Origin of the sequence: Aliikangiella marina (genome assembly GCF_007004765.1) — a bacterium.
Taxonomy (GTDB): domain Bacteria; phylum Pseudomonadota; class Gammaproteobacteria; order Enterobacterales; family Kangiellaceae; genus Aliikangiella; species Aliikangiella marina.
In genome coordinates, this window is record NZ_VIKR01000005.1 from 1 (window position 1) to 115,343 (window position 115,343).

Annotated in this window: 111 protein-coding genes; 37 read left to right on the plus strand and 74 right to left on the minus strand. The window is 41.9% G+C overall.

What is annotated here, in order from left to right:
* Positions 1 to 1,045 precede the first annotated feature (1,045 nt).
* From FLL45_RS17240 to FLL45_RS17250, 3 genes are all read left to right on the plus strand, one after another.
* Positions 1,046 to 1,291 (plus strand): hypothetical protein, encoded by a 246-nt coding sequence (locus FLL45_RS17240; RefSeq protein WP_142943350.1) that lies wholly within the window; start codon positions 1,046 to 1,048, stop codon positions 1,289 to 1,291.
* Between the two features lie 161 nt (positions 1,292 to 1,452).
* Positions 1,453 to 1,767 (plus strand): hypothetical protein, encoded by a 315-nt coding sequence (locus tag FLL45_RS17245; protein WP_142943351.1) that lies wholly within the window; start codon positions 1,453 to 1,455, stop codon positions 1,765 to 1,767.
* 213 nt (positions 1,768 to 1,980) lie between these two features.
* Complete coding sequence (locus FLL45_RS17250; RefSeq protein ID WP_142943352.1) at positions 1,981 to 2,313, plus strand: hypothetical protein; 333 nt, start codon at positions 1,981 to 1,983, stop codon at positions 2,311 to 2,313.
* 218 nt (positions 2,314 to 2,531) lie between these two features.
* On the opposite strand, the gene FLL45_RS17255 is transcribed toward FLL45_RS17250, so the two are convergent.
* A complete protein-coding gene (locus tag FLL45_RS17255) occupies positions 2,532 to 3,041 on the minus strand; it encodes an endonuclease V (protein WP_142943353.1) in 510 nt (169 codons plus the stop codon).
* Positions 3,038 to 3,682 (minus strand): TetR/AcrR family transcriptional regulator, encoded by a 645-nt coding sequence (locus FLL45_RS17260; protein WP_142943354.1) that lies wholly within the window; start codon positions 3,680 to 3,682, stop codon positions 3,038 to 3,040. The genes FLL45_RS17255 and FLL45_RS17260 overlap by 4 nt, the downstream gene beginning before the upstream one ends.
* A gap of 86 nt (positions 3,683 to 3,768) precedes the next feature.
* Here FLL45_RS17260 and FLL45_RS17265 point away from each other — a divergent pair, with 86 nt between their 5' ends.
* Positions 3,769 to 5,808, plus strand: coding sequence for an NADPH-dependent 2,4-dienoyl-CoA reductase (locus FLL45_RS17265; RefSeq protein WP_142943355.1), 2,040 nt, complete (start codon positions 3,769 to 3,771; stop codon positions 5,806 to 5,808).
* A 77-nt stretch (positions 5,809 to 5,885) separates the two neighbouring features.
* Here the strand turns inward: FLL45_RS17265 and FLL45_RS17270 are convergent, their stop codons facing one another.
* The 23 genes from FLL45_RS17270 to FLL45_RS17380 form a co-directional block, all read right to left on the minus strand.
* Positions 5,886 to 6,197, minus strand: coding sequence for a superinfection immunity protein (locus FLL45_RS17270; protein WP_210247228.1), 312 nt, complete (start codon positions 6,195 to 6,197; stop codon positions 5,886 to 5,888).
* A gap of 141 nt (positions 6,198 to 6,338) precedes the next feature.
* Positions 6,339 to 7,112: a nuclear transport factor 2 family protein gene (locus FLL45_RS17275; RefSeq protein WP_142943356.1), complete on the minus strand. Its 774-nt coding sequence runs from the start codon at positions 7,110 to 7,112 to the stop codon at positions 6,339 to 6,341.
* 5 nt (positions 7,113 to 7,117) lie between these two features.
* The gene (locus FLL45_RS17280; protein WP_142943357.1) at positions 7,118 to 9,025 is read right to left on the minus strand and encodes a tetratricopeptide repeat-containing diguanylate cyclase; all 1,908 of its coding nucleotides are present in this window, start codon (positions 9,023 to 9,025) and stop codon (positions 7,118 to 7,120) included.
* Between the two features lie 186 nt (positions 9,026 to 9,211).
* A complete protein-coding gene (gene gmhB / locus FLL45_RS17285; RefSeq protein WP_142943358.1) occupies positions 9,212 to 9,757 on the minus strand; it encodes a D-glycero-beta-D-manno-heptose 1,7-bisphosphate 7-phosphatase in 546 nt (181 codons plus the stop codon).
* Between the two features lie 106 nt (positions 9,758 to 9,863).
* Positions 9,864 to 11,933, minus strand: coding sequence for a glycine--tRNA ligase subunit beta (gene glyS, locus FLL45_RS17290; RefSeq protein ID WP_142943359.1), 2,070 nt, complete (start codon positions 11,931 to 11,933; stop codon positions 9,864 to 9,866).
* Positions 11,926 to 12,867 carry a glycine--tRNA ligase subunit alpha gene (glyQ, locus tag FLL45_RS17295; protein ID WP_142943360.1) on the minus strand — a complete coding sequence of 314 codons (942 nt, stop codon included), beginning with the start codon at positions 12,865 to 12,867 and terminating at the stop codon, positions 11,926 to 11,928. The genes glyS (FLL45_RS17290) and glyQ (FLL45_RS17295) overlap by 8 nt, the downstream gene beginning before the upstream one ends.
* Before the next feature lie 115 nt (positions 12,868 to 12,982).
* Entirely contained in the window at positions 12,983 to 13,831 is an 849-nt protein-coding gene (locus FLL45_RS17300; protein WP_142943361.1) for a peroxiredoxin family protein, read from the minus strand.
* 61 nt (positions 13,832 to 13,892) lie between these two features.
* The gene (locus FLL45_RS17305) at positions 13,893 to 14,354 is read right to left on the minus strand and encodes a YchJ family protein (RefSeq protein WP_142943362.1); all 462 of its coding nucleotides are present in this window, start codon (positions 14,352 to 14,354) and stop codon (positions 13,893 to 13,895) included.
* Between the two features lie 9 nt (positions 14,355 to 14,363).
* Positions 14,364 to 14,801, minus strand: a complete 438-nt coding sequence (locus tag FLL45_RS17310; RefSeq protein WP_185964527.1) for a hypothetical protein — start codon at positions 14,799 to 14,801, stop codon at positions 14,364 to 14,366.
* Positions 14,791 to 15,594, minus strand: a complete 804-nt coding sequence (locus tag FLL45_RS17315; RefSeq protein ID WP_142943364.1) for a type II secretion system protein — start codon at positions 15,592 to 15,594, stop codon at positions 14,791 to 14,793. The genes FLL45_RS17310 and FLL45_RS17315 overlap by 11 nt, the downstream gene beginning before the upstream one ends.
* Positions 15,594 to 16,133 carry a pilus assembly FimT family protein gene (locus FLL45_RS17320; RefSeq protein ID WP_142943365.1) on the minus strand — a complete coding sequence of 180 codons (540 nt, stop codon included), beginning with the start codon at positions 16,131 to 16,133 and terminating at the stop codon, positions 15,594 to 15,596. Before FLL45_RS17320 ends, FLL45_RS17315 begins: the two co-directional genes overlap by 1 nt.
* A complete protein-coding gene (locus FLL45_RS17325) occupies positions 16,127 to 16,615 on the minus strand; it encodes a prepilin-type N-terminal cleavage/methylation domain-containing protein (RefSeq protein WP_185964528.1) in 489 nt (162 codons plus the stop codon). The genes FLL45_RS17320 and FLL45_RS17325 overlap by 7 nt, the downstream gene beginning before the upstream one ends.
* Positions 16,581 to 17,039, minus strand: a complete 459-nt coding sequence (locus tag FLL45_RS17330; protein ID WP_142943367.1) for a type II secretion system protein — start codon at positions 17,037 to 17,039, stop codon at positions 16,581 to 16,583. Before FLL45_RS17330 ends, FLL45_RS17325 begins: the two co-directional genes overlap by 35 nt.
* A gap of 90 nt (positions 17,040 to 17,129) precedes the next feature.
* The gene (locus FLL45_RS17335; protein WP_142943368.1) at positions 17,130 to 17,645 is read right to left on the minus strand and encodes a hypothetical protein; all 516 of its coding nucleotides are present in this window, start codon (positions 17,643 to 17,645) and stop codon (positions 17,130 to 17,132) included.
* A 1-nt stretch (position 17,646) separates the two neighbouring features.
* Positions 17,647 to 18,879 carry a type II secretion system F family protein gene (locus FLL45_RS17340; protein WP_142943369.1) on the minus strand — a complete coding sequence of 411 codons (1,233 nt, stop codon included), beginning with the start codon at positions 18,877 to 18,879 and terminating at the stop codon, positions 17,647 to 17,649.
* Positions 18,880 to 18,882: 3 nt separating this feature from the next.
* On the minus strand, positions 18,883 to 20,586 hold the full coding sequence (locus tag FLL45_RS17345) for a GspE/PulE family protein (RefSeq protein WP_142943370.1): 1,704 nt from the start codon (positions 20,584 to 20,586) through the stop codon (positions 18,883 to 18,885).
* A 2-nt stretch (positions 20,587 to 20,588) separates the two neighbouring features.
* Positions 20,589 to 21,842 carry a tetratricopeptide repeat protein gene (locus FLL45_RS17350; protein ID WP_142943371.1) on the minus strand — a complete coding sequence of 418 codons (1,254 nt, stop codon included), beginning with the start codon at positions 21,840 to 21,842 and terminating at the stop codon, positions 20,589 to 20,591.
* 18 nt (positions 21,843 to 21,860) lie between these two features.
* On the minus strand, positions 21,861 to 22,748 hold the full coding sequence (locus FLL45_RS17355) for an ExeA family protein (RefSeq protein WP_185964529.1): 888 nt from the start codon (positions 22,746 to 22,748) through the stop codon (positions 21,861 to 21,863).
* A gap of 38 nt (positions 22,749 to 22,786) precedes the next feature.
* On the minus strand, positions 22,787 to 24,415 hold the full coding sequence (gene mshL, locus FLL45_RS17360; RefSeq protein WP_185964530.1) for a pilus (MSHA type) biogenesis protein MshL: 1,629 nt from the start codon (positions 24,413 to 24,415) through the stop codon (positions 22,787 to 22,789).
* A 7-nt stretch (positions 24,416 to 24,422) separates the two neighbouring features.
* Positions 24,423 to 24,737 (minus strand): hypothetical protein, encoded by a 315-nt coding sequence (locus FLL45_RS17365; protein WP_142943374.1) that lies wholly within the window; start codon positions 24,735 to 24,737, stop codon positions 24,423 to 24,425.
* Positions 24,730 to 25,395 carry a hypothetical protein gene (locus tag FLL45_RS17370; RefSeq protein ID WP_142943375.1) on the minus strand — a complete coding sequence of 222 codons (666 nt, stop codon included), beginning with the start codon at positions 25,393 to 25,395 and terminating at the stop codon, positions 24,730 to 24,732. The genes FLL45_RS17365 and FLL45_RS17370 overlap by 8 nt, the downstream gene beginning before the upstream one ends.
* Positions 25,388 to 25,987, minus strand: a complete 600-nt coding sequence (locus FLL45_RS17375) for a PilN domain-containing protein (protein WP_142943376.1) — start codon at positions 25,985 to 25,987, stop codon at positions 25,388 to 25,390. The genes FLL45_RS17370 and FLL45_RS17375 overlap by 8 nt, the downstream gene beginning before the upstream one ends.
* Before the next feature lies 1 nt (position 25,988).
* On the minus strand, positions 25,989 to 26,906 hold the full coding sequence (locus FLL45_RS17380; RefSeq protein ID WP_142943377.1) for a type IV pilus biogenesis protein PilM: 918 nt from the start codon (positions 26,904 to 26,906) through the stop codon (positions 25,989 to 25,991).
* A 224-nt stretch (positions 26,907 to 27,130) separates the two neighbouring features.
* Between FLL45_RS17380 and FLL45_RS17385 the strand changes: the two genes are divergently transcribed.
* Positions 27,131 to 27,649, plus strand: a complete 519-nt coding sequence (locus FLL45_RS17385) for a c-type cytochrome (protein ID WP_246075857.1) — start codon at positions 27,131 to 27,133, stop codon at positions 27,647 to 27,649.
* Positions 27,650 to 27,728: 79 nt separating this feature from the next.
* Here the strand turns inward: FLL45_RS17385 and FLL45_RS17390 are convergent, their stop codons facing one another.
* Positions 27,729 to 28,505: a GGDEF domain-containing protein gene (locus tag FLL45_RS17390; RefSeq protein WP_142943378.1), complete on the minus strand. Its 777-nt coding sequence runs from the start codon at positions 28,503 to 28,505 to the stop codon at positions 27,729 to 27,731.
* An 89-nt stretch (positions 28,506 to 28,594) separates the two neighbouring features.
* On the opposite strand from FLL45_RS17390, the gene FLL45_RS17395 reads away from it, so the two are divergent.
* Genes FLL45_RS17395 through FLL45_RS17420 form a run of 6 tightly spaced genes read left to right on the plus strand, consistent with a single transcriptional unit; the run spans position 28,595 to position 34,789 of the window.
* Positions 28,595 to 31,363, plus strand: coding sequence for a class I adenylate cyclase (locus FLL45_RS17395; RefSeq protein WP_185964531.1), 2,769 nt, complete (start codon positions 28,595 to 28,597; stop codon positions 31,361 to 31,363).
* Positions 31,364 to 31,420: 57 nt separating this feature from the next.
* Positions 31,421 to 31,627: an LPS translocon maturation chaperone LptM gene (lptM, locus tag FLL45_RS17400; RefSeq protein WP_142943380.1), complete on the plus strand. Its 207-nt coding sequence runs from the start codon at positions 31,421 to 31,423 to the stop codon at positions 31,625 to 31,627.
* The gene (gene dapF, locus FLL45_RS17405) at positions 31,620 to 32,447 is read left to right on the plus strand and encodes a diaminopimelate epimerase (RefSeq protein ID WP_142943381.1); all 828 of its coding nucleotides are present in this window, start codon (positions 31,620 to 31,622) and stop codon (positions 32,445 to 32,447) included. The genes lptM (FLL45_RS17400) and dapF (FLL45_RS17405) overlap by 8 nt, the downstream gene beginning before the upstream one ends.
* Positions 32,444 to 33,193: a DUF484 family protein gene (locus FLL45_RS17410; protein WP_142943382.1), complete on the plus strand. Its 750-nt coding sequence runs from the start codon at positions 32,444 to 32,446 to the stop codon at positions 33,191 to 33,193. Before dapF (FLL45_RS17405) ends, FLL45_RS17410 begins: the two co-directional genes overlap by 4 nt.
* Positions 33,174 to 34,115: a tyrosine recombinase XerC gene (gene xerC, locus FLL45_RS17415; RefSeq protein WP_142943383.1), complete on the plus strand. Its 942-nt coding sequence runs from the start codon at positions 33,174 to 33,176 to the stop codon at positions 34,113 to 34,115. Before FLL45_RS17410 ends, xerC (FLL45_RS17415) begins: the two co-directional genes overlap by 20 nt.
* Positions 34,116 to 34,123: 8 nt before the next feature.
* The gene (locus tag FLL45_RS17420; RefSeq protein WP_142943384.1) at positions 34,124 to 34,789 is read left to right on the plus strand and encodes an HAD-IA family hydrolase; all 666 of its coding nucleotides are present in this window, start codon (positions 34,124 to 34,126) and stop codon (positions 34,787 to 34,789) included.
* Between the two features lie 29 nt (positions 34,790 to 34,818).
* Here the strand turns inward: FLL45_RS17420 and FLL45_RS17425 are convergent, their stop codons facing one another.
* The gene (locus FLL45_RS17425) at positions 34,819 to 36,864 is read right to left on the minus strand and encodes a glycoside hydrolase family 97 protein (RefSeq protein ID WP_210247229.1); all 2,046 of its coding nucleotides are present in this window, start codon (positions 36,862 to 36,864) and stop codon (positions 34,819 to 34,821) included.
* 94 nt (positions 36,865 to 36,958) lie between these two features.
* Here FLL45_RS17425 and FLL45_RS17430 point away from each other — a divergent pair, with 94 nt between their 5' ends.
* Complete coding sequence (locus FLL45_RS17430; protein ID WP_142943385.1) at positions 36,959 to 37,618, plus strand: pseudouridine synthase; 660 nt, start codon at positions 36,959 to 36,961, stop codon at positions 37,616 to 37,618.
* A gap of 24 nt (positions 37,619 to 37,642) precedes the next feature.
* Here FLL45_RS17430 and FLL45_RS17435 read toward each other — a convergent pair whose 3' ends face one another.
* The gene (locus FLL45_RS17435; protein ID WP_142943386.1) at positions 37,643 to 39,949 is read right to left on the minus strand and encodes a hypothetical protein; all 2,307 of its coding nucleotides are present in this window, start codon (positions 39,947 to 39,949) and stop codon (positions 37,643 to 37,645) included.
* Between the two features lie 241 nt (positions 39,950 to 40,190).
* Between FLL45_RS17435 and FLL45_RS17440 the strand changes: the two genes are divergently transcribed.
* A complete protein-coding gene (locus FLL45_RS17440) occupies positions 40,191 to 41,435 on the plus strand; it encodes an NAD(P)/FAD-dependent oxidoreductase (RefSeq protein ID WP_142943387.1) in 1,245 nt (414 codons plus the stop codon).
* Positions 41,436 to 41,595: 160 nt separating this feature from the next.
* Here FLL45_RS17440 and FLL45_RS17445 read toward each other — a convergent pair whose 3' ends face one another.
* Complete coding sequence (locus FLL45_RS17445) at positions 41,596 to 42,519, minus strand: CE1 family esterase (protein ID WP_142943388.1); 924 nt, start codon at positions 42,517 to 42,519, stop codon at positions 41,596 to 41,598.
* A 138-nt stretch (positions 42,520 to 42,657) separates the two neighbouring features.
* Between FLL45_RS17445 and FLL45_RS17450 the strand changes: the two genes are divergently transcribed.
* Together FLL45_RS17450 and FLL45_RS17455 are read left to right on the plus strand one after the other, a co-directional pair.
* The gene (locus tag FLL45_RS17450) at positions 42,658 to 44,724 is read left to right on the plus strand and encodes a winged helix-turn-helix domain-containing protein (RefSeq protein ID WP_142943389.1); all 2,067 of its coding nucleotides are present in this window, start codon (positions 42,658 to 42,660) and stop codon (positions 44,722 to 44,724) included.
* 12 nt (positions 44,725 to 44,736) lie between these two features.
* Positions 44,737 to 45,405 carry a hypothetical protein gene (locus tag FLL45_RS17455; RefSeq protein WP_142943390.1) on the plus strand — a complete coding sequence of 223 codons (669 nt, stop codon included), beginning with the start codon at positions 44,737 to 44,739 and terminating at the stop codon, positions 45,403 to 45,405.
* 165 nt (positions 45,406 to 45,570) lie between these two features.
* On the opposite strand, the gene FLL45_RS17460 is transcribed toward FLL45_RS17455, so the two are convergent.
* From FLL45_RS17460 to FLL45_RS17480, 5 genes are all read right to left on the minus strand, one after another.
* Complete coding sequence (locus FLL45_RS17460) at positions 45,571 to 46,209, minus strand: LysE family translocator (protein ID WP_142943391.1); 639 nt, start codon at positions 46,207 to 46,209, stop codon at positions 45,571 to 45,573.
* Between the two features lie 251 nt (positions 46,210 to 46,460).
* A complete protein-coding gene (locus FLL45_RS17465) occupies positions 46,461 to 48,488 on the minus strand; it encodes a transporter substrate-binding domain-containing protein (protein WP_142943392.1) in 2,028 nt (675 codons plus the stop codon).
* 80 nt (positions 48,489 to 48,568) lie between these two features.
* Positions 48,569 to 49,525, minus strand: a complete 957-nt coding sequence (locus tag FLL45_RS17470) for a patatin-like phospholipase family protein (protein WP_142943393.1) — start codon at positions 49,523 to 49,525, stop codon at positions 48,569 to 48,571.
* 184 nt (positions 49,526 to 49,709) lie between these two features.
* On the minus strand, positions 49,710 to 50,426 hold the full coding sequence (locus FLL45_RS17475) for a hypothetical protein (RefSeq protein ID WP_142943394.1): 717 nt from the start codon (positions 50,424 to 50,426) through the stop codon (positions 49,710 to 49,712).
* A gap of 121 nt (positions 50,427 to 50,547) precedes the next feature.
* Complete coding sequence (locus FLL45_RS17480) at positions 50,548 to 51,102, minus strand: hypothetical protein (RefSeq protein WP_142943395.1); 555 nt, start codon at positions 51,100 to 51,102, stop codon at positions 50,548 to 50,550.
* A 306-nt stretch (positions 51,103 to 51,408) separates the two neighbouring features.
* Between FLL45_RS17480 and FLL45_RS17485 the strand changes: the two genes are divergently transcribed.
* Positions 51,409 to 51,747 (plus strand): PadR family transcriptional regulator, encoded by a 339-nt coding sequence (locus tag FLL45_RS17485; protein ID WP_142943396.1) that lies wholly within the window; start codon positions 51,409 to 51,411, stop codon positions 51,745 to 51,747.
* Positions 51,740 to 53,485 carry a PspC domain-containing protein gene (locus tag FLL45_RS17490; protein ID WP_185964532.1) on the plus strand — a complete coding sequence of 582 codons (1,746 nt, stop codon included), beginning with the start codon at positions 51,740 to 51,742 and terminating at the stop codon, positions 53,483 to 53,485. The genes FLL45_RS17485 and FLL45_RS17490 overlap by 8 nt, the downstream gene beginning before the upstream one ends.
* 65 nt (positions 53,486 to 53,550) lie before the next feature.
* Here the strand turns inward: FLL45_RS17490 and FLL45_RS17495 are convergent, their stop codons facing one another.
* From FLL45_RS17495 to FLL45_RS17505, 3 genes are all read right to left on the minus strand, one after another.
* A complete protein-coding gene (locus FLL45_RS17495; RefSeq protein ID WP_142943398.1) occupies positions 53,551 to 53,973 on the minus strand; it encodes a hypothetical protein in 423 nt (140 codons plus the stop codon).
* A gap of 203 nt (positions 53,974 to 54,176) precedes the next feature.
* The gene (locus FLL45_RS17500; RefSeq protein ID WP_142943399.1) at positions 54,177 to 54,746 is read right to left on the minus strand and encodes a YceI family protein; all 570 of its coding nucleotides are present in this window, start codon (positions 54,744 to 54,746) and stop codon (positions 54,177 to 54,179) included.
* 27 nt (positions 54,747 to 54,773) lie between these two features.
* The gene (locus tag FLL45_RS17505; RefSeq protein ID WP_142943400.1) at positions 54,774 to 55,310 is read right to left on the minus strand and encodes a cytochrome b; all 537 of its coding nucleotides are present in this window, start codon (positions 55,308 to 55,310) and stop codon (positions 54,774 to 54,776) included.
* Between the two features lie 246 nt (positions 55,311 to 55,556).
* Between FLL45_RS17505 and FLL45_RS17510 the strand changes: the two genes are divergently transcribed.
* The 5 genes from FLL45_RS17510 to FLL45_RS17530 all read left to right on the plus strand — a co-directional run bounded on the left by FLL45_RS17510 (position 55,557) and on the right by FLL45_RS17530 (position 61,410).
* Entirely contained in the window at positions 55,557 to 56,120 is a 564-nt protein-coding gene (locus FLL45_RS17510; RefSeq protein WP_142943401.1) for a peroxiredoxin family protein, read from the plus strand.
* 318 nt (positions 56,121 to 56,438) lie between these two features.
* Positions 56,439 to 59,249 carry a CHASE domain-containing protein gene (locus FLL45_RS17515; protein ID WP_142943402.1) on the plus strand — a complete coding sequence of 937 codons (2,811 nt, stop codon included), beginning with the start codon at positions 56,439 to 56,441 and terminating at the stop codon, positions 59,247 to 59,249.
* Positions 59,250 to 60,142: 893 nt separating this feature from the next.
* Positions 60,143 to 60,388, plus strand: coding sequence for a hypothetical protein (locus FLL45_RS17520; RefSeq protein WP_142943350.1), 246 nt, complete (start codon positions 60,143 to 60,145; stop codon positions 60,386 to 60,388).
* Between the two features lie 161 nt (positions 60,389 to 60,549).
* Positions 60,550 to 60,864 carry a hypothetical protein gene (locus tag FLL45_RS17525; protein ID WP_142943351.1) on the plus strand — a complete coding sequence of 105 codons (315 nt, stop codon included), beginning with the start codon at positions 60,550 to 60,552 and terminating at the stop codon, positions 60,862 to 60,864.
* A gap of 213 nt (positions 60,865 to 61,077) precedes the next feature.
* Positions 61,078 to 61,410: a hypothetical protein gene (locus FLL45_RS17530; protein ID WP_142943352.1), complete on the plus strand. Its 333-nt coding sequence runs from the start codon at positions 61,078 to 61,080 to the stop codon at positions 61,408 to 61,410.
* A 218-nt stretch (positions 61,411 to 61,628) separates the two neighbouring features.
* Here the strand turns inward: FLL45_RS17530 and FLL45_RS17535 are convergent, their stop codons facing one another.
* Both FLL45_RS17535 and FLL45_RS17540 read right to left on the minus strand, forming a co-directional pair.
* Positions 61,629 to 62,138, minus strand: a complete 510-nt coding sequence (locus FLL45_RS17535; protein WP_142943353.1) for an endonuclease V — start codon at positions 62,136 to 62,138, stop codon at positions 61,629 to 61,631.
* Complete coding sequence (locus FLL45_RS17540) at positions 62,135 to 62,779, minus strand: TetR/AcrR family transcriptional regulator (protein WP_142943354.1); 645 nt, start codon at positions 62,777 to 62,779, stop codon at positions 62,135 to 62,137. Before FLL45_RS17540 ends, FLL45_RS17535 begins: the two co-directional genes overlap by 4 nt.
* 86 nt (positions 62,780 to 62,865) lie before the next feature.
* Between FLL45_RS17540 and FLL45_RS17545 the strand changes: the two genes are divergently transcribed.
* Positions 62,866 to 64,905: an NADPH-dependent 2,4-dienoyl-CoA reductase gene (locus tag FLL45_RS17545; protein WP_142943355.1), complete on the plus strand. Its 2,040-nt coding sequence runs from the start codon at positions 62,866 to 62,868 to the stop codon at positions 64,903 to 64,905.
* Between the two features lie 77 nt (positions 64,906 to 64,982).
* Here the strand turns inward: FLL45_RS17545 and FLL45_RS17550 are convergent, their stop codons facing one another.
* From FLL45_RS17550 to FLL45_RS17660, 23 genes are all read right to left on the minus strand, one after another.
* Complete coding sequence (locus FLL45_RS17550; RefSeq protein WP_210247228.1) at positions 64,983 to 65,294, minus strand: superinfection immunity protein; 312 nt, start codon at positions 65,292 to 65,294, stop codon at positions 64,983 to 64,985.
* 141 nt (positions 65,295 to 65,435) lie between these two features.
* Positions 65,436 to 66,209 carry a nuclear transport factor 2 family protein gene (locus FLL45_RS17555; protein ID WP_142943356.1) on the minus strand — a complete coding sequence of 258 codons (774 nt, stop codon included), beginning with the start codon at positions 66,207 to 66,209 and terminating at the stop codon, positions 65,436 to 65,438.
* A 5-nt stretch (positions 66,210 to 66,214) separates the two neighbouring features.
* The gene (locus FLL45_RS17560; protein ID WP_142943357.1) at positions 66,215 to 68,122 is read right to left on the minus strand and encodes a tetratricopeptide repeat-containing diguanylate cyclase; all 1,908 of its coding nucleotides are present in this window, start codon (positions 68,120 to 68,122) and stop codon (positions 66,215 to 66,217) included.
* Between the two features lie 186 nt (positions 68,123 to 68,308).
* Entirely contained in the window at positions 68,309 to 68,854 is a 546-nt protein-coding gene (gene gmhB / locus FLL45_RS17565) for a D-glycero-beta-D-manno-heptose 1,7-bisphosphate 7-phosphatase (RefSeq protein ID WP_142943358.1), read from the minus strand.
* Between the two features lie 106 nt (positions 68,855 to 68,960).
* Entirely contained in the window at positions 68,961 to 71,030 is a 2,070-nt protein-coding gene (gene glyS / locus FLL45_RS17570; protein ID WP_142943359.1) for a glycine--tRNA ligase subunit beta, read from the minus strand.
* Positions 71,023 to 71,964, minus strand: a complete 942-nt coding sequence (gene glyQ, locus FLL45_RS17575) for a glycine--tRNA ligase subunit alpha (RefSeq protein WP_142943360.1) — start codon at positions 71,962 to 71,964, stop codon at positions 71,023 to 71,025. The genes glyS (FLL45_RS17570) and glyQ (FLL45_RS17575) overlap by 8 nt, the downstream gene beginning before the upstream one ends.
* 115 nt (positions 71,965 to 72,079) lie before the next feature.
* Positions 72,080 to 72,928: a peroxiredoxin family protein gene (locus FLL45_RS17580; protein ID WP_142943361.1), complete on the minus strand. Its 849-nt coding sequence runs from the start codon at positions 72,926 to 72,928 to the stop codon at positions 72,080 to 72,082.
* A 61-nt stretch (positions 72,929 to 72,989) separates the two neighbouring features.
* On the minus strand, positions 72,990 to 73,451 hold the full coding sequence (locus tag FLL45_RS17585; RefSeq protein ID WP_142943362.1) for a YchJ family protein: 462 nt from the start codon (positions 73,449 to 73,451) through the stop codon (positions 72,990 to 72,992).
* A gap of 9 nt (positions 73,452 to 73,460) precedes the next feature.
* The gene (locus FLL45_RS17590) at positions 73,461 to 73,898 is read right to left on the minus strand and encodes a hypothetical protein (protein WP_185964527.1); all 438 of its coding nucleotides are present in this window, start codon (positions 73,896 to 73,898) and stop codon (positions 73,461 to 73,463) included.
* Positions 73,888 to 74,691, minus strand: coding sequence for a type II secretion system protein (locus FLL45_RS17595; protein ID WP_142943364.1), 804 nt, complete (start codon positions 74,689 to 74,691; stop codon positions 73,888 to 73,890). The genes FLL45_RS17590 and FLL45_RS17595 overlap by 11 nt, the downstream gene beginning before the upstream one ends.
* Positions 74,691 to 75,230 (minus strand): pilus assembly FimT family protein, encoded by a 540-nt coding sequence (locus tag FLL45_RS17600; RefSeq protein WP_142943365.1) that lies wholly within the window; start codon positions 75,228 to 75,230, stop codon positions 74,691 to 74,693. The genes FLL45_RS17595 and FLL45_RS17600 overlap by 1 nt, the downstream gene beginning before the upstream one ends.
* Positions 75,224 to 75,712 carry a prepilin-type N-terminal cleavage/methylation domain-containing protein gene (locus FLL45_RS17605; protein WP_185964528.1) on the minus strand — a complete coding sequence of 163 codons (489 nt, stop codon included), beginning with the start codon at positions 75,710 to 75,712 and terminating at the stop codon, positions 75,224 to 75,226. Before FLL45_RS17605 ends, FLL45_RS17600 begins: the two co-directional genes overlap by 7 nt.
* On the minus strand, positions 75,678 to 76,136 hold the full coding sequence (locus tag FLL45_RS17610; RefSeq protein ID WP_142943367.1) for a type II secretion system protein: 459 nt from the start codon (positions 76,134 to 76,136) through the stop codon (positions 75,678 to 75,680). Before FLL45_RS17610 ends, FLL45_RS17605 begins: the two co-directional genes overlap by 35 nt.
* Before the next feature lie 90 nt (positions 76,137 to 76,226).
* A complete protein-coding gene (locus FLL45_RS17615) occupies positions 76,227 to 76,742 on the minus strand; it encodes a hypothetical protein (RefSeq protein ID WP_142943368.1) in 516 nt (171 codons plus the stop codon).
* 1 nt (position 76,743) lies between these two features.
* Positions 76,744 to 77,976, minus strand: a complete 1,233-nt coding sequence (locus tag FLL45_RS17620) for a type II secretion system F family protein (protein WP_142943369.1) — start codon at positions 77,974 to 77,976, stop codon at positions 76,744 to 76,746.
* A 3-nt stretch (positions 77,977 to 77,979) separates the two neighbouring features.
* Positions 77,980 to 79,683 carry a GspE/PulE family protein gene (locus FLL45_RS17625; protein ID WP_142943370.1) on the minus strand — a complete coding sequence of 568 codons (1,704 nt, stop codon included), beginning with the start codon at positions 79,681 to 79,683 and terminating at the stop codon, positions 77,980 to 77,982.
* A 2-nt stretch (positions 79,684 to 79,685) separates the two neighbouring features.
* Positions 79,686 to 80,939, minus strand: a complete 1,254-nt coding sequence (locus FLL45_RS17630; RefSeq protein ID WP_142943371.1) for a tetratricopeptide repeat protein — start codon at positions 80,937 to 80,939, stop codon at positions 79,686 to 79,688.
* A gap of 18 nt (positions 80,940 to 80,957) precedes the next feature.
* The gene (locus FLL45_RS17635) at positions 80,958 to 81,845 is read right to left on the minus strand and encodes an ExeA family protein (RefSeq protein WP_185964529.1); all 888 of its coding nucleotides are present in this window, start codon (positions 81,843 to 81,845) and stop codon (positions 80,958 to 80,960) included.
* Positions 81,846 to 81,883: 38 nt separating this feature from the next.
* Positions 81,884 to 83,512: a pilus (MSHA type) biogenesis protein MshL gene (gene mshL / locus FLL45_RS17640; protein WP_185964530.1), complete on the minus strand. Its 1,629-nt coding sequence runs from the start codon at positions 83,510 to 83,512 to the stop codon at positions 81,884 to 81,886.
* 7 nt (positions 83,513 to 83,519) lie between these two features.
* The gene (locus FLL45_RS17645; RefSeq protein ID WP_142943374.1) at positions 83,520 to 83,834 is read right to left on the minus strand and encodes a hypothetical protein; all 315 of its coding nucleotides are present in this window, start codon (positions 83,832 to 83,834) and stop codon (positions 83,520 to 83,522) included.
* Positions 83,827 to 84,492 carry a hypothetical protein gene (locus FLL45_RS17650; protein ID WP_142943375.1) on the minus strand — a complete coding sequence of 222 codons (666 nt, stop codon included), beginning with the start codon at positions 84,490 to 84,492 and terminating at the stop codon, positions 83,827 to 83,829. The genes FLL45_RS17645 and FLL45_RS17650 overlap by 8 nt, the downstream gene beginning before the upstream one ends.
* Positions 84,485 to 85,084 (minus strand): PilN domain-containing protein, encoded by a 600-nt coding sequence (locus FLL45_RS17655; protein ID WP_142943376.1) that lies wholly within the window; start codon positions 85,082 to 85,084, stop codon positions 84,485 to 84,487. Before FLL45_RS17655 ends, FLL45_RS17650 begins: the two co-directional genes overlap by 8 nt.
* Position 85,085: 1 nt before the next feature.
* Positions 85,086 to 86,003 carry a type IV pilus biogenesis protein PilM gene (locus tag FLL45_RS17660; RefSeq protein WP_142943377.1) on the minus strand — a complete coding sequence of 306 codons (918 nt, stop codon included), beginning with the start codon at positions 86,001 to 86,003 and terminating at the stop codon, positions 85,086 to 85,088.
* 224 nt (positions 86,004 to 86,227) lie between these two features.
* Between FLL45_RS17660 and FLL45_RS17665 the strand changes: the two genes are divergently transcribed.
* On the plus strand, positions 86,228 to 86,746 hold the full coding sequence (locus tag FLL45_RS17665) for a c-type cytochrome (protein ID WP_246075857.1): 519 nt from the start codon (positions 86,228 to 86,230) through the stop codon (positions 86,744 to 86,746).
* Positions 86,747 to 86,825: 79 nt separating this feature from the next.
* On the opposite strand, the gene FLL45_RS17670 is transcribed toward FLL45_RS17665, so the two are convergent.
* Positions 86,826 to 87,602: a GGDEF domain-containing protein gene (locus FLL45_RS17670; protein ID WP_142943378.1), complete on the minus strand. Its 777-nt coding sequence runs from the start codon at positions 87,600 to 87,602 to the stop codon at positions 86,826 to 86,828.
* Positions 87,603 to 87,691: 89 nt separating this feature from the next.
* On the opposite strand from FLL45_RS17670, the gene FLL45_RS17675 reads away from it, so the two are divergent.
* From FLL45_RS17675 to FLL45_RS17700, 6 genes are read left to right on the plus strand one after another with little or no spacing between them, the layout of a single operon-like run.
* Positions 87,692 to 90,460 (plus strand): class I adenylate cyclase, encoded by a 2,769-nt coding sequence (locus tag FLL45_RS17675; RefSeq protein ID WP_185964531.1) that lies wholly within the window; start codon positions 87,692 to 87,694, stop codon positions 90,458 to 90,460.
* A 57-nt stretch (positions 90,461 to 90,517) separates the two neighbouring features.
* The gene (gene lptM / locus FLL45_RS17680) at positions 90,518 to 90,724 is read left to right on the plus strand and encodes an LPS translocon maturation chaperone LptM (RefSeq protein WP_142943380.1); all 207 of its coding nucleotides are present in this window, start codon (positions 90,518 to 90,520) and stop codon (positions 90,722 to 90,724) included.
* Positions 90,717 to 91,544, plus strand: a complete 828-nt coding sequence (dapF, locus tag FLL45_RS17685) for a diaminopimelate epimerase (RefSeq protein WP_142943381.1) — start codon at positions 90,717 to 90,719, stop codon at positions 91,542 to 91,544. Before lptM (FLL45_RS17680) ends, dapF (FLL45_RS17685) begins: the two co-directional genes overlap by 8 nt.
* On the plus strand, positions 91,541 to 92,290 hold the full coding sequence (locus tag FLL45_RS17690; protein WP_142943382.1) for a DUF484 family protein: 750 nt from the start codon (positions 91,541 to 91,543) through the stop codon (positions 92,288 to 92,290). The genes dapF (FLL45_RS17685) and FLL45_RS17690 overlap by 4 nt, the downstream gene beginning before the upstream one ends.
* Positions 92,271 to 93,212 carry a tyrosine recombinase XerC gene (gene xerC / locus FLL45_RS17695; protein WP_142943383.1) on the plus strand — a complete coding sequence of 314 codons (942 nt, stop codon included), beginning with the start codon at positions 92,271 to 92,273 and terminating at the stop codon, positions 93,210 to 93,212. Before FLL45_RS17690 ends, xerC (FLL45_RS17695) begins: the two co-directional genes overlap by 20 nt.
* An 8-nt stretch (positions 93,213 to 93,220) precedes the next feature.
* Complete coding sequence (locus FLL45_RS17700) at positions 93,221 to 93,886, plus strand: HAD-IA family hydrolase (RefSeq protein WP_142943384.1); 666 nt, start codon at positions 93,221 to 93,223, stop codon at positions 93,884 to 93,886.
* Between the two features lie 29 nt (positions 93,887 to 93,915).
* Here FLL45_RS17700 and FLL45_RS17705 read toward each other — a convergent pair whose 3' ends face one another.
* Positions 93,916 to 95,961 (minus strand): glycoside hydrolase family 97 protein, encoded by a 2,046-nt coding sequence (locus tag FLL45_RS17705; RefSeq protein WP_210247229.1) that lies wholly within the window; start codon positions 95,959 to 95,961, stop codon positions 93,916 to 93,918.
* Between the two features lie 94 nt (positions 95,962 to 96,055).
* On the opposite strand from FLL45_RS17705, the gene FLL45_RS17710 reads away from it, so the two are divergent.
* Positions 96,056 to 96,715: a pseudouridine synthase gene (locus FLL45_RS17710; RefSeq protein WP_142943385.1), complete on the plus strand. Its 660-nt coding sequence runs from the start codon at positions 96,056 to 96,058 to the stop codon at positions 96,713 to 96,715.
* Positions 96,716 to 96,739: 24 nt separating this feature from the next.
* Here FLL45_RS17710 and FLL45_RS17715 read toward each other — a convergent pair whose 3' ends face one another.
* Entirely contained in the window at positions 96,740 to 99,046 is a 2,307-nt protein-coding gene (locus tag FLL45_RS17715) for a hypothetical protein (protein ID WP_142943386.1), read from the minus strand.
* Positions 99,047 to 99,287: 241 nt separating this feature from the next.
* On the opposite strand from FLL45_RS17715, the gene FLL45_RS17720 reads away from it, so the two are divergent.
* Entirely contained in the window at positions 99,288 to 100,532 is a 1,245-nt protein-coding gene (locus tag FLL45_RS17720) for an NAD(P)/FAD-dependent oxidoreductase (RefSeq protein ID WP_142943387.1), read from the plus strand.
* Between the two features lie 160 nt (positions 100,533 to 100,692).
* On the opposite strand, the gene FLL45_RS17725 is transcribed toward FLL45_RS17720, so the two are convergent.
* Positions 100,693 to 101,616, minus strand: coding sequence for a CE1 family esterase (locus FLL45_RS17725; protein ID WP_142943388.1), 924 nt, complete (start codon positions 101,614 to 101,616; stop codon positions 100,693 to 100,695).
* Between the two features lie 138 nt (positions 101,617 to 101,754).
* On the opposite strand from FLL45_RS17725, the gene FLL45_RS17730 reads away from it, so the two are divergent.
* Positions 101,755 to 103,821 carry a winged helix-turn-helix domain-containing protein gene (locus FLL45_RS17730; protein WP_142943389.1) on the plus strand — a complete coding sequence of 689 codons (2,067 nt, stop codon included), beginning with the start codon at positions 101,755 to 101,757 and terminating at the stop codon, positions 103,819 to 103,821.
* A gap of 12 nt (positions 103,822 to 103,833) precedes the next feature.
* Complete coding sequence (locus FLL45_RS17735; protein WP_142943390.1) at positions 103,834 to 104,502, plus strand: hypothetical protein; 669 nt, start codon at positions 103,834 to 103,836, stop codon at positions 104,500 to 104,502.
* A gap of 165 nt (positions 104,503 to 104,667) precedes the next feature.
* Here FLL45_RS17735 and FLL45_RS17740 read toward each other — a convergent pair whose 3' ends face one another.
* From FLL45_RS17740 to FLL45_RS17760, 5 genes are all read right to left on the minus strand, one after another.
* Positions 104,668 to 105,306, minus strand: a complete 639-nt coding sequence (locus FLL45_RS17740; RefSeq protein ID WP_142943391.1) for a LysE family translocator — start codon at positions 105,304 to 105,306, stop codon at positions 104,668 to 104,670.
* 251 nt (positions 105,307 to 105,557) lie between these two features.
* On the minus strand, positions 105,558 to 107,585 hold the full coding sequence (locus FLL45_RS17745) for a transporter substrate-binding domain-containing protein (protein ID WP_142943392.1): 2,028 nt from the start codon (positions 107,583 to 107,585) through the stop codon (positions 105,558 to 105,560).
* Positions 107,586 to 107,665: 80 nt separating this feature from the next.
* Positions 107,666 to 108,622, minus strand: a complete 957-nt coding sequence (locus FLL45_RS17750; RefSeq protein ID WP_142943393.1) for a patatin-like phospholipase family protein — start codon at positions 108,620 to 108,622, stop codon at positions 107,666 to 107,668.
* Between the two features lie 184 nt (positions 108,623 to 108,806).
* Positions 108,807 to 109,523, minus strand: a complete 717-nt coding sequence (locus tag FLL45_RS17755) for a hypothetical protein (RefSeq protein WP_142943394.1) — start codon at positions 109,521 to 109,523, stop codon at positions 108,807 to 108,809.
* A 121-nt stretch (positions 109,524 to 109,644) separates the two neighbouring features.
* Positions 109,645 to 110,199, minus strand: coding sequence for a hypothetical protein (locus FLL45_RS17760; protein ID WP_142943395.1), 555 nt, complete (start codon positions 110,197 to 110,199; stop codon positions 109,645 to 109,647).
* Between the two features lie 306 nt (positions 110,200 to 110,505).
* Here FLL45_RS17760 and FLL45_RS17765 point away from each other — a divergent pair, with 306 nt between their 5' ends.
* The gene (locus tag FLL45_RS17765) at positions 110,506 to 110,844 is read left to right on the plus strand and encodes a PadR family transcriptional regulator (protein WP_142943396.1); all 339 of its coding nucleotides are present in this window, start codon (positions 110,506 to 110,508) and stop codon (positions 110,842 to 110,844) included.
* On the plus strand, positions 110,837 to 112,582 hold the full coding sequence (locus tag FLL45_RS17770; protein ID WP_185964532.1) for a PspC domain-containing protein: 1,746 nt from the start codon (positions 110,837 to 110,839) through the stop codon (positions 112,580 to 112,582). Before FLL45_RS17765 ends, FLL45_RS17770 begins: the two co-directional genes overlap by 8 nt.
* A 65-nt stretch (positions 112,583 to 112,647) precedes the next feature.
* Here FLL45_RS17770 and FLL45_RS17775 read toward each other — a convergent pair whose 3' ends face one another.
* From FLL45_RS17775 to FLL45_RS17785, 3 genes are all read right to left on the minus strand, one after another.
* Positions 112,648 to 113,070 (minus strand): hypothetical protein, encoded by a 423-nt coding sequence (locus FLL45_RS17775; RefSeq protein WP_142943398.1) that lies wholly within the window; start codon positions 113,068 to 113,070, stop codon positions 112,648 to 112,650.
* A 203-nt stretch (positions 113,071 to 113,273) separates the two neighbouring features.
* A complete protein-coding gene (locus FLL45_RS17780) occupies positions 113,274 to 113,843 on the minus strand; it encodes a YceI family protein (RefSeq protein ID WP_142943399.1) in 570 nt (189 codons plus the stop codon).
* A 27-nt stretch (positions 113,844 to 113,870) separates the two neighbouring features.
* Positions 113,871 to 114,407, minus strand: a complete 537-nt coding sequence (locus FLL45_RS17785) for a cytochrome b (RefSeq protein WP_142943400.1) — start codon at positions 114,405 to 114,407, stop codon at positions 113,871 to 113,873.
* Between the two features lie 246 nt (positions 114,408 to 114,653).
* Here FLL45_RS17785 and FLL45_RS17790 point away from each other — a divergent pair, with 246 nt between their 5' ends.
* A complete protein-coding gene (locus FLL45_RS17790; RefSeq protein ID WP_142943401.1) occupies positions 114,654 to 115,217 on the plus strand; it encodes a peroxiredoxin family protein in 564 nt (187 codons plus the stop codon).
* Positions 115,218 to 115,343 lie beyond the last annotated feature (126 nt).

The following is a 115,343-nucleotide window of genomic DNA, read 5'->3' on the forward strand; positions in this document are numbered from 1 at the left end:
TCCAAGCACGGCGATGTTCATAAGATACCCCGGTCTCATCATCCACACCACATAAGAAAGCCCGTCGAACACAACGGGATATCAGGTGATAGTAACCAGCGTTTTCAGAATCAATCAGGTCACTGCGTTTGATGGCCATTATTGCTCCTTAATCAATGAATTCACATTATCAACAAAGGAAGCTCATAAAAGAAGGCGAGAACAACATCGAGACAACTCAGAGATTGAAGATTGATAGCGTGAGTGATTGTCGATATAGTGACTGTCAGTAGTTGTTTGCTCTTGAAAAAGAGTTATCTGAAATTGGCTATCCAGCCGGGTAGAATTTATGTTGTTTGCTTGTCTCTGTTCATCACGTAGCGGTCGCTGAGCGAATAAATCTGAATCAAAAAAGCAGCCACTCAAAGATACTAACATCACCCTTCAACTGAAGGATATTAGAACGCCTCAATTGAGGTTAGAGCATAGGAAGGAGTACATATTGGAAAATGGAAGTTTGTATATTCTAATTGGAATCGTCGTAGTTTTAGTTATTCTGAATTCCTTAGCTTCATACGTTATTCTACATACACATTTTGAGGTTAAAGAGCGCCGAACGTATCAGCTGATGTTCGTTTGGGTATTGCCGTTTATTGGCTCAATTTTTACGATTCTCATTAATAGAGAAGACTATTTTACTGATCGAAGGCTTAAGAAAGTAGGAAATGACTCCAATATTACTAATACCCAAGCAGCAAATATGGGTTCAAGTGTTGGGAGTAGCACTGAACCATAAATACGTAGCTTGAAATAGGTGATTGATGCAAAATACACTTAGCGAAATCAATCGTTCGGCATTAAATATTTCGAGTATGATAAGTATCTTAATAAGTAAGCGAAGTTTAAATTTAAGGGAACCGTTTTGGACAGACAAGAATTTGCAAGAAGATTTTCAGAATGACAATTATCGTATCTCAGTACAATAGAAGCTCTTAGTAAAAACAAAGATATAACATGGCATAGCTATTTTAGTTATGCTCACGTTGAAGAAGTTGGCTCTGTATCTATGGTCCTAAAAAAGGATAAAACAGGCCCAGAATCTAAAAATTTGAAAGAATTAAATAGCTATATAAAATTTTTGACTGGTGATGGTTTTAGTCTAGAAGTTTTGGTTGAATGGTCGCTAGATAGTTGTATATTCCATGTTGCATCATGGGAAGATGATGAGGAACCAGAGTGGCCTCAAGATATTAATGGTGGGTTTGTCTTGAGGTGGCTACCGGCTAAAGACTCTGAAAGTTTAGGTATGTGAATCACGGGTTAGATTCGCTGAAACGATGAGTGTATGGCAAACTCCATCACGTAGTTGACGCTCGAGTTTATGTAATTTAAAGTTTAATTAAATAAAAGTGGTCACTCAGAATCCACCGAATCTACCCTTTTGTTTAAAACCAGCTAATAAGTGTATTCACAATGACTGAAATTGAAATCGAAAGGTATTTAGCGAAACTTTCTGATTCTAAGCTGGTAGAGCTCCTCTATCGGTCATTAGCGGAAAGAAATTCAGGATGTGATAAATTACTTCTAGCGGAAACCTACAAAGCTGAGAATTCAGGTGCTGCTCATGTAGCTTTAGTAGCCATTCCACCATCAGGGTTTCCCATTACAAGTAATGAACGAGATGACTTTTTAGAAAATGGTTATTGCAGAAAATGTGAGATAGAAGTAACTGCAATTGCAAAAGAAGCAAATTGTCCTGTATGCAACTCTTTTGTTGGTTTAACTTAGTGGGTATTACCTCGACAACGCAAAGCATTTGATGAACTGCTGATTGAAACGTTTGACTTGAATATCACATAGTCGTCGCTCGTAATATAAATTAGTTAAATCAAAAGTCGACATTCAAAAATATTAACATCACCCTTCAATTGAAGGATAATAGAACTCCTCAATTGAGGTTAGCGTTAGCGTAATACAGGAAAATCAAACAAAGAGGAATTTATGAATAAATTATTCGCGATAGTAATATTTGTAGTAAGTAGTAACTTTGCCCAAGCAGCAGGTACTATTACTGGAAAAATTCACTCCATTCAGGCAAGAGAATCCGGTTATATCGAGATTACATTTGAGGAAACACATTCGAACCCTGATGAATGCGGTCAGGCTAAAAAAGTTGTTATTCCTCCAACCCATGTTGCAAAAGATGAAATCGTTTCATTTTCCTTGGCTGCGATGGCACAAGGGAAAACGAGCGCATACTACGTATTGGGTTGTTATGAACAATACAATACCTCTTATCCAATTGCTCTAACTGGTGCAATAAAAAACAACTAAGCTAACAAGTTTGTCAAGCGGGACAGCTTTAGCGTCGCTTCACTTTTGTACTTGAATAGCACAAAAGTAAACCAACTACAAAGCTACCCCTTACAAAGGCGTTGAACGTCCACTTTCAGGAATCAATTTCACTGTCATGTTCTAAATCTTCCAACGACTGCTTTATGGCAAACTCCGCCCTTGAGAAAAAATATCCTACTTTTAACGAATCACTATTTTTAAGGTAAAACTATTTGTCGACATTCAGAATCTACTCGCTTAAGTATTGTCGGTATCCTAAACTTTCCGTGCATGGACTTAATTTTGTTTTTTGCAGTTTCTAGATTCATTCCAGCCGTCGTAATATAGAGAGGTTTTTTACTGTCACCACGAAAAACCTGGTATTTTTCTCCGGTGCCAGAGAAGCTATTTTTAGCGACACCGATGATAGGTATTTTAGAGTCAATAGCTTTGTATAAATGTGCCCCTAAGCCGTCTGTTTGATCGTCACCTAATGTTACATAACCATCGATGACAATAATCTCAGGCTCGATTTTTATTTTTTTTAGTAGTGCCAACACACAAGGTAACTCTCGCTTGTAGAAACTACCTGATTGATAAGGTAGGATTTCGTCAACGCGAACACTGACGACCGCTTCAACTTCGGCTGACTCCCAATCCTTAAACAAAACACCCGATGCTATCGCGTAGTCATCACCGTTATAATGGACATCGATCGCGAGCTTCATTTTTGTGACTGACTCTCAATTAAAAATAACTTAACGGCGCAATCACACATTTCTGCAACTTGTTTTGAGTCATTGGTCTGCAAATATATCCCATCAATCACTAACCGAGCGATACCGTGCAGTGTGCTCCAAATCACCTGAGATAAGCGAAGATCACTGAATCCTTCAGGTAATATACCCTGGTCTTGCCATGACTTAATAAAATCACGTTGATATTGAAAAGCGGGGTAGGCATCTTTTTTAAGTGCCCCGGTATTGTGGCTTTCTTTCCAGATAGGTTGACCAAACATTAAGTCATAAAGATCCGGATTTTCAACCGCAAAGTCTACATAAGACTGCGCAAACTCACGAAAACGCTGTTCTTCTGAAATATTCGATTTGTCTTGAATTGTCTTGAGTCGATCAGTCCATACTTGAAAACCAAACGCCGCGATGGCGCAGAGTAACTCATTCTTATTTTTAAAATGATGGTACGGAGCGGTTCTACTTACGCCGACTTTTTCAGCCAATTTACGCAGTGATAGCGCGTTGATCCCTTGGGTTTTAATGATTTCAAGTCCAGCGGACAATAGCTGATTACGCAAGTCACCATGATGGTAACTGGCTTTCTCGGTATGGATATCAGGACTTTTATACGACATGAAGCTATCCTATCAACCTATCTTGACACTGTCAAAATAGATCACTATAGTAATCAAACCTGACTAATTAATAAACTACTAAACCTATGACTGCGACACCAGAAGCCTTGGCTAAATACCCGAATTTACTCGCTCCGCTCGATCTCGGATTCACTACAATCAAAAATCGTGTTTTGATGGGTTCAATGCACACCAACTTAGAGGAATCAGAAAACGGATTTGAAAAACTAGCCGCTTTTTACGGTGAACGAGCCAAAGGTGGTGTGGGATTAATCGTTACCGGAGGCATTGGTATTAATCCAGAGAGTGCTGTTTTTCATGGCGCCGCTATCCTCACTAACGATCAAGAGGTTGCTGAACATAAAAAGGTGACTGATGCAGTTCATGCTGAAGGTGGAAAAATATGTGTTCAATTTCTTCATGCAGGTCGATATGCCGCCAGTCCCACTCTGGTCGCACCTTCTGAAGTTCAGTCACCCATTACACCATTTAAGCCCCGCGCACTGTCAGAAGATGAAGTTGAAGGTCAAATCGCCGACTTTGTCCGTTCAGCAAAACTCGCACAAGAAGCAGGTTATGATGGTGTCGAAATAATGGGTTCGGAAGGGTATTTTATTAATCAGTTTATCGTTAAGCACACCAATAAGCGCGATGATAAATGGGGGGGTGATTATGAAAACCGTATTCGATTACCGATTGAAATTGTCCGCCGAGTTAGGGAGGCCGTTGGCGAGAAATTTATTATTATTTACCGCCTTTCGATGCTCGACCTGTTAAAAGAAGGGAGTACCCTAGACGAAGTTGTCGCGCTCGGTCAACAAATTGAAAAAGCGGGCGTCTCGATTATTAATACCGGTATCGGTTGGCATGAAGCCCCCATTCCAACGATTGCGACCAAAGTCCCAAGAGCAGCGTTTACTTGGGTAACAGCGAAAGTTAGAGAGTCCCTCTCTGTACCGGTGATTACCTCCAACCGAATTAATACGCCTGAGGTTGGTGAGGAAGTTATTGCACGCGGCGACGCGGATATGATTTCGATGGCGAGACCATTGCTAGCCGACTCTGACTTTGTGGTAAAAGCCGCGACTGATCGCGCTGATGAAATTAATACGTGTATCGGCTGTAACCAAGCCTGTTTAGATCATGTATTTGAAGGTAAGCCGACCAGTTGTTTGGTCAATCCAAGAGCCTGTGCAGAAACAGAGCTCAATATTAGTGCGACTAACACCCCTAAAAAATTGGCGGTAATCGGTGCTGGTCCTGCGGGCTTGGCATTCGCGACCACAGCTGCACAGCGTGGACATCAAGTGACGCTTTTTGATGCAGCGAATGAAATTGGTGGACAGTTTAACTATGCGAAACAAGTACCGGGTAAAGAAGAATTTTATGAAACGATCCGCTATTTTGCTCGACAAATAGAACTCACGGGAGTGGATTTAAAACTTAATACTCATGTAGACGTCGAAAGCCTCAATAACAGTGAGTTCGACGAAGTTATTTTAGCAACCGGTATTACACCGCGAACGCCTGAACTTGAAGGTATTGATCATCCAAAAGCGTTAAGTTACCTGGATGTTCTTAGAGATAAAAAGCCAGTCGGTAAAAAAGTCGCGGTTATCGGTGCGGGTGGTATTGGTTTTGATGTTAGTGAGTATTTATCTCATGAAGGTGTGGCACCAAGTCTTGATATTCCGACTTTTATGAAAGAGTGGGGAGTTGATATGAGCATGCAAGCACGCGGAGGTGTCGATGGCGTTAAGGTTGAATTTCATCCTTCTCCTAGAGAAATTTTCTTACTACAAAGAAAAGCGAGTAAGGTGGGTGCTGGCCTCGGTAAAACCACGGGTTGGATACACCGCGCTGGGCTGGCAAAACGCGGCGTTAAAATGCTGCCAGGTTGTGAATATTTGAAGATTGATGATCAAGGATTGCACATTAAAATTGGCGAGGAGTTTAAAATACTTGAGGTTGATAATGTTGTGATTTGTGCAGGCCAGTTACCTAAAAGAGATTTAGTCGATGGGTTAACCAAAACTTATCACCTAATTGGCGGGGCTGATGTAGCCGCAGAGCTTGACGCGAAACGAGCGATCAATCAAGGGACGCGATTAGCGGCAGAAATATAGAGTTCAACATTTCAGATTGTTGATTTTCAAATTACCAAGCCCTCGCTGATAATCAGTTGGAGGGCTTTGTTAGATAACTAACTATTTAATACCGCAGCTTTTTGTGCATCAAATTCGGCTTGAGTGATAACGCCACTTTCTTTGAGTTGATTGAGTTTCTCTAACTCTGAGGCTTTTGATAAGTTTTCCTCAGGAGAGTTGGGTACAACAAAACACCAGACTAAAGCCACTATCCAGCCGATACCAAAGAAAAGCCCACCGAAAATATTAATTAATATGATTGCGGTTGTATGCTGATGTTTTTTGACTAGCGCGATTATGGTTGGCAGTAACGCCAAAGGTAAAATCAACAGAAGAATAACGAATATATTGCCAACACTAATTCCCATCAATAGTCTCCATATTTTAAATAATTGTTTATTATTCCTTGGGGATTGAGATTAGACTGTACTTATCTTGAGTAATTGTTGCACAAAGCGTTAATTTGATAAACCGTTAATCCATCAAAGTTTGAGATTTTGGATCAAAGCTTAAAACTTGCCATTATTATTTTTCCACTCTGATTTTTCTGGAACTGTCTCTCGGGTGTCCCAATGTTCAACGATTTTATTATTATTTACGCGAAAAAGATCGTAAAAAGAAGAATGAATACCATCAAAGAAACCTTCGCATACACTGAGAACAAAATTGCCTTGGGCTAAAACGCGATGCAACGTTTGATAGTTAATCTTAAACTCAGAGGTCGATGTATTTTGTAATAATGTTTTTTTTAGTTCTCTTAAACCATCTTGTGAGAATGGACTGTGTTCAACAAAACTATTTTCACAAACGTATTGTTCAATTTGACTCATATTGTGAGGGATAACAACATTTCGGATAAATGCTTTGACTAACTTTCGATTAACTTCTGTTTTTTCAAGGTCTTTAACTGCAACTGTCCCATCAACCATAGAACGTCCCGATCGATTTGGGCCGAGCCTTGCTTGAATATTGTCCCAATGCTCAACCGCATAATCACCGTCAAATCGAAAAACTTCAAATCCGATTCGTCGACTTGAAAAATCATATTCGGTGTGGCCAAAAACAAAGTCGCCATCCTCAAATATTCTTACAATATTAACGCTAGGGTTAGTCTGAGAAAGACGTTTGAATAAAGCTGCGAGTCCTTCACCGCCCTCAAGAGTTTGTGGGTTGTGCTGAATGTATGTTTGTTCGTTCACTACCTTGACGGAATTAGGATCGCCTGTCTCAATACCTTTTAACAAAGCGACTATTTTTTGTTTTCGATCGATAGGCGTAGGCATAGTTATTACTCGGCGATGCAGGTTTTATTTCGTCCCTGTTTCTTAGCTTGGTATAATGCCATATCAGCCTTGTTTAACATATCATCAACTGTACTCATATAACTATGGTAGGTCACTAGTCCACTGCTTATGGTTATTTTTTCTTCATCACCAATTAATGGCGTCGGAATTTCGCTAACTGCAATTCGGCATCGTTCAGCAATCGCATAGGCTTCGTTTTCGCTCGTATTAGGAAGAAACAGCAAAAATTCCTCACCACCAATTCTTCCTAAAATATCGCTTTTTCGGAGTAAAGGTAAACACTGCTTGGCGACACTTTGTAATACTCTATCGCCGACTTTATGGCCATACTTATCGTTAAATTGCTTAAAGTGATCAATATCAAACATTACCAACGAGAGTGTTGAACCACCGCGCTCGACGCGTATAAATTCCTTTTCCACGAACTCCATGATATGTCGACGATTCGCAAGTAAAGTCAGCTCATCGGTTCTTGCTAACTTTTCAAGTACTTTCCTATTTCTGATGTATCGCCATATAAGCAGTAACAAGGAGAGTACTAAAAGCGCGCCTAGTACTAACACCCAATATTGAAAACGAGCAAGTTGTGATTTTTTCTCAAGTTCTAAAGTCGTAAAACGATTCTTTTCCACAAGCAACTTATTTTCATGCTCTTTACGCTCAGTATCAAAGGCGACCCGCATTTCAGTAATTCGCCGTTCGCGATCTTCTTGTTGGTGAAGTTTGAAATACTCAATATACTTATTTTGAGCCTGATAGGCCTGCTCAAAGTCGCCAATCGCAGCGTAAGTTCTCGATAAACTTTCAAATGCTTTTTTAAGATTTTGGAGTGATTCTTTTTCCTCGAATAAAAGAATCGCACTGCGATAAGTCGCAATACTTTTATCGACATCTCCTAATTCGTAGTAAACCTTACCAAGATGAATTTTTACTTGTGCAATTTGGATAACTTCCCCGAGAGAGCGAAAAATATCAGTGGCTTTTTCAAGTTGCCTTTTTGCTGATTCGATCTGTTGACGATTTAAGTCAATAATACCAAGGCCTTTCAGCGCAAATGCGACGCCGGCATCATCGCCAATTTTTTCACTGACCTGATATGACTGATTGAAGTAACTGGCCGCTTGCTCGATTTCTCCGAGATCTTGATAAACCCGAGCGATATTGTATGTGGTCGTTGCTAGATTAAGTAAGTTATTGCTCTGCGAGGCGCTTTCTTGGATTTCTAAGTAAATATCTAAAGCTTTTTGGTAGTCTTTAATATAGACATAGAGGTTTGCAAGGGAGTTTTTTGCAAGTCCTAAATTAAAAGTATCGTTATTGGTTTCTGCGACTTGATACGCTTTATGCAAGTCGGCGAGGGCACTTTCTACTGTGCCATGGTAGGCATTAAGATCACCTCGTGCGCGATAGGCATAGGTTGCCAGCTTTGCTGAATCTAACATTTCAGCGATCTGAATTCCCTGGTTGTAATATTTACTCGCAGTTTTAATGTCACCTAAGAACTCTAGTGCGTTTCCATAACACACGATTAATTCACCATAGCTCGGACTTAACTCTAATGAAGCAAAGCGCTTAAGACCTAAAGATGCGACGTCTTTTGCCTCTTGTGCATGGCCCAAGACAATATTTTGTTCACAGTCGAGTCCAAATAAAACTAAATTTTCGTTAGAAACACTATCACCAAAATTATCACGGAGATCATCAATCTGCTGCCTTGCACTGGCAGGATCATGATTGATTAGTTGTTTAATTTGAGCGAGCTGGCTACTCACATCAGTGATCGGTTCACTGGAACCTTTTTCAATTGATTCTGTGGCAATCGCTTGAACTGAGCAAATGACGAGGAATAAGCCGCTTAAACAAAGATTAACTGTTGAACTAGAGAGTCGCATTTAAAGTAGAGCTACTAGGTTGGTTGTCTGCATAATTAAATCGATTCATTATGCGATCAAGTATAGACGGTTAATCGAATACTACCAGCAACAGAAGTACTTGAAGATTGATTACTCATTGAGACGTCATTGAGAGAACTTGTTAACAAGAATGTGCTGAGTTGCGTTGTGACAATAGCTATTCAACTAGCGGATTAGTTGGCTGACAAAGTCTGCAAGGTTTTCAAAAATAGGTAGGTTTTCGGGGAGCCCTCCTTTTGCAATTGTTCGCTCACCTTTACCTGTTTTTACTAAGGCTGGCTTGCATCCGGCATTTAGCGCACAGTTGACATCTGACATAGAATCGCCGATAAACCAGGTATCAGCGGGGTTAGCTTGAAATAGCTCGAGAAGTTTTAGCGCCATCCCCGGATTGGGCTTGCGGTTGGGACCGGCTGTATCTGGATGATCCGGACAAAATTCTAAGGCGTCGATGTGGGCTCCGTGCTCCGCTAACGCTAGTTCCATTTTCTTATGCATCAAAGTCAGGGTCACTTGATCGAAGTATCCCCTGGCAATACCGGATTGGTTGGTAGCAACTGCGACTTTAAAGCCAGCTAAATTAAGCTTGGCAATGGCTTGAAGACTCGAGTTTATGGGGATCCATTCATCCGGAGATTTTACATAATTGTCGGAATCAAGATTAATTACACCGTCTCGGTCGAGAATAACGAGCTTGTTATTTGTTATCATAGCTGCGCCGCTAACGAATGTTATTAGAATTATTGATAGTTGATTAGTCAGGGAAACACCCAAAGGAGTTCCCTGACCTTTAACTGATCAGACCAAATAGTAACAATTACTTTTGTAGAAGCGAAATGTCAGCTATTTGTAAAAATAATCCTCTGAGTTCAGTAATTAACGCGAGACGGTTATTACGAACTTTAGGATCTTCAGCATTGATCATGACGTTGTCAAAAAAGTTATTGACGACTGATTTTAAGCCCGCCAACTTATCGAGCGCAACTTGATACTCGCCGTTTGCGGCACTACTGGCAACAAAATCTTTGTTTTCCTTAATTGTAGAAAAAAGAGCTGCTTCGTCTGACTCAAAAAGTGTTTCGTCAATCTGAATAGCGGTTGGATCAAATTCAGATTTTTCTAAAATGTTCTTAACGCGTTTGTTGGCTTCAGCCAAGTCGGCGCTTTCTTCTGACTGATTAAACTGAGCGACAGCATCGACTCTTTTTGCAAGATCAGTGGGCTTAGTAATTTTTAGTGCTTGTACCGATTGAATGGCTTGTGTTGGAATATTCATGGCTTGATACATCGCCAACTCTCTTGCAGCAAAAAACTCGAGTAATTGATTTTTAGTGTTCTCCTCAAGCGTAATATCCTGATAACTGGAGATCGACGCATCGATCAATTCACTTAAATTAAGATTCAACGATTTCTCGGTAATCAATCTTAGTACACCAAGCGAAGCGCGGCGAAGGGCAAAAGGATCTTTAGCACCCGTCGGAATTTGATTAATCCCGAAAATACCCACTAAGGTATCAATACGTTCGGCAATTGCGAGGATTAAGCCGGTAGTCGTTTGCGGTAGCTCATCACCAGCAAAACGAGGCATATAAACTTCATCCATAGCGGCTGCAACTTCAGCGGGCTCTCCATCATTGGTGGCATAGTAACGGCCCATAATGCCTTGAAGGTCGGGAAATTCATAAACCATGTCAGTCATTAAATCGCATTTGCAGAGTTCTGCTGCTCGGCTTACTAGCCCAACGTCGGCGTTTAACATTTGCGCGATTGAATTAGCCAACGCTTTAACCCGTTGAGTCTTATCGAACAAAGTGCCCAGTTTATTTTGGAATAAAATCGTTTTTAGTTTCTCAGTGTAATCAGCGAGTGATTTTTTACTATCAGTGTCATAGAAAAATTTAGCATCCGCTAATCTTGGTCGAATAACTTTTTCATTACCCTCGATCACCGAGTGAGGATTACGGCTTTCAATGTTGGAGATAGTAATAAACTTTGGTAACAAGTTATTGTTCGCATCGACTAAATGAAAGTATTTTTGATGTTCTGCCATTGAAGAGATTAGTGCTTCCGAGGGAACATCTAAAAAAGCTTTATCGAAGTTACCTGCAAGGGCCACCGGCCACTCGACGAGTGCTGCAACTTCTTCTAATAATTCTTCATCGACTACCGCCGTTGCATCCAGTTTTTGCGCAATTGATTCAACTTGTTCTCGAATTTTTGCTTTGCGGGCTGCAAATGAAGTAATGACTTTAGCTTGATTGAGTGCTGAATCATAGTCAGCTGCTACACGAATAGTAATCACTTCTGGGGCGTGAAAGCGATGCCCAAAAGTTTGATTAGACGCTTCAAGCTCGAATAATTTAACCGGTAATATCTGCTCGCCTAAAATGGCCAGGATCCAATGAACAGGACGGGTAAATTGCGCACTTGAGTCTCCCCAGCGCATGGCTTTTGGAACAGGCAGTTGGTTGACTGCTTTTTCTAGCACGTCCTGCAGCAGCTCGCTGGTCGCTTGACCTTTGACATCGGCGATAAAGGCAAGCCGTTCGCCTTTGTCAGTCTGCTTACGAGTTAATTGATCAACTTCAACACCGTTGGATTTAGCAAATCCAACGGCAGCGGGTTTCGGATTTCCTTCTTGATCGAATGCTGCTTGAACCGCCGGTCCGAGTTTTTCTACTTGCTTATCGGCTTGCGCGGTATCCAAATCAGTGAACCGAACCGCCAATCGACGTGGTGTAGCAAACCATTCACTGTCAGTAAAAGTCAGTGATAGCGAGTCTAATGATTGCTTGATGCTGTCGTGTAGCGACGCGGCAAGCTTGGGCAGCGCTTTGGGTGGTAACTCTTCGCAACCTAATTCAAATAGAAAGTCTTGTTTAGTCATTGATTTTCTCCTGGTTGCTATCCTGCTTGCAAATAGGGAAACCTAATGCTTCTCGAGAATCATAATAAGCTTGAGCGACTGCTCGCGATAACGCGCGCACTCTTAAAATATATCTTTGACGCTCGGTAACTGAAATTGCATGACGGGCGTCTAATAAATTAAACGCATGTGAAGCCTTTAGCACCATTTCATACGCGGGCAACGGAAGTCCTTTTTCGATTAACTGCTGACTTTGAGTTTCACAATAATCGAAGAAACCAAATAAGTAATCGACGTCAGCATGTTCAAAGTTATAAGCGGACATCTCAACTTCGTTTTGATGAAAGACATCACGATAGGTGACTTGACCCTGTGGTCCTTCAGTCCAAACGAGGTCAAATATGCTATCAACGCCTTGCAAGTACATTGCAATCCTTTCTAAACCATAAGTAATTTCGCCGGTAACCGGCTTGCATTCGAGTCCGCCCACTTGTTGAAAGTAGGTAAACTGGGTGACTTCCATTCCGTTTAACCAAACTTCCCAACCGAGTCCCCAAGCGCCTAGCGTAGGAGACTCCCAATTATCTTCAACGAATCGAATATCATGTTCTAGCGTATCGATACCCAAAATGTTTAAGGATTGGAGGTATAAATCCTGAATGTTTTTGGGAGACGGCTTCAAAACTACTTGGTATTGATAATAGTGCTGAAGTCGGTTCGGGTTTTCACCATAACGACCGTCGGTCGGACGACGACATGGTTGAACATAAGCGGAGTTCCATGGCTCGGGACCGATCGAACGTAAAAAAGTGGCAGGATGAAAGGTACCCGCGCCGACTTCTAAATCGAGCGGTTGAACAATGACGCAGCCTTGGTTAGACCAAAACTCCTGAAGTGCCATAATCAGACCTTGGAAAGTCTGTGGAGCACCAGTGATTCCTTTGTTTGTACTCATATAACCCAGAACGCAATTGCGTTATTAATGGTGATAAATAAAGGGCGGATTATAGCAATCCTAATACAGTGATCCTATGGTTAAAATTCGCGATCTTTAGTGAATCTTCAGAATTTTAAGTCCTAAGCTGGTCTAAAACCCTCAAAAATGTCGCAGGCTCCGGTCTGACCCGGTAGTTGTTGGTTAAGTCGGTGAATACAATATTGCCGTTAGCGTCGGTGATAATCAGGGTAGGCATTGGCACATCTGAATCATATCCAAGCATTTGCATCCCCAGCGGGAGTCCATTTTCGACACAGATACCCAGGTATTTTGCGGCTTTATTATCGAGATCTTGAAGAAAAATTAACGGGGCTTTAAATCGCTTTGCGAGTTTTTGGGTGTAGTGCTGGGGTTGTGGACTGACCATAACTACTTGCACGCCACGGTCGGCCAATTGTTGATAGTCAGCCGCGATTTCTTTGATTTGCGCCATACACAGTGGGCACCAGTTACCCCGGTAAAAAAGCAGTATGCTTGGAGCGCCCGTCAATTGATTCGTTTCAAAATTGTTTTGGCTTAAATCAACTAAGCTCAAGTTGGGTAATTTATTGCCTACTTTTAGTATCGAATTACGCCGATTGCCAAAGCTTGAGTACCAATAAAGGTATAACAACCAACCGATAGGAACGGTCGACTCTAGAATCAAGTTTATCGCCTTAAATCCGTCATTGACCCAATTGCCGAACAGGATAAATCCAAAGCCGATAAAGATCATTAAAGTAAAGAAGGACAAGCTTTTATCGGTTCTCGCTTTAGACTTTGTCAGCATCAACCCATCAAATAGCAGTACAACGGGGGCTGAGCTGATGAAAAGGCCAAATGCATACCAATTAAACCCGGCGGTGAGGAGTTGGTGAATACTCATTATCAGAATTAAATGAGCCACTAGAATATAGCTGGAAATAAAAAATGATTTGAGCATGTAACTACTTTAAGTGATTATTCAAATGATTGTTATCTATGATAAACAATCGCGACACTGATCAACACGACTTGGCGATATGACATCGCTTAAATTTTTTGCCAGAGCCACAAAAGCACTCGTCATTTCGGCCAATTTTTATCGGCGGTAGATGTTCGCCACTGGTATAAAACCACTTATCATTTTGCTTAACGAAACTCGATTTTTCATGAAGTTGCTTGACGCCTTGGTCATCAAAAAAAGCAACAAACTCAACGCTGCCAGTTAAAGTATTTGGGTGCAAGTCGGTACGAATAACCTTTAAACCAAGCCACTTTGTGGAGTCAATCGTTTGCTGTATTTGGGCGCGACTGTCGGGTTCAACTGGCCAATGGGTTGATACGAGATAGCAAGCATTGTTGCTGCAAAACGCGCTGTAGCGTGATCGCATTAGCGCCTCCGGCGCATCCGCTGGTTGTGTTCCCGTTAAGATTGGCTCGCAGCAATCTGCAAATAGTTTTCCAGAACAGCAGTAACATCGCATAGTGTCAACCTAATTAAGATTTTGCATTCTCACTTCAATGGTTCTTGTTGCTTGTAATGGTTGCCCCGCATTGCACTGACCGGCGCTTGTCACTTGATAATAGTTTGTGCCACCTATCGTCGTCGCAGTGCAGGTGGTATTCGCTGTACAACCGTTGACGCCGTTAGTTGTAAAAGTATAGTTTTGATTGGCGCAAACGCCAGCACCTCCGCCCACAGGAAAAATTCTTAGTCCTTGTAATTGAGCACCCGACTCAGCTGCAAAAAAAGCCCGCGTTGAAATGACTTGCTGTGCATTGGCAAGATTAGATTGTGCGTTTATCTGAACGAGCGCCGCGGCGAGTAAACCGACGATAATGATAGCGAAAAGCAAAAATGCCAAACTCAGTCCTCGTTGCTGCCGGGGAAAGTGTTTTACTGGCAAAGTTAAGCGTGCCTCATGGAACATTTCGAATATGGACCTCATGAAAAACGTCAAAAGCTTCTTCGTTACCGGCTAAATTTCGATTTCGGTTTTGCATTTGGAAATTAATCTGCAATAAGCCCGCTCGGCTTAAAGTGCCTGCTTGATAATTGAATACGGTTCCATTAGCGCGATAGTTTTCTGCGATTAGCTCACTGTTACCCGCCGCTGGTGGTGTTGGCTGTGCGAGTGCTATCGGATACCCGGAATAACGTGTTAGTTGACCATTAGTATCGTCTAAACAAAATGAAATCGGCGTGGTTAATAAATAGAAACGGTCTTGTGGTGAACGACGTGAAAAGGTTGTCGGTCCGGTAAGATTGATTTGTGATTGGTTGCCCAGATCAACAATTGACGCTACATCGCCTAGAGTGCCGGCAACCGAATAAATGTCTGTCGGGTTGATCGGCATTATGGCGACGATCAAACCCGCACTAAAGTTAATATCAAATTCGACTGCATTAAAGCTAGTGATTGCCCCATTGGATGGTAAATTCAAATAAGTCGAACCATTAACAATATTCATAAACTCTACACAATGGACACCTGCATTGACATTGACTCGAATACTCTGTGGTAAAGCTTCTCTGGCCTCTCGAGCGATCCGTTCAGTGGTCCACTTTGCTGATTGACTGAGTTGATTGCGATCTTTGGCGTCGATATAACCGGTGATACTGTATTCGGTGAGACTGGTCAGAGAAATCGCTAAGATAGCCGTGATAGTGATCACGATAATCAGTTCGAGTAGACTAAACGCTTGCTGCTTTGCCCAGCGCATTAGAAGTTGCCCTTATATTGGCTGAAAACAAAAGGGGTGCCTTCCGGCGTTGTAACAGTGAGTTCAACTCGTTTCATATCTTGAGCAGCCAGGCCAAAATCGCCGCCAGCGTAAGTCACCGTCGCACTGACTGAAAAGCCGGTGAAACCAGAGCGAATGTTGTCTAGTGCATCTCTAGGTGGTGATTCATTTAAGCCATTGAAGTCATCAATGTCATCAAAAAGCGCGCGGGTTTCACCTTCGTTACCGAGGGCGGCACTGCAAGCCGCTGCTGCAGGAGAATTGCAGCGTTGTGCGTTACCTGCAGGGGAGTTTTCGTCATAACGTTTTAAGCTGATTTCTTCCAGATAAGCTTGCGCCAGTTGAGCGGCTTTGACTTGAATCACTGGAGACACTGAACGCAACTGTTGCTGACTCATGTAACTATAAAAAAGTACAATGACAATACTGGTCAAGGTAATGGTAATCACCAACTCGATCAATGAGTAACCCTTTGTCTTTTGTTTGCAATTAAGCATGACACTTTTACCGATTAACATCGTCGAATGAGTCCACTGGCTTCAAAACAGACTTGTGCGGTGGAGTCTCCAGTAATGGTTATAGTAGCCGCAGCAGTCTGGCCAAGTCTATCGAAAGTAATGTTACTTACGGGCGAAATTGTCAGTTGTGGATCCACTGCAACAGGATAAACAAATCCACCCGCGGCAAATGCTGCGCCATCAGCAAGCAAGTTTATCTGATTGGCCGATAAGGCCAAGGTAAATGCCCTTGCAGAATCATTCATGGCGAGTTGTTGAGTTAGCCGGCCAGCAGCAATGATTTGTTCGGCGACAGCATCTTGCGAATAGTCGCTAGAGGAATTTGGTCTTAGACCAATATAGGCCACAATGATTGCCAGGATGGCAATAACGACAATAAGTTCTACTAACGTAAAAGCCGCCTGATGGGCAGGCGGCTTACTTGTTCTTCTCAATGCGGTTTTTTTATTAGCAAGTTGCGCTGGTTGCTGCATTGACGACATTCGGTGACGCGCCCGCGGCACCTGGTTCTGTGTAAGTAACTGTGCATCCAGCTTGACCAGTGTAGGTAAACACACCTGCTGCTTCTGATACATCTGGGGCACCAGTTAAATCAACAACAAGGTCAATTGCAGCTTCCGTTGGGTAACCGAACGCGGTAGCAACGGTTACGCCGTTAACATCGACTTCTGCACCCGCAGCACCACCAGCAAGGGCTTCGGTGCCGTTAATTAAAGACTTTGAATAAACTAAAGTTGCTGCGCTACGCACAGAACCTTCTACACCGCCCATTACAGACGCGCGAGCATCCGCTTGAAGATTGACGAATTGTGGAATGGCCACAGCTGACATAATACCTAAGATTACGATCACGACAATTAGCTCGATTAACGTAAAACCAGATTGTTTTGCTTGAAGTAATTTCACTCTACTTTCCCCATGTTTTAGCCTGCAAAAAGGCTGCTCAAATTTAACTCTAACTCAAGTGTAGCGAAAAAATCAAAAATTTCAATAAAATTAATTGTTTATCGTTACAATTGAAACTAATCCTTTAACTGCGTCATATTCTATTTGCTGGTCATCTATCCGACCATTTCGATATACGCAAATATTATCCACAGTAATATCGACCCAATATCGACTTTCCTTAGCCGATATCGATAATTCTGGTTGCAAAGGGCCTAGTACCCGTTGCCAAATTGCCCGACAGTCTTGGACTGTACTGGGTGACTGTCTGTAACTAGAAGCGTCTTCATTAGCAACAGGAAAGCCATTGTTGTTGAACATTAACCGATTGATTTTAATCGATTTATTAGTATTACTCCGCTCGTTAGCTGCGCGCACTATAAACTGGTAATTAGCCAATCTAATGCCATTTTCAAAAGCGGAGTAATTTAAAGCAAATGCTCGCCGCTCAAGATTGTTTATTGAGCTGGGTTCTTTATAAATTAGCCAATAAACCGCAAACAACACGAATAGCGCTATTAATCCGAGATAGAAAAGCCGGTTTTTAAAACTCGTTGTGGTTAGCAAATTAGCCTCGTCTTCCGGCCGAGGTGAGCTCCCACATGGGTAAATAAACCGCTAACATCAAGATCAATACAATACCACCTATGAATACAATCATAATTGGCTCGATATAATCAGACAGTTTCTTGAGGTCGTAATCCACCTGCTCTTCATAAAATAGCGCAACCTGCTCCAACATTTCGTCTAATTGTCCGGTTTCTTCCCCGACCGAGACCATTTGAATGACCAGCGGTGAAAACATTTCGGTTCGTGAGGCGACTAAGCGAATTGACTCGCCATTCTCTACGCCGCCGCGCATATCTCTGACGTGCTGAGCGACCCAATCATTATCGACAACTTCGGCGACGATATTTAAGGCGTTAATTAACGGCACACCCGAGCGAATCATCATGCCAAAGGTTCTCGAAAACCTAGCCAGAAGCGCACGATAGATGATATCGCCAATCACTGGAAATTTGAGCTTTATTCTGTCCCACCAGAGTTTTCCTGCTGGGGTTTTAATGTATTGCAGAAAGCCGACGACCGATCCGACCGATAGTAATCCGACTAGCCACCAATAATTAAGGAAGAACTCACTGGTCGCCATAAGAATGCGGGTTGGCAGCGGTAATTGGCCAGCATTAAACTGGGCAAAGATCGAACTAAATTGGGGGATTACCCAAATGTTAATAATAATAACGGCTGCGACGATTGCTAAAGTAACAAACATTGGATAGCGCATCGCGCTTTTGATCCGTTGTCGGGTTGTTTGTTCTAGTTCAAGATATTCGGCAATTTGCCTAAAGGCTTCCTCCAGTCGCCCGGAATTTTCGCCCACGTGAATCAAGCTGACATAGATGGATGAAAAAATGTGATCGTGTCGTGCAAATGAAGAGGCGAGATTATTACCAGCGTTTAGGTCGCTGTTAATCGATTCGAGCGCTTCTCGGAGCGCAATAGAATTGGTGGTTTCCAATAGTCCAGCGATTGCTCTGGTTAAAGGGATTCCCGCTTTAGTCAAACTGTACATTTGACGGCTGAACATCACCAGATCTTGTAATTTGACACTCCGAGAACGGAATATTTTACCGATGTCGGCATCGAGCAAACTTTCGGATTCGCTTTTTTCAGCGATGTTAACCGGCACGTTACCTCGAGATAGTAAGCGATCAGCAACGACTTCTCGGTTGACTGCTTCCATTGTTCCGCTGATAGACTCGCCGCTCGCGTTTTTGGCGACATATTCAAAAGTAGCCAATGCTTATCCTTCCTCTACCGACTCACAAACTCTCAACACTTCATCAACAGTGGTAATGCCCTCTAGTGCTAAGTTAATTGCAGATTGACTTAAAGGTGTGAAGAATTCAGATTTTCTCGCTAAGCGACTAAACGTATCAAACTCTTTTTTGCGGATAGCCTCTAACATGCCTTGGTCCGGCAGTAATATTTCGAAAATAGCGGCACGCCCTCGATAGCCAGTGTTATGGCATTGCGTACAACCCTTGCCATGCTTCCAAACCGTTGCTTCGGTCACTTTATCGCTCTCTTTTTTGAGCCAGGCTGTCTCAGTTTTACTGGCGGTGTAGTCCTCACCACAAAATGAGCAAATCCTGCGTACGAGTCGCTGAGCAATTACTCCTCGCAAACCTGATGCGAGGAGGTAAGGCTCGGCACCCATATCAGCTAATCGAATGGCTGCAGATAGCGTATCGTTGGTATGCAATGTGGATAAAACTAAATGTCCGGTAACCGCAGCGCGTAAACCAATTTCGGCAGTTTCTTGATCGCGCATTTCCCCTACCAAGATGACATCCGGGTCCTGCCTCAAAACGGTCCTTAGTACCTTTGCAAAAGTTAATCCGATTTTATTATTCACTTGAACCTGATTGATCCGTGATAACTTATATTCCACAGGATCTTCAATGGTGATTATTTTTTTCTCAGGAGAATTCAGTTCAGATAAGGCTGAATAAAGCGTGGTTGTTTTACCACTACCAGTTGGACCGGTAACCAAAATCAGTCCGTGAGGATAATCGAGGAGTCGATGAATTTCTCTCAGTAATTTAGGCTCAATACCTGTTTGTTCTAATTTGAGTAGTCCGCCACTTTGATCGAGTAATCTCATGACTACGGATTCGCCGTGTTGAACCGGCATAGTTGATAAACGAATATCAACGTCGTGGCCTCTCGCTCTAATTCTAAAGCGACCATCTTGTGGGATTCTCTTTTCGGAAATATCCAAACCGCACATGAGTTTGAGTCTTAAGACAAGTGCAGGAACAATTCTGGTTTCTTTAATTATCTGTTCCTGTAATTGGCCATCGACCCGCATTCTGACTCGCAGAACAGTTGCATCGGGCTCAATATGAATATCGGAAGCTTTCATTTGGATTGCTTGGTCAAAGATTGACTGCAATAGTTTTGCGACTGGCGCTTCTTCGTTGGAAAGGTTGTCATTAAGACCCGGTAAATCAAAACTTTCATCACCTAGCTCGTCTTCGAGTTCTTCCGCCAAGCTAGAGATTTCATTACTACCACGATAGAGATTATCAATATTAGCCAGTATTTCTGACTCTATCGCGACGCAAAGTTTTATCGGCTTATCGAGTTTTTCTTGCAACTGATCGAACTTGTCTAAGTCAGTCGGATCCGCCATCACAACGAGGTAATCGCTGTCTTTTTCGTCGATAACAAGTGCTCGGAACCGACGAGCATTCATTTCTGATAATTTGTGAATAGCTTCTGTATTGATCTTGAATCGAACAAGATCGATATATTCGATTTGAAGTTGTTGAGCAAGCAAGGTTAACAGTTGCTTCTCATCAACATATCCAAGACTGACAAGCAATTTACCTAATCGCTGTCGATTGGTTTTTTGTTCTTTTAAGGCGTCATCAAGCTGCTTTTCAGTGATCGCACCTTTTTCGATTAGCAAGTCACCCAGTCGAACTTTTTTTAATAACATAGCTAGCCTTGATACTGATTAATTTTACTTTCCGCAAATTGCGCCTGACGCTGATTAAGCCGCCGATCGCTTAGTGCGTTTTGAAAGCTTCGTTTGGCTTGAACAAAATCGCCCAAAGCATCAAATGAGATCCCGAGGGCAAGATAAATGTCCCCTCGATTTGGTTCATCTTGTAATATCTTCGAGTAATCACCGATGGCCAATTGATGTTTTTCAAGCTTTTGTCGAGCTAATGCTCGTATCTGCAAAAGCTGAGTGATTTGATTCGCTTCTAAATTGAGGTCCAGCAAAATGTTCTCGGCTAACTCAAACTGATTATTTTCGAAATAGTATCGAGCTGCGGTAAGTCGGTACGCTGAAATCTGTGGGAATGAATCTACACTCTGTTGGAGCAGCTTGGGCAGTTCGATGAATTGATTTTTAATCGCATGGTTGATTAAAAATAATCTTGCTTGATGAAATTCTGGATCTTGTTGCAGTAGTTGGTTTACTCGCTGTTGAGTTTGTGAAAATGCTTCAAATCGACTATCACTCTGTATTTGTTGCAATGATTTGAGTCGAAGCGTTTCTTGAGACTGCTGAATCATCGGAACCGAATTATTTTGATTGACTGCTTTTGGAGAAGTATCGTTCGATTTGTTTAGATTGCTAGCGGCATCAGCCACAGCGGTTTTAACCGCGACATTTGGTTCATCACTATTGGTTAGTATTTGGCTGTTTTTATCATTTAAATCAGTTTTTAAAGCTTTAGTGTGACTTTTTTTAGTATCGTTATTACTTGCAACCTTGTTTTCACTCGCGACAACAGGATTATTCGCATTAAGCATGTTGTTGGATGATATTTCAGCCAGTTTCTCTTTTTGCATGCCGTGACTTGCTGGTGGCGACTGGGCTGTTTCTAACTGGGTTGGCTGAATAGAATTGACCGATGTTTTGGATGGAGCACTAGTAGAAGACGATGCGTTAGCGGAAGACGCTAGATTAATTTTGGGCGGTAAATTATTTATTGTGGTGCCCGACTGATCAGTTGGTTTGTTAGTTAGCTTGTCTTGCTGCGTATGATGAGCGATTAAGTCAGTCGGTTGGTTCGTAATTCCATATTGCCAAAATAGAAACATAATCAGCGACAACACAACCAGTGTGCTTAAAATAAAGAATAGAGGCCTTTTGCTTTTTGATACTGCTTGCATATTGAGTGGCCGCGATGATTGTTGCTGCCCCTCAAGATCACGTAGCATTTGATTGACGACGCTCATTTTAATACCTACTACGCATTACAACCCACTCCCCATTAACCCCCACACGGCCATAGCAGAGCCGCTGGCGAGGATAGCAGAGATAGTGAACAAGGGCTTCAGGTTATCTTGCAGCCAGGTATTTATAGACTCTGTGTCTTTTGCTGCGCGTATCACATTGAATGCGGTTATTTTTTGTCGGTTTTGCCCATAAGCGAGTAACAGCGCTTTGTGACACAAAATATTGATCAAGCGTGGCACACCTTTCGAGTACTGAGCGATCATTTGATTAGCAAGCCATGAATACTGAATCGATTGCTCACTCGCGATAGCCAGTCTGCCAGTAACATATTGTTGGATTTGTTGGTTGTTTAAAGATGTGATCTGATAACTGAACACGATCCGCTGTTTTATTTGACGCATTTGTTTTTTGGCTAGCGTTTTATCTAACTCTGGTTGGCCAAACAAGACTATTTGTAATAGTTTTTGATGCTCGGTTTCGAGGTTGGTGAACAGTCTTAAAGTTTCCAAACCTTCTTCATCGAGCTGTTGCGCTTCATCAATCAGCAAAACTACTGGACCATGTTTTTTGTTGAGGTTAAGTAGCCGAGTTTGAATTCGTGCAGACAACTGATCTTCGCGACAGTTATCGGTAATACGTAAGCCTAACTCTTTAGCCAGGGCAAATTTTAGTTCTCGCGCGGATAGTTTTGGATAAGGAATATAAGCTAGCTTACGAGTGTTTTCGAGTTGATTGAGCAGTAAACGGCACAACAGGGTTTTACCCGTGCCTACTTCGCCAACGACTTTGACGAGCGCTTCGCCACTATTGAGGGCGAAAGTCAGTGTGTTAAGTGCCTCTACGTGAGTCGGTAATGGACAAAAAAATGCCGTGTCTGGTGTCAGACTAAATGGCAATTTTTTCATCGCAAATCGGTAAAGGTACATGGCACTAATCGTATTCCTTACAGTTGATTATATCGCTGCTTAATTTCTTCGAGTTGCTGATCGGTGTATTGTTTATCCACTAAATTGGCTTTGAGTAAAATAACCAATTCACTTTTTACGACGGTATCGCGTGTTTGTTTGAACAAACCTCCTAATACCGGAATATCTCCAAGCAACGGCGTCGAAGTTTGCTCTTCTTGAATGCGGTTTTGCATGAGTCCACCGATAACAATGACTTGCTGATCTTTAGTTCTGACGATTGAATCAGACTCGCGAATATTGGTCAGCGCGAGTGGTAAGGTAAATTGATCTTGGCCTAAACTAAGGACTTTATTTTGATCTTCTACTTCACTGACGACAGGATGAATATGTAACACGATCTCGCCTTGGCGATTAATTTGAGGAGTCACATCCAATGAAATACCAGAAAAGAAAGGTGTGAGTGTAACGTTTGGTGTGGTCGCTGTACTCGTTCCTGTTACCGTCGTAGTTGATACATCGGTAACGAAAAATTGATCAGAACCGACTTTAATGACGGCCTTTTGATTATTCACTGTCGAAACGCGAGGTGAAGAAAGCACCTGAACATCACCCTGGCTTTCGAGCAGATCGATCGCTGCATCAAAAGATGTCCCTTGATATAACAGCGAGAATATACCATTTAATGGTTGATCACCAGCTGGTGTTTGTAAGACTTGGCCCGATTGACCGAAAGTATAGGTAGAGCTACTTGAGGTATTTATTTTGGTCCAGTCGACCCCTGATTGAAAGCCGTCAGAAAGTGTGACTTCAATAATCTTTGCTTCTAAAACGACCTGACGATCAAGGTTTTGTTGCGTTTGTCCCAAGTAATCTCGAATAATTCTTTGTGTTCTAGGTAGCGCTCTTACAACCACGATTCCGGCGTGAGGACTGACAACAATATTGGCTTTTTCCTCGTCTTTGACGATTAGATTTAAGCTTTCTTGTAGTTCTTTCCAGAAGTTTGTTTTGCTTTCGGTGGTTATTTCACTGGAGTTTAACAGCGTGACATTATTGCCACTTCCACCGCCTCCACCGCGGTTGTTATTTGCTGGTCTATTGCCACCTTGTTGGTCACCGCTGGCAGCAATGGTTTGTCCGGCGATACTGGTTCGTGATTTACCTGAGCGCGATAAATTGAGGTAGTCGACCGGGTAGACTGCAGTCATGGTTTCTGCAGAAGAAACAAATATTAAGTTACCTTTCTTCTCTACCATTAGCGGATAAATTCTTTCGACTGCCGAGAGGACTTCCGATACAGTGACATTTTTGAGCTGTAATGAAACTTGGACATTAACCTCTGGGCTTACCACCATGTTGTAGGGTGTATCACTGACGAGACCGAGTAAAAAGCTTCTCGCATCAATACCTTTTACCGAGACATCGAAGCGATCTTCGACGATTTCGATCTCAGCCTCAGTGGCGGGTGGTAATAAAGTATTTAACATTTCCTGATTGGAAATTGGTTGCTGTTTTTGGTCTTGCTGAATTTCAGCGATCGCACTGCCAGCAAGCGTTGTTTTCTTCTGCTCTTCAACTTGAAAAGTCTGGCAGCTCATTAACAGACAAGCAGAAATGGCCGTACTGATCACTTTTGCTGTTGTTGGTAAAGTTGATTTAAGCATACTCATATTACTTTTTTATCTTCTGAATCAGGGTTAATCGACGAGTCCCTTCGGCTGTTCGCAATATCACCTTATCGTTGGTAATTCTGATTATTTGCGAGTTGCGGTAGGTATCGCCGGTTCGATAAATTTTATCTTCAATCACGGCAAAACGATTTTTACCTTTGGTAAAAATGGCCGTCAAGGGTTGCTTTTGCTCGACTTTGACGGTTTCAATAGGCGCAGGTTTTGGTGCTCTAATCAGCGGACGAGTGGGATCGACAAATGCGCCTACACTGCTCGCTAAACTGATGAGAATTATGCCAATTAGTATTTTAGCCACCGATCCACTTCCTACTTAAACTATAAGTTGAAACCACTAACGTCACTTTTGATTTTGGGTAACTCTCAACCGAAAACTCAAAACTTTCGAAATTAACCTTTTGTTGCATCGATTCGAGTTGTTTTAAAAACGCCTGGGTATCGGCATAGCCACCTTCAAAAATCATTACGATGGGATGACGGTACATTTGAACTTGTGCATCTTGAGATGTTCCATCTTCATCTGCAGTTGGTTCATACAATGGAACCGGTGCTTGTTTTTCAAGAGATAACAGCTTCAACTGTTTGGAGTTATCGATAATTTCTTTTAATAGACCCGCCATCGCTTGAGGTCTAACTAAGCTACGCGTTCGTTTTTCTAGTTCGGACTGTATTTGATCAACTTGTTGATCAAGGGAGCTGAGAAGCGTTTGCTTTGGGTTATTACGCTGGTTATAAATACCTTTGTTCAATTCTTGCAGCATTTGAGTTGTGCTGGCTATTTGTTTTTCGGTGGAGTCGATTTGTTGCTTCACTGTTTTGGTTTGTGAGTCTGTCGGGCCATACCAAGCCAATTCGAAAATCACTAGTATGAGTAACAACCCGGCGAAGGTAATCATCAGTCGCGTGCGAATCGGTAACTCATCGAACTGTTGAATTGATTTCTTTAACTTATCCATCGTCACTTAGCCTGCCGTTGGTTAAAGAAAAATTAACGTATCGCGAGTCACTCTGGTCTCTCTCAACTTTAAGTTCATCGAATTGACGTTTTAGACTTTCTGAATTCCTCAGTAATTCGACGTAATGTGGGATCGCCTCGGTTTGTGTAGAGCTTCCCTGTAAACTCAAAGACTGTGAATTAATATTTATCTGGGTTAACCATACCGATTGGGATTTCTGTTCACCAAGTTGCTGCAAAATTTGGCTATAAGGTGTTGATACTTGGGTGCCTGGTTGGGACATGTTCGCTAAGATTTTGCGGAAGCTCGTTAAACTCTTCTGACGAGTCGCTATTTTTTCATCGATTGAGGCTTTTTCGTTGTTGGTACGCATTTGCTGCTGTATCACCAATTGATCAGACTCCAACTTCTTAAGTTCTGCCTGTTTTAGGCTCAGTTGTTGTTGCTGTGAATGGAGATGATTCGACTTAAAAATACCAAAGCCGATGAACATGATTAAACTCGCAACCAGCGCGAGTAATGCAAAACGCGAGTCAAATGACAGCGGCTTGGGTCGATATTCTTCGAGATAAAAATTTACAGACTGCATCATGCTACTGATTTCCTCGCATGGCCGCACCGATTTCAGCGAGCATTGGCTTCACTAATTCGTGGTTATCACTGAAGACCGGGGGAGCGACTAAATTAACTTCGAGCTCAGTAATCTGGCGAATCACTTCCGCCAGTTTGGCATCGCTCTCGGAGTTCTCCTGCAACAATATTTTGTCGATAGGGCGTCTGAAAACTTGGCTGACGACGTAGTCTAACGTTCGCTGGGTCTCGAGTAGAAAAGTCTCTTGCTCGGCTTCTTGTTCCTGTTCTAGGCTAAATTCTTGCTGGTGGCTATTGGGTAAAAAGCGACCTTTTTTATGCCGACTGAAGGCTAAGCCGCCTGATTGGTAAAAATTAAACACTAACCCGCTGATATCTTCTCCAATAAAACCAACCAATTGGCCGTCACCGAGACTATCGACAAGTGAATGTCCGATTGTCAGCTCTTCAATATCAATTGAAGTAAACACCAGACCCGTTTTATGAGTAGCGTCGATGATTGACTCGACTAGTGCCTTACTGGTTGCTACTGCGGTAATTTGTTCCGATTGACCTTCTTTAAAGGCCGGTCGATAGTGGGTGACTAGCGCTTGGTCGATCGAATATTCCAACATCTCTTTGATTTGCCACTTGATTGCTTCATCCATTTCTTTCGGCAACACATTGGGCGGGTCGATTTGATAAGTTTGATAAAGGTTGCGGCTAAGTATCCATCGGCAATCGGCATTTTTTATGCCGTTGCTACGGGTCCAATCGACGAATTGACTGGCTAAATCTTCATGACCATTAAAGTCGAATTGACCAGCGTTGATTTGTTGGAGACTGTTTTCATGCCATTTTAGCTGCTGCAGACGGCAGCTGCGCTCATCCACTAAAGCGACTAAAAATTCATCAAGTGAGTCTTTGGAGAATATTTTCACGTTTTTTAAGCTATTGCCTGTTTCCCTAACTGCCAAAAAATGCCAAAACTGGGCGGGTTTATTTTATCGATCTGGGCGTCGAATACCGCTAATTTTTCGGCATTTTTTAGTAAAAACCCTATAGTTCCCAGTAATATACCACTTATATTGTAGTAAATAATTAAAAAAATGCAGTAAATCTTTGAATTTACGGTATTTTAGTATTATTTGGTCAAGGATCAGTTGTGAATAGTAGCAAGTCGGCTATAATCTCACCATCAAAATTCAGTGACCGTGTTGAAAAAGTCGATTTACGGTCAATTTTTCCATTTTGGGGAGTCAATCAAGTGTCAAAATTGCGAGTTTTATTGATTGCAGCAGCAGTAGCTTTTACTGGTGCCGTATCAGCGGATCATAAAAGCGATCACAAAGTTAAAGAGCGTACAGCGCCAACGGGGAAAATTTATCGCGCGGGTGACGATGTGCCTGTCGCAAAGCCAGCGGTTGTTGAAGCGAGTGGCCCAAGAGATGGCGTAACCATTTATGATCAAAAATGCGCTATGTGCCATACTGCCGGCGTCGCTGGCGCGCCCAAGTTTGCTGATGCGGCTGCTTGGACTGATCGTATCGGTAAAGGCGAAGAAACATTGAACATGAACGCTATCAACGGTATTGGTGCGATGCCACCTAAAGGTGGTTGTGCTGATTGTAGTGATGATGAAATTAAAGCGGCGGTCACTCACATGTTAGGCGCTTTGAACTAAGTATATGATTTTATAATGAAAAGCCGGGTTTTTCCCGGCTTTTTTTATCGCTATTTATTGCCTGCAACTGAACGCTCACTTATTCAATCAGCTTTTCCAACCTTTTTACTAAGCAATCTCTTGCTCGTTTGAGTAATAACTGGCTGTCGTCGTGTTTTCGCCAGCTTGCTTCACCAAATACAATTTCATATTTCATTGAAGCGTCGACAAACGCCAGTTGGCGAGTAATAGATCGACGTAACTTCTCTTCAAGATTCACCAACGCACTTTCAGGGGTCTCTGGGAGTACCGTTAAAAATGTTCCTTGATCGGTATGCCCAATCATATCTGCCCAGCGCAGCTCATCAGTTAAGGTGTCTTTGATGGTTTGATGGAGAGTCTCATCAGCGACCGAGTCTGGCTTTTCTAGCACGAGTAATTGTAACTTTAGAACCGATAAGGGGTTGTCGTAGCGCCGACTGCGGCTGACCTCATAATCAAGAAATTCAACCCAATTCGCTCGATTGGCCAGTTTGGCACCCGCTAACTTTGCAGCGGCCAAGCTGAGTTTATCTTTTTGGTTCCTTTGCTTGGCAAAATAGTGGGCCTGACCACCTGCAGGTGTATCAACTGGTTGATGCCAGTGGAGTAATTTAACCTCGTCGCTGACGCTCTCGCTAAAAAGCTGGACCAGATGACCTTTTTTGTCAATTGCCTCAACCGGAAGTGCCGCATAAAGCTGGCCAACGACTTGCGATTCATCAAGTTGGGTGTCAGACAAGAACCGCTCATTACACCAGGTGATTCGTTGGTTTTCGTCACAAACGAGAATCCCAAGCGGCGATTTGAGAAAAATTTCTGATTGGTCAAAAGACATAAAACACTCAGCTAGCGGTAATAGTTGTTATATAGGATAAAAATGCTTCTACAATATTATAGTAGTTGTCCTTAACAAAGCGCAAAAATGTGACCCAAAAATCCATCGATCGAAAGCATATTATCAATATCCAGCGAAGGTTTCTCTCTCTGAGCGAAAAACGGCTGTTAAGGATGCTAGACGGATTTAATCTCACACAAGCCGACAGCATTAAATTATTACCTTTGCTTTTTCACGTCAACCACCCGATGTTGCCGGGCTACGTTGATAAATCAACGCCTTGTGGGCTTCCTAACTATTCACCGACCGCACTCGAAAAACGTATCGCGCGAACGGTTAGTCGAAGTTTCAAATATGAGTCACGCGCATACCTTAAATTTGAGCTCGCTGGTTTATATTTGATGGGTAGTATCGGCACCTTAGGTCAATCATTTCGTAGTGATTTGGATCTCTGGGTATGTCTTGGAGAAAGACTTGGCGCGATAGAGATGACCAAGTTGCACCAAAAAACGCAACTGATAAGTGCATGGATGTCCAGCAAAGGTGTGGAGCTTAATTGTTATTTGGTCTATGAAAAGCAGTTTGCTCAACAAGCGAAGAAATACCTCACCAAAGATAGCTGTGGGGATACTCAAAACTATCTGTTGCTAGATGAGTTTTATCGAACCGCGGTGTGGTTGTGCGGTCGGACGCCGCTCTGGTGGATAATTCCGCCAGAGGAAAATTATCGAGAATATGCCAACCGCTTGGTGAAAGATAAACATATTGATGCTCTCGATTGGATTGACTTCGGAGAAGTGGGTCAAATCCCTGCGGCGGAGTTTTTTAGTGCGGCATTGTGGCAGTTATTTAAGGCGATAGCGTCTCCTTATAAATCTTCTTTGAAACTTTTGATGATTGAAAAATATGCTCGCGAGTTTCCCGAAGTATCTTTGTTGTCTGATCAGTTTAAACAAATGGTTTATAGCCAAGAAGATTCGATCGAGAAGTTGGATCCTTATTTAATGATGTTCCGAGCGGCAGAATCATTTTTAGCCGATCAACCCGCACGTTTGAGTTTCTTGCGGAGAGCTTTCTATTTAAAAGCCGGTTCTAAAATTGACTTAGCTCGCGATAAACCTAACAACTGGCGTTATCAACAAATGAAGTTTTTGGTTGAAAATTGGCGCTGGAAGCAAAAAACGCTAGATGAATACAATAGTCGGAGTGATTGGCGAATCGATACAGTAATTCGTGAGCGTGTGGACCTAGTGAGAGAGCTTAATCATTCTTACCACTTTATTAGTAACTTTGCGAGAATTCAAGGAGCGCTCAATCAGGTCAGTCAACAGGAGTTAGTAACTCTTGGCAGAATGCTTTATGCCACTTTTGAAAAAAGAGCGGGCAAAATCGATCGTATCAACACTGGTATAGCCAGAGATGTTCAAGAGTCAGCAATAACGCTAGAAATGACCGGGAATCACTGGCGGGTTTTTTTAGGGGCACTCCGCAAAAATCAGTTGAATAATACTGCGCCAGTTTATACTTCAGAGTCATTTTTCGTGGCATTAGCCTGGTGTGTTTGTAATGAGATGTTAAATCGTAATAGTACTTTTCAGGTCTACTCTGACGACGAGTTTTATGATTTTTCGCTGGCGGCCGAGATCGTCAGGAACTTGGCGAGTTTGGTTCGTAATTCTCAGCCGCAAATCGATGAAACTGCTTTCCGGGAAAGTGCCAAAATCTTAACGCTAGGTATCTTTCTTAATACCGAAACTGACCCGTTACAAGTTGAAAAAGAGTCTGATATTTATAGTGTTGCAAACCAAGAAGATGGATTTTGTTGGGGAGAAAACCGAGTTAATTTATTCTCACAGTTTGATGTTTTTTGGGTAAATTCATGGGGTGAGTATGGCAGCAAAAAATACAGTGGTGAATTCGCCTGGATAGAGTTCTTTTTTGATTATCGGCAAGTGATAACCAACCAAGAAGATAAGATCCAATTGTTTGCGCAACAGATCCCTAATTTAGCGAAGCACAAAAAACGTTTATTTAAGATGCTGCACCAATGGAACCGGTTAAGATTGGATAGTCGACGAAAGCAGCGAACGAATCGTTATTTAATGTCTTACGGGAGCCAATTTTTGCTGATCGATTTTTTTGAGACGCAAGTTGAATACAAAAGCTTTCGCTATGCAAAACAATTACTCACCGGGTTGAGTAATCATTTGAAAGAACCGATTCAGTATTTCCACGATGATAATCTTGATTTGCCAGCGATTATTATACGGCTATTAAACAAACCCGCTGAAGTCGATTATCAATGTTTCATTTTGCAAACTGCGCAAAATAGTTTTCAAGTGGTTATCAAAGACCCTGCTGGTAATTTTTTCTATCAAGTTCATTCTGGCGTATCTCGAGAGCAACTAGTCAATCATTATCAGCAATTTTACGACGGTATGTTACATCAGCTTGGTAATTGGAATACGCCAATGCCGTATTTGATGTTTTGGTACGCTGATATAAGTTATGAAGATAATGCTCGGCTACAACGAATTAAAGATTCACATCAAGATTTAGCGAATCAATACTCAGCGATATTGGCGATTGCTGTGAGAAATACAGAGGATAAAGTTCGTTATGATTTGTATATCGATGAAGAAGTATTTCGATATCAAGATTTTGGCGAGCTAGTGTATCGAAAGCTGGCGCAGTTCGTTTTAGGCAAACGACAATCGCAGCGTCAATATCCCATTTTTATCACTAATATCGACTTATCAAGTGTTTCTCAAGGGGTCAGAGTCATGGATTTGCTCCGCCACAAACGAGTGATTGAACAGAAACTAGCCAATGCCTTAAGTAAACTCACGCGTCATTAGAGCTTGGTCCACTATTACTCGTTGATTTTCTGCGGGAAAACACTGAGAATTGGAGACATGCCAAAAAAAAACGCTAGTACCTTGAGAAATCGACTCTTATCAATCAGTTTGTTCCTATTGTTAGTCGCAGCCTGCGGACAAAAAGGTGCCTTAATCAGTCCATCAGAGGTGGCGGAGAAGCGCGCCGAAGCCGAGAAGATTGAGCAGCAAGCTCGCCAACAACAACTCCCAGCCAACAAAAAGGAAAATAAAAATAATGATTAGTTTTGCCAAAATGCATGGTTTAGGCAATGACTTTATGGTGGTCGATGGCGTTTCTCAACAAGTTTACTTCACCGAAGGTCAGGTCAGAAAACTTGCCGATCGACATCGTGGTGTCGGTTTTGACCAGCTATTGTTGATTGAGCCACCGCAGCAACCTGATGTTGATTTTCATTATCGAATCTTCAATGCGGATGGCAAAGAGGTCGAACAATGTGGTAACGGAGCGCGTTGTTTGGCGCGTTTTGTGCGAACCATGGGGCTGACTTGGAAGCACAAGATCCGTGTGAGTACGATGCGCGGTTTAATGAATTTGCAGATTATGCGCAATGGCTTGGTTAGCGTAGACATGGGGGTTCCACAGTTAGCACCGGACACGATACCAATGCGATACGCGCAGCAAGATATCCGATACAGTGTCAATTTAGACGGCGTTAGTTATGAGTTTGGCGCGGTATCGATGGGTAATCCACACTGTGTGATTACGGTTGATGACGTCGAGAAAGCAGAGGTTGATCGCATCGGCGGAGCGCTTACTCAACACAATTTGTTCCCTGAGGGCGCAAATATTGGGTTTATGCAAAAAATCGCTCATGACGAAGTTAGGTTGCGCGTCTTTGAACGAGGTGTTGGTGAAACTCAAGCTTGCGGTACTGGCGCTTGCGCAGCAGCGGTTGTTGCTCGCTTACAACATAATATGAATCAAAAAATAAGAGTTTATCTGCCCGGGGGGCACCTTCATATTGATTGGCCAGGAGACGGCGAATCATTGAAAATGATGGGGCCGGCAGAGCTCGTTTATCAGGGATATATTGATCTATGAAAACATCTAACCAACCAGGGTCGGCCAAAATAACCAATCTACAAGCGTTAGAAGGAGGAAGCGGCAGCCAACTAAACCGCTTGATGGAAGAAGCGCAGGTTAAGAACTATTTAGTGAACAATCCAGATTTTTTAGCCAAAAACCCGCAACTTTTGGGACATATTGAGCTCAATCACGGATTCGACCAGACTACATCGTTAGTTGAGCGCCAAATTAAGGTTTTGCGTGATCGTAATCAGGTGATGCAAGGACAATTAGTAGAGATGTTGCAAGCCGCTCACAGTAACGAACAACTACTGATTCAGTGTAATCACTTTATGCTGACACTCCTTCAAGCTGAAAGTTTTGCAATATTAACGACTCAAATTATTGATATGTTGAAACAAGACTTTGACTTGGATGATGCGGCGCTCGTCTTGGTCGGTGAGTACCCTCAGAATGATAATATTAAGCGAGTCGCTGATGCGGCAGAAATTAAAAGCGTTCTTAATTGCCAATTTCCGGACAGTGAACCTTTATGTGGACGTCTGGAACTGAATGCAAAAACAACTTTATTTGGAGAAAAAGCTGAAGTATTGCAGTCTTTTGCTTTGATTCCTTTGGGCAATGAGTGCGAGAAAGGCCTACTGGCGCTAGCAAGTCAAGATGTTGCTCGATTTGATCCTGACATGGGCACTTTGTTTATCGAGCTGATTGCAAAGTTAGTGGCGCATTTGACCAGTCGTTATGAGATCAACCAAGGTTAAGTCAAAATCGATAGAGGCTTTTGCCACTGAGTTAGCAGAACCTGCGACAGCATTTCTTGCACAACTGTGCGAGCAAAAAAATTATTCACAACTGACAGCCAAAAATTATCGTCGCCAGTTAGAAAAGCTATTAAACTTTGTTGAAAGCCTCTCAATTTTGCGTTGGTCGCAAGTCAAGACAATCCACATCAGGCAACTCAGTGCCTTTCACCATCGCCAAGGCATGTCGCCTAAATCAATAGCTCTGCTACTATCTGCTTGTCGGAGTTTTTTTAACTATTTAATCGTCAAAGAACTCGTCCAATTTAATCCCGCTAAGGGGGTAAAAGCACCCAAAGCGGCAAAGACCTTACCAAAAACCGTCGAAATCGACCAGCTATCGGCATTACTTGAAGGCATTGATGACGGCGAGGATATCGGTATTCGCGACAAAGCCATTGCGGAGCTGTTTTATTCCAGCGCATTACGTCTGGCCGAACTCGTCAGACTTAATGTTGAAGATATCGACTTTAATGATGCGACAGCAAGAATTATCGGTAAAGGGAATAAAACTCGTATCGTACCGATTGGAAAAAAAGCGCTAGAGGCCATTCGAGAGTGGCTAACGATTCGCAGCGTATGGCTGGCTGGTTATGAATTGAATGCGGTATTCGTTACCCAACGCAAAACGAGACTGAGTCCAAGAAGCATTCAAAAACGTATGGAATACTGGGGAAAGATGGTAGGGATTAATGGTCGTATACATCCGCATAAATTTCGCCATTCTTGCGCAACTCATCTTCTTGAATCATCAAGTGATTTGAGAGCTGTGCAAGAGTTGCTCGGTCACGCCAATCTTTCAACGACTCAAGTGTACACGCATCTTGATTTTCAACAACTTGCATCGGTTTATGATAAGGCTCATCCAAGAGCAAAAAAATAGGTTTTACAATGGCTTCAACGATAAAACTAATCAGCTTTGATTTGGATGATGCCCTCTATGATAACAAACCCGTATTATTCGAAGCTGAGCGGCTTTGTAATCAATTCTTAGCAGACGAATTTAATCGACAAAACCGTGAGTTTGATTTACAGAATTTTTATGAGATCCGTCATCGGCTAATGGAGTCGACTGATCCATCTATGGAGAACATGACACAAATGCGTCAAGTTGCCATCACTGAGATTTGCCAAGATCTTGAAGATTCCGGATCGGTTGCAGCCAAGGCACTAGAAATATTTCTCACTGCCCGTTCCAATGCTGCTGTGCCAGCAAAGATCCATACCATGATGGAGCGCTTAGCGAAACAATTTACTTTAGTCTCGGTAACCAATGGTAACTGCGATCCGAATAAGCTCTCTATTGGGCAGTTTTTTAGTAAAAACTATTCCCCTGTTGAAGGTTTTCGAGCAAAGCCTCAACCAGAGATGCTATTGAAGGTTCTTGATGATTTTAGCCTCGAGCGATCGCAAGTGTTACATATTGGTGACAGCTTGGATAAAGATGGCTTGGCAGCTAAAAATGCCGGGGTGAGTTTTTATCATTTTGCTCCATTTTATGAAGGTAATACGATCGACAGTACAGTAGCCGACTTTGAAAAATATTTAACTCAGTAGGTCGGCTATTAGTTATCATCGCAAAGTTGCTAGAGGGCTTTGAATCGAATCGCCACACCACCGCTGGTGGCAAGTTTAAAATTTAAAACCGTTTCTGCACTAACTGTTTTTTCTTCGATGATATAGTCGTATGGATTGGTTTTCCAATCTGCCTTGTCACCATCTCGATAGATTTGTGCTAAGTAGCGTTTGTCTTTATCCAAAAAGTTTAGTTCGATTTTAATTTCTCGTGCGAACTCATTGGTAATCGCACCCAGATACCAGTCGTTGCTGTATTTATCTTGGCGAACCAACGTAACCCATTCGCCAATTTCACCATTCAAAGCGACTGATGTTTTCCAGTCAGTCGGAACATCGCGGATAAATTGAAAGGCGTCTAACCGTTCTAAATAGTGCTTAGGTAAATCAGCCGCCATCTGGATAGGACTGTAAATGACAACATAAAGTGCAAGCTGTTTCGCGAGCGTTGTTTGCACTCGGTTTTCCGCATCCAAGCCGTTAAAGGCAAGGTTGAAAATACCCGGAGTAAAGTCCATCGGACCAGAGAGCATTCTCGTGTATACCAGATTAACGGTATGCGCTGGATCATTGGGTGGTGAGCCCCAAGCATTAAATTCCTGCCCGCGAGCGCCTTCACGAGAAAGCCAATTCGGATAGGTCCGCCTTAATCCGGTATCTTTGATTGGTTCATGAGTGTTGATGCTAATTTTCCTTTTGGCAGCCTCGGTAACTGAAAATAAATATTCATTAACCATGAACTGGCCATCATGCCACTCTTTAATAGCGCGGCCTTTTTCATCGAGACGCTTAATATTGCCCCCATCAGCAACATAGCCTGTTTTAATTTGGGTAACCCCTAATTGTTGATAAAGGTCATAGGCGTCCGCCATTTGATTGCGGTAATTGGTCACGCTGCCAGAGGTTTCATGATGACCAATTAGTTTAATATGCTTACTTTTCGCATAATCAGTAACCGCCTTTAGATCAAAATCATCATAAGCTTGAGTAAAGCTAAATACGTCGCCATTGGAGAACCAGCTGCCATCCCAACCGATGTTCCAGCCTTCCACAAGCACACCATCGAAGCCATACTTTGCGGCGAAATCGAGATAGCGTTTTGCCTCTTGGGTTGTCGCACCATGTTTCGTTCCTGAGCCCCAGGTATTGACCCCTAAGTGCATTCCCCACCAAATTCCAATATATTTTCCTGGTTTTACCCAGCTCACGTCACCGAGTTTATTCGGTTCATTCAGATTTAAAATAAGCTGTGAATTAAGTAATCCTTTAGCGCTATTGGCTAACTGAATGGTTCTCCAAGGTGTGCTGAACGCACCAGACTTCTTTACTTTGATACCATCTGACCAAGGAACCAACGATGACTTAAAGGTTCCTGGTCTTCGCTGATCCAATGTCATTGAAGCAAAATCTGTGAGCGCGGCCTCATGGATGCTAACGTGAACGTTGCTTTTGTTTCTTACTGTGAAAGGTGTATTAACGCGATCGATTTTATCAAATGGTGTATTTTGATAGAGAAACTCATAGCGGTTCCATCCTTGTGCCGGGATCCACCACGCCTGATAGTTTTCTGAATGAGCGAATTTAAATTCAGTCAGCTCATCTGTGATTAAAATAGTTTTTTGTGAGATCGCGGGAACCTCATATCGGAATCCCAACCCATCATTAAACACTCGAATTCGCAGTGTATATTGATGGCTCGGATTGTTCGGTGCTTCCAGCTTCACCATCAGTTCGTTATGATGGTCTCGGATAAATTGCGACTCTCCCCAGGGTTGCTGCCAAGTGCTGTCTGATTGGCTTAATTGATAATCTGATATGGCTAAGCCCTGCGAAAGTGCCGGACTGTCTGCAAATGTAAACCCAAGGTTTGAAGGTTCGATGATTAATTGACCTTTAAAACTGACCGAATAACGCGGTGAGCTATTATCATCTGATAGCGTGAAAACGATTGATTGGTTCGGAGAAGAAACGGAAACACTTTTAGCGTTGAGGCTATTGCTTGATAAAAGCCAGAAACCGGTCAAGATGAGGAGGAGAAACTTCCTTGGGTTGGTCATGAATTGGTGTTCCTTATTGTAATTAATCGCAATATTACCTAGATTAACCATTCTGCGAATTATCACTCAACTAACTGCATACGTATTCATCTCTATGTTGCTTAACTATCAACCGCCAATTAATCCGTATTTAACCATTATCTACCGAGATGAGGATATTGTTGTTTGTGATAAACCGAGTGGTCTTCTGTCGGTTCGCGGTAAAGCGCGAGCCCATCAAGATAGCTTACAATTTCGCTGTGAATTAGTGTGGCCGAATATTGGGGTTGTTCACCGTTTAGATATGGGAACATCTGGTATTATGATGATGGCCCTTAATCGCAATTCACTGAGCCACCTATCAAAACAATTTCAGCAGCGAACCACGCAGAAAACTTATATTGCCGATATTTGGGGAAGACCGGCGCAAAATTCTGGAACAGTTGAACTCCCTTTGATAGTAGATTGGCCTAAGCGACCTCGGCAAAAAGTTTGTTTTGAGACTGGAAAGTCAGCGATAACTCACTGGAAGCTTATCGATTCAGACAGTAATGCGAACCATTCGAGAGTTCAATTGACACCCATTACCGGGCGCTCACATCAGTTGAGGGTGCATATGGCCGAGCTAGGTTATCCCATCATTGGCGATAAATTTTATGCAAAAGGCGATGCATTGCTGGCTTCGTCGAGATTACATTTGCACGCTCACAAGCTATCGGTATTGCATCCACGAACTAATGAAATTTTGACCTTTGAGAGCCCAATTCCTTTTTAACAAGATCGATTATCGATTGCTTCGTTAACTCGCTGGATAAATTAAATCTTCCGAAATTTGAATACCTTTTCGTTGCGCTTCTTCGATAATAATTAATCGGTCTTCGTCAAAATTCTTTTGACTCTGTCGCATGAGATTAAGTACCGCATTGGTATGCTGTGGATAGTATTCAATCATGGCGAAGTATATTTTATAGCGAAGTCTTGCATCTTCCAACCGATAGATCTGATTGATGTAGACCATTGCTTCTTGAGTGGTGGCTTCGTCAATAAGATCAATTATTTCGCGGATAACATATTCTTGATCAAGACGTAGCAAACTGAGTAAAACCGTCGCGTTGCGATTGTTAGTTTCTTTATTAAGGGCTTCGATATAATTTAAATGCTGCTTGATCCCAAGCACCCCATATAAATAAGCGGCACCGCATCGATCTTCAAGAATTGTTGAATTGTGGACACTAAGAATAATTTCATCTATCTGTTGTCGATATTGTGCCTGATGATAAAGGTGTTTGATGGTGTTAATTCTGATCCGACGGGGATATTCGGGCGCCAAAAATTTTGCGAGATATTGACAAATTTCTTTCGAATTAAGACGCGTTGCGATACTACCCAATACGTCAATGGCATTACCGGTTATTCTAATATCCTCAGGATTACTATCAATAATATCTTGAGTCATTTTGATCGTTTCTTGGGGTAACCTTTTGGCAATAACTTCGCAGAAAGAGGATTTAAGTTCGCCTCTCTGTGTATCCGAGTACATAGTGTTTTTTAAAACGTTGAGAAAAAATGGGTCAATTTCTTTGTGTTTAAAATTGTTTAGTGCGATCAGTATTTGGAGCTGTACATCTTCTCTCGGATAGCGATAAAAAGAGTCACATAAGAAGTTAATCGAATTTTCATTTCTCATCTCACCGATAGCATGGAGTAATGACTTTTTTAAAATGAAAGGAATTTTTTCCTGCTCGAATAGTGGGGATAGTCGGCTGGCATATTGAGTCGCGTCTTTATTTGAAAGCGCATAACAAGAACTTATTGCTTCGTATACGTTAAATGGACAGCTACTAAATTCTTTAATATTCTCATAATGGAATGCATTCAGCCTTCTCACCAAAAAGTACAAAACAGCGACTCCTGAAAGGGCGATCAATCCGGTGATAAACCATACCGCTTGGAAAGCAATATAATCATTGATGGCCAGGTAACTGAGCAAGGCAAGTGAAGCGTAGGCGATTGATTGCCCATATTTTTGAGAACGGCTTTTGATAATAAAACGAATCCCTTTAGGAATTGACGCGAGTAATAGATTAAATAATTGGTTTAGAAATGCCCGTTGAATAATCTTTCTTAATATTCCGGTGCCGATTAGGGTCGCTGCAAATGAAAACACACTGATGAAAAACATCGAAGCGGTTTGTATTAAAAAGTAAAAACGGAACCCATGCGTCCACTGGGTCGATTTTTTTTGTGAAAAGAAAGAGGGGATAAGAAAGAGTAAAACAAGCGTATTTTGGATTATGGCTAAAGTCGAAAAGATTTCTGCTATCGGCTGTTGGCTTGAGGCTTGCCATTGTTTAAGCCCGACAAATACAGCAAATCCTTGTAGCTGCTTACAAATCAGTGCAATAGCGACGATAGCAACCATCAGCGGTAGGAAGCGCCCGATATTACTCTTAAGATTTTGCTTATGAAGTTCTAACGCATGTTCAATTTTTTCACTTTGCGGCGATTCATTAGCAGCTGATTTTTTGCGGGTTAAAATCAACAAACAATACAAACCGATGCAAAATGGAACAATCATAAGCACTGGAGTTAACCAGTCATTTGGATCGACAAAGCGAGAAATAGTTAAGGTTGCTACTGCGCCAAATATTACACCAATTTCAAGAGCGAAACAGGCGTGCGCCGATGAGTTAGGATTTTCTAAAAGGGAGAGTTGGCTGGTAACGATCATTCGGGTGGTGATATCGATAGCTAAAATAATAAAAGTACTCAGCATAAAAACAGCACAAGAATAAGCCCAACCGTAACGACCTTGTGCCCAGCTATTGAGTGTAAAATTACTGGTAAAGTAAACCACGGCGAAACCAGCAAGCAACGCGATCAAATAGAAAATTTTGTCATTTTTTTCGCTGACCCGAATCATTATTTTCATCGAGACAAATAGTGAGGCCCCCTGAATTAACATCAAAACTGGATAGAAACTAAAATCTAATTCACCGAGTAATTTGATAATAGAGACTAATTTGAGCGAATAGACGCACCAGCCCAAGAAAAAGGCCATGATAAAAATAAAGAAATTTGAGTCGACAAAGGATTTCGCTTTCATTAAAGCTACAGTGTTAAGCGTTTGTTAGTTTTATTAGTCTGTTATCTCTTAGCTTAGTACAAAACCACAACAAGCCCAACATTATTGCTTAGCGATACTGTAACTTACCGTTGAGATCTACTGACTTTTTGATATATCAATCTCAGGCATGATCGATTAGTATTTGAGCGTCGTTCGATAACTTCGACAACCGGATAAAAACTTTGAGTTTGGCTTTAGATATAGCGAGTAAACAATAAAAATGACCCAAAAAACGACCATAATCGGGGGTGGCGTTATCGGATTGGCGATCGCTTACTATCTCGCCGAACAAGGTGTTTCAGTGCGCCTTATCGACCAAAAAACTATTGGAAGCTCTTGTGCTCTTGGGAGTGCCGGCTATGTTTCACCTAGCCATTTTATCCCGTTAGCTGCGCCTGGAATGGTGAAGAAGGGGCTAAAGTGGATGTTTGATCCGGAAAGCCCATTTTATATTCACCCTCGGTTAGACATGAAACTATTGTCTTGGCTATGGCTATTTAATCGACACTGTACAGAAAAACATGTCAGCAATGTTAAACGAGCCTTGCTTTCCCTCTGTTTAGAATCGCGTGAACTCTACGTAGCGCTTAATCAAGAATTAAACAAGCCGATCGATTTAGTGGAGAAAGGGGTCTATGTACTCTGCCAGACCGATAAAGGAATGACCCATGAAAGAGAAGTCTTGGCCGATGCAAATCAACTAGGACTGAAAGCGTCCGAAGTATCCAGAGAAACGCTAGCCGATCGCTATCCGAGTATGGATTTTAATATTGCTGGAAGCGTTTACTTTCCTGAAGATGCTCATGTTCAGCCTGGCCACTTAATAGAAAGCTTATATCATTCATTGAAGAGCAAGGGGGTTGAGCTCGTTGAAAATTGTGAAGTGACTCGAATTGAGTGCCACGGCAACACCGTTTCTAAAGTTATCAGTCACGACAACGAGTATCATGTTGAGCAACTGGTAATGGCAGCAGGAAGTTGGTCAAGCCAATTAGGTCAGCAATTGAAACTGTCAATTCCAGTGCAAGCAGGTAAGGGTTACAGTTTAACCTTAGATAATCCATGGGAATTGGATACGCCGATGATTTTGAGTGAAGGGGCGGTTGCAATCACGCCATTCGGCAAACAAATTCGATTCGGCGGTACCATGGAATTTTCAGGTATCAATCTCGGTATTAACCCGAGACGAGTGAAAGGCATTTTGAAATCAGTGAGTCGTTTTTTTAATGATTTTGACTGGACCACGGTTGATATTTCTGAGAGCTGGGCAGGGTTGCGTCCTTGTTCACCCGATGGCCTGCCCATGATAGGGCACTGCAATCAGTTCGAAAATCTAATCGTCGCAACGGGCCATGCGATGCTTGGCGTAACTTTAGCGCCGGTTACCGGTAAAATTGTCTGCGATTTGATAACTGGCAAGCAGGGTAGGGTGCGACCTGAAATTGATGTACGTCGCTTTGTTTAAAACGCTATCCGGTTGCGGTAAGCAGTGAGTCAGTGAATAAATGGGTGCCTAGTGCACCCATCCAAAATGATCCGCGAACTTTTGTAACACGCTAATTATGCAAATCACTCTCAATAAGCATTGAATAAGCATTGAAATAAGTAACGAAGTTAGCGAGTTATCAATCGTTGCGGAAGAAATCTATCATCATTTGATGGAGCACCACTAAATCATAATTTTCGTCGTGTTCTCCCAGTGCGACTTGGGTGTACTCAAGTGCAGACGCACAATTATCGTAACGACGAGTAGTGGCCGTTTTGCCATCGCTGGTGATGACAAACTCCGCTGAAATGGTTGTTGTCGAGTCACAGTTATTGACCGCTTCCCAAATGGCCAAGGTATCGCTAACGGACGCAATACCATCTTGACGACCATTCAGCGGTACATCGGGATCGTTGGTGCCATGCACATGATGAATTTTAGTTGGCGCAGCTGCATCACAAGCTTGTTGCTCTCCCCTAAACTGGCCAGAGATAGCCATCGCTGCTGTAATCTGCTCGGGTATTTCGCAGGCGAGTTGATAGATCATAAAGCCACCTGCGGAAAAGCCCGTAATATAAACATTGTCGCTATCACCTTGATGGTTAGTGACTAAGTCATTGATTATCGCACTCACAAAAAGTGAGTCTTTGCTGATTGCAGAATTAGCGGTGACTTGGCTACTCCAAGCAAAATCGCCTTCGCCAACCGGAATTGCAAGCAAGTAACCGTTTTCTTCGGCAAAGTTAACGCCGTCGATAAAACTGTTGATGGTTCTTGGAGTACCCGGTGCACCATGCAACAAAATTAGAAGCGGTAATGTGCCTTGTTGGTTAGCTGGTTGATAAAGGTAGAAATGGCGTTCGCCAATCGATTCTACCTCAATTGTTTTACAGGTAGCGCCTTCAACTGCAGCACCACAAGCTGATAAAGGAGGCGGCGGTGGTGGCGGTTCATTTCCGCTGTTCCCCCCACCGCCGCCGCAAGCGACAAGGAGTTGGATTAAAATTACGCCGATGATAAAGGCGACGGTAGTCGAATGGGACGAGTTATTGGGTTGTGCCATTGAAATATTCCTGTTTTGAAAAGACCAGTCGCCAGCTTAAAAAACCCACAAAAAAGAGGCGATAACTAAGCCGTGATGAACAAGTGATGGAGTTGTGATAGCATGTAAAATCAATAACTTAATTAACTGTTGACAGTGATGGCTGTGAAGACTCAGTTGCAAATTGGAAAGCTAGTTTTTGACGTAAAGGCACATCAAATGATGTTGGGTGATACTAAGCTTCAGGTTGAGCCCAAGGTGATGGAAGTTATTCAATACTTTCATGAAAAACAGAATCAAGTCGTGACTCGTGAAGATTTACTCAAAGTTGTTTGGGATCATCAGGTAGTTAGTGACAATGCGGTCACTCGGTGTGTATCCCAAGTCAGAAAACTTATTGAACAAGAACCTGATAATATAGCCAACATCGAAACCATACCGCGGGTTGGTTATCGTTTAAATCTTAAAGGATCGGTTGGCGACAGAGTCAAATCGTTTACCTTTAGAGATATCCCTTTTGACACAACAATATTTAAGGTCGCTACTTTTGTTTTCTTTAGCCTAGCGCTGTTCGCTAATTATTTTTATGACCTGCTTAATCGGCCAATTGATATTGACGCGGTTGTCGTAGAGACATTAACCGAACTCCCTGGAGTCGAGCGGAACCCGAGACTTTCGCCTGATGGCGAGCGTCTCGCCTTTAAATACCGGCACCGTGACAGTGAGTCATATCACCTCTATCTGATGAATTTAGAAAACCGCGAGTTTTATCCGGTTGTTGAAGGTGAGCAAGTGATCCTCAACTTTGCCTGGAGTCCTGACTCTCGCACATTGTTATTGAGCCGCTGGAATAATCAGCATGAGCGTCAATGCGAAATTCACCTGCTTTCATTAAGTTCGAGTTATCAAGTAGCGTCGCAAGAAAAGATTGTCGATTGTGGGGATCGCGCATTTCCCTATCTTGTATGGCATCCAGCCAGTGATAAATTTTATTTTAATGATAGAAAGTCTTTAGATAGACCTTATGCTGTTTTCAGTTATTCGTTGACTTCAAAACGTATCTCACAAGTAACGCTGCCTCCTCAAAATGGCAATTCGCGTGGTGATTTCTCGGTGTTCGGAGGCGCGAACAATCATCGTCTCGCAGTGCTCAGATACCGTCCGACTCACGACCATCAGCTCAATATTTATGATATGGATAATGATAGCTTGTTGTCGCAACAATTCTTAGCTGCAGAGTTCGACGAGGTGAGTTGGTTTGGTGGTTCAGATGACCTATTGATCAAACAAGCTGATAAGCTGTATCGATACGACCTTGAAAGTCAGGAAAAGACTTTGGTCTATCCTGTGGGCCAGGCTACCGGCGACTTTAGTGTCTCAGCAAATGATGAGCAAGTGTTTTTTGTCACGGGACAAGCTGATCGTAATCTTGTTAAATATCAATTAGATCATCCTCAGAAGCCTGAATTACTCTCGAGCTCTACAGCTTTTGAGCAGCGCCCGAGTTTTGCCAATCGCTCACTAAAAATTGCTTATTTTTCTAATCAAACGGGTAGCAATCAAATTTGGATTAGAGAATCCAATGGTGATCACCGGCAGCTTTCGCAGTCGCCCGTGTCACTAGCCAATACCCGATTAAGCTGGGCGCCAGATGATCAATCGATTTTGTTTGAATTCAATGATGAAATCTTTGCTATAGATACGGAAAATGGCAAAATTGAACGGTTAATAGAACGTTTTCACCGACCCTATGTCAGTCAATGGTCCAATAAAGGTGATGCGATCCTTTATTCATCAGAAAAAACTGGCGAGTGGCAAATCTGGCAACTGGACTTGGCAACTGGTGAGCACTCACCAATTACCACAAAAGGTGGTTATAGTGCGGCGCAATCAACAGATGGTTTCGTATATTTCTCTAGACTGCACGAACCGGGGATGTGGCGATTAAAACCAGAAAATAAGGATGTGCAGCCTGAATTAGTCATAGAGGATTTTGAAGTCATTAATTGGATGAGCTGGCAAATGTCTGCAGATGGAATTTACTATGTTCGCAACAGGGCGAATGAAAAAGGCGTGTTCTTTTTTGATTTTGCCGCCCAAGAGTCAACACAGATATTTCCGATATTAGCGAATCATAGTGCAACTTTTTCAATTAAAGATAATGAGATTCTGTTGACGATTCAAAGTAATGCAGAAAGTAAAATTCAGATGATACGCTTGAAATAGAAGAGTTTAATTATGATTTATATTGTATTGGCTATTGCTCTTATTGGTTTGCTCATTTTCTCTGTGACCAATGTCCTCCAACAACAAATATCAACAACTGAGCATCCCGGGTATGTGAGGGCTTTAATTTTTGGCTCTTTCGTCGTTATTCTTGGATTCTTCATTGTTACTTTTTTTGAGGAGACTGAGGAAGCCCTGATCCCTAATGGGTTCACTGAGATCGATAGCCATCTTTATGTAAAGGATTTCGATGGATACCAAGTGACGATTAACTATGATCCTCATGGCAAGTCTAAACATTCTTTAAATCGAGCGGATCGAGTTGTCATGTCTATTCAGTCAAACTTAAATAGAGATCATATTGCTAAACTGTTTTGCTCTGAAGCTGAATTTGAAGATTTCCTCGTGTCGGATAGAGAGTGGTTTCCGACAAAACACAAAAAGCTGGCAAATGGATATTATGTCGGTGAATGCTATCCGCCTGAGCTCGTTACCGAAATAGAAAAGCTAGAACCAGCAACGCATGGATTTGAGCCACGCTATGCGAGATATCTGTTTATTCCGACGATCGATAAAGATAGTAATTATTTACTGTTAAAGCTCACCGATGAAAATATCCAAGCGATTAATGATCAGATTGAAAACTTTCTTAATTTCTATCGGATTTACATGCCCAATTAGTCGCCTGAATGACATAGGTACGTTGCCCAAAATGAAAATATAGAAAAGCGACTATTGGTTAGCGAGAATGGGCGAACGAGAATCTCTCACCAAGGAAAACCACTCTCTGCGATCATCAGGTACGAATAAGTAGCAATGATTGCAGAGTTGGGTTTAATGTTTTGATCATGCACTTCTCATCAACGCGAGCTTTGACCCGAATCCGATAAATATTACCCCGGTAGTCGCGTTTAACCATTTCTTAAATTTCTGATTATTTGCAATGCCTCGCATTCCAGCCAAAAGCACTACCATTGTTGAAAACCAAATTAAATTAACCAGAGAGTGGGCGGTTACTAATGCGTAAGCGTTTAGTGTGCTTTCTTCGATCCCCATAAACTGGGGAAAAGCAGCCAAGTAAAACATAGACACCTTCGGATTGAGTACATTAGTTAAAAAACCTTCAGCGAAGGCTGTCAGAGTTTTGACCGGTCGATTGTCTGGTAGGCTAGTTACTTGAATGGTTACTTTGGGTGTTTCAAAGGCACTGATGAGGGCTTTAATGCCGATCCAAATTAGATAAGCTGCGCCGAGCATCTTGAAAATAATAAAAGCCTGTGAAGATTGAACCAAAAGCAACGAGATGCCAAAAATAGAAAGGGTACCGTGGACGTAAAAAGCCGCAACAAATCCCCATACATTAGCGAATCCAGCTTTGCGACCTGACACAGGAACGGTTTTAGCAATGAGAAAGCCGTTTGGCCCAGGAGAAATGACTAATAGAGTCGCGACGGCGACAAAAGTAAGAATAGTATTGATATCCATGGCATTGTCCTTAAATAAAGTGCTTTAATCAATTGATTACGCTGTAATCCTACGAGTGCTTTTTTTAAGGCAAGGCATTCTAACTGATTTTGAAATCTTATACTCGTAAAATATTAAATTATTGTTCAATAACCATCTTATAGGCCGTTTACTATGACTGGGTGATGTCAATGTAGCTTAGATACCTTTGATAGATTTGCCTGACATAGTTAACCGCTTCACTTCCTCGACAATAACCGAAACGGGCCTTTTTATAGTAAGCCGGTTGCTGTAAAAGCAACATTGCCAAACCACTTATTCGGATCGAGGTTTAATTCTTTCGCAATTCGTTGAGCATCTCGTACATGTCCAAATCCCGCATTGTAAGCGGCCAATGCAAAAAATAACCGTTCTTGAGTTGGCATATCTTGGCTAAACCTTTGTCGAGTCCAATTCATGTATTGAACGCCTGCATGAATTGATTGAACTGGATCGGTGAGGTCTGTGAACCCAAGCTCCTTGCCTGTCCTCGGGAGTACTTGCATTAGACCAAGCGCGCCAGCATTGGACTTTGCTTTTGGATTGAAGCGACTTTCTTGATACATTTGTGAAACAATTAGTCGCCAATCAAATTGAAATTTTGATGATTTTTCTTTCACGATATCATCAAAGGGAGATAGCGTTGAGCCTTGAGTAATTCTTTGCTCTCGATGTCTTTGTTGGCGTTTCTGATCGGAGAAGTATTTATTTTTGACTACGTTGTAGAATGTTTTTCGGTACTCCTTACGAATAAATCCATTAATGGCATTTAATAGATTAGGATTGTTCTTTCTGACTAAATATGAATAGGGGATTGATTCGTTAAGTGTTAAGGGGGTAACGATGTCATCTCGAAACTGCATTTCAATACTCACTAAATTACTGTCTGCAATTGTTAGGTCGATAGTTTGTTCGGCAACTTGACCAATTAACATCTCAGTCGATATTGTCTCTTCAACTGAAGCAACATTAGCGCCATACTCCTTGGCAAGCTCTTGAGCGGTCGACCAGAAGGCGCTGGTCGGCCGTACATTAATGGTTCTGCCCTTTAAATCAGCCAAGGCGTTTATCGGTGCCGAGTCTTTGTGGGCGACCATTAGCTCAGAGACTCGTTTGTATCGAATACTAAATGCTAAGTCGATTTCGGATTTCCTTTCCGCTGTTCTTGACAATCCAGCAGCAATAATATCGCCTTTTCCCTCTCTTAACAGGGTAGTCATTTCATCTAATGAGTCGGCGACAATAATTTCGAGTTTGAGAGCATTGCGCTTCGCAAACTCCCTCATGAGTTCATACTCAAACCCCATTAATTCGCCCCGTAGTAAAAAGTAGGTCTCCGGACTATTGCGAGTAATCATTCTAAGCGGGAGCCCTTGTTTTTTCATTCGATCGAGATCGAGTTGCCTCGATTGAGACTCTACTTCAGCGACATGTTGTAGCGCGATAAATTCATTGATTTTATTTAAAACGGAAGTGTTGCCTAAATTAACCACCCAAGCTAGCTGGCTTTTTGTCGGGAGCGTTGCAATGATTTTTATATCTTGTCGATATTGTATTAGCGTGTCATAGGCTGATTTATCAATGACGCTGTAATCAAATTGTTGCGCAATAAGCGCATCTGAAATTTGCTCTGCACTGAGTGACTCATCAATGGTATTAATTTGCCAGTTTGGATGATGACGTTTAATGGATTCGATGTAAGCAGTGTCCTTAGGAACAGTAATGATTAAATTATCGGTTAATTTTGCTGCATTTTCTTTGCGAGTAATGACTACTTCCCTATCTTTCTTGATAGGCAAAGTGAATAGCATTGATGCTTGGCGAGACTTAGTGATAGTTAAATGTCGGGCGATTAGATCGGCTTCATCATTGGCCAGCATAGCAAACATTTGGGTGAGGTTATCGGCGAAAATCCACTCGATCTTGAGCTGATGGTTGTCTGCAAATTGTTTCAGTAACTCTTCGTGATACAGTGTTGAGCTGCCCAGTCGGGGTAAAGAATCTTCTTCCTCAAAAGCGAGTTTCAGTGCTCGAATAGTGCCTGAAGCTTTGATTGCTTGCCAATTTCTTAATTGATTGGGAATTCTCGTACTTGTTTGTTTTGCCGCTGTTGTTTTTAGTGCTGTTGTAGCGAGAGGAGCAATCGCTTCACTCGCTTGTTCATTATTTGCCTCATCATTTTTATTTTGTTTGCTAGGACTGGTTGAATCACAGCCTAGTAGTATTAAACTGGTTAAGATTGCATAGATGAGTTTTTTCATAGGTAAGTTTTTTACTGTTTAATTAATGTAGGAATTCGTTTTATGCGTATTTTCGATTCAACTAATGTTGTTGAAAGCTGCTAAAACGACAGCTCTTCTTGCCAGTCAACATTTCCCGTTACTCTCGAACCTTCTTGATAAATCTCGTCAAACTTATCGACTTCAAACATACCAATGTGGCCTAATCTCGGAGAAAGCATGACATCTGGTGGCTCTCCGGCTAGTCGGCTTCTGGTAATTTTGTCTTGCATAATGTTGATTGCGAATGACAGCACATCGACAGTATTGTATGGCATCTTTTCTTTGCCGTTCTTATTTAATAGGGGATTTACTTTTTCCATCACTTTTTCAGAAAATCTTCCCATTAAGCTTTGTTCAATAATTTCGCCGCTTTTGTCAGGTTTTTCGTTCGGCATTTTTCTTTTTGAGCCGAGTAACTCAGTATTTAAGTTGACAGCAATAACTCTCTCTGCGCCTTTTGCGCGACAAGCAATAACCGGTACAGGATTAACCAGGCCGCCATCAAGAAGGTATTGGCCATCCCACTTAACGGGTGAAATTACTCCGGGGTAAGCCATGGATGCACGGACTGCCTCCCAAACAGAACCCGATTCGATCCAGACTTCTCTACCGGTTGTCATATCGGTAGCGACAACAATAAGTTTCTTATCTAGATCAGAAAATGAAATATCACCAAAAGTCTCTTTCATATAGGAAACGAACTGTGCGCCGTCCGCAAGCCCACCACGCGAAGTGAGTTTAGGATCAAGAAAACCGACCAGTCGTTTCAAGTTTAGGGATTTAAACCAATCCTCTATTTCGTCAAACTGATTGGCGGCATAGCAGGCACCGATAAGTGCGCCCACAGAGGCTCCTGCGATAATTTGCGGCTCAATCTGTTTCTCACCCAGACCTCTGAGGACACCGAGGTGAGAGATTCCCCTCGCAGCCCCGGCACCGAGCGCGATCCCCAGTTTTTTATTGTCGTGAGCCAGGTTGTTGGGCGTTGTATTGTTGGAAGCTTCTAAATCTGTCATGAATGCCAGCAAATAAATAAGATTACAAGATTAACCATAAAATATAGGAAAATATCATCGCTTACAATGACTGAGTTCTTATAGATGAAAGTCGTTTTTAAATCGAGTGTGAACGAATCAGTCGTAAAATTGTTATTAACAGCGGCGAACAATAAAACAATGGCGACAGACGAATTCTGTTTCTTTAATGGTTAGCTATTTTGTTAAGCTCATCGATTAATAGGTTGATGGTCGATTCTGTTTTATGAGGGTCGAGGTAGTCACTCTGACAAATCTGTTCGCTTCTTCCTGCACCCCCAGCGCCGAATCGAGTCGCTCCGTAAACAACACTGATCTTTTTTATGAGTTCAAGCGGTTTAATCGCCTCAGCGTGTAAGTTTTTGAATAAACAAAATTTGACTTTCTGCTTATCGGTCTGTCGATAAAAATAGAGATAAAGTCCGCTCCCAAAATGATCAGAGAACTTGGCTTCCCAATGGGGTTTACCAACGCGATTAATATAGGGAGTCTTCCAAGGTATGTTATTACCGATTGTGAGTGTAAATAATGGACCAAAAGCGGTCTGGTATTGTTTAACGGCGTCAAAATTGGTTATCCATTGATGATGATATTCCTCGATCTGTTTTTCTATCTTAGCTAGCAAGGTTACTTCATCTATCGAATGACAAATCTCCTTAATTCGTTCAATACTGATAAAATCATCGTCGTTGTAATCGCTATTGACGGGAGCGTTAAAAATTTCAAACAAGTCGTCAAACGTATCATGGTCTTCGTTAGGTAAACCGACATCGACACTCAATTCGCCTTTGGCAAAGTAAATAATAACGGGGCGATAATCTTGTGTTCTTGCCCAAATTTGAACTGGAGTATGTAAGTAATAGTGACAGTCAAACAGTTTCATGAAAGTTGTTAACTTGTTGGTATTATTATCGATTTGATTAAGCTATTCATTTATCAATTGGATACTAAAGCTACTGGCTAAACATTTCTCGGTAAGCATTTTCGACATAGGGTTTAGCCCATCAGAAGTCCTTATGGAGGTAAGAGTAAAACTTTAACTCGCGGTTAAAGCTTTCGCAAATATGTAACTTGTTGCGTATCTCTGACGATAACTGATCAAAAGCGCTTTCTGGAATAAAAGTAAAATCTGCTCGGCCGACAGCGACAAATCTAAGGGCATCCGCTGGCGTATCCAGTTCAGTATACTCAGTAAAATCTTGAAAAAAATGACGGTAAAATTCTGCACCTAGAATCCCCGCTAAGGTCAATTGACTTTCTTTTGATTGCTTATAGGCACATTTCTTTTGATTTGCAGTTGAGGTAATTTTGACGAGATTTAAAGTAAATAGAACGGGTTGCAATTGAATCAGATTAGAATTGCCTTTATAAGCAATTGGATTTCTTGCGATATCTAAACCAACTAATCCTTTCTTGACCAAATCGAGTGATTTTTTATTCGGGTGTAGTTGATACTCAAAATTGATACCTGAATTGCTAAGGGCTTGACGAACTTGTTTTTCTAATTCGGGCATATTTTCGGAAAGTGCATTCGAGCCTGTTACCGTTAACAAAGGCATCTCACCACTTTGGGATGGTAATGAGCAGACCACCGTCAGAAATAACAGCACTGAAAAGTACTTTTTGTTGTTGTTGAAAATTAAAAAAACGCCTGATGAGAACAACTGAATTCACTAATCTAGGGTTGTGTAAGACAACCAATCACTACCTGTATTAAGTATAAAGCATAAAATCACTAATGCTTGTTTTTAATATAGTCAATAAAATCAATTAGTTATGGTTTTTTTGGCCGTTTTTAGCGAATCTTTGCGAATTTTGGCGCATGCTACCTTGTATTACAAGGTAGCATGCGCTATAGTCGGTTCATGGAAGCAAAAAATACTATTACACAAATGAGACGCGGCATTTTGGAATTTTGTATTGTCAGCCTATTGGCTGACAACGAAATTTATACTGCAGAGCTCATCACGCGCCTAAAAGCGGCAAATTTAATCGTCACTGAAGGCACTTTATATCCAATGCTCAATCGTCTGTTAAAAGGCAAGTTGCTGCAATATCGATGGGAGGAATCTGATTCAGGCCCACCCCGAAAGTATTACTCTTTAACTGAAGAGGGGGCTGCTTTTTTAGCACAACTGGATTCGGCTTGGCAGGACATTACCACATCTGTCGAAACTATTCGAAGAGGGGAACAAAGTGAATAAAGTCGTAAGTATTGAGATCGCGAGTCAAGTATTTTGGATCGACGAAGACGCGTATCAAACTTTAAAAGATTACCTTAAACAAATTCGTCAGCAACTCGCAAGCGAAGAGTTTGCAGACGATATTTTCAGTGACATTGAATTGCGAGTTGCAGAATTACTCTATGGATTACGTTCTGATGAAAAGAAAGCCGTTACTCGCACTCAAATAAATGAAGTCATTGAGCAAGTAGGGTTTATTAATGGCGAGATTTCCGATGAGGAAATTCCGCGAAGAGCTTATCGCGATCAACAAAATAAAATCTTAGCCGGTGTTTGTTCTGGACTATCACAAAGACTGAGAGTTCCAGCATTTATTTTGAGAGTAATATTTTTAGCGTTAAGCGTGGTCTTTGGATTAGGTGTCGTTCTATATTTAATTTTTTGGATATCGCTTAGTAAGAATACTTCAAGAGCAGATGCTTTATCAGCACAAGGTAAGCGACCTACCGCGAGTGAGATTACGCAAATAAAACCAGCAAAAGAGAGCCCACTTTTTCAAGTTCAGCGTGTGATTTTTTTACCTTTTAGTATCTTGGGAGCGCTGCTAACTGTTTTTACTAACCATTTTAAGAAGCGTAAACAAGGGTACTTTATGATAATTAAAAACCTCTTTGCAATCGGTTTAGTATTATTAAGCTTACTGCTCTTTAGCGGGATTTATGAGTTTAATCGAAATCAACTTTTTAGCGATTTTACTGCTTGGATACTCAGTGGCGGCGTAATTTACCTTATCGTTGTTGGGCTGATGGTTTATATTCGCGAATACTACTTGCCCAAACCAGTAAGGCCGGTTGATAAAAAATTAAAGCGAGGTGCTTTAGTTCCGGTAACGATGATTATTGCTGCAACTATTTACCTCAACTATACCCATAAAGAGCATGCTCATGAACTGGTCGATAAAACCTTTAACCTTCAGTCTTCGCAATTAACACTCGCATTTGTCGAACATGATGAGATGAATGATTACGCAGGAACGGTAAGATATCGAATTAAAACTCATAAGGATGGAGAGCAGCAGGTAAACCTAGCGATCAATTATTCTAGTAACGGCATAACCCAAGAGTCAGCTCGAGAGAACATAAAGGCGGTCGATTATTTTTACACTTTTGATAAAGATGTTTTAAAACTTGATCACTATTGGAACCTTAAACAAGATGCGCTGCGACGAGGCCAAGACATTGAAGTGACCATCGAAGTACCTCAAGGGATCACCTTGAATAGTCGTTGGCCGCTAGTTGTTAAGCACGATAACGATGGTTACCAGTATTATACTCGCTATTATTGGTCTAAATCGAAAGAGGAGGTTTCTTACTTATCAAGTGGTGAGTATTTACACGAAATTGGAGAGACTTATCGCAATAAGTTAAGCGACAATGAAAGACAAGTATTAAACGACAAATTTTGTGAAGAGTTCTTTATCAGTGAGTCATGGGGATGCCCGACTAATATTCGCAACTCTGTAACCGACAACTATCGCTTTGATCGCGCATTTATGAATGATAGCCAAGGTATCGATCAGATTAGAGAATTCCTTCAACCCGATCGCAGTTTGTTTGTTAGCAATCTGACGGAAATTGAAAGACTAATCAATGAAATTAGTATTGAGTATGCTGTGAAAGGTGAATTTCATAGTTATGTCGAGCATTTGATTGCGATTAAAGCGCAAGATGATATTTCTTTATCACTTGCTGATCGGTAAAAATAATAATCATCATCAAAAAAGCCCATTCGGTTCGATATGGGCTTTTATTTTGGTGCATTTAATTAGCTATTTGAAAAGTTTTTCAAGGAGCTAAAAAATAAACCAGCGCCACCCGCCATCAATACAATAAGTACAATAATATCAAAAGCACTCATGGGCATGAGGGTCATTCGAATATTGACGATAATCCCTACAATGAGTGCAATGATACTTAGGCCGCTGAGTAACCAACCAAAGGGATTTTTACTGTTCCAAAAGATCATAATGATGCCGATAATAAACGGTATGAAGATCATCCCGCCGGTAATACCGAATCCGCCGGCAGCATAGAGTCGTGTACCGAAACCAAAACCGGCGGCTAAAGCGCCAGTCGTCACGATTACCTTCGATAGAAATATGTAACCGCCTACACACATCATGATTAATCCAGCCAAATAGCGACCAACCCCTCCGCTAGTGCCGCCAGCGCCTTCCGGTGTATGCATTTGATTGCTCCTTGTTTAACATCTACTGTCTTTTATCAACGCGCAGCTTAGCGAAATAGTCCCTTAAATACAATTCAGGACTAATTCGATTAGATTGCGAACGAGGAAACTTATTGCAGTGTCAATTAAAAAAGGGAGCGTTCGGCTCCCTTCACTTCAAAAACTGCTGTTTCTGAAAATCAATACGATTGAAATCGAAGTATTTATTTGCGGATCCCCTCAACATGTAAGTCGAGGTAGACCTCTGTTGACGCTGGTCCTAAGCGCTCTTGCATACCAAAATCTTTAAGTCTGATTTTCGTTTCCCCAGCGAATCCCGCTCGATACCCGCCCCAGGGATCTTTACCTTCGCCGATTTTTTCAGCATCAATGGTGATAGATTTGGTCACGCCATGTAAGGTCAATTCGCCAACAACCTCAATTTTACCGTTGCCTTTATCGGTGATTTTAGTGCTGTTGAAATTAGCTTTTGGAAACTTGTCGACGTTTAAAAAATCACTGCCACGTAAATGTTTATCGCGTTCTGCGTGATTGGAGTCGATACTTGTCACGTCAATATCGACCTTAATAGAAGCGGCATTGGGATTTTCGGCATCATAATTGAAAGTTCCCGAGAAAGTATTGAATCGACCGGTAAGCCAAGAGTAGCCAAGGTGTTTAATTTTAAAATTAATCGACGCGTGTGCGCCGCGATCATCGATTCGATATTCCGCTGCCGCAGCACTAAAGCTTGCGAGCAACATAATCAAAAATACTGAACCTATTATTTTCATTTTAATCTCCAATAATTAATAGATGAATCAAATCATTCGCTTTAAGGTTTCGTCTTTGTCATAGAAATGATGCTTTAGCGCGGCAATTCCATGAATGCTTGCTAAACCGATCAATACGTAAGCTAGCCACTCATGGATTAAACCGGCCGTATCTTCTTGGTTATCGATTAATGAGCCTAGAGAGGGGATTTCAAACCAACCCATTACATCGATTGAACGATTATCGGCGGTAGAGATTAAATAACCGCTAATAATCATCAAGAAAATCAGCAGGTAAAAAAGACCATGCGCTAATCTCGCACTTTGAATTTCCCAAAGTTGGTGATTTTTCGGCGGCACAGGCGTTGTATTACTGATTCGCCATAGCATCCTCAGAACCATCAGGAGGCCAAGTAAAATTCCAACGCTCTTGTGATAATAGGGAGCTTTAGTATACCAGGCATCATAATAATCTAAGTCTACCATCCACAAGCCGACCGCAAACAACGCGATTACGGTGATAGCGGTAAGCCAATGAAGGAATTTGGCGACTAATCCGTACTTTTTGGGTGAATTCTTTAGCATAGTATTCCAAGTCATATTCGGTTGAAGAAGGCTAGTATCGCGTCTACTAACGGTCATTCAGCTTAGTCATTAATTGTTTTTAACACAGACAAGGAGTGGTGCACAAATGAGACAAACTGAGTAGGATGAAAAAGTTAGCTGAGGAAGTGTAACATTGTGCCAAGTAAGTACTCTTAGATTCAGTTTTAATCGTGATCTTATCCCTAGAGAGAGATTGCAGCCAATTTAGAGGTAATCAATTAACCCATGAAACGATTTTATTTCCTAGTGATTGCGGCTTTTGTCGCTATTCATATGCAGATATCCGCAAATACTTTAGAAGAAAAAGATACGGGCGTGCCGATTAATCAGCCGGTACCCGCGCTGAGTGCTATCGGTATCGATGGAAGTGCTCAAAACCTCGCGCAACTATCAGGTCAAAAAGGAACTATTCTAATTTTTCATCGTTCGGCAGATTGGTGCCCCTATTGCAAGCGGCATTTGATCGAGTTTAATAAATGGAATAATAAGTTCGCTGAACTCGGCTACAATTTAGTCGCAATATCTTATGATTCTGTGGAAGTGTTAAAGCGCTTTACGGAGAAGGAAGGCATTCAGTATGCATTGATTGCCGATCAGAATCAGCAAACTATGAAGAGTTTTGAGGTTCTCAATACTGATTATGAGCCCGGTCATCGACATTACGGTATCCCATTTCCGGGTGTTATGGTGGTTAATAAGAGCGGTATCTTAACTTACAAGTATTTCTATCAAGGGTATAAACATCGCGTGGTGATCAGCGATTTGTATGAAAAGCTGAAAAACCAATAAAAACCACAAGATCGACAGATTTTTTGCATCACTAAGTGCCAGCTCAATGCTGCGCTGGCACACTCCCACCTTCATTAACTTTTGGATTAACCTTCGGCAGAAAGCTGAGACGGTCCGAAGCATGCCAGATCACCAGGTGTCGGACTAATATAAGACGGTTTTTGGTTAGAATGATTTTTACTTAAAAACGGAAGTTTGCGGCTCACAGCTGATTGGGCTAGCAGTTAACTCAAAACAAGGATTGCAGCTAGCGCCGTAATTGGTATCCTGATAGATGCAATATCTCAAAGAAATATCGCTTTATCTGGAAACGCTTCAATGGACCCTAAACTCACAAGGGGATATTTGCCAGTTGTATTGGTTTTGTTGTTAGGTGTCGGTTTCACCGTGACGCTAACTTGGAGCTTGCTTGATAGAGAATCTCGCTTTCAATTAAACCAATTCGAAAAAGACGCAACGCTTTATGCTGACGCCGTGGAAAAAGCGTTAGAACGGCGCAGTAATGTTGTATCTGATTTAGCGAATTACTTTTATCTTAATGAAAATTTGAGCCGCAAAGCGTTTTCTCAGATTGCCCAAACCTATTTAGCACGGGATCTGAGTATTCAAGCGTTAGAATGGATTCCTCTGGTGCGCAAGGCGGATCGCAGCGCGTTTGAATTACAAGCAAAAAAAGACTACCCGAACTTCCAATTTACCGATAAAGATCCTCAGGGAAATATTATTCGTGCTGGCGAGCGCGATGTATATTTTCCGGTTTACTATGTTGAGCCCTACTTAGGTAATGAGTCCGCTTTGGGTTATTCATCGATTGGCTCATCGATTCGCAATGAAATGATAAACCGCGCAATAAAAACAGCTTCACCGGTTGCAAGCAGTAGAGTTGATTTACTTCAAGTGCCGGAATTTCAGTCGGGCTTATTCGTTTTCACGCCAGTATTTCATAACAAACTAACTCAATCATTAACACAACTAGACCTTGGTAACTTAAAAGGATTCACGCTAGGCGTATTTAAATTGAGTAGTATTACCAGTCGAGCGCTAGAGCAACAAAAACATCTTCCCCTAAATTTGTTGCTATTTAATTCCTCGCATGCAAGCGCTGATAGTTTTTTGTACGGCCATGATAGTAAAGGCCGGCATCAATTTGAATTCGAATCGAATATGCTAGAAACGCGCTCGTTGATTTATCAGCATGACTTCAATTTAATGGGTCGACACTGGCAGGTCATCATCAAACCGGAAGCGGGAAAGTATTCTGCTTTATCGCTCAATCTTATGTTTGTTTTTATGTTTGGCTTGGGGATTTCGATATATGTCGCTTGGTTAGTATCTCGAGTGAGAAAAAAGCAAATTGCAGAAGCTGAATTACTTTCTCAGGAAATGACCACTGCCCAACTTATTCTCAATAATAAAGATACTACACTCATGCGACAGAATAATGCTCTGACTCATTTAACCCAAAGTATCAACCAGTTCAGTGAGAGTTTAAGTGAGTCTTTAGAGGATATAACCGAGACTGCGTCAGTAACCTTAAATGCGGGTTCAGTCAGTGCTTGGTTCTTTAATGATGATAAGAAAATCATCCAGTGCTTTGATTATTATGATCTTACCAACAAAGAACATCTAAGCGGCTTCGAAATGCATGCAGAAAATTATCCGTTATTTTTCAATGCGATCTTAAATGGTGAAGTTATTGTTGCCGATGATGTCTTAAAAGATTCTCGTACCAGAGAGCTTGAAGATGACTACATAACACGCTTTGATACGAAATCTTTATTAAGTGTGCCGCTGAGGTATCAAGGAAAAATTGTCGGTGTAGTCAGTGTCTCACAAAATAAAACCAATCGAGCCTGGTCAATAGAAGAAATTCATTTTACTAACTCTATTGCTAGCTTTATTGCACTAGCCGTGGAATCAGTGAGACGTCACCAAGCCGAATTACAATTAAAGCAATCGAGTGATCGATTAGCACTAATTAATGCGATTGCAAATGGTATCCGAAGCTGCTTCTCGCCCCAATCTGTCATTCGCTATGCACTAAAGTTATTGTTTGATGAGTTTCCTGACTATCGTGTCTCTTACGCAAAGGTATCAAAACTAGGTGTAGTTACCGTTATCGAGTGTTTATCGCCGAGTTTTATGAAAAATGTTAAAGGCGCTAAAATCGACTTAAAAGTGGTTCCTGATTTTTTGATTCGTTTACTCAAGCAAGAACCTGTTATTTTGAGTGACTTGTTGGGTGATGCACGATTAGATAACTTAAAGGACACAATAATCCAGAGCAATACGAGAGCATTGTTAAGCTATTCACTCTCGCGCTTTCACGATCAAGTCGACTTTTTAATGTTGGAAAGTCATGCTAGCCATCATTGGGGAGAGCATGAGATTTTAACCATTAAAGAAGTCACTGAATATTTAGAGTTGGCACTTCGAGATGCTCGAGGTCAGGAAGCCAGAAAGCGTGCAGAAAAAGCGCTTGATAGTCAAAAAGCTAAGCTCGAATACTTAGTGGAAGAGCGAACTGCAGAATTAAGACACAAATCTGATTTGGAAGAAGTGGTCGCCAATCTCTCTACCAAGTTTATAAATTTACCAGTCGATGAGTACGATGAGGTCATTTATAACGCACTACAGTCTATCGGTAGCTTATGTCGGGCCGAACGAGCTAATTTAAATGAAGTGAAGTCGGATGAGCTTACAGTGATTAAGAGTCATGAGTGGCTGGCTCCCGGTATCAGTTCTTCTGTAGCAAAAAATTCCGAATTTAAACTTAATCGATTACCGTGGATCTATCGGCGTTTAAAAAAACGCAATATCGTCTACTTTGATTCTCCTGAGATGATGCCAAAGAGCGCAGAAAAAGATCAGAGTAGCTTAACCGCGATGGGGGCAAAATCATTCATTTCTATTCCGATTGTCTATGGCCTTAAGCTCTGTACGATTTTTAATTTGAGCACTCAGAATTATGAAGCAAAATGGACACCAGATGAAATTACGCTGTTGCAGCTGGTGGGTAATATGCTGACTAATGTTATTCAACGCCGACGTTACGAGGAACAATTAAAACGCTCAGAAAATTTACTCAGAAAATCCAATAAAAATTTGATGGCCATTATTGCTCCTTAATCAATGAATTCACATTATCAACAAAGGAAGCTCATAAAAGAAGGCGAGAACAACATCGAGACAACTCAGAGATTGAAGATTGATAGCGTGAGTGATTGTCGATATAGTGACTGTCAGTAGTTGTTTGCTCTTGAAAAAGAGTTATCTGAAATTGGCTATCCAGCCGGGTAGAATTTATGTTGTTTGCTTGTCTCTGTTCATCACGTAGCGGTCGCTGAGCGAATAAATCTGAATCAAAAAAGCAGCCACTCAAAGATACTAACATCACCCTTCAACTGAAGGATATTAGAACGCCTCAATTGAGGTTAGAGCATAGGAAGGAGTACATATTGGAAAATGGAAGTTTGTATATTCTAATTGGAATCGTCGTAGTTTTAGTTATTCTGAATTCCTTAGCTTCATACGTTATTCTACATACACATTTTGAGGTTAAAGAGCGCCGAACGTATCAGCTGATGTTCGTTTGGGTATTGCCGTTTATTGGCTCAATTTTTACGATTCTCATTAATAGAGAAGACTATTTTACTGATCGAAGGCTTAAGAAAGTAGGAAATGACTCCAATATTACTAATACCCAAGCAGCAAATATGGGTTCAAGTGTTGGGAGTAGCACTGAACCATAAATACGTAGCTTGAAATAGGTGATTGATGCAAAATACACTTAGCGAAATCAATCGTTCGGCATTAAATATTTCGAGTATGATAAGTATCTTAATAAGTAAGCGAAGTTTAAATTTAAGGGAACCGTTTTGGACAGACAAGAATTTGCAAGAAGATTTTCAGAATGACAATTATCGTATCTCAGTACAATAGAAGCTCTTAGTAAAAACAAAGATATAACATGGCATAGCTATTTTAGTTATGCTCACGTTGAAGAAGTTGGCTCTGTATCTATGGTCCTAAAAAAGGATAAAACAGGCCCAGAATCTAAAAATTTGAAAGAATTAAATAGCTATATAAAATTTTTGACTGGTGATGGTTTTAGTCTAGAAGTTTTGGTTGAATGGTCGCTAGATAGTTGTATATTCCATGTTGCATCATGGGAAGATGATGAGGAACCAGAGTGGCCTCAAGATATTAATGGTGGGTTTGTCTTGAGGTGGCTACCGGCTAAAGACTCTGAAAGTTTAGGTATGTGAATCACGGGTTAGATTCGCTGAAACGATGAGTGTATGGCAAACTCCATCACGTAGTTGACGCTCGAGTTTATGTAATTTAAAGTTTAATTAAATAAAAGTGGTCACTCAGAATCCACCGAATCTACCCTTTTGTTTAAAACCAGCTAATAAGTGTATTCACAATGACTGAAATTGAAATCGAAAGGTATTTAGCGAAACTTTCTGATTCTAAGCTGGTAGAGCTCCTCTATCGGTCATTAGCGGAAAGAAATTCAGGATGTGATAAATTACTTCTAGCGGAAACCTACAAAGCTGAGAATTCAGGTGCTGCTCATGTAGCTTTAGTAGCCATTCCACCATCAGGGTTTCCCATTACAAGTAATGAACGAGATGACTTTTTAGAAAATGGTTATTGCAGAAAATGTGAGATAGAAGTAACTGCAATTGCAAAAGAAGCAAATTGTCCTGTATGCAACTCTTTTGTTGGTTTAACTTAGTGGGTATTACCTCGACAACGCAAAGCATTTGATGAACTGCTGATTGAAACGTTTGACTTGAATATCACATAGTCGTCGCTCGTAATATAAATTAGTTAAATCAAAAGTCGACATTCAAAAATATTAACATCACCCTTCAATTGAAGGATAATAGAACTCCTCAATTGAGGTTAGCGTTAGCGTAATACAGGAAAATCAAACAAAGAGGAATTTATGAATAAATTATTCGCGATAGTAATATTTGTAGTAAGTAGTAACTTTGCCCAAGCAGCAGGTACTATTACTGGAAAAATTCACTCCATTCAGGCAAGAGAATCCGGTTATATCGAGATTACATTTGAGGAAACACATTCGAACCCTGATGAATGCGGTCAGGCTAAAAAAGTTGTTATTCCTCCAACCCATGTTGCAAAAGATGAAATCGTTTCATTTTCCTTGGCTGCGATGGCACAAGGGAAAACGAGCGCATACTACGTATTGGGTTGTTATGAACAATACAATACCTCTTATCCAATTGCTCTAACTGGTGCAATAAAAAACAACTAAGCTAACAAGTTTGTCAAGCGGGACAGCTTTAGCGTCGCTTCACTTTTGTACTTGAATAGCACAAAAGTAAACCAACTACAAAGCTACCCCTTACAAAGGCGTTGAACGTCCACTTTCAGGAATCAATTTCACTGTCATGTTCTAAATCTTCCAACGACTGCTTTATGGCAAACTCCGCCCTTGAGAAAAAATATCCTACTTTTAACGAATCACTATTTTTAAGGTAAAACTATTTGTCGACATTCAGAATCTACTCGCTTAAGTATTGTCGGTATCCTAAACTTTCCGTGCATGGACTTAATTTTGTTTTTTGCAGTTTCTAGATTCATTCCAGCCGTCGTAATATAGAGAGGTTTTTTACTGTCACCACGAAAAACCTGGTATTTTTCTCCGGTGCCAGAGAAGCTATTTTTAGCGACACCGATGATAGGTATTTTAGAGTCAATAGCTTTGTATAAATGTGCCCCTAAGCCGTCTGTTTGATCGTCACCTAATGTTACATAACCATCGATGACAATAATCTCAGGCTCGATTTTTATTTTTTTTAGTAGTGCCAACACACAAGGTAACTCTCGCTTGTAGAAACTACCTGATTGATAAGGTAGGATTTCGTCAACGCGAACACTGACGACCGCTTCAACTTCGGCTGACTCCCAATCCTTAAACAAAACACCCGATGCTATCGCGTAGTCATCACCGTTATAATGGACATCGATCGCGAGCTTCATTTTTGTGACTGACTCTCAATTAAAAATAACTTAACGGCGCAATCACACATTTCTGCAACTTGTTTTGAGTCATTGGTCTGCAAATATATCCCATCAATCACTAACCGAGCGATACCGTGCAGTGTGCTCCAAATCACCTGAGATAAGCGAAGATCACTGAATCCTTCAGGTAATATACCCTGGTCTTGCCATGACTTAATAAAATCACGTTGATATTGAAAAGCGGGGTAGGCATCTTTTTTAAGTGCCCCGGTATTGTGGCTTTCTTTCCAGATAGGTTGACCAAACATTAAGTCATAAAGATCCGGATTTTCAACCGCAAAGTCTACATAAGACTGCGCAAACTCACGAAAACGCTGTTCTTCTGAAATATTCGATTTGTCTTGAATTGTCTTGAGTCGATCAGTCCATACTTGAAAACCAAACGCCGCGATGGCGCAGAGTAACTCATTCTTATTTTTAAAATGATGGTACGGAGCGGTTCTACTTACGCCGACTTTTTCAGCCAATTTACGCAGTGATAGCGCGTTGATCCCTTGGGTTTTAATGATTTCAAGTCCAGCGGACAATAGCTGATTACGCAAGTCACCATGATGGTAACTGGCTTTCTCGGTATGGATATCAGGACTTTTATACGACATGAAGCTATCCTATCAACCTATCTTGACACTGTCAAAATAGATCACTATAGTAATCAAACCTGACTAATTAATAAACTACTAAACCTATGACTGCGACACCAGAAGCCTTGGCTAAATACCCGAATTTACTCGCTCCGCTCGATCTCGGATTCACTACAATCAAAAATCGTGTTTTGATGGGTTCAATGCACACCAACTTAGAGGAATCAGAAAACGGATTTGAAAAACTAGCCGCTTTTTACGGTGAACGAGCCAAAGGTGGTGTGGGATTAATCGTTACCGGAGGCATTGGTATTAATCCAGAGAGTGCTGTTTTTCATGGCGCCGCTATCCTCACTAACGATCAAGAGGTTGCTGAACATAAAAAGGTGACTGATGCAGTTCATGCTGAAGGTGGAAAAATATGTGTTCAATTTCTTCATGCAGGTCGATATGCCGCCAGTCCCACTCTGGTCGCACCTTCTGAAGTTCAGTCACCCATTACACCATTTAAGCCCCGCGCACTGTCAGAAGATGAAGTTGAAGGTCAAATCGCCGACTTTGTCCGTTCAGCAAAACTCGCACAAGAAGCAGGTTATGATGGTGTCGAAATAATGGGTTCGGAAGGGTATTTTATTAATCAGTTTATCGTTAAGCACACCAATAAGCGCGATGATAAATGGGGGGGTGATTATGAAAACCGTATTCGATTACCGATTGAAATTGTCCGCCGAGTTAGGGAGGCCGTTGGCGAGAAATTTATTATTATTTACCGCCTTTCGATGCTCGACCTGTTAAAAGAAGGGAGTACCCTAGACGAAGTTGTCGCGCTCGGTCAACAAATTGAAAAAGCGGGCGTCTCGATTATTAATACCGGTATCGGTTGGCATGAAGCCCCCATTCCAACGATTGCGACCAAAGTCCCAAGAGCAGCGTTTACTTGGGTAACAGCGAAAGTTAGAGAGTCCCTCTCTGTACCGGTGATTACCTCCAACCGAATTAATACGCCTGAGGTTGGTGAGGAAGTTATTGCACGCGGCGACGCGGATATGATTTCGATGGCGAGACCATTGCTAGCCGACTCTGACTTTGTGGTAAAAGCCGCGACTGATCGCGCTGATGAAATTAATACGTGTATCGGCTGTAACCAAGCCTGTTTAGATCATGTATTTGAAGGTAAGCCGACCAGTTGTTTGGTCAATCCAAGAGCCTGTGCAGAAACAGAGCTCAATATTAGTGCGACTAACACCCCTAAAAAATTGGCGGTAATCGGTGCTGGTCCTGCGGGCTTGGCATTCGCGACCACAGCTGCACAGCGTGGACATCAAGTGACGCTTTTTGATGCAGCGAATGAAATTGGTGGACAGTTTAACTATGCGAAACAAGTACCGGGTAAAGAAGAATTTTATGAAACGATCCGCTATTTTGCTCGACAAATAGAACTCACGGGAGTGGATTTAAAACTTAATACTCATGTAGACGTCGAAAGCCTCAATAACAGTGAGTTCGACGAAGTTATTTTAGCAACCGGTATTACACCGCGAACGCCTGAACTTGAAGGTATTGATCATCCAAAAGCGTTAAGTTACCTGGATGTTCTTAGAGATAAAAAGCCAGTCGGTAAAAAAGTCGCGGTTATCGGTGCGGGTGGTATTGGTTTTGATGTTAGTGAGTATTTATCTCATGAAGGTGTGGCACCAAGTCTTGATATTCCGACTTTTATGAAAGAGTGGGGAGTTGATATGAGCATGCAAGCACGCGGAGGTGTCGATGGCGTTAAGGTTGAATTTCATCCTTCTCCTAGAGAAATTTTCTTACTACAAAGAAAAGCGAGTAAGGTGGGTGCTGGCCTCGGTAAAACCACGGGTTGGATACACCGCGCTGGGCTGGCAAAACGCGGCGTTAAAATGCTGCCAGGTTGTGAATATTTGAAGATTGATGATCAAGGATTGCACATTAAAATTGGCGAGGAGTTTAAAATACTTGAGGTTGATAATGTTGTGATTTGTGCAGGCCAGTTACCTAAAAGAGATTTAGTCGATGGGTTAACCAAAACTTATCACCTAATTGGCGGGGCTGATGTAGCCGCAGAGCTTGACGCGAAACGAGCGATCAATCAAGGGACGCGATTAGCGGCAGAAATATAGAGTTCAACATTTCAGATTGTTGATTTTCAAATTACCAAGCCCTCGCTGATAATCAGTTGGAGGGCTTTGTTAGATAACTAACTATTTAATACCGCAGCTTTTTGTGCATCAAATTCGGCTTGAGTGATAACGCCACTTTCTTTGAGTTGATTGAGTTTCTCTAACTCTGAGGCTTTTGATAAGTTTTCCTCAGGAGAGTTGGGTACAACAAAACACCAGACTAAAGCCACTATCCAGCCGATACCAAAGAAAAGCCCACCGAAAATATTAATTAATATGATTGCGGTTGTATGCTGATGTTTTTTGACTAGCGCGATTATGGTTGGCAGTAACGCCAAAGGTAAAATCAACAGAAGAATAACGAATATATTGCCAACACTAATTCCCATCAATAGTCTCCATATTTTAAATAATTGTTTATTATTCCTTGGGGATTGAGATTAGACTGTACTTATCTTGAGTAATTGTTGCACAAAGCGTTAATTTGATAAACCGTTAATCCATCAAAGTTTGAGATTTTGGATCAAAGCTTAAAACTTGCCATTATTATTTTTCCACTCTGATTTTTCTGGAACTGTCTCTCGGGTGTCCCAATGTTCAACGATTTTATTATTATTTACGCGAAAAAGATCGTAAAAAGAAGAATGAATACCATCAAAGAAACCTTCGCATACACTGAGAACAAAATTGCCTTGGGCTAAAACGCGATGCAACGTTTGATAGTTAATCTTAAACTCAGAGGTCGATGTATTTTGTAATAATGTTTTTTTTAGTTCTCTTAAACCATCTTGTGAGAATGGACTGTGTTCAACAAAACTATTTTCACAAACGTATTGTTCAATTTGACTCATATTGTGAGGGATAACAACATTTCGGATAAATGCTTTGACTAACTTTCGATTAACTTCTGTTTTTTCAAGGTCTTTAACTGCAACTGTCCCATCAACCATAGAACGTCCCGATCGATTTGGGCCGAGCCTTGCTTGAATATTGTCCCAATGCTCAACCGCATAATCACCGTCAAATCGAAAAACTTCAAATCCGATTCGTCGACTTGAAAAATCATATTCGGTGTGGCCAAAAACAAAGTCGCCATCCTCAAATATTCTTACAATATTAACGCTAGGGTTAGTCTGAGAAAGACGTTTGAATAAAGCTGCGAGTCCTTCACCGCCCTCAAGAGTTTGTGGGTTGTGCTGAATGTATGTTTGTTCGTTCACTACCTTGACGGAATTAGGATCGCCTGTCTCAATACCTTTTAACAAAGCGACTATTTTTTGTTTTCGATCGATAGGCGTAGGCATAGTTATTACTCGGCGATGCAGGTTTTATTTCGTCCCTGTTTCTTAGCTTGGTATAATGCCATATCAGCCTTGTTTAACATATCATCAACTGTACTCATATAACTATGGTAGGTCACTAGTCCACTGCTTATGGTTATTTTTTCTTCATCACCAATTAATGGCGTCGGAATTTCGCTAACTGCAATTCGGCATCGTTCAGCAATCGCATAGGCTTCGTTTTCGCTCGTATTAGGAAGAAACAGCAAAAATTCCTCACCACCAATTCTTCCTAAAATATCGCTTTTTCGGAGTAAAGGTAAACACTGCTTGGCGACACTTTGTAATACTCTATCGCCGACTTTATGGCCATACTTATCGTTAAATTGCTTAAAGTGATCAATATCAAACATTACCAACGAGAGTGTTGAACCACCGCGCTCGACGCGTATAAATTCCTTTTCCACGAACTCCATGATATGTCGACGATTCGCAAGTAAAGTCAGCTCATCGGTTCTTGCTAACTTTTCAAGTACTTTCCTATTTCTGATGTATCGCCATATAAGCAGTAACAAGGAGAGTACTAAAAGCGCGCCTAGTACTAACACCCAATATTGAAAACGAGCAAGTTGTGATTTTTTCTCAAGTTCTAAAGTCGTAAAACGATTCTTTTCCACAAGCAACTTATTTTCATGCTCTTTACGCTCAGTATCAAAGGCGACCCGCATTTCAGTAATTCGCCGTTCGCGATCTTCTTGTTGGTGAAGTTTGAAATACTCAATATACTTATTTTGAGCCTGATAGGCCTGCTCAAAGTCGCCAATCGCAGCGTAAGTTCTCGATAAACTTTCAAATGCTTTTTTAAGATTTTGGAGTGATTCTTTTTCCTCGAATAAAAGAATCGCACTGCGATAAGTCGCAATACTTTTATCGACATCTCCTAATTCGTAGTAAACCTTACCAAGATGAATTTTTACTTGTGCAATTTGGATAACTTCCCCGAGAGAGCGAAAAATATCAGTGGCTTTTTCAAGTTGCCTTTTTGCTGATTCGATCTGTTGACGATTTAAGTCAATAATACCAAGGCCTTTCAGCGCAAATGCGACGCCGGCATCATCGCCAATTTTTTCACTGACCTGATATGACTGATTGAAGTAACTGGCCGCTTGCTCGATTTCTCCGAGATCTTGATAAACCCGAGCGATATTGTATGTGGTCGTTGCTAGATTAAGTAAGTTATTGCTCTGCGAGGCGCTTTCTTGGATTTCTAAGTAAATATCTAAAGCTTTTTGGTAGTCTTTAATATAGACATAGAGGTTTGCAAGGGAGTTTTTTGCAAGTCCTAAATTAAAAGTATCGTTATTGGTTTCTGCGACTTGATACGCTTTATGCAAGTCGGCGAGGGCACTTTCTACTGTGCCATGGTAGGCATTAAGATCACCTCGTGCGCGATAGGCATAGGTTGCCAGCTTTGCTGAATCTAACATTTCAGCGATCTGAATTCCCTGGTTGTAATATTTACTCGCAGTTTTAATGTCACCTAAGAACTCTAGTGCGTTTCCATAACACACGATTAATTCACCATAGCTCGGACTTAACTCTAATGAAGCAAAGCGCTTAAGACCTAAAGATGCGACGTCTTTTGCCTCTTGTGCATGGCCCAAGACAATATTTTGTTCACAGTCGAGTCCAAATAAAACTAAATTTTCGTTAGAAACACTATCACCAAAATTATCACGGAGATCATCAATCTGCTGCCTTGCACTGGCAGGATCATGATTGATTAGTTGTTTAATTTGAGCGAGCTGGCTACTCACATCAGTGATCGGTTCACTGGAACCTTTTTCAATTGATTCTGTGGCAATCGCTTGAACTGAGCAAATGACGAGGAATAAGCCGCTTAAACAAAGATTAACTGTTGAACTAGAGAGTCGCATTTAAAGTAGAGCTACTAGGTTGGTTGTCTGCATAATTAAATCGATTCATTATGCGATCAAGTATAGACGGTTAATCGAATACTACCAGCAACAGAAGTACTTGAAGATTGATTACTCATTGAGACGTCATTGAGAGAACTTGTTAACAAGAATGTGCTGAGTTGCGTTGTGACAATAGCTATTCAACTAGCGGATTAGTTGGCTGACAAAGTCTGCAAGGTTTTCAAAAATAGGTAGGTTTTCGGGGAGCCCTCCTTTTGCAATTGTTCGCTCACCTTTACCTGTTTTTACTAAGGCTGGCTTGCATCCGGCATTTAGCGCACAGTTGACATCTGACATAGAATCGCCGATAAACCAGGTATCAGCGGGGTTAGCTTGAAATAGCTCGAGAAGTTTTAGCGCCATCCCCGGATTGGGCTTGCGGTTGGGACCGGCTGTATCTGGATGATCCGGACAAAATTCTAAGGCGTCGATGTGGGCTCCGTGCTCCGCTAACGCTAGTTCCATTTTCTTATGCATCAAAGTCAGGGTCACTTGATCGAAGTATCCCCTGGCAATACCGGATTGGTTGGTAGCAACTGCGACTTTAAAGCCAGCTAAATTAAGCTTGGCAATGGCTTGAAGACTCGAGTTTATGGGGATCCATTCATCCGGAGATTTTACATAATTGTCGGAATCAAGATTAATTACACCGTCTCGGTCGAGAATAACGAGCTTGTTATTTGTTATCATAGCTGCGCCGCTAACGAATGTTATTAGAATTATTGATAGTTGATTAGTCAGGGAAACACCCAAAGGAGTTCCCTGACCTTTAACTGATCAGACCAAATAGTAACAATTACTTTTGTAGAAGCGAAATGTCAGCTATTTGTAAAAATAATCCTCTGAGTTCAGTAATTAACGCGAGACGGTTATTACGAACTTTAGGATCTTCAGCATTGATCATGACGTTGTCAAAAAAGTTATTGACGACTGATTTTAAGCCCGCCAACTTATCGAGCGCAACTTGATACTCGCCGTTTGCGGCACTACTGGCAACAAAATCTTTGTTTTCCTTAATTGTAGAAAAAAGAGCTGCTTCGTCTGACTCAAAAAGTGTTTCGTCAATCTGAATAGCGGTTGGATCAAATTCAGATTTTTCTAAAATGTTCTTAACGCGTTTGTTGGCTTCAGCCAAGTCGGCGCTTTCTTCTGACTGATTAAACTGAGCGACAGCATCGACTCTTTTTGCAAGATCAGTGGGCTTAGTAATTTTTAGTGCTTGTACCGATTGAATGGCTTGTGTTGGAATATTCATGGCTTGATACATCGCCAACTCTCTTGCAGCAAAAAACTCGAGTAATTGATTTTTAGTGTTCTCCTCAAGCGTAATATCCTGATAACTGGAGATCGACGCATCGATCAATTCACTTAAATTAAGATTCAACGATTTCTCGGTAATCAATCTTAGTACACCAAGCGAAGCGCGGCGAAGGGCAAAAGGATCTTTAGCACCCGTCGGAATTTGATTAATCCCGAAAATACCCACTAAGGTATCAATACGTTCGGCAATTGCGAGGATTAAGCCGGTAGTCGTTTGCGGTAGCTCATCACCAGCAAAACGAGGCATATAAACTTCATCCATAGCGGCTGCAACTTCAGCGGGCTCTCCATCATTGGTGGCATAGTAACGGCCCATAATGCCTTGAAGGTCGGGAAATTCATAAACCATGTCAGTCATTAAATCGCATTTGCAGAGTTCTGCTGCTCGGCTTACTAGCCCAACGTCGGCGTTTAACATTTGCGCGATTGAATTAGCCAACGCTTTAACCCGTTGAGTCTTATCGAACAAAGTGCCCAGTTTATTTTGGAATAAAATCGTTTTTAGTTTCTCAGTGTAATCAGCGAGTGATTTTTTACTATCAGTGTCATAGAAAAATTTAGCATCCGCTAATCTTGGTCGAATAACTTTTTCATTACCCTCGATCACCGAGTGAGGATTACGGCTTTCAATGTTGGAGATAGTAATAAACTTTGGTAACAAGTTATTGTTCGCATCGACTAAATGAAAGTATTTTTGATGTTCTGCCATTGAAGAGATTAGTGCTTCCGAGGGAACATCTAAAAAAGCTTTATCGAAGTTACCTGCAAGGGCCACCGGCCACTCGACGAGTGCTGCAACTTCTTCTAATAATTCTTCATCGACTACCGCCGTTGCATCCAGTTTTTGCGCAATTGATTCAACTTGTTCTCGAATTTTTGCTTTGCGGGCTGCAAATGAAGTAATGACTTTAGCTTGATTGAGTGCTGAATCATAGTCAGCTGCTACACGAATAGTAATCACTTCTGGGGCGTGAAAGCGATGCCCAAAAGTTTGATTAGACGCTTCAAGCTCGAATAATTTAACCGGTAATATCTGCTCGCCTAAAATGGCCAGGATCCAATGAACAGGACGGGTAAATTGCGCACTTGAGTCTCCCCAGCGCATGGCTTTTGGAACAGGCAGTTGGTTGACTGCTTTTTCTAGCACGTCCTGCAGCAGCTCGCTGGTCGCTTGACCTTTGACATCGGCGATAAAGGCAAGCCGTTCGCCTTTGTCAGTCTGCTTACGAGTTAATTGATCAACTTCAACACCGTTGGATTTAGCAAATCCAACGGCAGCGGGTTTCGGATTTCCTTCTTGATCGAATGCTGCTTGAACCGCCGGTCCGAGTTTTTCTACTTGCTTATCGGCTTGCGCGGTATCCAAATCAGTGAACCGAACCGCCAATCGACGTGGTGTAGCAAACCATTCACTGTCAGTAAAAGTCAGTGATAGCGAGTCTAATGATTGCTTGATGCTGTCGTGTAGCGACGCGGCAAGCTTGGGCAGCGCTTTGGGTGGTAACTCTTCGCAACCTAATTCAAATAGAAAGTCTTGTTTAGTCATTGATTTTCTCCTGGTTGCTATCCTGCTTGCAAATAGGGAAACCTAATGCTTCTCGAGAATCATAATAAGCTTGAGCGACTGCTCGCGATAACGCGCGCACTCTTAAAATATATCTTTGACGCTCGGTAACTGAAATTGCATGACGGGCGTCTAATAAATTAAACGCATGTGAAGCCTTTAGCACCATTTCATACGCGGGCAACGGAAGTCCTTTTTCGATTAACTGCTGACTTTGAGTTTCACAATAATCGAAGAAACCAAATAAGTAATCGACGTCAGCATGTTCAAAGTTATAAGCGGACATCTCAACTTCGTTTTGATGAAAGACATCACGATAGGTGACTTGACCCTGTGGTCCTTCAGTCCAAACGAGGTCAAATATGCTATCAACGCCTTGCAAGTACATTGCAATCCTTTCTAAACCATAAGTAATTTCGCCGGTAACCGGCTTGCATTCGAGTCCGCCCACTTGTTGAAAGTAGGTAAACTGGGTGACTTCCATTCCGTTTAACCAAACTTCCCAACCGAGTCCCCAAGCGCCTAGCGTAGGAGACTCCCAATTATCTTCAACGAATCGAATATCATGTTCTAGCGTATCGATACCCAAAATGTTTAAGGATTGGAGGTATAAATCCTGAATGTTTTTGGGAGACGGCTTCAAAACTACTTGGTATTGATAATAGTGCTGAAGTCGGTTCGGGTTTTCACCATAACGACCGTCGGTCGGACGACGACATGGTTGAACATAAGCGGAGTTCCATGGCTCGGGACCGATCGAACGTAAAAAAGTGGCAGGATGAAAGGTACCCGCGCCGACTTCTAAATCGAGCGGTTGAACAATGACGCAGCCTTGGTTAGACCAAAACTCCTGAAGTGCCATAATCAGACCTTGGAAAGTCTGTGGAGCACCAGTGATTCCTTTGTTTGTACTCATATAACCCAGAACGCAATTGCGTTATTAATGGTGATAAATAAAGGGCGGATTATAGCAATCCTAATACAGTGATCCTATGGTTAAAATTCGCGATCTTTAGTGAATCTTCAGAATTTTAAGTCCTAAGCTGGTCTAAAACCCTCAAAAATGTCGCAGGCTCCGGTCTGACCCGGTAGTTGTTGGTTAAGTCGGTGAATACAATATTGCCGTTAGCGTCGGTGATAATCAGGGTAGGCATTGGCACATCTGAATCATATCCAAGCATTTGCATCCCCAGCGGGAGTCCATTTTCGACACAGATACCCAGGTATTTTGCGGCTTTATTATCGAGATCTTGAAGAAAAATTAACGGGGCTTTAAATCGCTTTGCGAGTTTTTGGGTGTAGTGCTGGGGTTGTGGACTGACCATAACTACTTGCACGCCACGGTCGGCCAATTGTTGATAGTCAGCCGCGATTTCTTTGATTTGCGCCATACACAGTGGGCACCAGTTACCCCGGTAAAAAAGCAGTATGCTTGGAGCGCCCGTCAATTGATTCGTTTCAAAATTGTTTTGGCTTAAATCAACTAAGCTCAAGTTGGGTAATTTATTGCCTACTTTTAGTATCGAATTACGCCGATTGCCAAAGCTTGAGTACCAATAAAGGTATAACAACCAACCGATAGGAACGGTCGACTCTAGAATCAAGTTTATCGCCTTAAATCCGTCATTGACCCAATTGCCGAACAGGATAAATCCAAAGCCGATAAAGATCATTAAAGTAAAGAAGGACAAGCTTTTATCGGTTCTCGCTTTAGACTTTGTCAGCATCAACCCATCAAATAGCAGTACAACGGGGGCTGAGCTGATGAAAAGGCCAAATGCATACCAATTAAACCCGGCGGTGAGGAGTTGGTGAATACTCATTATCAGAATTAAATGAGCCACTAGAATATAGCTGGAAATAAAAAATGATTTGAGCATGTAACTACTTTAAGTGATTATTCAAATGATTGTTATCTATGATAAACAATCGCGACACTGATCAACACGACTTGGCGATATGACATCGCTTAAATTTTTTGCCAGAGCCACAAAAGCACTCGTCATTTCGGCCAATTTTTATCGGCGGTAGATGTTCGCCACTGGTATAAAACCACTTATCATTTTGCTTAACGAAACTCGATTTTTCATGAAGTTGCTTGACGCCTTGGTCATCAAAAAAAGCAACAAACTCAACGCTGCCAGTTAAAGTATTTGGGTGCAAGTCGGTACGAATAACCTTTAAACCAAGCCACTTTGTGGAGTCAATCGTTTGCTGTATTTGGGCGCGACTGTCGGGTTCAACTGGCCAATGGGTTGATACGAGATAGCAAGCATTGTTGCTGCAAAACGCGCTGTAGCGTGATCGCATTAGCGCCTCCGGCGCATCCGCTGGTTGTGTTCCCGTTAAGATTGGCTCGCAGCAATCTGCAAATAGTTTTCCAGAACAGCAGTAACATCGCATAGTGTCAACCTAATTAAGATTTTGCATTCTCACTTCAATGGTTCTTGTTGCTTGTAATGGTTGCCCCGCATTGCACTGACCGGCGCTTGTCACTTGATAATAGTTTGTGCCACCTATCGTCGTCGCAGTGCAGGTGGTATTCGCTGTACAACCGTTGACGCCGTTAGTTGTAAAAGTATAGTTTTGATTGGCGCAAACGCCAGCACCTCCGCCCACAGGAAAAATTCTTAGTCCTTGTAATTGAGCACCCGACTCAGCTGCAAAAAAAGCCCGCGTTGAAATGACTTGCTGTGCATTGGCAAGATTAGATTGTGCGTTTATCTGAACGAGCGCCGCGGCGAGTAAACCGACGATAATGATAGCGAAAAGCAAAAATGCCAAACTCAGTCCTCGTTGCTGCCGGGGAAAGTGTTTTACTGGCAAAGTTAAGCGTGCCTCATGGAACATTTCGAATATGGACCTCATGAAAAACGTCAAAAGCTTCTTCGTTACCGGCTAAATTTCGATTTCGGTTTTGCATTTGGAAATTAATCTGCAATAAGCCCGCTCGGCTTAAAGTGCCTGCTTGATAATTGAATACGGTTCCATTAGCGCGATAGTTTTCTGCGATTAGCTCACTGTTACCCGCCGCTGGTGGTGTTGGCTGTGCGAGTGCTATCGGATACCCGGAATAACGTGTTAGTTGACCATTAGTATCGTCTAAACAAAATGAAATCGGCGTGGTTAATAAATAGAAACGGTCTTGTGGTGAACGACGTGAAAAGGTTGTCGGTCCGGTAAGATTGATTTGTGATTGGTTGCCCAGATCAACAATTGACGCTACATCGCCTAGAGTGCCGGCAACCGAATAAATGTCTGTCGGGTTGATCGGCATTATGGCGACGATCAAACCCGCACTAAAGTTAATATCAAATTCGACTGCATTAAAGCTAGTGATTGCCCCATTGGATGGTAAATTCAAATAAGTCGAACCATTAACAATATTCATAAACTCTACACAATGGACACCTGCATTGACATTGACTCGAATACTCTGTGGTAAAGCTTCTCTGGCCTCTCGAGCGATCCGTTCAGTGGTCCACTTTGCTGATTGACTGAGTTGATTGCGATCTTTGGCGTCGATATAACCGGTGATACTGTATTCGGTGAGACTGGTCAGAGAAATCGCTAAGATAGCCGTGATAGTGATCACGATAATCAGTTCGAGTAGACTAAACGCTTGCTGCTTTGCCCAGCGCATTAGAAGTTGCCCTTATATTGGCTGAAAACAAAAGGGGTGCCTTCCGGCGTTGTAACAGTGAGTTCAACTCGTTTCATATCTTGAGCAGCCAGGCCAAAATCGCCGCCAGCGTAAGTCACCGTCGCACTGACTGAAAAGCCGGTGAAACCAGAGCGAATGTTGTCTAGTGCATCTCTAGGTGGTGATTCATTTAAGCCATTGAAGTCATCAATGTCATCAAAAAGCGCGCGGGTTTCACCTTCGTTACCGAGGGCGGCACTGCAAGCCGCTGCTGCAGGAGAATTGCAGCGTTGTGCGTTACCTGCAGGGGAGTTTTCGTCATAACGTTTTAAGCTGATTTCTTCCAGATAAGCTTGCGCCAGTTGAGCGGCTTTGACTTGAATCACTGGAGACACTGAACGCAACTGTTGCTGACTCATGTAACTATAAAAAAGTACAATGACAATACTGGTCAAGGTAATGGTAATCACCAACTCGATCAATGAGTAACCCTTTGTCTTTTGTTTGCAATTAAGCATGACACTTTTACCGATTAACATCGTCGAATGAGTCCACTGGCTTCAAAACAGACTTGTGCGGTGGAGTCTCCAGTAATGGTTATAGTAGCCGCAGCAGTCTGGCCAAGTCTATCGAAAGTAATGTTACTTACGGGCGAAATTGTCAGTTGTGGATCCACTGCAACAGGATAAACAAATCCACCCGCGGCAAATGCTGCGCCATCAGCAAGCAAGTTTATCTGATTGGCCGATAAGGCCAAGGTAAATGCCCTTGCAGAATCATTCATGGCGAGTTGTTGAGTTAGCCGGCCAGCAGCAATGATTTGTTCGGCGACAGCATCTTGCGAATAGTCGCTAGAGGAATTTGGTCTTAGACCAATATAGGCCACAATGATTGCCAGGATGGCAATAACGACAATAAGTTCTACTAACGTAAAAGCCGCCTGATGGGCAGGCGGCTTACTTGTTCTTCTCAATGCGGTTTTTTTATTAGCAAGTTGCGCTGGTTGCTGCATTGACGACATTCGGTGACGCGCCCGCGGCACCTGGTTCTGTGTAAGTAACTGTGCATCCAGCTTGACCAGTGTAGGTAAACACACCTGCTGCTTCTGATACATCTGGGGCACCAGTTAAATCAACAACAAGGTCAATTGCAGCTTCCGTTGGGTAACCGAACGCGGTAGCAACGGTTACGCCGTTAACATCGACTTCTGCACCCGCAGCACCACCAGCAAGGGCTTCGGTGCCGTTAATTAAAGACTTTGAATAAACTAAAGTTGCTGCGCTACGCACAGAACCTTCTACACCGCCCATTACAGACGCGCGAGCATCCGCTTGAAGATTGACGAATTGTGGAATGGCCACAGCTGACATAATACCTAAGATTACGATCACGACAATTAGCTCGATTAACGTAAAACCAGATTGTTTTGCTTGAAGTAATTTCACTCTACTTTCCCCATGTTTTAGCCTGCAAAAAGGCTGCTCAAATTTAACTCTAACTCAAGTGTAGCGAAAAAATCAAAAATTTCAATAAAATTAATTGTTTATCGTTACAATTGAAACTAATCCTTTAACTGCGTCATATTCTATTTGCTGGTCATCTATCCGACCATTTCGATATACGCAAATATTATCCACAGTAATATCGACCCAATATCGACTTTCCTTAGCCGATATCGATAATTCTGGTTGCAAAGGGCCTAGTACCCGTTGCCAAATTGCCCGACAGTCTTGGACTGTACTGGGTGACTGTCTGTAACTAGAAGCGTCTTCATTAGCAACAGGAAAGCCATTGTTGTTGAACATTAACCGATTGATTTTAATCGATTTATTAGTATTACTCCGCTCGTTAGCTGCGCGCACTATAAACTGGTAATTAGCCAATCTAATGCCATTTTCAAAAGCGGAGTAATTTAAAGCAAATGCTCGCCGCTCAAGATTGTTTATTGAGCTGGGTTCTTTATAAATTAGCCAATAAACCGCAAACAACACGAATAGCGCTATTAATCCGAGATAGAAAAGCCGGTTTTTAAAACTCGTTGTGGTTAGCAAATTAGCCTCGTCTTCCGGCCGAGGTGAGCTCCCACATGGGTAAATAAACCGCTAACATCAAGATCAATACAATACCACCTATGAATACAATCATAATTGGCTCGATATAATCAGACAGTTTCTTGAGGTCGTAATCCACCTGCTCTTCATAAAATAGCGCAACCTGCTCCAACATTTCGTCTAATTGTCCGGTTTCTTCCCCGACCGAGACCATTTGAATGACCAGCGGTGAAAACATTTCGGTTCGTGAGGCGACTAAGCGAATTGACTCGCCATTCTCTACGCCGCCGCGCATATCTCTGACGTGCTGAGCGACCCAATCATTATCGACAACTTCGGCGACGATATTTAAGGCGTTAATTAACGGCACACCCGAGCGAATCATCATGCCAAAGGTTCTCGAAAACCTAGCCAGAAGCGCACGATAGATGATATCGCCAATCACTGGAAATTTGAGCTTTATTCTGTCCCACCAGAGTTTTCCTGCTGGGGTTTTAATGTATTGCAGAAAGCCGACGACCGATCCGACCGATAGTAATCCGACTAGCCACCAATAATTAAGGAAGAACTCACTGGTCGCCATAAGAATGCGGGTTGGCAGCGGTAATTGGCCAGCATTAAACTGGGCAAAGATCGAACTAAATTGGGGGATTACCCAAATGTTAATAATAATAACGGCTGCGACGATTGCTAAAGTAACAAACATTGGATAGCGCATCGCGCTTTTGATCCGTTGTCGGGTTGTTTGTTCTAGTTCAAGATATTCGGCAATTTGCCTAAAGGCTTCCTCCAGTCGCCCGGAATTTTCGCCCACGTGAATCAAGCTGACATAGATGGATGAAAAAATGTGATCGTGTCGTGCAAATGAAGAGGCGAGATTATTACCAGCGTTTAGGTCGCTGTTAATCGATTCGAGCGCTTCTCGGAGCGCAATAGAATTGGTGGTTTCCAATAGTCCAGCGATTGCTCTGGTTAAAGGGATTCCCGCTTTAGTCAAACTGTACATTTGACGGCTGAACATCACCAGATCTTGTAATTTGACACTCCGAGAACGGAATATTTTACCGATGTCGGCATCGAGCAAACTTTCGGATTCGCTTTTTTCAGCGATGTTAACCGGCACGTTACCTCGAGATAGTAAGCGATCAGCAACGACTTCTCGGTTGACTGCTTCCATTGTTCCGCTGATAGACTCGCCGCTCGCGTTTTTGGCGACATATTCAAAAGTAGCCAATGCTTATCCTTCCTCTACCGACTCACAAACTCTCAACACTTCATCAACAGTGGTAATGCCCTCTAGTGCTAAGTTAATTGCAGATTGACTTAAAGGTGTGAAGAATTCAGATTTTCTCGCTAAGCGACTAAACGTATCAAACTCTTTTTTGCGGATAGCCTCTAACATGCCTTGGTCCGGCAGTAATATTTCGAAAATAGCGGCACGCCCTCGATAGCCAGTGTTATGGCATTGCGTACAACCCTTGCCATGCTTCCAAACCGTTGCTTCGGTCACTTTATCGCTCTCTTTTTTGAGCCAGGCTGTCTCAGTTTTACTGGCGGTGTAGTCCTCACCACAAAATGAGCAAATCCTGCGTACGAGTCGCTGAGCAATTACTCCTCGCAAACCTGATGCGAGGAGGTAAGGCTCGGCACCCATATCAGCTAATCGAATGGCTGCAGATAGCGTATCGTTGGTATGCAATGTGGATAAAACTAAATGTCCGGTAACCGCAGCGCGTAAACCAATTTCGGCAGTTTCTTGATCGCGCATTTCCCCTACCAAGATGACATCCGGGTCCTGCCTCAAAACGGTCCTTAGTACCTTTGCAAAAGTTAATCCGATTTTATTATTCACTTGAACCTGATTGATCCGTGATAACTTATATTCCACAGGATCTTCAATGGTGATTATTTTTTTCTCAGGAGAATTCAGTTCAGATAAGGCTGAATAAAGCGTGGTTGTTTTACCACTACCAGTTGGACCGGTAACCAAAATCAGTCCGTGAGGATAATCGAGGAGTCGATGAATTTCTCTCAGTAATTTAGGCTCAATACCTGTTTGTTCTAATTTGAGTAGTCCGCCACTTTGATCGAGTAATCTCATGACTACGGATTCGCCGTGTTGAACCGGCATAGTTGATAAACGAATATCAACGTCGTGGCCTCTCGCTCTAATTCTAAAGCGACCATCTTGTGGGATTCTCTTTTCGGAAATATCCAAACCGCACATGAGTTTGAGTCTTAAGACAAGTGCAGGAACAATTCTGGTTTCTTTAATTATCTGTTCCTGTAATTGGCCATCGACCCGCATTCTGACTCGCAGAACAGTTGCATCGGGCTCAATATGAATATCGGAAGCTTTCATTTGGATTGCTTGGTCAAAGATTGACTGCAATAGTTTTGCGACTGGCGCTTCTTCGTTGGAAAGGTTGTCATTAAGACCCGGTAAATCAAAACTTTCATCACCTAGCTCGTCTTCGAGTTCTTCCGCCAAGCTAGAGATTTCATTACTACCACGATAGAGATTATCAATATTAGCCAGTATTTCTGACTCTATCGCGACGCAAAGTTTTATCGGCTTATCGAGTTTTTCTTGCAACTGATCGAACTTGTCTAAGTCAGTCGGATCCGCCATCACAACGAGGTAATCGCTGTCTTTTTCGTCGATAACAAGTGCTCGGAACCGACGAGCATTCATTTCTGATAATTTGTGAATAGCTTCTGTATTGATCTTGAATCGAACAAGATCGATATATTCGATTTGAAGTTGTTGAGCAAGCAAGGTTAACAGTTGCTTCTCATCAACATATCCAAGACTGACAAGCAATTTACCTAATCGCTGTCGATTGGTTTTTTGTTCTTTTAAGGCGTCATCAAGCTGCTTTTCAGTGATCGCACCTTTTTCGATTAGCAAGTCACCCAGTCGAACTTTTTTTAATAACATAGCTAGCCTTGATACTGATTAATTTTACTTTCCGCAAATTGCGCCTGACGCTGATTAAGCCGCCGATCGCTTAGTGCGTTTTGAAAGCTTCGTTTGGCTTGAACAAAATCGCCCAAAGCATCAAATGAGATCCCGAGGGCAAGATAAATGTCCCCTCGATTTGGTTCATCTTGTAATATCTTCGAGTAATCACCGATGGCCAATTGATGTTTTTCAAGCTTTTGTCGAGCTAATGCTCGTATCTGCAAAAGCTGAGTGATTTGATTCGCTTCTAAATTGAGGTCCAGCAAAATGTTCTCGGCTAACTCAAACTGATTATTTTCGAAATAGTATCGAGCTGCGGTAAGTCGGTACGCTGAAATCTGTGGGAATGAATCTACACTCTGTTGGAGCAGCTTGGGCAGTTCGATGAATTGATTTTTAATCGCATGGTTGATTAAAAATAATCTTGCTTGATGAAATTCTGGATCTTGTTGCAGTAGTTGGTTTACTCGCTGTTGAGTTTGTGAAAATGCTTCAAATCGACTATCACTCTGTATTTGTTGCAATGATTTGAGTCGAAGCGTTTCTTGAGACTGCTGAATCATCGGAACCGAATTATTTTGATTGACTGCTTTTGGAGAAGTATCGTTCGATTTGTTTAGATTGCTAGCGGCATCAGCCACAGCGGTTTTAACCGCGACATTTGGTTCATCACTATTGGTTAGTATTTGGCTGTTTTTATCATTTAAATCAGTTTTTAAAGCTTTAGTGTGACTTTTTTTAGTATCGTTATTACTTGCAACCTTGTTTTCACTCGCGACAACAGGATTATTCGCATTAAGCATGTTGTTGGATGATATTTCAGCCAGTTTCTCTTTTTGCATGCCGTGACTTGCTGGTGGCGACTGGGCTGTTTCTAACTGGGTTGGCTGAATAGAATTGACCGATGTTTTGGATGGAGCACTAGTAGAAGACGATGCGTTAGCGGAAGACGCTAGATTAATTTTGGGCGGTAAATTATTTATTGTGGTGCCCGACTGATCAGTTGGTTTGTTAGTTAGCTTGTCTTGCTGCGTATGATGAGCGATTAAGTCAGTCGGTTGGTTCGTAATTCCATATTGCCAAAATAGAAACATAATCAGCGACAACACAACCAGTGTGCTTAAAATAAAGAATAGAGGCCTTTTGCTTTTTGATACTGCTTGCATATTGAGTGGCCGCGATGATTGTTGCTGCCCCTCAAGATCACGTAGCATTTGATTGACGACGCTCATTTTAATACCTACTACGCATTACAACCCACTCCCCATTAACCCCCACACGGCCATAGCAGAGCCGCTGGCGAGGATAGCAGAGATAGTGAACAAGGGCTTCAGGTTATCTTGCAGCCAGGTATTTATAGACTCTGTGTCTTTTGCTGCGCGTATCACATTGAATGCGGTTATTTTTTGTCGGTTTTGCCCATAAGCGAGTAACAGCGCTTTGTGACACAAAATATTGATCAAGCGTGGCACACCTTTCGAGTACTGAGCGATCATTTGATTAGCAAGCCATGAATACTGAATCGATTGCTCACTCGCGATAGCCAGTCTGCCAGTAACATATTGTTGGATTTGTTGGTTGTTTAAAGATGTGATCTGATAACTGAACACGATCCGCTGTTTTATTTGACGCATTTGTTTTTTGGCTAGCGTTTTATCTAACTCTGGTTGGCCAAACAAGACTATTTGTAATAGTTTTTGATGCTCGGTTTCGAGGTTGGTGAACAGTCTTAAAGTTTCCAAACCTTCTTCATCGAGCTGTTGCGCTTCATCAATCAGCAAAACTACTGGACCATGTTTTTTGTTGAGGTTAAGTAGCCGAGTTTGAATTCGTGCAGACAACTGATCTTCGCGACAGTTATCGGTAATACGTAAGCCTAACTCTTTAGCCAGGGCAAATTTTAGTTCTCGCGCGGATAGTTTTGGATAAGGAATATAAGCTAGCTTACGAGTGTTTTCGAGTTGATTGAGCAGTAAACGGCACAACAGGGTTTTACCCGTGCCTACTTCGCCAACGACTTTGACGAGCGCTTCGCCACTATTGAGGGCGAAAGTCAGTGTGTTAAGTGCCTCTACGTGAGTCGGTAATGGACAAAAAAATGCCGTGTCTGGTGTCAGACTAAATGGCAATTTTTTCATCGCAAATCGGTAAAGGTACATGGCACTAATCGTATTCCTTACAGTTGATTATATCGCTGCTTAATTTCTTCGAGTTGCTGATCGGTGTATTGTTTATCCACTAAATTGGCTTTGAGTAAAATAACCAATTCACTTTTTACGACGGTATCGCGTGTTTGTTTGAACAAACCTCCTAATACCGGAATATCTCCAAGCAACGGCGTCGAAGTTTGCTCTTCTTGAATGCGGTTTTGCATGAGTCCACCGATAACAATGACTTGCTGATCTTTAGTTCTGACGATTGAATCAGACTCGCGAATATTGGTCAGCGCGAGTGGTAAGGTAAATTGATCTTGGCCTAAACTAAGGACTTTATTTTGATCTTCTACTTCACTGACGACAGGATGAATATGTAACACGATCTCGCCTTGGCGATTAATTTGAGGAGTCACATCCAATGAAATACCAGAAAAGAAAGGTGTGAGTGTAACGTTTGGTGTGGTCGCTGTACTCGTTCCTGTTACCGTCGTAGTTGATACATCGGTAACGAAAAATTGATCAGAACCGACTTTAATGACGGCCTTTTGATTATTCACTGTCGAAACGCGAGGTGAAGAAAGCACCTGAACATCACCCTGGCTTTCGAGCAGATCGATCGCTGCATCAAAAGATGTCCCTTGATATAACAGCGAGAATATACCATTTAATGGTTGATCACCAGCTGGTGTTTGTAAGACTTGGCCCGATTGACCGAAAGTATAGGTAGAGCTACTTGAGGTATTTATTTTGGTCCAGTCGACCCCTGATTGAAAGCCGTCAGAAAGTGTGACTTCAATAATCTTTGCTTCTAAAACGACCTGACGATCAAGGTTTTGTTGCGTTTGTCCCAAGTAATCTCGAATAATTCTTTGTGTTCTAGGTAGCGCTCTTACAACCACGATTCCGGCGTGAGGACTGACAACAATATTGGCTTTTTCCTCGTCTTTGACGATTAGATTTAAGCTTTCTTGTAGTTCTTTCCAGAAGTTTGTTTTGCTTTCGGTGGTTATTTCACTGGAGTTTAACAGCGTGACATTATTGCCACTTCCACCGCCTCCACCGCGGTTGTTATTTGCTGGTCTATTGCCACCTTGTTGGTCACCGCTGGCAGCAATGGTTTGTCCGGCGATACTGGTTCGTGATTTACCTGAGCGCGATAAATTGAGGTAGTCGACCGGGTAGACTGCAGTCATGGTTTCTGCAGAAGAAACAAATATTAAGTTACCTTTCTTCTCTACCATTAGCGGATAAATTCTTTCGACTGCCGAGAGGACTTCCGATACAGTGACATTTTTGAGCTGTAATGAAACTTGGACATTAACCTCTGGGCTTACCACCATGTTGTAGGGTGTATCACTGACGAGACCGAGTAAAAAGCTTCTCGCATCAATACCTTTTACCGAGACATCGAAGCGATCTTCGACGATTTCGATCTCAGCCTCAGTGGCGGGTGGTAATAAAGTATTTAACATTTCCTGATTGGAAATTGGTTGCTGTTTTTGGTCTTGCTGAATTTCAGCGATCGCACTGCCAGCAAGCGTTGTTTTCTTCTGCTCTTCAACTTGAAAAGTCTGGCAGCTCATTAACAGACAAGCAGAAATGGCCGTACTGATCACTTTTGCTGTTGTTGGTAAAGTTGATTTAAGCATACTCATATTACTTTTTTATCTTCTGAATCAGGGTTAATCGACGAGTCCCTTCGGCTGTTCGCAATATCACCTTATCGTTGGTAATTCTGATTATTTGCGAGTTGCGGTAGGTATCGCCGGTTCGATAAATTTTATCTTCAATCACGGCAAAACGATTTTTACCTTTGGTAAAAATGGCCGTCAAGGGTTGCTTTTGCTCGACTTTGACGGTTTCAATAGGCGCAGGTTTTGGTGCTCTAATCAGCGGACGAGTGGGATCGACAAATGCGCCTACACTGCTCGCTAAACTGATGAGAATTATGCCAATTAGTATTTTAGCCACCGATCCACTTCCTACTTAAACTATAAGTTGAAACCACTAACGTCACTTTTGATTTTGGGTAACTCTCAACCGAAAACTCAAAACTTTCGAAATTAACCTTTTGTTGCATCGATTCGAGTTGTTTTAAAAACGCCTGGGTATCGGCATAGCCACCTTCAAAAATCATTACGATGGGATGACGGTACATTTGAACTTGTGCATCTTGAGATGTTCCATCTTCATCTGCAGTTGGTTCATACAATGGAACCGGTGCTTGTTTTTCAAGAGATAACAGCTTCAACTGTTTGGAGTTATCGATAATTTCTTTTAATAGACCCGCCATCGCTTGAGGTCTAACTAAGCTACGCGTTCGTTTTTCTAGTTCGGACTGTATTTGATCAACTTGTTGATCAAGGGAGCTGAGAAGCGTTTGCTTTGGGTTATTACGCTGGTTATAAATACCTTTGTTCAATTCTTGCAGCATTTGAGTTGTGCTGGCTATTTGTTTTTCGGTGGAGTCGATTTGTTGCTTCACTGTTTTGGTTTGTGAGTCTGTCGGGCCATACCAAGCCAATTCGAAAATCACTAGTATGAGTAACAACCCGGCGAAGGTAATCATCAGTCGCGTGCGAATCGGTAACTCATCGAACTGTTGAATTGATTTCTTTAACTTATCCATCGTCACTTAGCCTGCCGTTGGTTAAAGAAAAATTAACGTATCGCGAGTCACTCTGGTCTCTCTCAACTTTAAGTTCATCGAATTGACGTTTTAGACTTTCTGAATTCCTCAGTAATTCGACGTAATGTGGGATCGCCTCGGTTTGTGTAGAGCTTCCCTGTAAACTCAAAGACTGTGAATTAATATTTATCTGGGTTAACCATACCGATTGGGATTTCTGTTCACCAAGTTGCTGCAAAATTTGGCTATAAGGTGTTGATACTTGGGTGCCTGGTTGGGACATGTTCGCTAAGATTTTGCGGAAGCTCGTTAAACTCTTCTGACGAGTCGCTATTTTTTCATCGATTGAGGCTTTTTCGTTGTTGGTACGCATTTGCTGCTGTATCACCAATTGATCAGACTCCAACTTCTTAAGTTCTGCCTGTTTTAGGCTCAGTTGTTGTTGCTGTGAATGGAGATGATTCGACTTAAAAATACCAAAGCCGATGAACATGATTAAACTCGCAACCAGCGCGAGTAATGCAAAACGCGAGTCAAATGACAGCGGCTTGGGTCGATATTCTTCGAGATAAAAATTTACAGACTGCATCATGCTACTGATTTCCTCGCATGGCCGCACCGATTTCAGCGAGCATTGGCTTCACTAATTCGTGGTTATCACTGAAGACCGGGGGAGCGACTAAATTAACTTCGAGCTCAGTAATCTGGCGAATCACTTCCGCCAGTTTGGCATCGCTCTCGGAGTTCTCCTGCAACAATATTTTGTCGATAGGGCGTCTGAAAACTTGGCTGACGACGTAGTCTAACGTTCGCTGGGTCTCGAGTAGAAAAGTCTCTTGCTCGGCTTCTTGTTCCTGTTCTAGGCTAAATTCTTGCTGGTGGCTATTGGGTAAAAAGCGACCTTTTTTATGCCGACTGAAGGCTAAGCCGCCTGATTGGTAAAAATTAAACACTAACCCGCTGATATCTTCTCCAATAAAACCAACCAATTGGCCGTCACCGAGACTATCGACAAGTGAATGTCCGATTGTCAGCTCTTCAATATCAATTGAAGTAAACACCAGACCCGTTTTATGAGTAGCGTCGATGATTGACTCGACTAGTGCCTTACTGGTTGCTACTGCGGTAATTTGTTCCGATTGACCTTCTTTAAAGGCCGGTCGATAGTGGGTGACTAGCGCTTGGTCGATCGAATATTCCAACATCTCTTTGATTTGCCACTTGATTGCTTCATCCATTTCTTTCGGCAACACATTGGGCGGGTCGATTTGATAAGTTTGATAAAGGTTGCGGCTAAGTATCCATCGGCAATCGGCATTTTTTATGCCGTTGCTACGGGTCCAATCGACGAATTGACTGGCTAAATCTTCATGACCATTAAAGTCGAATTGACCAGCGTTGATTTGTTGGAGACTGTTTTCATGCCATTTTAGCTGCTGCAGACGGCAGCTGCGCTCATCCACTAAAGCGACTAAAAATTCATCAAGTGAGTCTTTGGAGAATATTTTCACGTTTTTTAAGCTATTGCCTGTTTCCCTAACTGCCAAAAAATGCCAAAACTGGGCGGGTTTATTTTATCGATCTGGGCGTCGAATACCGCTAATTTTTCGGCATTTTTTAGTAAAAACCCTATAGTTCCCAGTAATATACCACTTATATTGTAGTAAATAATTAAAAAAATGCAGTAAATCTTTGAATTTACGGTATTTTAGTATTATTTGGTCAAGGATCAGTTGTGAATAGTAGCAAGTCGGCTATAATCTCACCATCAAAATTCAGTGACCGTGTTGAAAAAGTCGATTTACGGTCAATTTTTCCATTTTGGGGAGTCAATCAAGTGTCAAAATTGCGAGTTTTATTGATTGCAGCAGCAGTAGCTTTTACTGGTGCCGTATCAGCGGATCATAAAAGCGATCACAAAGTTAAAGAGCGTACAGCGCCAACGGGGAAAATTTATCGCGCGGGTGACGATGTGCCTGTCGCAAAGCCAGCGGTTGTTGAAGCGAGTGGCCCAAGAGATGGCGTAACCATTTATGATCAAAAATGCGCTATGTGCCATACTGCCGGCGTCGCTGGCGCGCCCAAGTTTGCTGATGCGGCTGCTTGGACTGATCGTATCGGTAAAGGCGAAGAAACATTGAACATGAACGCTATCAACGGTATTGGTGCGATGCCACCTAAAGGTGGTTGTGCTGATTGTAGTGATGATGAAATTAAAGCGGCGGTCACTCACATGTTAGGCGCTTTGAACTAAGTATATGATTTTATAATGAAAAGCCGGGTTTTTCCCGGCTTTTTTTATCGCTATTTATTGCCTGCAACTGAACGCTCACTTATTCAATCAGCTTTTCCAACCTTTTTACTAAGCAATCTCTTGCTCGTTTGAGTAATAACTGGCTGTCGTCGTGTTTTCGCCAGCTTGCTTCACCAAATACAATTTCATATTTCATTGAAGCGTCGACAAACGCCAGTTGGCGAGTAATAGATCGACGTAACTTCTCTTCAAGATTCACCAACGCACTTTCAGGGGTCTCTGGGAGTACCGTTAAAAATGTTCCTTGATCGGTATGCCCAATCATATCTGCCCAGCGCAGCTCATCAGTTAAGGTGTCTTTGATGGTTTGATGGAGAGTCTCATCAGCGACCGAGTCTGGCTTTTCTAGCACGAGTAATTGTAACTTTAGAACCGATAAGGGGTTGTCGTAGCGCCGACTGCGGCTGACCTCATAATCAAGAAATTCAACCCAATTCGCTCGATTGGCCAGTTTGGCACCCGCTAACTTTGCAGCGGCCAAGCTGAGTTTATCTTTTTGGTTCCTTTGCTTGGCAAAATAGTGGGCCTGACCACCTGCAGGTGTATCAACTGGTTGATGCCAGTGGAGTAATTTAACCTCGTCGCTGACGCTCTCGCTAAAAAGCTGGACCAGATGACCTTTTTTGTCAATTGCCTCAACCGGAAGTGCCGCATAAAGCTGGCCAACGACTTGCGATTCATCAAGTTGGGTGTCAGACAAGAACCGCTCATTACACCAGGTGATTCGTTGGTTTTCGTCACAAACGAGAATCCCAAGCGGCGATTTGAGAAAAATTTCTGATTGGTCAAAAGACATAAAACACTCAGCTAGCGGTAATAGTTGTTATATAGGATAAAAATGCTTCTACAATATTATAGTAGTTGTCCTTAACAAAGCGCAAAAATGTGACCCAAAAATCCATCGATCGAAAGCATATTATCAATATCCAGCGAAGGTTTCTCTCTCTGAGCGAAAAACGGCTGTTAAGGATGCTAGACGGATTTAATCTCACACAAGCCGACAGCATTAAATTATTACCTTTGCTTTTTCACGTCAACCACCCGATGTTGCCGGGCTACGTTGATAAATCAACGCCTTGTGGGCTTCCTAACTATTCACCGACCGCACTCGAAAAACGTATCGCGCGAACGGTTAGTCGAAGTTTCAAATATGAGTCACGCGCATACCTTAAATTTGAGCTCGCTGGTTTATATTTGATGGGTAGTATCGGCACCTTAGGTCAATCATTTCGTAGTGATTTGGATCTCTGGGTATGTCTTGGAGAAAGACTTGGCGCGATAGAGATGACCAAGTTGCACCAAAAAACGCAACTGATAAGTGCATGGATGTCCAGCAAAGGTGTGGAGCTTAATTGTTATTTGGTCTATGAAAAGCAGTTTGCTCAACAAGCGAAGAAATACCTCACCAAAGATAGCTGTGGGGATACTCAAAACTATCTGTTGCTAGATGAGTTTTATCGAACCGCGGTGTGGTTGTGCGGTCGGACGCCGCTCTGGTGGATAATTCCGCCAGAGGAAAATTATCGAGAATATGCCAACCGCTTGGTGAAAGATAAACATATTGATGCTCTCGATTGGATTGACTTCGGAGAAGTGGGTCAAATCCCTGCGGCGGAGTTTTTTAGTGCGGCATTGTGGCAGTTATTTAAGGCGATAGCGTCTCCTTATAAATCTTCTTTGAAACTTTTGATGATTGAAAAATATGCTCGCGAGTTTCCCGAAGTATCTTTGTTGTCTGATCAGTTTAAACAAATGGTTTATAGCCAAGAAGATTCGATCGAGAAGTTGGATCCTTATTTAATGATGTTCCGAGCGGCAGAATCATTTTTAGCCGATCAACCCGCACGTTTGAGTTTCTTGCGGAGAGCTTTCTATTTAAAAGCCGGTTCTAAAATTGACTTAGCTCGCGATAAACCTAACAACTGGCGTTATCAACAAATGAAGTTTTTGGTTGAAAATTGGCGCTGGAAGCAAAAAACGCTAGATGAATACAATAGTCGGAGTGATTGGCGAATCGATACAGTAATTCGTGAGCGTGTGGACCTAGTGAGAGAGCTTAATCATTCTTACCACTTTATTAGTAACTTTGCGAGAATTCAAGGAGCGCTCAATCAGGTCAGTCAACAGGAGTTAGTAACTCTTGGCAGAATGCTTTATGCCACTTTTGAAAAAAGAGCGGGCAAAATCGATCGTATCAACACTGGTATAGCCAGAGATGTTCAAGAGTCAGCAATAACGCTAGAAATGACCGGGAATCACTGGCGGGTTTTTTTAGGGGCACTCCGCAAAAATCAGTTGAATAATACTGCGCCAGTTTATACTTCAGAGTCATTTTTCGTGGCATTAGCCTGGTGTGTTTGTAATGAGATGTTAAATCGTAATAGTACTTTTCAGGTCTACTCTGACGACGAGTTTTATGATTTTTCGCTGGCGGCCGAGATCGTCAGGAACTTGGCGAGTTTGGTTCGTAATTCTCAGCCGCAAATCGATGAAACTGCTTTCCGGGAAAGTGCCAAAATCTTAACGCTAGGTATCTTTCTTAATACCGAAACTGACCCGTTACAAGTTGAAAAAGAGTCTGATATTTATAGTGTTGCAAACCAAGAAGATGGATTTTGTTGGGGAGAAAACCGAGTTAATTTATTCTCACAGTTTGATGTTTTTTGGGTAAATTCATGGGGTGAGTATGGCAGCAAAAAATACAGTGGTGAATTCGCCTGGATAGAGTTCTTTTTTGATTATCGGCAAGTGATAACCAACCAAGAAGATAAGATCCAATTGTTTGCGCAACAGATCCCTAATTTAGCGAAGCACAAAAAACGTTTATTTAAGATGCTGCACCAATGGAACCGGTTAAGATTGGATAGTCGACGAAAGCAGCGAACGAATCGTTATTTAATGTCTTACGGGAGCCAATTTTTGCTGATCGATTTTTTTGAGACGCAAGTTGAATACAAAAGCTTTCGCTATGCAAAACAATTACTCACCGGGTTGAGTAATCATTTGAAAGAACCGATTCAGTATTTCCACGATGATAATCTTGATTTGCCAGCGATTATTATACGGCTATTAAACAAACCCGCTGAAGTCGATTATCAATGTTTCATTTTGCAAACTGCGCAAAATAGTTTTCAAGTGGTTATCAAAGACCCTGCTGGTAATTTTTTCTATCAAGTTCATTCTGGCGTATCTCGAGAGCAACTAGTCAATCATTATCAGCAATTTTACGACGGTATGTTACATCAGCTTGGTAATTGGAATACGCCAATGCCGTATTTGATGTTTTGGTACGCTGATATAAGTTATGAAGATAATGCTCGGCTACAACGAATTAAAGATTCACATCAAGATTTAGCGAATCAATACTCAGCGATATTGGCGATTGCTGTGAGAAATACAGAGGATAAAGTTCGTTATGATTTGTATATCGATGAAGAAGTATTTCGATATCAAGATTTTGGCGAGCTAGTGTATCGAAAGCTGGCGCAGTTCGTTTTAGGCAAACGACAATCGCAGCGTCAATATCCCATTTTTATCACTAATATCGACTTATCAAGTGTTTCTCAAGGGGTCAGAGTCATGGATTTGCTCCGCCACAAACGAGTGATTGAACAGAAACTAGCCAATGCCTTAAGTAAACTCACGCGTCATTAGAGCTTGGTCCACTATTACTCGTTGATTTTCTGCGGGAAAACACTGAGAATTGGAGACATGCCAAAAAAAAACGCTAGTACCTTGAGAAATCGACTCTTATCAATCAGTTTGTTCCTATTGTTAGTCGCAGCCTGCGGACAAAAAGGTGCCTTAATCAGTCCATCAGAGGTGGCGGAGAAGCGCGCCGAAGCCGAGAAGATTGAGCAGCAAGCTCGCCAACAACAACTCCCAGCCAACAAAAAGGAAAATAAAAATAATGATTAGTTTTGCCAAAATGCATGGTTTAGGCAATGACTTTATGGTGGTCGATGGCGTTTCTCAACAAGTTTACTTCACCGAAGGTCAGGTCAGAAAACTTGCCGATCGACATCGTGGTGTCGGTTTTGACCAGCTATTGTTGATTGAGCCACCGCAGCAACCTGATGTTGATTTTCATTATCGAATCTTCAATGCGGATGGCAAAGAGGTCGAACAATGTGGTAACGGAGCGCGTTGTTTGGCGCGTTTTGTGCGAACCATGGGGCTGACTTGGAAGCACAAGATCCGTGTGAGTACGATGCGCGGTTTAATGAATTTGCAGATTATGCGCAATGGCTTGGTTAGCGTAGACATGGGGGTTCCACAGTTAGCACCGGACACGATACCAATGCGATACGCGCAGCAAGATATCCGATACAGTGTCAATTTAGACGGCGTTAGTTATGAGTTTGGCGCGGTATCGATGGGTAATCCACACTGTGTGATTACGGTTGATGACGTCGAGAAAGCAGAGGTTGATCGCATCGGCGGAGCGCTTACTCAACACAATTTGTTCCCTGAGGGCGCAAATATTGGGTTTATGCAAAAAATCGCTCATGACGAAGTTAGGTTGCGCGTCTTTGAACGAGGTGTTGGTGAAACTCAAGCTTGCGGTACTGGCGCTTGCGCAGCAGCGGTTGTTGCTCGCTTACAACATAATATGAATCAAAAAATAAGAGTTTATCTGCCCGGGGGGCACCTTCATATTGATTGGCCAGGAGACGGCGAATCATTGAAAATGATGGGGCCGGCAGAGCTCGTTTATCAGGGATATATTGATCTATGAAAACATCTAACCAACCAGGGTCGGCCAAAATAACCAATCTACAAGCGTTAGAAGGAGGAAGCGGCAGCCAACTAAACCGCTTGATGGAAGAAGCGCAGGTTAAGAACTATTTAGTGAACAATCCAGATTTTTTAGCCAAAAACCCGCAACTTTTGGGACATATTGAGCTCAATCACGGATTCGACCAGACTACATCGTTAGTTGAGCGCCAAATTAAGGTTTTGCGTGATCGTAATCAGGTGATGCAAGGACAATTAGTAGAGATGTTGCAAGCCGCTCACAGTAACGAACAACTACTGATTCAGTGTAATCACTTTATGCTGACACTCCTTCAAGCTGAAAGTTTTGCAATATTAACGACTCAAATTATTGATATGTTGAAACAAGACTTTGACTTGGATGATGCGGCGCTCGTCTTGGTCGGTGAGTACCCTCAGAATGATAATATTAAGCGAGTCGCTGATGCGGCAGAAATTAAAAGCGTTCTTAATTGCCAATTTCCGGACAGTGAACCTTTATGTGGACGTCTGGAACTGAATGCAAAAACAACTTTATTTGGAGAAAAAGCTGAAGTATTGCAGTCTTTTGCTTTGATTCCTTTGGGCAATGAGTGCGAGAAAGGCCTACTGGCGCTAGCAAGTCAAGATGTTGCTCGATTTGATCCTGACATGGGCACTTTGTTTATCGAGCTGATTGCAAAGTTAGTGGCGCATTTGACCAGTCGTTATGAGATCAACCAAGGTTAAGTCAAAATCGATAGAGGCTTTTGCCACTGAGTTAGCAGAACCTGCGACAGCATTTCTTGCACAACTGTGCGAGCAAAAAAATTATTCACAACTGACAGCCAAAAATTATCGTCGCCAGTTAGAAAAGCTATTAAACTTTGTTGAAAGCCTCTCAATTTTGCGTTGGTCGCAAGTCAAGACAATCCACATCAGGCAACTCAGTGCCTTTCACCATCGCCAAGGCATGTCGCCTAAATCAATAGCTCTGCTACTATCTGCTTGTCGGAGTTTTTTTAACTATTTAATCGTCAAAGAACTCGTCCAATTTAATCCCGCTAAGGGGGTAAAAGCACCCAAAGCGGCAAAGACCTTACCAAAAACCGTCGAAATCGACCAGCTATCGGCATTACTTGAAGGCATTGATGACGGCGAGGATATCGGTATTCGCGACAAAGCCATTGCGGAGCTGTTTTATTCCAGCGCATTACGTCTGGCCGAACTCGTCAGACTTAATGTTGAAGATATCGACTTTAATGATGCGACAGCAAGAATTATCGGTAAAGGGAATAAAACTCGTATCGTACCGATTGGAAAAAAAGCGCTAGAGGCCATTCGAGAGTGGCTAACGATTCGCAGCGTATGGCTGGCTGGTTATGAATTGAATGCGGTATTCGTTACCCAACGCAAAACGAGACTGAGTCCAAGAAGCATTCAAAAACGTATGGAATACTGGGGAAAGATGGTAGGGATTAATGGTCGTATACATCCGCATAAATTTCGCCATTCTTGCGCAACTCATCTTCTTGAATCATCAAGTGATTTGAGAGCTGTGCAAGAGTTGCTCGGTCACGCCAATCTTTCAACGACTCAAGTGTACACGCATCTTGATTTTCAACAACTTGCATCGGTTTATGATAAGGCTCATCCAAGAGCAAAAAAATAGGTTTTACAATGGCTTCAACGATAAAACTAATCAGCTTTGATTTGGATGATGCCCTCTATGATAACAAACCCGTATTATTCGAAGCTGAGCGGCTTTGTAATCAATTCTTAGCAGACGAATTTAATCGACAAAACCGTGAGTTTGATTTACAGAATTTTTATGAGATCCGTCATCGGCTAATGGAGTCGACTGATCCATCTATGGAGAACATGACACAAATGCGTCAAGTTGCCATCACTGAGATTTGCCAAGATCTTGAAGATTCCGGATCGGTTGCAGCCAAGGCACTAGAAATATTTCTCACTGCCCGTTCCAATGCTGCTGTGCCAGCAAAGATCCATACCATGATGGAGCGCTTAGCGAAACAATTTACTTTAGTCTCGGTAACCAATGGTAACTGCGATCCGAATAAGCTCTCTATTGGGCAGTTTTTTAGTAAAAACTATTCCCCTGTTGAAGGTTTTCGAGCAAAGCCTCAACCAGAGATGCTATTGAAGGTTCTTGATGATTTTAGCCTCGAGCGATCGCAAGTGTTACATATTGGTGACAGCTTGGATAAAGATGGCTTGGCAGCTAAAAATGCCGGGGTGAGTTTTTATCATTTTGCTCCATTTTATGAAGGTAATACGATCGACAGTACAGTAGCCGACTTTGAAAAATATTTAACTCAGTAGGTCGGCTATTAGTTATCATCGCAAAGTTGCTAGAGGGCTTTGAATCGAATCGCCACACCACCGCTGGTGGCAAGTTTAAAATTTAAAACCGTTTCTGCACTAACTGTTTTTTCTTCGATGATATAGTCGTATGGATTGGTTTTCCAATCTGCCTTGTCACCATCTCGATAGATTTGTGCTAAGTAGCGTTTGTCTTTATCCAAAAAGTTTAGTTCGATTTTAATTTCTCGTGCGAACTCATTGGTAATCGCACCCAGATACCAGTCGTTGCTGTATTTATCTTGGCGAACCAACGTAACCCATTCGCCAATTTCACCATTCAAAGCGACTGATGTTTTCCAGTCAGTCGGAACATCGCGGATAAATTGAAAGGCGTCTAACCGTTCTAAATAGTGCTTAGGTAAATCAGCCGCCATCTGGATAGGACTGTAAATGACAACATAAAGTGCAAGCTGTTTCGCGAGCGTTGTTTGCACTCGGTTTTCCGCATCCAAGCCGTTAAAGGCAAGGTTGAAAATACCCGGAGTAAAGTCCATCGGACCAGAGAGCATTCTCGTGTATACCAGATTAACGGTATGCGCTGGATCATTGGGTGGTGAGCCCCAAGCATTAAATTCCTGCCCGCGAGCGCCTTCACGAGAAAGCCAATTCGGATAGGTCCGCCTTAATCCGGTATCTTTGATTGGTTCATGAGTGTTGATGCTAATTTTCCTTTTGGCAGCCTCGGTAACTGAAAATAAATATTCATTAACCATGAACTGGCCATCATGCCACTCTTTAATAGCGCGGCCTTTTTCATCGAGACGCTTAATATTGCCCCCATCAGCAACATAGCCTGTTTTAATTTGGGTAACCCCTAATTGTTGATAAAGGTCATAGGCGTCCGCCATTTGATTGCGGTAATTGGTCACGCTGCCAGAGGTTTCATGATGACCAATTAGTTTAATATGCTTACTTTTCGCATAATCAGTAACCGCCTTTAGATCAAAATCATCATAAGCTTGAGTAAAGCTAAATACGTCGCCATTGGAGAACCAGCTGCCATCCCAACCGATGTTCCAGCCTTCCACAAGCACACCATCGAAGCCATACTTTGCGGCGAAATCGAGATAGCGTTTTGCCTCTTGGGTTGTCGCACCATGTTTCGTTCCTGAGCCCCAGGTATTGACCCCTAAGTGCATTCCCCACCAAATTCCAATATATTTTCCTGGTTTTACCCAGCTCACGTCACCGAGTTTATTCGGTTCATTCAGATTTAAAATAAGCTGTGAATTAAGTAATCCTTTAGCGCTATTGGCTAACTGAATGGTTCTCCAAGGTGTGCTGAACGCACCAGACTTCTTTACTTTGATACCATCTGACCAAGGAACCAACGATGACTTAAAGGTTCCTGGTCTTCGCTGATCCAATGTCATTGAAGCAAAATCTGTGAGCGCGGCCTCATGGATGCTAACGTGAACGTTGCTTTTGTTTCTTACTGTGAAAGGTGTATTAACGCGATCGATTTTATCAAATGGTGTATTTTGATAGAGAAACTCATAGCGGTTCCATCCTTGTGCCGGGATCCACCACGCCTGATAGTTTTCTGAATGAGCGAATTTAAATTCAGTCAGCTCATCTGTGATTAAAATAGTTTTTTGTGAGATCGCGGGAACCTCATATCGGAATCCCAACCCATCATTAAACACTCGAATTCGCAGTGTATATTGATGGCTCGGATTGTTCGGTGCTTCCAGCTTCACCATCAGTTCGTTATGATGGTCTCGGATAAATTGCGACTCTCCCCAGGGTTGCTGCCAAGTGCTGTCTGATTGGCTTAATTGATAATCTGATATGGCTAAGCCCTGCGAAAGTGCCGGACTGTCTGCAAATGTAAACCCAAGGTTTGAAGGTTCGATGATTAATTGACCTTTAAAACTGACCGAATAACGCGGTGAGCTATTATCATCTGATAGCGTGAAAACGATTGATTGGTTCGGAGAAGAAACGGAAACACTTTTAGCGTTGAGGCTATTGCTTGATAAAAGCCAGAAACCGGTCAAGATGAGGAGGAGAAACTTCCTTGGGTTGGTCATGAATTGGTGTTCCTTATTGTAATTAATCGCAATATTACCTAGATTAACCATTCTGCGAATTATCACTCAACTAACTGCATACGTATTCATCTCTATGTTGCTTAACTATCAACCGCCAATTAATCCGTATTTAACCATTATCTACCGAGATGAGGATATTGTTGTTTGTGATAAACCGAGTGGTCTTCTGTCGGTTCGCGGTAAAGCGCGAGCCCATCAAGATAGCTTACAATTTCGCTGTGAATTAGTGTGGCCGAATATTGGGGTTGTTCACCGTTTAGATATGGGAACATCTGGTATTATGATGATGGCCCTTAATCGCAATTCACTGAGCCACCTATCAAAACAATTTCAGCAGCGAACCACGCAGAAAACTTATATTGCCGATATTTGGGGAAGACCGGCGCAAAATTCTGGAACAGTTGAACTCCCTTTGATAGTAGATTGGCCTAAGCGACCTCGGCAAAAAGTTTGTTTTGAGACTGGAAAGTCAGCGATAACTCACTGGAAGCTTATCGATTCAGACAGTAATGCGAACCATTCGAGAGTTCAATTGACACCCATTACCGGGCGCTCACATCAGTTGAGGGTGCATATGGCCGAGCTAGGTTATCCCATCATTGGCGATAAATTTTATGCAAAAGGCGATGCATTGCTGGCTTCGTCGAGATTACATTTGCACGCTCACAAGCTATCGGTATTGCATCCACGAACTAATGAAATTTTGACCTTTGAGAGCCCAATTCCTTTTTAACAAGATCGATTATCGATTGCTTCGTTAACTCGCTGGATAAATTAAATCTTCCGAAATTTGAATACCTTTTCGTTGCGCTTCTTCGATAATAATTAATCGGTCTTCGTCAAAATTCTTTTGACTCTGTCGCATGAGATTAAGTACCGCATTGGTATGCTGTGGATAGTATTCAATCATGGCGAAGTATATTTTATAGCGAAGTCTTGCATCTTCCAACCGATAGATCTGATTGATGTAGACCATTGCTTCTTGAGTGGTGGCTTCGTCAATAAGATCAATTATTTCGCGGATAACATATTCTTGATCAAGACGTAGCAAACTGAGTAAAACCGTCGCGTTGCGATTGTTAGTTTCTTTATTAAGGGCTTCGATATAATTTAAATGCTGCTTGATCCCAAGCACCCCATATAAATAAGCGGCACCGCATCGATCTTCAAGAATTGTTGAATTGTGGACACTAAGAATAATTTCATCTATCTGTTGTCGATATTGTGCCTGATGATAAAGGTGTTTGATGGTGTTAATTCTGATCCGACGGGGATATTCGGGCGCCAAAAATTTTGCGAGATATTGACAAATTTCTTTCGAATTAAGACGCGTTGCGATACTACCCAATACGTCAATGGCATTACCGGTTATTCTAATATCCTCAGGATTACTATCAATAATATCTTGAGTCATTTTGATCGTTTCTTGGGGTAACCTTTTGGCAATAACTTCGCAGAAAGAGGATTTAAGTTCGCCTCTCTGTGTATCCGAGTACATAGTGTTTTTTAAAACGTTGAGAAAAAATGGGTCAATTTCTTTGTGTTTAAAATTGTTTAGTGCGATCAGTATTTGGAGCTGTACATCTTCTCTCGGATAGCGATAAAAAGAGTCACATAAGAAGTTAATCGAATTTTCATTTCTCATCTCACCGATAGCATGGAGTAATGACTTTTTTAAAATGAAAGGAATTTTTTCCTGCTCGAATAGTGGGGATAGTCGGCTGGCATATTGAGTCGCGTCTTTATTTGAAAGCGCATAACAAGAACTTATTGCTTCGTATACGTTAAATGGACAGCTACTAAATTCTTTAATATTCTCATAATGGAATGCATTCAGCCTTCTCACCAAAAAGTACAAAACAGCGACTCCTGAAAGGGCGATCAATCCGGTGATAAACCATACCGCTTGGAAAGCAATATAATCATTGATGGCCAGGTAACTGAGCAAGGCAAGTGAAGCGTAGGCGATTGATTGCCCATATTTTTGAGAACGGCTTTTGATAATAAAACGAATCCCTTTAGGAATTGACGCGAGTAATAGATTAAATAATTGGTTTAGAAATGCCCGTTGAATAATCTTTCTTAATATTCCGGTGCCGATTAGGGTCGCTGCAAATGAAAACACACTGATGAAAAACATCGAAGCGGTTTGTATTAAAAAGTAAAAACGGAACCCATGCGTCCACTGGGTCGATTTTTTTTGTGAAAAGAAAGAGGGGATAAGAAAGAGTAAAACAAGCGTATTTTGGATTATGGCTAAAGTCGAAAAGATTTCTGCTATCGGCTGTTGGCTTGAGGCTTGCCATTGTTTAAGCCCGACAAATACAGCAAATCCTTGTAGCTGCTTACAAATCAGTGCAATAGCGACGATAGCAACCATCAGCGGTAGGAAGCGCCCGATATTACTCTTAAGATTTTGCTTATGAAGTTCTAACGCATGTTCAATTTTTTCACTTTGCGGCGATTCATTAGCAGCTGATTTTTTGCGGGTTAAAATCAACAAACAATACAAACCGATGCAAAATGGAACAATCATAAGCACTGGAGTTAACCAGTCATTTGGATCGACAAAGCGAGAAATAGTTAAGGTTGCTACTGCGCCAAATATTACACCAATTTCAAGAGCGAAACAGGCGTGCGCCGATGAGTTAGGATTTTCTAAAAGGGAGAGTTGGCTGGTAACGATCATTCGGGTGGTGATATCGATAGCTAAAATAATAAAAGTACTCAGCATAAAAACAGCACAAGAATAAGCCCAACCGTAACGACCTTGTGCCCAGCTATTGAGTGTAAAATTACTGGTAAAGTAAACCACGGCGAAACCAGCAAGCAACGCGATCAAATAGAAAATTTTGTCATTTTTTTCGCTGACCCGAATCATTATTTTCATCGAGACAAATAGTGAGGCCCCCTGAATTAACATCAAAACTGGATAGAAACTAAAATCTAATTCACCGAGTAATTTGATAATAGAGACTAATTTGAGCGAATAGACGCACCAGCCCAAGAAAAAGGCCATGATAAAAATAAAGAAATTTGAGTCGACAAAGGATTTCGCTTTCATTAAAGCTACAGTGTTAAGCGTTTGTTAGTTTTATTAGTCTGTTATCTCTTAGCTTAGTACAAAACCACAACAAGCCCAACATTATTGCTTAGCGATACTGTAACTTACCGTTGAGATCTACTGACTTTTTGATATATCAATCTCAGGCATGATCGATTAGTATTTGAGCGTCGTTCGATAACTTCGACAACCGGATAAAAACTTTGAGTTTGGCTTTAGATATAGCGAGTAAACAATAAAAATGACCCAAAAAACGACCATAATCGGGGGTGGCGTTATCGGATTGGCGATCGCTTACTATCTCGCCGAACAAGGTGTTTCAGTGCGCCTTATCGACCAAAAAACTATTGGAAGCTCTTGTGCTCTTGGGAGTGCCGGCTATGTTTCACCTAGCCATTTTATCCCGTTAGCTGCGCCTGGAATGGTGAAGAAGGGGCTAAAGTGGATGTTTGATCCGGAAAGCCCATTTTATATTCACCCTCGGTTAGACATGAAACTATTGTCTTGGCTATGGCTATTTAATCGACACTGTACAGAAAAACATGTCAGCAATGTTAAACGAGCCTTGCTTTCCCTCTGTTTAGAATCGCGTGAACTCTACGTAGCGCTTAATCAAGAATTAAACAAGCCGATCGATTTAGTGGAGAAAGGGGTCTATGTACTCTGCCAGACCGATAAAGGAATGACCCATGAAAGAGAAGTCTTGGCCGATGCAAATCAACTAGGACTGAAAGCGTCCGAAGTATCCAGAGAAACGCTAGCCGATCGCTATCCGAGTATGGATTTTAATATTGCTGGAAGCGTTTACTTTCCTGAAGATGCTCATGTTCAGCCTGGCCACTTAATAGAAAGCTTATATCATTCATTGAAGAGCAAGGGGGTTGAGCTCGTTGAAAATTGTGAAGTGACTCGAATTGAGTGCCACGGCAACACCGTTTCTAAAGTTATCAGTCACGACAACGAGTATCATGTTGAGCAACTGGTAATGGCAGCAGGAAGTTGGTCAAGCCAATTAGGTCAGCAATTGAAACTGTCAATTCCAGTGCAAGCAGGTAAGGGTTACAGTTTAACCTTAGATAATCCATGGGAATTGGATACGCCGATGATTTTGAGTGAAGGGGCGGTTGCAATCACGCCATTCGGCAAACAAATTCGATTCGGCGGTACCATGGAATTTTCAGGTATCAATCTCGGTATTAACCCGAGACGAGTGAAAGGCATTTTGAAATCAGTGAGTCGTTTTTTTAATGATTTTGACTGGACCACGGTTGATATTTCTGAGAGCTGGGCAGGGTTGCGTCCTTGTTCACCCGATGGCCTGCCCATGATAGGGCACTGCAATCAGTTCGAAAATCTAATCGTCGCAACGGGCCATGCGATGCTTGGCGTAACTTTAGCGCCGGTTACCGGTAAAATTGTCTGCGATTTGATAACTGGCAAGCAGGGTAGGGTGCGACCTGAAATTGATGTACGTCGCTTTGTTTAAAACGCTATCCGGTTGCGGTAAGCAGTGAGTCAGTGAATAAATGGGTGCCTAGTGCACCCATCCAAAATGATCCGCGAACTTTTGTAACACGCTAATTATGCAAATCACTCTCAATAAGCATTGAATAAGCATTGAAATAAGTAACGAAGTTAGCGAGTTATCAATCGTTGCGGAAGAAATCTATCATCATTTGATGGAGCACCACTAAATCATAATTTTCGTCGTGTTCTCCCAGTGCGACTTGGGTGTACTCAAGTGCAGACGCACAATTATCGTAACGACGAGTAGTGGCCGTTTTGCCATCGCTGGTGATGACAAACTCCGCTGAAATGGTTGTTGTCGAGTCACAGTTATTGACCGCTTCCCAAATGGCCAAGGTATCGCTAACGGACGCAATACCATCTTGACGACCATTCAGCGGTACATCGGGATCGTTGGTGCCATGCACATGATGAATTTTAGTTGGCGCAGCTGCATCACAAGCTTGTTGCTCTCCCCTAAACTGGCCAGAGATAGCCATCGCTGCTGTAATCTGCTCGGGTATTTCGCAGGCGAGTTGATAGATCATAAAGCCACCTGCGGAAAAGCCCGTAATATAAACATTGTCGCTATCACCTTGATGGTTAGTGACTAAGTCATTGATTATCGCACTCACAAAAAGTGAGTCTTTGCTGATTGCAGAATTAGCGGTGACTTGGCTACTCCAAGCAAAATCGCCTTCGCCAACCGGAATTGCAAGCAAGTAACCGTTTTCTTCGGCAAAGTTAACGCCGTCGATAAAACTGTTGATGGTTCTTGGAGTACCCGGTGCACCATGCAACAAAATTAGAAGCGGTAATGTGCCTTGTTGGTTAGCTGGTTGATAAAGGTAGAAATGGCGTTCGCCAATCGATTCTACCTCAATTGTTTTACAGGTAGCGCCTTCAACTGCAGCACCACAAGCTGATAAAGGAGGCGGCGGTGGTGGCGGTTCATTTCCGCTGTTCCCCCCACCGCCGCCGCAAGCGACAAGGAGTTGGATTAAAATTACGCCGATGATAAAGGCGACGGTAGTCGAATGGGACGAGTTATTGGGTTGTGCCATTGAAATATTCCTGTTTTGAAAAGACCAGTCGCCAGCTTAAAAAACCCACAAAAAAGAGGCGATAACTAAGCCGTGATGAACAAGTGATGGAGTTGTGATAGCATGTAAAATCAATAACTTAATTAACTGTTGACAGTGATGGCTGTGAAGACTCAGTTGCAAATTGGAAAGCTAGTTTTTGACGTAAAGGCACATCAAATGATGTTGGGTGATACTAAGCTTCAGGTTGAGCCCAAGGTGATGGAAGTTATTCAATACTTTCATGAAAAACAGAATCAAGTCGTGACTCGTGAAGATTTACTCAAAGTTGTTTGGGATCATCAGGTAGTTAGTGACAATGCGGTCACTCGGTGTGTATCCCAAGTCAGAAAACTTATTGAACAAGAACCTGATAATATAGCCAACATCGAAACCATACCGCGGGTTGGTTATCGTTTAAATCTTAAAGGATCGGTTGGCGACAGAGTCAAATCGTTTACCTTTAGAGATATCCCTTTTGACACAACAATATTTAAGGTCGCTACTTTTGTTTTCTTTAGCCTAGCGCTGTTCGCTAATTATTTTTATGACCTGCTTAATCGGCCAATTGATATTGACGCGGTTGTCGTAGAGACATTAACCGAACTCCCTGGAGTCGAGCGGAACCCGAGACTTTCGCCTGATGGCGAGCGTCTCGCCTTTAAATACCGGCACCGTGACAGTGAGTCATATCACCTCTATCTGATGAATTTAGAAAACCGCGAGTTTTATCCGGTTGTTGAAGGTGAGCAAGTGATCCTCAACTTTGCCTGGAGTCCTGACTCTCGCACATTGTTATTGAGCCGCTGGAATAATCAGCATGAGCGTCAATGCGAAATTCACCTGCTTTCATTAAGTTCGAGTTATCAAGTAGCGTCGCAAGAAAAGATTGTCGATTGTGGGGATCGCGCATTTCCCTATCTTGTATGGCATCCAGCCAGTGATAAATTTTATTTTAATGATAGAAAGTCTTTAGATAGACCTTATGCTGTTTTCAGTTATTCGTTGACTTCAAAACGTATCTCACAAGTAACGCTGCCTCCTCAAAATGGCAATTCGCGTGGTGATTTCTCGGTGTTCGGAGGCGCGAACAATCATCGTCTCGCAGTGCTCAGATACCGTCCGACTCACGACCATCAGCTCAATATTTATGATATGGATAATGATAGCTTGTTGTCGCAACAATTCTTAGCTGCAGAGTTCGACGAGGTGAGTTGGTTTGGTGGTTCAGATGACCTATTGATCAAACAAGCTGATAAGCTGTATCGATACGACCTTGAAAGTCAGGAAAAGACTTTGGTCTATCCTGTGGGCCAGGCTACCGGCGACTTTAGTGTCTCAGCAAATGATGAGCAAGTGTTTTTTGTCACGGGACAAGCTGATCGTAATCTTGTTAAATATCAATTAGATCATCCTCAGAAGCCTGAATTACTCTCGAGCTCTACAGCTTTTGAGCAGCGCCCGAGTTTTGCCAATCGCTCACTAAAAATTGCTTATTTTTCTAATCAAACGGGTAGCAATCAAATTTGGATTAGAGAATCCAATGGTGATCACCGGCAGCTTTCGCAGTCGCCCGTGTCACTAGCCAATACCCGATTAAGCTGGGCGCCAGATGATCAATCGATTTTGTTTGAATTCAATGATGAAATCTTTGCTATAGATACGGAAAATGGCAAAATTGAACGGTTAATAGAACGTTTTCACCGACCCTATGTCAGTCAATGGTCCAATAAAGGTGATGCGATCCTTTATTCATCAGAAAAAACTGGCGAGTGGCAAATCTGGCAACTGGACTTGGCAACTGGTGAGCACTCACCAATTACCACAAAAGGTGGTTATAGTGCGGCGCAATCAACAGATGGTTTCGTATATTTCTCTAGACTGCACGAACCGGGGATGTGGCGATTAAAACCAGAAAATAAGGATGTGCAGCCTGAATTAGTCATAGAGGATTTTGAAGTCATTAATTGGATGAGCTGGCAAATGTCTGCAGATGGAATTTACTATGTTCGCAACAGGGCGAATGAAAAAGGCGTGTTCTTTTTTGATTTTGCCGCCCAAGAGTCAACACAGATATTTCCGATATTAGCGAATCATAGTGCAACTTTTTCAATTAAAGATAATGAGATTCTGTTGACGATTCAAAGTAATGCAGAAAGTAAAATTCAGATGATACGCTTGAAATAGAAGAGTTTAATTATGATTTATATTGTATTGGCTATTGCTCTTATTGGTTTGCTCATTTTCTCTGTGACCAATGTCCTCCAACAACAAATATCAACAACTGAGCATCCCGGGTATGTGAGGGCTTTAATTTTTGGCTCTTTCGTCGTTATTCTTGGATTCTTCATTGTTACTTTTTTTGAGGAGACTGAGGAAGCCCTGATCCCTAATGGGTTCACTGAGATCGATAGCCATCTTTATGTAAAGGATTTCGATGGATACCAAGTGACGATTAACTATGATCCTCATGGCAAGTCTAAACATTCTTTAAATCGAGCGGATCGAGTTGTCATGTCTATTCAGTCAAACTTAAATAGAGATCATATTGCTAAACTGTTTTGCTCTGAAGCTGAATTTGAAGATTTCCTCGTGTCGGATAGAGAGTGGTTTCCGACAAAACACAAAAAGCTGGCAAATGGATATTATGTCGGTGAATGCTATCCGCCTGAGCTCGTTACCGAAATAGAAAAGCTAGAACCAGCAACGCATGGATTTGAGCCACGCTATGCGAGATATCTGTTTATTCCGACGATCGATAAAGATAGTAATTATTTACTGTTAAAGCTCACCGATGAAAATATCCAAGCGATTAATGATCAGATTGAAAACTTTCTTAATTTCTATCGGATTTACATGCCCAATTAGTCGCCTGAATGACATAGGTACGTTGCCCAAAATGAAAATATAGAAAAGCGACTATTGGTTAGCGAGAATGGGCGAACGAGAATCTCTCACCAAGGAAAACCACTCTCTGCGATCATCAGGTACGAATAAGTAGCAATGATTGCAGAGTTGGGTTTAATGTTTTGATCATGCACTTCTCATCAACGCGAGCTTTGACCCGAATCCGATAAATATTACCCCGGTAGTCGCGTTTAACCATTTCTTAAATTTCTGATTATTTGCAATGCCTCGCATTCCAGCCAAAAGCACTACCATTGTTGAAAACCAAATTAAATTAACCAGAGAGTGGGCGGTTACTAATGCGTAAGCGTTTAGTGTGCTTTCTTCGATCCCCATAAACTGGGGAAAAGCAGCCAAGTAAAACATAGACACCTTCGGATTGAGTACATTAGTTAAAAAACCTTCAGCGAAGGCTGTCAGAGTTTTGACCGGTCGATTGTCTGGTAGGCTAGTTACTTGAATGGTTACTTTGGGTGTTTCAAAGGCACTGATGAGGGCTTTAATGCCGATCCAAATTAGATAAGCTGCGCCGAGCATCTTGAAAATAATAAAAGCCTGTGAAGATTGAACCAAAAGCAACGAGATGCCAAAAATAGAAAGGGTACCGTGGACGTAAAAAGCCGCAACAAATCCCCATACATTAGCGAATCCAGCTTTGCGACCTGACACAGGAACGGTTTTAGCAATGAGAAAGCCGTTTGGCCCAGGAGAAATGACTAATAGAGTCGCGACGGCGACAAAAGTAAGAATAGTATTGATATCCATGGCATTGTCCTTAAATAAAGTGCTTTAATCAATTGATTACGCTGTAATCCTACGAGTGCTTTTTTTAAGGCAAGGCATTCTAACTGATTTTGAAATCTTATACTCGTAAAATATTAAATTATTGTTCAATAACCATCTTATAGGCCGTTTACTATGACTGGGTGATGTCAATGTAGCTTAGATACCTTTGATAGATTTGCCTGACATAGTTAACCGCTTCACTTCCTCGACAATAACCGAAACGGGCCTTTTTATAGTAAGCCGGTTGCTGTAAAAGCAACATTGCCAAACCACTTATTCGGATCGAGGTTTAATTCTTTCGCAATTCGTTGAGCATCTCGTACATGTCCAAATCCCGCATTGTAAGCGGCCAATGCAAAAAATAACCGTTCTTGAGTTGGCATATCTTGGCTAAACCTTTGTCGAGTCCAATTCATGTATTGAACGCCTGCATGAATTGATTGAACTGGATCGGTGAGGTCTGTGAACCCAAGCTCCTTGCCTGTCCTCGGGAGTACTTGCATTAGACCAAGCGCGCCAGCATTGGACTTTGCTTTTGGATTGAAGCGACTTTCTTGATACATTTGTGAAACAATTAGTCGCCAATCAAATTGAAATTTTGATGATTTTTCTTTCACGATATCATCAAAGGGAGATAGCGTTGAGCCTTGAGTAATTCTTTGCTCTCGATGTCTTTGTTGGCGTTTCTGATCGGAGAAGTATTTATTTTTGACTACGTTGTAGAATGTTTTTCGGTACTCCTTACGAATAAATCCATTAATGGCATTTAATAGATTAGGATTGTTCTTTCTGACTAAATATGAATAGGGGATTGATTCGTTAAGTGTTAAGGGGGTAACGATGTCATCTCGAAACTGCATTTCAATACTCACTAAATTACTGTCTGCAATTGTTAGGTCGATAGTTTGTTCGGCAACTTGACCAATTAACATCTCAGTCGATATTGTCTCTTCAACTGAAGCAACATTAGCGCCATACTCCTTGGCAAGCTCTTGAGCGGTCGACCAGAAGGCGCTGGTCGGCCGTACATTAATGGTTCTGCCCTTTAAATCAGCCAAGGCGTTTATCGGTGCCGAGTCTTTGTGGGCGACCATTAGCTCAGAGACTCGTTTGTATCGAATACTAAATGCTAAGTCGATTTCGGATTTCCTTTCCGCTGTTCTTGACAATCCAGCAGCAATAATATCGCCTTTTCCCTCTCTTAACAGGGTAGTCATTTCATCTAATGAGTCGGCGACAATAATTTCGAGTTTGAGAGCATTGCGCTTCGCAAACTCCCTCATGAGTTCATACTCAAACCCCATTAATTCGCCCCGTAGTAAAAAGTAGGTCTCCGGACTATTGCGAGTAATCATTCTAAGCGGGAGCCCTTGTTTTTTCATTCGATCGAGATCGAGTTGCCTCGATTGAGACTCTACTTCAGCGACATGTTGTAGCGCGATAAATTCATTGATTTTATTTAAAACGGAAGTGTTGCCTAAATTAACCACCCAAGCTAGCTGGCTTTTTGTCGGGAGCGTTGCAATGATTTTTATATCTTGTCGATATTGTATTAGCGTGTCATAGGCTGATTTATCAATGACGCTGTAATCAAATTGTTGCGCAATAAGCGCATCTGAAATTTGCTCTGCACTGAGTGACTCATCAATGGTATTAATTTGCCAGTTTGGATGATGACGTTTAATGGATTCGATGTAAGCAGTGTCCTTAGGAACAGTAATGATTAAATTATCGGTTAATTTTGCTGCATTTTCTTTGCGAGTAATGACTACTTCCCTATCTTTCTTGATAGGCAAAGTGAATAGCATTGATGCTTGGCGAGACTTAGTGATAGTTAAATGTCGGGCGATTAGATCGGCTTCATCATTGGCCAGCATAGCAAACATTTGGGTGAGGTTATCGGCGAAAATCCACTCGATCTTGAGCTGATGGTTGTCTGCAAATTGTTTCAGTAACTCTTCGTGATACAGTGTTGAGCTGCCCAGTCGGGGTAAAGAATCTTCTTCCTCAAAAGCGAGTTTCAGTGCTCGAATAGTGCCTGAAGCTTTGATTGCTTGCCAATTTCTTAATTGATTGGGAATTCTCGTACTTGTTTGTTTTGCCGCTGTTGTTTTTAGTGCTGTTGTAGCGAGAGGAGCAATCGCTTCACTCGCTTGTTCATTATTTGCCTCATCATTTTTATTTTGTTTGCTAGGACTGGTTGAATCACAGCCTAGTAGTATTAAACTGGTTAAGATTGCATAGATGAGTTTTTTCATAGGTAAGTTTTTTACTGTTTAATTAATGTAGGAATTCGTTTTATGCGTATTTTCGATTCAACTAATGTTGTTGAAAGCTGCTAAAACGACAGCTCTTCTTGCCAGTCAACATTTCCCGTTACTCTCGAACCTTCTTGATAAATCTCGTCAAACTTATCGACTTCAAACATACCAATGTGGCCTAATCTCGGAGAAAGCATGACATCTGGTGGCTCTCCGGCTAGTCGGCTTCTGGTAATTTTGTCTTGCATAATGTTGATTGCGAATGACAGCACATCGACAGTATTGTATGGCATCTTTTCTTTGCCGTTCTTATTTAATAGGGGATTTACTTTTTCCATCACTTTTTCAGAAAATCTTCCCATTAAGCTTTGTTCAATAATTTCGCCGCTTTTGTCAGGTTTTTCGTTCGGCATTTTTCTTTTTGAGCCGAGTAACTCAGTATTTAAGTTGACAGCAATAACTCTCTCTGCGCCTTTTGCGCGACAAGCAATAACCGGTACAGGATTAACCAGGCCGCCATCAAGAAGGTATTGGCCATCCCACTTAACGGGTGAAATTACTCCGGGGTAAGCCATGGATGCACGGACTGCCTCCCAAACAGAACCCGATTCGATCCAGACTTCTCTACCGGTTGTCATATCGGTAGCGACAACAATAAGTTTCTTATCTAGATCAGAAAATGAAATATCACCAAAAGTCTCTTTCATATAGGAAACGAACTGTGCGCCGTCCGCAAGCCCACCACGCGAAGTGAGTTTAGGATCAAGAAAACCGACCAGTCGTTTCAAGTTTAGGGATTTAAACCAATCCTCTATTTCGTCAAACTGATTGGCGGCATAGCAGGCACCGATAAGTGCGCCCACAGAGGCTCCTGCGATAATTTGCGGCTCAATCTGTTTCTCACCCAGACCTCTGAGGACACCGAGGTGAGAGATTCCCCTCGCAGCCCCGGCACCGAGCGCGATCCCCAGTTTTTTATTGTCGTGAGCCAGGTTGTTGGGCGTTGTATTGTTGGAAGCTTCTAAATCTGTCATGAATGCCAGCAAATAAATAAGATTACAAGATTAACCATAAAATATAGGAAAATATCATCGCTTACAATGACTGAGTTCTTATAGATGAAAGTCGTTTTTAAATCGAGTGTGAACGAATCAGTCGTAAAATTGTTATTAACAGCGGCGAACAATAAAACAATGGCGACAGACGAATTCTGTTTCTTTAATGGTTAGCTATTTTGTTAAGCTCATCGATTAATAGGTTGATGGTCGATTCTGTTTTATGAGGGTCGAGGTAGTCACTCTGACAAATCTGTTCGCTTCTTCCTGCACCCCCAGCGCCGAATCGAGTCGCTCCGTAAACAACACTGATCTTTTTTATGAGTTCAAGCGGTTTAATCGCCTCAGCGTGTAAGTTTTTGAATAAACAAAATTTGACTTTCTGCTTATCGGTCTGTCGATAAAAATAGAGATAAAGTCCGCTCCCAAAATGATCAGAGAACTTGGCTTCCCAATGGGGTTTACCAACGCGATTAATATAGGGAGTCTTCCAAGGTATGTTATTACCGATTGTGAGTGTAAATAATGGACCAAAAGCGGTCTGGTATTGTTTAACGGCGTCAAAATTGGTTATCCATTGATGATGATATTCCTCGATCTGTTTTTCTATCTTAGCTAGCAAGGTTACTTCATCTATCGAATGACAAATCTCCTTAATTCGTTCAATACTGATAAAATCATCGTCGTTGTAATCGCTATTGACGGGAGCGTTAAAAATTTCAAACAAGTCGTCAAACGTATCATGGTCTTCGTTAGGTAAACCGACATCGACACTCAATTCGCCTTTGGCAAAGTAAATAATAACGGGGCGATAATCTTGTGTTCTTGCCCAAATTTGAACTGGAGTATGTAAGTAATAGTGACAGTCAAACAGTTTCATGAAAGTTGTTAACTTGTTGGTATTATTATCGATTTGATTAAGCTATTCATTTATCAATTGGATACTAAAGCTACTGGCTAAACATTTCTCGGTAAGCATTTTCGACATAGGGTTTAGCCCATCAGAAGTCCTTATGGAGGTAAGAGTAAAACTTTAACTCGCGGTTAAAGCTTTCGCAAATATGTAACTTGTTGCGTATCTCTGACGATAACTGATCAAAAGCGCTTTCTGGAATAAAAGTAAAATCTGCTCGGCCGACAGCGACAAATCTAAGGGCATCCGCTGGCGTATCCAGTTCAGTATACTCAGTAAAATCTTGAAAAAAATGACGGTAAAATTCTGCACCTAGAATCCCCGCTAAGGTCAATTGACTTTCTTTTGATTGCTTATAGGCACATTTCTTTTGATTTGCAGTTGAGGTAATTTTGACGAGATTTAAAGTAAATAGAACGGGTTGCAATTGAATCAGATTAGAATTGCCTTTATAAGCAATTGGATTTCTTGCGATATCTAAACCAACTAATCCTTTCTTGACCAAATCGAGTGATTTTTTATTCGGGTGTAGTTGATACTCAAAATTGATACCTGAATTGCTAAGGGCTTGACGAACTTGTTTTTCTAATTCGGGCATATTTTCGGAAAGTGCATTCGAGCCTGTTACCGTTAACAAAGGCATCTCACCACTTTGGGATGGTAATGAGCAGACCACCGTCAGAAATAACAGCACTGAAAAGTACTTTTTGTTGTTGTTGAAAATTAAAAAAACGCCTGATGAGAACAACTGAATTCACTAATCTAGGGTTGTGTAAGACAACCAATCACTACCTGTATTAAGTATAAAGCATAAAATCACTAATGCTTGTTTTTAATATAGTCAATAAAATCAATTAGTTATGGTTTTTTTGGCCGTTTTTAGCGAATCTTTGCGAATTTTGGCGCATGCTACCTTGTATTACAAGGTAGCATGCGCTATAGTCGGTTCATGGAAGCAAAAAATACTATTACACAAATGAGACGCGGCATTTTGGAATTTTGTATTGTCAGCCTATTGGCTGACAACGAAATTTATACTGCAGAGCTCATCACGCGCCTAAAAGCGGCAAATTTAATCGTCACTGAAGGCACTTTATATCCAATGCTCAATCGTCTGTTAAAAGGCAAGTTGCTGCAATATCGATGGGAGGAATCTGATTCAGGCCCACCCCGAAAGTATTACTCTTTAACTGAAGAGGGGGCTGCTTTTTTAGCACAACTGGATTCGGCTTGGCAGGACATTACCACATCTGTCGAAACTATTCGAAGAGGGGAACAAAGTGAATAAAGTCGTAAGTATTGAGATCGCGAGTCAAGTATTTTGGATCGACGAAGACGCGTATCAAACTTTAAAAGATTACCTTAAACAAATTCGTCAGCAACTCGCAAGCGAAGAGTTTGCAGACGATATTTTCAGTGACATTGAATTGCGAGTTGCAGAATTACTCTATGGATTACGTTCTGATGAAAAGAAAGCCGTTACTCGCACTCAAATAAATGAAGTCATTGAGCAAGTAGGGTTTATTAATGGCGAGATTTCCGATGAGGAAATTCCGCGAAGAGCTTATCGCGATCAACAAAATAAAATCTTAGCCGGTGTTTGTTCTGGACTATCACAAAGACTGAGAGTTCCAGCATTTATTTTGAGAGTAATATTTTTAGCGTTAAGCGTGGTCTTTGGATTAGGTGTCGTTCTATATTTAATTTTTTGGATATCGCTTAGTAAGAATACTTCAAGAGCAGATGCTTTATCAGCACAAGGTAAGCGACCTACCGCGAGTGAGATTACGCAAATAAAACCAGCAAAAGAGAGCCCACTTTTTCAAGTTCAGCGTGTGATTTTTTTACCTTTTAGTATCTTGGGAGCGCTGCTAACTGTTTTTACTAACCATTTTAAGAAGCGTAAACAAGGGTACTTTATGATAATTAAAAACCTCTTTGCAATCGGTTTAGTATTATTAAGCTTACTGCTCTTTAGCGGGATTTATGAGTTTAATCGAAATCAACTTTTTAGCGATTTTACTGCTTGGATACTCAGTGGCGGCGTAATTTACCTTATCGTTGTTGGGCTGATGGTTTATATTCGCGAATACTACTTGCCCAAACCAGTAAGGCCGGTTGATAAAAAATTAAAGCGAGGTGCTTTAGTTCCGGTAACGATGATTATTGCTGCAACTATTTACCTCAACTATACCCATAAAGAGCATGCTCATGAACTGGTCGATAAAACCTTTAACCTTCAGTCTTCGCAATTAACACTCGCATTTGTCGAACATGATGAGATGAATGATTACGCAGGAACGGTAAGATATCGAATTAAAACTCATAAGGATGGAGAGCAGCAGGTAAACCTAGCGATCAATTATTCTAGTAACGGCATAACCCAAGAGTCAGCTCGAGAGAACATAAAGGCGGTCGATTATTTTTACACTTTTGATAAAGATGTTTTAAAACTTGATCACTATTGGAACCTTAAACAAGATGCGCTGCGACGAGGCCAAGACATTGAAGTGACCATCGAAGTACCTCAAGGGATCACCTTGAATAGTCGTTGGCCGCTAGTTGTTAAGCACGATAACGATGGTTACCAGTATTATACTCGCTATTATTGGTCTAAATCGAAAGAGGAGGTTTCTTACTTATCAAGTGGTGAGTATTTACACGAAATTGGAGAGACTTATCGCAATAAGTTAAGCGACAATGAAAGACAAGTATTAAACGACAAATTTTGTGAAGAGTTCTTTATCAGTGAGTCATGGGGATGCCCGACTAATATTCGCAACTCTGTAACCGACAACTATCGCTTTGATCGCGCATTTATGAATGATAGCCAAGGTATCGATCAGATTAGAGAATTCCTTCAACCCGATCGCAGTTTGTTTGTTAGCAATCTGACGGAAATTGAAAGACTAATCAATGAAATTAGTATTGAGTATGCTGTGAAAGGTGAATTTCATAGTTATGTCGAGCATTTGATTGCGATTAAAGCGCAAGATGATATTTCTTTATCACTTGCTGATCGGTAAAAATAATAATCATCATCAAAAAAGCCCATTCGGTTCGATATGGGCTTTTATTTTGGTGCATTTAATTAGCTATTTGAAAAGTTTTTCAAGGAGCTAAAAAATAAACCAGCGCCACCCGCCATCAATACAATAAGTACAATAATATCAAAAGCACTCATGGGCATGAGGGTCATTCGAATATTGACGATAATCCCTACAATGAGTGCAATGATACTTAGGCCGCTGAGTAACCAACCAAAGGGATTTTTACTGTTCCAAAAGATCATAATGATGCCGATAATAAACGGTATGAAGATCATCCCGCCGGTAATACCGAATCCGCCGGCAGCATAGAGTCGTGTACCGAAACCAAAACCGGCGGCTAAAGCGCCAGTCGTCACGATTACCTTCGATAGAAATATGTAACCGCCTACACACATCATGATTAATCCAGCCAAATAGCGACCAACCCCTCCGCTAGTGCCGCCAGCGCCTTCCGGTGTATGCATTTGATTGCTCCTTGTTTAACATCTACTGTCTTTTATCAACGCGCAGCTTAGCGAAATAGTCCCTTAAATACAATTCAGGACTAATTCGATTAGATTGCGAACGAGGAAACTTATTGCAGTGTCAATTAAAAAAGGGAGCGTTCGGCTCCCTTCACTTCAAAAACTGCTGTTTCTGAAAATCAATACGATTGAAATCGAAGTATTTATTTGCGGATCCCCTCAACATGTAAGTCGAGGTAGACCTCTGTTGACGCTGGTCCTAAGCGCTCTTGCATACCAAAATCTTTAAGTCTGATTTTCGTTTCCCCAGCGAATCCCGCTCGATACCCGCCCCAGGGATCTTTACCTTCGCCGATTTTTTCAGCATCAATGGTGATAGATTTGGTCACGCCATGTAAGGTCAATTCGCCAACAACCTCAATTTTACCGTTGCCTTTATCGGTGATTTTAGTGCTGTTGAAATTAGCTTTTGGAAACTTGTCGACGTTTAAAAAATCACTGCCACGTAAATGTTTATCGCGTTCTGCGTGATTGGAGTCGATACTTGTCACGTCAATATCGACCTTAATAGAAGCGGCATTGGGATTTTCGGCATCATAATTGAAAGTTCCCGAGAAAGTATTGAATCGACCGGTAAGCCAAGAGTAGCCAAGGTGTTTAATTTTAAAATTAATCGACGCGTGTGCGCCGCGATCATCGATTCGATATTCCGCTGCCGCAGCACTAAAGCTTGCGAGCAACATAATCAAAAATACTGAACCTATTATTTTCATTTTAATCTCCAATAATTAATAGATGAATCAAATCATTCGCTTTAAGGTTTCGTCTTTGTCATAGAAATGATGCTTTAGCGCGGCAATTCCATGAATGCTTGCTAAACCGATCAATACGTAAGCTAGCCACTCATGGATTAAACCGGCCGTATCTTCTTGGTTATCGATTAATGAGCCTAGAGAGGGGATTTCAAACCAACCCATTACATCGATTGAACGATTATCGGCGGTAGAGATTAAATAACCGCTAATAATCATCAAGAAAATCAGCAGGTAAAAAAGACCATGCGCTAATCTCGCACTTTGAATTTCCCAAAGTTGGTGATTTTTCGGCGGCACAGGCGTTGTATTACTGATTCGCCATAGCATCCTCAGAACCATCAGGAGGCCAAGTAAAATTCCAACGCTCTTGTGATAATAGGGAGCTTTAGTATACCAGGCATCATAATAATCTAAGTCTACCATCCACAAGCCGACCGCAAACAACGCGATTACGGTGATAGCGGTAAGCCAATGAAGGAATTTGGCGACTAATCCGTACTTTTTGGGTGAATTCTTTAGCATAGTATTCCAAGTCATATTCGGTTGAAGAAGGCTAGTATCGCGTCTACTAACGGTCATTCAGCTTAGTCATTAATTGTTTTTAACACAGACAAGGAGTGGTGCACAAATGAGACAAACTGAGTAGGATGAAAAAGTTAGCTGAGGAAGTGTAACATTGTGCCAAGTAAGTACTCTTAGATTCAGTTTTAATCGTGATCTTATCCCTAGAGAGAGATTGCAGCCAATTTAGAGGTAATCAATTAACCCATGAAACGATTTTATTTCCTAGTGATTGCGGCTTTTGTCGCTATTCATATGCAGATATCCGCAAATACTTTAGAAGAAAAAGATACGGGCGTGCCGATTAATCAGCCGGTACCCGCGCTGAGTGCTATCGGTATCGATGGAAGTGCTCAAAACCTCGCGCAACTATCAGGTCAAAAAGGAACTATTCTAATTTTTCATCGTTCGGCAGATTGGTGCCCCTATTGCAAGCGGCATTTGATCGAGTTTAATAAATGGAATAATAAGTTCGCTGAACTCGGCTACAATTTAGTCGCAATATCTTATGATTCTGTGGAAGTGTTAAAGCGCTTTACGGAGAAGGAAGGCATTCAGTATGCATTGATTGCCGATCAGAATCAGCAAACTATGAAGAGTTTTGAGGTTCTCAATACTGATTATGAGCCCGGTCATCGACATTACGGTATCCCATTTCCGGGTGTTATGGTGGTTAATAAGAGCGGTATCTTAACTTACAAGTATTTCTATCAAGGGTATAAACATCGCGTGGTGATCAGCGATTTGTATGAAAAGCTGAAAAACCAATAAAAACCACAAGATCGACAGATTTTTTGCATCACTAAGTGCCAGCTCAATGCTGCGCTGGCACACTCCCACCTTCATTAACTTTTGGATTAACCTTCGGCAGAAAGCTGAGACGGTCCGAAGCATGCC

Bases quoted from the DNA above. Each gene is read 5' to 3' on its own strand.
- FLL45_RS17240 (WP_142943350.1), top strand. From the start codon at position 1,046: ATGGTCCTAAAAAAGGATAAAACAGGCCCAGAATCTAAAAATTTGAAA.
- FLL45_RS17245 (WP_142943351.1), top strand. From the start codon at position 1,453: ATGACTGAAATTGAAATCGAAAGGTATTTAGCGAAACTTTCTGATTCT.
- FLL45_RS17250 (WP_142943352.1), top strand. From the start codon at position 1,981: ATGAATAAATTATTCGCGATAGTAATATTTGTAGTAAGTAGTAACTTT.
- FLL45_RS17255 (WP_142943353.1), bottom strand. From the start codon at position 3,041: ATGAAGCTCGCGATCGATGTCCATTATAACGGTGATGACTACGCGATA.
- FLL45_RS17260 (WP_142943354.1), bottom strand. From the start codon at position 3,682: ATGTCGTATAAAAGTCCTGATATCCATACCGAGAAAGCCAGTTACCAT.
- FLL45_RS17265 (WP_142943355.1), top strand. From the start codon at position 3,769: ATGACTGCGACACCAGAAGCCTTGGCTAAATACCCGAATTTACTCGCT.
- FLL45_RS17270 (WP_210247228.1), bottom strand. From the start codon at position 6,197: ATGGGAATTAGTGTTGGCAATATATTCGTTATTCTTCTGTTGATTTTA.
- FLL45_RS17275 (WP_142943356.1), bottom strand. From the start codon at position 7,112: ATGCCTACGCCTATCGATCGAAAACAAAAAATAGTCGCTTTGTTAAAA.
- FLL45_RS17280 (WP_142943357.1), bottom strand. From the start codon at position 9,025: ATGCGACTCTCTAGTTCAACAGTTAATCTTTGTTTAAGCGGCTTATTC.
- gmhB (WP_142943358.1), bottom strand. From the start codon at position 9,757: ATGATAACAAATAACAAGCTCGTTATTCTCGACCGAGACGGTGTAATT.
- glyS (WP_142943359.1), bottom strand. From the start codon at position 11,933: ATGACTAAACAAGACTTTCTATTTGAATTAGGTTGCGAAGAGTTACCA.
- glyQ (WP_142943360.1), bottom strand. From the start codon at position 12,867: ATGAGTACAAACAAAGGAATCACTGGTGCTCCACAGACTTTCCAAGGT.
- FLL45_RS17300 (WP_142943361.1), bottom strand. From the start codon at position 13,831: ATGCTCAAATCATTTTTTATTTCCAGCTATATTCTAGTGGCTCATTTA.
- FLL45_RS17305 (WP_142943362.1), bottom strand. From the start codon at position 14,354: ATGCGATGTTACTGCTGTTCTGGAAAACTATTTGCAGATTGCTGCGAG.
- FLL45_RS17310 (WP_185964527.1), bottom strand. From the start codon at position 14,801: ATGTTCCATGAGGCACGCTTAACTTTGCCAGTAAAACACTTTCCCCGG.
- FLL45_RS17315 (WP_142943364.1), bottom strand. From the start codon at position 15,594: ATGCGCTGGGCAAAGCAGCAAGCGTTTAGTCTACTCGAACTGATTATC.
- FLL45_RS17320 (WP_142943365.1), bottom strand. From the start codon at position 16,133: ATGTTAATCGGTAAAAGTGTCATGCTTAATTGCAAACAAAAGACAAAG.
- FLL45_RS17325 (WP_185964528.1), bottom strand. From the start codon at position 16,615: ATGTCGTCAATGCAGCAACCAGCGCAACTTGCTAATAAAAAAACCGCA.
- FLL45_RS17345 (WP_142943370.1), bottom strand. From the start codon at position 20,586: ATGTTATTAAAAAAAGTTCGACTGGGTGACTTGCTAATCGAAAAAGGT.
- FLL45_RS17350 (WP_142943371.1), bottom strand. From the start codon at position 21,842: ATGAGCGTCGTCAATCAAATGCTACGTGATCTTGAGGGGCAGCAACAA.
- FLL45_RS17355 (WP_185964529.1), bottom strand. From the start codon at position 22,748: ATGAAAAAATTGCCATTTAGTCTGACACCAGACACGGCATTTTTTTGT.
- mshL (WP_185964530.1), bottom strand. From the start codon at position 24,415: ATGCTTAAATCAACTTTACCAACAACAGCAAAAGTGATCAGTACGGCC.
- FLL45_RS17370 (WP_142943375.1), bottom strand. From the start codon at position 25,395: ATGGATAAGTTAAAGAAATCAATTCAACAGTTCGATGAGTTACCGATT.
- FLL45_RS17375 (WP_142943376.1), bottom strand. From the start codon at position 25,987: ATGATGCAGTCTGTAAATTTTTATCTCGAAGAATATCGACCCAAGCCG.
- FLL45_RS17390 (WP_142943378.1), bottom strand. From the start codon at position 28,505: ATGTCTTTTGACCAATCAGAAATTTTTCTCAAATCGCCGCTTGGGATT.
- lptM (WP_142943380.1), top strand. From the start codon at position 31,421: ATGCCAAAAAAAAACGCTAGTACCTTGAGAAATCGACTCTTATCAATC.
- dapF (WP_142943381.1), top strand. From the start codon at position 31,620: ATGATTAGTTTTGCCAAAATGCATGGTTTAGGCAATGACTTTATGGTG.
- FLL45_RS17410 (WP_142943382.1), top strand. From the start codon at position 32,444: ATGAAAACATCTAACCAACCAGGGTCGGCCAAAATAACCAATCTACAA.
- xerC (WP_142943383.1), top strand. From the start codon at position 33,174: ATGAGATCAACCAAGGTTAAGTCAAAATCGATAGAGGCTTTTGCCACT.
- FLL45_RS17420 (WP_142943384.1), top strand. From the start codon at position 34,124: ATGGCTTCAACGATAAAACTAATCAGCTTTGATTTGGATGATGCCCTC.
- FLL45_RS17425 (WP_210247229.1), bottom strand. From the start codon at position 36,864: ATGACCAACCCAAGGAAGTTTCTCCTCCTCATCTTGACCGGTTTCTGG.
- FLL45_RS17430 (WP_142943385.1), top strand. From the start codon at position 36,959: ATGTTGCTTAACTATCAACCGCCAATTAATCCGTATTTAACCATTATC.
- FLL45_RS17435 (WP_142943386.1), bottom strand. From the start codon at position 39,949: ATGAAAGCGAAATCCTTTGTCGACTCAAATTTCTTTATTTTTATCATG.
- FLL45_RS17440 (WP_142943387.1), top strand. From the start codon at position 40,191: ATGACCCAAAAAACGACCATAATCGGGGGTGGCGTTATCGGATTGGCG.
- FLL45_RS17445 (WP_142943388.1), bottom strand. From the start codon at position 42,519: ATGGCACAACCCAATAACTCGTCCCATTCGACTACCGTCGCCTTTATC.
- FLL45_RS17450 (WP_142943389.1), top strand. From the start codon at position 42,658: ATGGCTGTGAAGACTCAGTTGCAAATTGGAAAGCTAGTTTTTGACGTA.
- FLL45_RS17455 (WP_142943390.1), top strand. From the start codon at position 44,737: ATGATTTATATTGTATTGGCTATTGCTCTTATTGGTTTGCTCATTTTC.
- FLL45_RS17460 (WP_142943391.1), bottom strand. From the start codon at position 46,209: ATGGATATCAATACTATTCTTACTTTTGTCGCCGTCGCGACTCTATTA.
- FLL45_RS17465 (WP_142943392.1), bottom strand. From the start codon at position 48,488: ATGAAAAAACTCATCTATGCAATCTTAACCAGTTTAATACTACTAGGC.
- FLL45_RS17470 (WP_142943393.1), bottom strand. From the start codon at position 49,525: ATGACAGATTTAGAAGCTTCCAACAATACAACGCCCAACAACCTGGCT.
- FLL45_RS17475 (WP_142943394.1), bottom strand. From the start codon at position 50,426: ATGAAACTGTTTGACTGTCACTATTACTTACATACTCCAGTTCAAATT.
- FLL45_RS17480 (WP_142943395.1), bottom strand. From the start codon at position 51,102: ATGCCTTTGTTAACGGTAACAGGCTCGAATGCACTTTCCGAAAATATG.
- FLL45_RS17485 (WP_142943396.1), top strand. From the start codon at position 51,409: ATGGAAGCAAAAAATACTATTACACAAATGAGACGCGGCATTTTGGAA.
- FLL45_RS17495 (WP_142943398.1), bottom strand. From the start codon at position 53,973: ATGCATACACCGGAAGGCGCTGGCGGCACTAGCGGAGGGGTTGGTCGC.
- FLL45_RS17500 (WP_142943399.1), bottom strand. From the start codon at position 54,746: ATGAAAATAATAGGTTCAGTATTTTTGATTATGTTGCTCGCAAGCTTT.
- FLL45_RS17505 (WP_142943400.1), bottom strand. From the start codon at position 55,310: ATGCTAAAGAATTCACCCAAAAAGTACGGATTAGTCGCCAAATTCCTT.
- FLL45_RS17510 (WP_142943401.1), top strand. From the start codon at position 55,557: ATGAAACGATTTTATTTCCTAGTGATTGCGGCTTTTGTCGCTATTCAT.
- FLL45_RS17515 (WP_142943402.1), top strand. From the start codon at position 56,439: ATGGACCCTAAACTCACAAGGGGATATTTGCCAGTTGTATTGGTTTTG.
- FLL45_RS17520 (WP_142943350.1), top strand. From the start codon at position 60,143: ATGGTCCTAAAAAAGGATAAAACAGGCCCAGAATCTAAAAATTTGAAA.
- FLL45_RS17525 (WP_142943351.1), top strand. From the start codon at position 60,550: ATGACTGAAATTGAAATCGAAAGGTATTTAGCGAAACTTTCTGATTCT.
- FLL45_RS17530 (WP_142943352.1), top strand. From the start codon at position 61,078: ATGAATAAATTATTCGCGATAGTAATATTTGTAGTAAGTAGTAACTTT.
- FLL45_RS17535 (WP_142943353.1), bottom strand. From the start codon at position 62,138: ATGAAGCTCGCGATCGATGTCCATTATAACGGTGATGACTACGCGATA.
- FLL45_RS17540 (WP_142943354.1), bottom strand. From the start codon at position 62,779: ATGTCGTATAAAAGTCCTGATATCCATACCGAGAAAGCCAGTTACCAT.
- FLL45_RS17545 (WP_142943355.1), top strand. From the start codon at position 62,866: ATGACTGCGACACCAGAAGCCTTGGCTAAATACCCGAATTTACTCGCT.
- FLL45_RS17550 (WP_210247228.1), bottom strand. From the start codon at position 65,294: ATGGGAATTAGTGTTGGCAATATATTCGTTATTCTTCTGTTGATTTTA.
- FLL45_RS17555 (WP_142943356.1), bottom strand. From the start codon at position 66,209: ATGCCTACGCCTATCGATCGAAAACAAAAAATAGTCGCTTTGTTAAAA.
- FLL45_RS17560 (WP_142943357.1), bottom strand. From the start codon at position 68,122: ATGCGACTCTCTAGTTCAACAGTTAATCTTTGTTTAAGCGGCTTATTC.
- gmhB (WP_142943358.1), bottom strand. From the start codon at position 68,854: ATGATAACAAATAACAAGCTCGTTATTCTCGACCGAGACGGTGTAATT.
- glyS (WP_142943359.1), bottom strand. From the start codon at position 71,030: ATGACTAAACAAGACTTTCTATTTGAATTAGGTTGCGAAGAGTTACCA.
- glyQ (WP_142943360.1), bottom strand. From the start codon at position 71,964: ATGAGTACAAACAAAGGAATCACTGGTGCTCCACAGACTTTCCAAGGT.
- FLL45_RS17580 (WP_142943361.1), bottom strand. From the start codon at position 72,928: ATGCTCAAATCATTTTTTATTTCCAGCTATATTCTAGTGGCTCATTTA.
- FLL45_RS17585 (WP_142943362.1), bottom strand. From the start codon at position 73,451: ATGCGATGTTACTGCTGTTCTGGAAAACTATTTGCAGATTGCTGCGAG.
- FLL45_RS17590 (WP_185964527.1), bottom strand. From the start codon at position 73,898: ATGTTCCATGAGGCACGCTTAACTTTGCCAGTAAAACACTTTCCCCGG.
- FLL45_RS17595 (WP_142943364.1), bottom strand. From the start codon at position 74,691: ATGCGCTGGGCAAAGCAGCAAGCGTTTAGTCTACTCGAACTGATTATC.
- FLL45_RS17600 (WP_142943365.1), bottom strand. From the start codon at position 75,230: ATGTTAATCGGTAAAAGTGTCATGCTTAATTGCAAACAAAAGACAAAG.
- FLL45_RS17605 (WP_185964528.1), bottom strand. From the start codon at position 75,712: ATGTCGTCAATGCAGCAACCAGCGCAACTTGCTAATAAAAAAACCGCA.
- FLL45_RS17625 (WP_142943370.1), bottom strand. From the start codon at position 79,683: ATGTTATTAAAAAAAGTTCGACTGGGTGACTTGCTAATCGAAAAAGGT.
- FLL45_RS17630 (WP_142943371.1), bottom strand. From the start codon at position 80,939: ATGAGCGTCGTCAATCAAATGCTACGTGATCTTGAGGGGCAGCAACAA.
- FLL45_RS17635 (WP_185964529.1), bottom strand. From the start codon at position 81,845: ATGAAAAAATTGCCATTTAGTCTGACACCAGACACGGCATTTTTTTGT.
- mshL (WP_185964530.1), bottom strand. From the start codon at position 83,512: ATGCTTAAATCAACTTTACCAACAACAGCAAAAGTGATCAGTACGGCC.
- FLL45_RS17650 (WP_142943375.1), bottom strand. From the start codon at position 84,492: ATGGATAAGTTAAAGAAATCAATTCAACAGTTCGATGAGTTACCGATT.
- FLL45_RS17655 (WP_142943376.1), bottom strand. From the start codon at position 85,084: ATGATGCAGTCTGTAAATTTTTATCTCGAAGAATATCGACCCAAGCCG.
- FLL45_RS17670 (WP_142943378.1), bottom strand. From the start codon at position 87,602: ATGTCTTTTGACCAATCAGAAATTTTTCTCAAATCGCCGCTTGGGATT.
- lptM (WP_142943380.1), top strand. From the start codon at position 90,518: ATGCCAAAAAAAAACGCTAGTACCTTGAGAAATCGACTCTTATCAATC.
- dapF (WP_142943381.1), top strand. From the start codon at position 90,717: ATGATTAGTTTTGCCAAAATGCATGGTTTAGGCAATGACTTTATGGTG.
- FLL45_RS17690 (WP_142943382.1), top strand. From the start codon at position 91,541: ATGAAAACATCTAACCAACCAGGGTCGGCCAAAATAACCAATCTACAA.
- xerC (WP_142943383.1), top strand. From the start codon at position 92,271: ATGAGATCAACCAAGGTTAAGTCAAAATCGATAGAGGCTTTTGCCACT.
- FLL45_RS17700 (WP_142943384.1), top strand. From the start codon at position 93,221: ATGGCTTCAACGATAAAACTAATCAGCTTTGATTTGGATGATGCCCTC.
- FLL45_RS17705 (WP_210247229.1), bottom strand. From the start codon at position 95,961: ATGACCAACCCAAGGAAGTTTCTCCTCCTCATCTTGACCGGTTTCTGG.
- FLL45_RS17710 (WP_142943385.1), top strand. From the start codon at position 96,056: ATGTTGCTTAACTATCAACCGCCAATTAATCCGTATTTAACCATTATC.
- FLL45_RS17715 (WP_142943386.1), bottom strand. From the start codon at position 99,046: ATGAAAGCGAAATCCTTTGTCGACTCAAATTTCTTTATTTTTATCATG.
- FLL45_RS17720 (WP_142943387.1), top strand. From the start codon at position 99,288: ATGACCCAAAAAACGACCATAATCGGGGGTGGCGTTATCGGATTGGCG.
- FLL45_RS17725 (WP_142943388.1), bottom strand. From the start codon at position 101,616: ATGGCACAACCCAATAACTCGTCCCATTCGACTACCGTCGCCTTTATC.
- FLL45_RS17730 (WP_142943389.1), top strand. From the start codon at position 101,755: ATGGCTGTGAAGACTCAGTTGCAAATTGGAAAGCTAGTTTTTGACGTA.
- FLL45_RS17735 (WP_142943390.1), top strand. From the start codon at position 103,834: ATGATTTATATTGTATTGGCTATTGCTCTTATTGGTTTGCTCATTTTC.
- FLL45_RS17740 (WP_142943391.1), bottom strand. From the start codon at position 105,306: ATGGATATCAATACTATTCTTACTTTTGTCGCCGTCGCGACTCTATTA.
- FLL45_RS17745 (WP_142943392.1), bottom strand. From the start codon at position 107,585: ATGAAAAAACTCATCTATGCAATCTTAACCAGTTTAATACTACTAGGC.
- FLL45_RS17750 (WP_142943393.1), bottom strand. From the start codon at position 108,622: ATGACAGATTTAGAAGCTTCCAACAATACAACGCCCAACAACCTGGCT.
- FLL45_RS17755 (WP_142943394.1), bottom strand. From the start codon at position 109,523: ATGAAACTGTTTGACTGTCACTATTACTTACATACTCCAGTTCAAATT.
- FLL45_RS17760 (WP_142943395.1), bottom strand. From the start codon at position 110,199: ATGCCTTTGTTAACGGTAACAGGCTCGAATGCACTTTCCGAAAATATG.
- FLL45_RS17765 (WP_142943396.1), top strand. From the start codon at position 110,506: ATGGAAGCAAAAAATACTATTACACAAATGAGACGCGGCATTTTGGAA.
- FLL45_RS17775 (WP_142943398.1), bottom strand. From the start codon at position 113,070: ATGCATACACCGGAAGGCGCTGGCGGCACTAGCGGAGGGGTTGGTCGC.
- FLL45_RS17780 (WP_142943399.1), bottom strand. From the start codon at position 113,843: ATGAAAATAATAGGTTCAGTATTTTTGATTATGTTGCTCGCAAGCTTT.
- FLL45_RS17785 (WP_142943400.1), bottom strand. From the start codon at position 114,407: ATGCTAAAGAATTCACCCAAAAAGTACGGATTAGTCGCCAAATTCCTT.
- FLL45_RS17790 (WP_142943401.1), top strand. From the start codon at position 114,654: ATGAAACGATTTTATTTCCTAGTGATTGCGGCTTTTGTCGCTATTCAT.